The sequence below is a fragment of the Deltaproteobacteria bacterium genome (genome assembly GCA_016218975.1).
Classification (GTDB): Bacteria; Desulfobacterota; Deferrimicrobia; order Deferrimicrobiales; family Deferrimicrobiaceae; genus JAENIX01.
On sequence record JACRCO010000053.1, the window covers coordinates 57672 to 169940 of the forward strand.

115 protein-coding genes, 3 tRNA genes and 1 riboswitch (2 of these 119 running past the window's edge) are annotated in these 112269 nt (G+C 62.0%); of the genes, 36 read left to right on the top strand and 82 right to left on the bottom strand.

Annotated features, from left to right (window positions below):
• Window positions 1–1387: the 5' portion of a hypothetical protein gene (locus HY896_06800; GenBank protein MBI5576058.1), read on the bottom strand. 11 nt of this gene lie to the left of the window's left edge; only the first 1387 of its 1398 coding nucleotides appear in the window; the start codon lies at window positions 1385–1387; its stop codon lies beyond the left edge, outside the window.
• 19 nt (window positions 1388–1406) lie between these two features.
• A riboswitch (cyclic di-GMP riboswitch) is annotated at window positions 1407–1487 on the bottom strand.
• Window positions 1462–2571 carry an NHL repeat-containing protein gene (locus tag HY896_06805; protein MBI5576059.1) on the bottom strand — a complete coding sequence of 370 codons (1110 nt, stop codon included), beginning with the start codon at window positions 2569–2571 and terminating at the stop codon, window positions 1462–1464. It overlaps the preceding riboswitch by 26 nt.
• A gap of 205 nt (window positions 2572–2776) precedes the next feature.
• On the opposite strand from HY896_06805, the gene HY896_06810 reads away from it, so the two are divergent.
• A complete protein-coding gene (locus tag HY896_06810; GenBank protein MBI5576060.1) occupies window positions 2777–3217 on the top strand; it encodes a response regulator in 441 nt (146 codons plus the stop codon).
• Window positions 3218–3221: 4 nt separating this feature from the next.
• On the opposite strand, the gene HY896_06815 is transcribed toward HY896_06810, so the two are convergent.
• The 15 genes from HY896_06815 to HY896_06885 all read right to left on the bottom strand — a co-directional run bounded on the left by HY896_06815 (window position 3222) and on the right by HY896_06885 (window position 20755).
• A complete protein-coding gene (locus HY896_06815; GenBank protein MBI5576061.1) occupies window positions 3222–4610 on the bottom strand; it encodes a sigma-54-dependent Fis family transcriptional regulator in 1389 nt (462 codons plus the stop codon).
• Window positions 4607–6067 carry a HAMP domain-containing protein gene (locus HY896_06820; GenBank protein ID MBI5576062.1) on the bottom strand — a complete coding sequence of 487 codons (1461 nt, stop codon included), beginning with the start codon at window positions 6065–6067 and terminating at the stop codon, window positions 4607–4609. Before HY896_06820 ends, HY896_06815 begins: the two co-directional genes overlap by 4 nt.
• Window positions 6068–7045, bottom strand: coding sequence for a phosphate/phosphite/phosphonate ABC transporter substrate-binding protein (locus tag HY896_06825; GenBank protein ID MBI5576063.1), 978 nt, complete (start codon window positions 7043–7045; stop codon window positions 6068–6070).
• Window positions 7000–8307, bottom strand: a complete 1308-nt coding sequence (locus tag HY896_06830) for a hypothetical protein (protein MBI5576064.1) — start codon at window positions 8305–8307, stop codon at window positions 7000–7002. The genes HY896_06825 and HY896_06830 overlap by 46 nt, the downstream gene beginning before the upstream one ends.
• Before the next feature lie 241 nt (window positions 8308–8548).
• Window positions 8549–11023 (bottom strand): MtrB/PioB family outer membrane beta-barrel protein, encoded by a 2475-nt coding sequence (locus HY896_06835; GenBank protein ID MBI5576065.1) that lies wholly within the window; start codon window positions 11021–11023, stop codon window positions 8549–8551.
• 38 nt (window positions 11024–11061) lie between these two features.
• The gene (locus HY896_06840; protein ID MBI5576066.1) at window positions 11062–11967 is read right to left on the bottom strand and encodes a DmsE family decaheme c-type cytochrome; all 906 of its coding nucleotides are present in this window, start codon (window positions 11965–11967) and stop codon (window positions 11062–11064) included.
• 308 nt (window positions 11968–12275) lie between these two features.
• The gene (locus HY896_06845) at window positions 12276–13628 is read right to left on the bottom strand and encodes a sigma-54-dependent Fis family transcriptional regulator (GenBank protein MBI5576067.1); all 1353 of its coding nucleotides are present in this window, start codon (window positions 13626–13628) and stop codon (window positions 12276–12278) included.
• A 15-nt stretch (window positions 13629–13643) separates the two neighbouring features.
• Complete coding sequence (locus tag HY896_06850; GenBank protein MBI5576068.1) at window positions 13644–15128, bottom strand: HAMP domain-containing protein; 1485 nt, start codon at window positions 15126–15128, stop codon at window positions 13644–13646.
• Entirely contained in the window at window positions 15098–16033 is a 936-nt protein-coding gene (phnD, locus tag HY896_06855) for a phosphate/phosphite/phosphonate ABC transporter substrate-binding protein (protein MBI5576069.1), read from the bottom strand. Before phnD ends, HY896_06850 begins: the two co-directional genes overlap by 31 nt.
• 176 nt (window positions 16034–16209) lie before the next feature.
• Window positions 16210–17184, bottom strand: coding sequence for a methyltransferase domain-containing protein (locus tag HY896_06860; GenBank protein MBI5576070.1), 975 nt, complete (start codon window positions 17182–17184; stop codon window positions 16210–16212).
• Entirely contained in the window at window positions 17181–18629 is a 1449-nt protein-coding gene (locus HY896_06865; GenBank protein MBI5576071.1) for a cysteine--tRNA ligase, read from the bottom strand. Before HY896_06865 ends, HY896_06860 begins: the two co-directional genes overlap by 4 nt.
• Window positions 18630–18669: 40 nt before the next feature.
• Window positions 18670–18870, bottom strand: a complete 201-nt coding sequence (locus tag HY896_06870) for a hypothetical protein (protein MBI5576072.1) — start codon at window positions 18868–18870, stop codon at window positions 18670–18672.
• A gap of 56 nt (window positions 18871–18926) precedes the next feature.
• The gene (gene nifU, locus HY896_06875) at window positions 18927–19307 is read right to left on the bottom strand and encodes a Fe-S cluster assembly scaffold protein NifU (protein ID MBI5576073.1); all 381 of its coding nucleotides are present in this window, start codon (window positions 19305–19307) and stop codon (window positions 18927–18929) included.
• Between the two features lie 2 nt (window positions 19308–19309).
• Window positions 19310–20524, bottom strand: a complete 1215-nt coding sequence (locus HY896_06880; GenBank protein ID MBI5576074.1) for a cysteine desulfurase — start codon at window positions 20522–20524, stop codon at window positions 19310–19312.
• Window positions 20525–20557: 33 nt separating this feature from the next.
• Window positions 20558–20755, bottom strand: a complete 198-nt coding sequence (locus HY896_06885) for a hypothetical protein (protein ID MBI5576075.1) — start codon at window positions 20753–20755, stop codon at window positions 20558–20560.
• Window positions 20756–20966: 211 nt separating this feature from the next.
• Between HY896_06885 and HY896_06890 the strand changes: the two genes are divergently transcribed.
• Entirely contained in the window at window positions 20967–21503 is a 537-nt protein-coding gene (locus HY896_06890) for a TlpA family protein disulfide reductase (GenBank protein ID MBI5576076.1), read from the top strand.
• 187 nt (window positions 21504–21690) lie between these two features.
• On the opposite strand, the gene HY896_06895 is transcribed toward HY896_06890, so the two are convergent.
• The 9 genes from HY896_06895 to tadA (HY896_06935) form a co-directional block, all read right to left on the bottom strand.
• Window positions 21691–21861: a 4Fe-4S binding protein gene (locus tag HY896_06895; GenBank protein MBI5576077.1), complete on the bottom strand. Its 171-nt coding sequence runs from the start codon at window positions 21859–21861 to the stop codon at window positions 21691–21693.
• Window positions 21862–21886: 25 nt separating this feature from the next.
• The gene (locus HY896_06900; GenBank protein MBI5576078.1) at window positions 21887–22105 is read right to left on the bottom strand and encodes a NifU family protein; all 219 of its coding nucleotides are present in this window, start codon (window positions 22103–22105) and stop codon (window positions 21887–21889) included.
• Window positions 22106–22177: 72 nt separating this feature from the next.
• Window positions 22178–22816 (bottom strand): CBS domain-containing protein, encoded by a 639-nt coding sequence (locus HY896_06905; GenBank protein MBI5576079.1) that lies wholly within the window; start codon window positions 22814–22816, stop codon window positions 22178–22180.
• Between the two features lie 34 nt (window positions 22817–22850).
• Window positions 22851–23426 (bottom strand): hypothetical protein, encoded by a 576-nt coding sequence (locus HY896_06910; GenBank protein MBI5576080.1) that lies wholly within the window; start codon window positions 23424–23426, stop codon window positions 22851–22853.
• A complete protein-coding gene (locus HY896_06915; GenBank protein ID MBI5576081.1) occupies window positions 23416–25500 on the bottom strand; it encodes a LysM peptidoglycan-binding domain-containing protein in 2085 nt (694 codons plus the stop codon). Before HY896_06915 ends, HY896_06910 begins: the two co-directional genes overlap by 11 nt.
• Window positions 25473–26270, bottom strand: coding sequence for a hypothetical protein (locus tag HY896_06920; protein MBI5576082.1), 798 nt, complete (start codon window positions 26268–26270; stop codon window positions 25473–25475). The genes HY896_06915 and HY896_06920 overlap by 28 nt, the downstream gene beginning before the upstream one ends.
• Before the next feature lie 21 nt (window positions 26271–26291).
• Window positions 26292–28085, bottom strand: a complete 1794-nt coding sequence (locus HY896_06925) for a long-chain fatty acid--CoA ligase (GenBank protein MBI5576083.1) — start codon at window positions 28083–28085, stop codon at window positions 26292–26294.
• 25 nt (window positions 28086–28110) lie between these two features.
• Window positions 28111–28905, bottom strand: a complete 795-nt coding sequence (locus HY896_06930; protein MBI5576084.1) for a hypothetical protein — start codon at window positions 28903–28905, stop codon at window positions 28111–28113.
• 19 nt (window positions 28906–28924) lie between these two features.
• Window positions 28925–30595: a Flp pilus assembly complex ATPase component TadA gene (tadA, locus tag HY896_06935; protein MBI5576085.1), complete on the bottom strand. Its 1671-nt coding sequence runs from the start codon at window positions 30593–30595 to the stop codon at window positions 28925–28927.
• An 80-nt stretch (window positions 30596–30675) separates the two neighbouring features.
• Between tadA (HY896_06935) and HY896_06940 the strand changes: the two genes are divergently transcribed.
• The 5 genes from HY896_06940 to HY896_06960 all read left to right on the top strand — a co-directional run bounded on the left by HY896_06940 (window position 30676) and on the right by HY896_06960 (window position 34983).
• Window positions 30676–31635: a hypothetical protein gene (locus HY896_06940; GenBank protein ID MBI5576086.1), complete on the top strand. Its 960-nt coding sequence runs from the start codon at window positions 30676–30678 to the stop codon at window positions 31633–31635.
• 74 nt (window positions 31636–31709) lie between these two features.
• A complete protein-coding gene (locus HY896_06945) occupies window positions 31710–32315 on the top strand; it encodes a nitroreductase family protein (protein MBI5576087.1) in 606 nt (201 codons plus the stop codon).
• Between the two features lie 15 nt (window positions 32316–32330).
• Window positions 32331–33281 carry a histone deacetylase gene (locus HY896_06950; GenBank protein MBI5576088.1) on the top strand — a complete coding sequence of 317 codons (951 nt, stop codon included), beginning with the start codon at window positions 32331–32333 and terminating at the stop codon, window positions 33279–33281.
• Between the two features lie 24 nt (window positions 33282–33305).
• The gene (locus tag HY896_06955; protein MBI5576089.1) at window positions 33306–33965 is read left to right on the top strand and encodes a CBS domain-containing protein; all 660 of its coding nucleotides are present in this window, start codon (window positions 33306–33308) and stop codon (window positions 33963–33965) included.
• A 16-nt stretch (window positions 33966–33981) separates the two neighbouring features.
• Window positions 33982–34983: a zinc-dependent alcohol dehydrogenase family protein gene (locus tag HY896_06960; protein MBI5576090.1), complete on the top strand. Its 1002-nt coding sequence runs from the start codon at window positions 33982–33984 to the stop codon at window positions 34981–34983.
• A gap of 14 nt (window positions 34984–34997) precedes the next feature.
• Here HY896_06960 and HY896_06965 read toward each other — a convergent pair whose 3' ends face one another.
• From HY896_06965 to HY896_06980, 4 genes are read right to left on the bottom strand one after another with little or no spacing between them, the layout of a single operon-like run.
• Window positions 34998–35423: a type II toxin-antitoxin system VapC family toxin gene (locus tag HY896_06965; GenBank protein ID MBI5576091.1), complete on the bottom strand. Its 426-nt coding sequence runs from the start codon at window positions 35421–35423 to the stop codon at window positions 34998–35000.
• Window positions 35420–35680: a type II toxin-antitoxin system prevent-host-death family antitoxin gene (locus HY896_06970; protein ID MBI5576092.1), complete on the bottom strand. Its 261-nt coding sequence runs from the start codon at window positions 35678–35680 to the stop codon at window positions 35420–35422. Before HY896_06970 ends, HY896_06965 begins: the two co-directional genes overlap by 4 nt.
• Before the next feature lie 46 nt (window positions 35681–35726).
• Window positions 35727–37115 (bottom strand): FAD-dependent oxidoreductase, encoded by a 1389-nt coding sequence (locus HY896_06975; GenBank protein ID MBI5576093.1) that lies wholly within the window; start codon window positions 37113–37115, stop codon window positions 35727–35729.
• A complete protein-coding gene (locus tag HY896_06980; GenBank protein MBI5576094.1) occupies window positions 37112–38140 on the bottom strand; it encodes a hypothetical protein in 1029 nt (342 codons plus the stop codon). The genes HY896_06975 and HY896_06980 overlap by 4 nt, the downstream gene beginning before the upstream one ends.
• 179 nt (window positions 38141–38319) lie before the next feature.
• Here HY896_06980 and HY896_06985 point away from each other — a divergent pair, with 179 nt between their 5' ends.
• Window positions 38320–39021 (top strand): metal-dependent hydrolase, encoded by a 702-nt coding sequence (locus HY896_06985; protein MBI5576095.1) that lies wholly within the window; start codon window positions 38320–38322, stop codon window positions 39019–39021.
• Between the two features lie 27 nt (window positions 39022–39048).
• Here the strand turns inward: HY896_06985 and HY896_06990 are convergent, their stop codons facing one another.
• Window positions 39049–39984 (bottom strand): hypothetical protein, encoded by a 936-nt coding sequence (locus HY896_06990; protein ID MBI5576096.1) that lies wholly within the window; start codon window positions 39982–39984, stop codon window positions 39049–39051.
• Window positions 39981–40541: a D-sedoheptulose 7-phosphate isomerase gene (locus HY896_06995; GenBank protein ID MBI5576097.1), complete on the bottom strand. Its 561-nt coding sequence runs from the start codon at window positions 40539–40541 to the stop codon at window positions 39981–39983. The genes HY896_06990 and HY896_06995 overlap by 4 nt, the downstream gene beginning before the upstream one ends.
• 157 nt (window positions 40542–40698) lie before the next feature.
• Between HY896_06995 and HY896_07000 the strand changes: the two genes are divergently transcribed.
• From HY896_07000 to HY896_07010, 3 genes are read left to right on the top strand one after another with little or no spacing between them, the layout of a single operon-like run.
• Window positions 40699–41097: a CoA-binding protein gene (locus HY896_07000; GenBank protein MBI5576098.1), complete on the top strand. Its 399-nt coding sequence runs from the start codon at window positions 40699–40701 to the stop codon at window positions 41095–41097.
• 28 nt (window positions 41098–41125) lie between these two features.
• On the top strand, window positions 41126–41452 hold the full coding sequence (gene trxA, locus HY896_07005) for a thioredoxin (protein ID MBI5576099.1): 327 nt from the start codon (window positions 41126–41128) through the stop codon (window positions 41450–41452).
• Window positions 41452–42009, top strand: coding sequence for a hypothetical protein (locus HY896_07010; GenBank protein ID MBI5576100.1), 558 nt, complete (start codon window positions 41452–41454; stop codon window positions 42007–42009). Before trxA ends, HY896_07010 begins: the two co-directional genes overlap by 1 nt.
• Here the strand turns inward: HY896_07010 and rodA are convergent.
• From rodA to HY896_07035, 5 genes are read right to left on the bottom strand one after another with little or no spacing between them, the layout of a single operon-like run.
• Window positions 41969–43096 carry a rod shape-determining protein RodA gene (gene rodA, locus HY896_07015; GenBank protein MBI5576101.1) on the bottom strand — a complete coding sequence of 376 codons (1128 nt, stop codon included), beginning with the start codon at window positions 43094–43096 and terminating at the stop codon, window positions 41969–41971. The two genes, HY896_07010 and rodA, sit on opposite strands and share 41 nt — an antisense overlap.
• A complete protein-coding gene (gene mrdA, locus HY896_07020) occupies window positions 43093–44952 on the bottom strand; it encodes a penicillin-binding protein 2 (GenBank protein MBI5576102.1) in 1860 nt (619 codons plus the stop codon). Before mrdA ends, rodA begins: the two co-directional genes overlap by 4 nt.
• The gene (locus tag HY896_07025; protein ID MBI5576103.1) at window positions 44949–45434 is read right to left on the bottom strand and encodes a hypothetical protein; all 486 of its coding nucleotides are present in this window, start codon (window positions 45432–45434) and stop codon (window positions 44949–44951) included. The genes mrdA and HY896_07025 overlap by 4 nt, the downstream gene beginning before the upstream one ends.
• Window positions 45431–46276, bottom strand: a complete 846-nt coding sequence (mreC, locus tag HY896_07030; GenBank protein ID MBI5576104.1) for a rod shape-determining protein MreC — start codon at window positions 46274–46276, stop codon at window positions 45431–45433. Before mreC ends, HY896_07025 begins: the two co-directional genes overlap by 4 nt.
• Window positions 46277–46320: 44 nt before the next feature.
• Window positions 46321–47352, bottom strand: a complete 1032-nt coding sequence (locus HY896_07035) for a rod shape-determining protein (GenBank protein ID MBI5576105.1) — start codon at window positions 47350–47352, stop codon at window positions 46321–46323.
• 185 nt (window positions 47353–47537) lie between these two features.
• Here HY896_07035 and HY896_07040 point away from each other — a divergent pair, with 185 nt between their 5' ends.
• Both HY896_07040 and HY896_07045 read left to right on the top strand, forming a co-directional pair.
• Window positions 47538–49406, top strand: coding sequence for a SurA N-terminal domain-containing protein (locus tag HY896_07040; protein ID MBI5576106.1), 1869 nt, complete (start codon window positions 47538–47540; stop codon window positions 49404–49406).
• Window positions 49407–50516, top strand: coding sequence for a thermonuclease family protein (locus HY896_07045; GenBank protein ID MBI5576107.1), 1110 nt, complete (start codon window positions 49407–49409; stop codon window positions 50514–50516).
• 283 nt (window positions 50517–50799) lie between these two features.
• Here HY896_07045 and HY896_07050 read toward each other — a convergent pair whose 3' ends face one another.
• Window positions 50800–53238, bottom strand: a complete 2439-nt coding sequence (locus HY896_07050; protein ID MBI5576108.1) for a sodium-translocating pyrophosphatase — start codon at window positions 53236–53238, stop codon at window positions 50800–50802.
• Window positions 53239–53542: 304 nt separating this feature from the next.
• Between HY896_07050 and dusB the strand changes: the two genes are divergently transcribed.
• From dusB to HY896_07080, 6 genes are read left to right on the top strand one after another with little or no spacing between them, the layout of a single operon-like run.
• A complete protein-coding gene (gene dusB / locus HY896_07055) occupies window positions 53543–54508 on the top strand; it encodes a tRNA dihydrouridine synthase DusB (GenBank protein MBI5576109.1) in 966 nt (321 codons plus the stop codon).
• Entirely contained in the window at window positions 54505–55605 is a 1101-nt protein-coding gene (locus tag HY896_07060; protein ID MBI5576110.1) for a PAS domain-containing protein, read from the top strand. The genes dusB and HY896_07060 overlap by 4 nt, the downstream gene beginning before the upstream one ends.
• Window positions 55606–55607: 2 nt before the next feature.
• A complete protein-coding gene (locus tag HY896_07065; protein MBI5576111.1) occupies window positions 55608–57056 on the top strand; it encodes a sigma-54-dependent Fis family transcriptional regulator in 1449 nt (482 codons plus the stop codon).
• Complete coding sequence (gene thiE, locus HY896_07070) at window positions 57053–57739, top strand: thiamine phosphate synthase (GenBank protein ID MBI5576112.1); 687 nt, start codon at window positions 57053–57055, stop codon at window positions 57737–57739. Before HY896_07065 ends, thiE begins: the two co-directional genes overlap by 4 nt.
• Window positions 57712–58515: a hydroxymethylpyrimidine/phosphomethylpyrimidine kinase gene (locus HY896_07075; GenBank protein MBI5576113.1), complete on the top strand. Its 804-nt coding sequence runs from the start codon at window positions 57712–57714 to the stop codon at window positions 58513–58515. The genes thiE and HY896_07075 overlap by 28 nt, the downstream gene beginning before the upstream one ends.
• 49 nt (window positions 58516–58564) lie before the next feature.
• Window positions 58565–59464 carry a patatin-like phospholipase family protein gene (locus tag HY896_07080; GenBank protein MBI5576114.1) on the top strand — a complete coding sequence of 300 codons (900 nt, stop codon included), beginning with the start codon at window positions 58565–58567 and terminating at the stop codon, window positions 59462–59464.
• Window positions 59465–59482: 18 nt separating this feature from the next.
• Here HY896_07080 and HY896_07085 read toward each other — a convergent pair whose 3' ends face one another.
• From HY896_07085 to HY896_07170, 18 genes are all read right to left on the bottom strand, one after another.
• Window positions 59483–60046 (bottom strand): tetratricopeptide repeat protein, encoded by a 564-nt coding sequence (locus HY896_07085; GenBank protein ID MBI5576115.1) that lies wholly within the window; start codon window positions 60044–60046, stop codon window positions 59483–59485.
• 452 nt (window positions 60047–60498) lie between these two features.
• Window positions 60499–61404, bottom strand: coding sequence for an AAA family ATPase (locus tag HY896_07090; GenBank protein ID MBI5576116.1), 906 nt, complete (start codon window positions 61402–61404; stop codon window positions 60499–60501).
• Window positions 61405–61408: 4 nt separating this feature from the next.
• Entirely contained in the window at window positions 61409–63109 is a 1701-nt protein-coding gene (locus tag HY896_07095; GenBank protein ID MBI5576117.1) for a secretin N-terminal domain-containing protein, read from the bottom strand.
• Window positions 63106–63690, bottom strand: a complete 585-nt coding sequence (locus HY896_07100; protein ID MBI5576118.1) for a hypothetical protein — start codon at window positions 63688–63690, stop codon at window positions 63106–63108. The genes HY896_07095 and HY896_07100 overlap by 4 nt, the downstream gene beginning before the upstream one ends.
• Window positions 63687–64283, bottom strand: a complete 597-nt coding sequence (locus tag HY896_07105; GenBank protein ID MBI5576119.1) for a hypothetical protein — start codon at window positions 64281–64283, stop codon at window positions 63687–63689. The genes HY896_07100 and HY896_07105 overlap by 4 nt, the downstream gene beginning before the upstream one ends.
• On the bottom strand, window positions 64280–65860 hold the full coding sequence (locus HY896_07110; protein ID MBI5576120.1) for a hypothetical protein: 1581 nt from the start codon (window positions 65858–65860) through the stop codon (window positions 64280–64282). Before HY896_07110 ends, HY896_07105 begins: the two co-directional genes overlap by 4 nt.
• A gap of 3 nt (window positions 65861–65863) precedes the next feature.
• Window positions 65864–66667, bottom strand: a complete 804-nt coding sequence (locus HY896_07115) for a prepilin-type N-terminal cleavage/methylation domain-containing protein (protein MBI5576121.1) — start codon at window positions 66665–66667, stop codon at window positions 65864–65866.
• Entirely contained in the window at window positions 66667–67875 is a 1209-nt protein-coding gene (locus HY896_07120; GenBank protein ID MBI5576122.1) for a type II secretion system F family protein, read from the bottom strand. The genes HY896_07115 and HY896_07120 overlap by 1 nt, the downstream gene beginning before the upstream one ends.
• Window positions 67875–69572 (bottom strand): Flp pilus assembly complex ATPase component TadA, encoded by a 1698-nt coding sequence (tadA, locus tag HY896_07125; GenBank protein ID MBI5576123.1) that lies wholly within the window; start codon window positions 69570–69572, stop codon window positions 67875–67877. Before tadA (HY896_07125) ends, HY896_07120 begins: the two co-directional genes overlap by 1 nt.
• A 145-nt stretch (window positions 69573–69717) precedes the next feature.
• The gene (locus HY896_07130) at window positions 69718–70296 is read right to left on the bottom strand and encodes a prepilin-type N-terminal cleavage/methylation domain-containing protein (GenBank protein ID MBI5576124.1); all 579 of its coding nucleotides are present in this window, start codon (window positions 70294–70296) and stop codon (window positions 69718–69720) included.
• A 319-nt stretch (window positions 70297–70615) separates the two neighbouring features.
• The gene (locus HY896_07135) at window positions 70616–73267 is read right to left on the bottom strand and encodes a replicative DNA helicase (protein ID MBI5576125.1); all 2652 of its coding nucleotides are present in this window, start codon (window positions 73265–73267) and stop codon (window positions 70616–70618) included.
• A 25-nt stretch (window positions 73268–73292) separates the two neighbouring features.
• Entirely contained in the window at window positions 73293–73739 is a 447-nt protein-coding gene (locus tag HY896_07140) for a 50S ribosomal protein L9 (protein MBI5576126.1), read from the bottom strand.
• A gap of 9 nt (window positions 73740–73748) precedes the next feature.
• Complete coding sequence (locus HY896_07145) at window positions 73749–74030, bottom strand: 30S ribosomal protein S18 (GenBank protein MBI5576127.1); 282 nt, start codon at window positions 74028–74030, stop codon at window positions 73749–73751.
• A gap of 65 nt (window positions 74031–74095) precedes the next feature.
• Window positions 74096–74500, bottom strand: a complete 405-nt coding sequence (gene ssb / locus HY896_07150; protein ID MBI5576128.1) for a single-stranded DNA-binding protein — start codon at window positions 74498–74500, stop codon at window positions 74096–74098.
• Between the two features lie 9 nt (window positions 74501–74509).
• Complete coding sequence (gene rpsF, locus HY896_07155) at window positions 74510–74893, bottom strand: 30S ribosomal protein S6 (protein ID MBI5576129.1); 384 nt, start codon at window positions 74891–74893, stop codon at window positions 74510–74512.
• Window positions 74877–75575, bottom strand: a complete 699-nt coding sequence (locus tag HY896_07160; protein MBI5576130.1) for an aminoacyl-tRNA hydrolase — start codon at window positions 75573–75575, stop codon at window positions 74877–74879. The genes rpsF and HY896_07160 overlap by 17 nt, the downstream gene beginning before the upstream one ends.
• Window positions 75559–76224 (bottom strand): 50S ribosomal protein L25, encoded by a 666-nt coding sequence (locus HY896_07165; GenBank protein MBI5576131.1) that lies wholly within the window; start codon window positions 76222–76224, stop codon window positions 75559–75561. Before HY896_07165 ends, HY896_07160 begins: the two co-directional genes overlap by 17 nt.
• A 19-nt stretch (window positions 76225–76243) precedes the next feature.
• Window positions 76244–77179: a ribose-phosphate pyrophosphokinase gene (locus HY896_07170; GenBank protein MBI5576132.1), complete on the bottom strand. Its 936-nt coding sequence runs from the start codon at window positions 77177–77179 to the stop codon at window positions 76244–76246.
• A gap of 347 nt (window positions 77180–77526) precedes the next feature.
• Between HY896_07170 and HY896_07175 the strand changes: the two genes are divergently transcribed.
• Entirely contained in the window at window positions 77527–77802 is a 276-nt protein-coding gene (locus HY896_07175; GenBank protein MBI5576133.1) for a hypothetical protein, read from the top strand.
• Between the two features lie 54 nt (window positions 77803–77856).
• Here HY896_07175 and HY896_07180 read toward each other — a convergent pair whose 3' ends face one another.
• The 4 genes from HY896_07180 to HY896_07195 form a co-directional block, all read right to left on the bottom strand.
• Window positions 77857–78189, bottom strand: a complete 333-nt coding sequence (locus HY896_07180) for a 4a-hydroxytetrahydrobiopterin dehydratase (GenBank protein ID MBI5576134.1) — start codon at window positions 78187–78189, stop codon at window positions 77857–77859.
• 203 nt (window positions 78190–78392) lie between these two features.
• A complete protein-coding gene (locus HY896_07185; GenBank protein ID MBI5576135.1) occupies window positions 78393–80066 on the bottom strand; it encodes a dynamin family protein in 1674 nt (557 codons plus the stop codon).
• Window positions 80067–80400: 334 nt separating this feature from the next.
• Window positions 80401–80823: a universal stress protein gene (locus HY896_07190; GenBank protein ID MBI5576136.1), complete on the bottom strand. Its 423-nt coding sequence runs from the start codon at window positions 80821–80823 to the stop codon at window positions 80401–80403.
• The gene (locus HY896_07195) at window positions 80823–81986 is read right to left on the bottom strand and encodes a cation:proton antiporter (GenBank protein MBI5576137.1); all 1164 of its coding nucleotides are present in this window, start codon (window positions 81984–81986) and stop codon (window positions 80823–80825) included. Before HY896_07195 ends, HY896_07190 begins: the two co-directional genes overlap by 1 nt.
• Before the next feature lie 253 nt (window positions 81987–82239).
• On the opposite strand from HY896_07195, the gene HY896_07200 reads away from it, so the two are divergent.
• Window positions 82240–82527 (top strand): chorismate mutase, encoded by a 288-nt coding sequence (locus HY896_07200; protein MBI5576138.1) that lies wholly within the window; start codon window positions 82240–82242, stop codon window positions 82525–82527.
• Window positions 82521–82730, top strand: a complete 210-nt coding sequence (locus tag HY896_07205; GenBank protein ID MBI5576139.1) for a hypothetical protein — start codon at window positions 82521–82523, stop codon at window positions 82728–82730. Before HY896_07200 ends, HY896_07205 begins: the two co-directional genes overlap by 7 nt.
• Window positions 82731–82741: 11 nt before the next feature.
• On the opposite strand, the gene tpx is transcribed toward HY896_07205, so the two are convergent.
• Window positions 82742–83260 carry a thiol peroxidase gene (tpx, locus tag HY896_07210; protein MBI5576140.1) on the bottom strand — a complete coding sequence of 173 codons (519 nt, stop codon included), beginning with the start codon at window positions 83258–83260 and terminating at the stop codon, window positions 82742–82744.
• Window positions 83261–83377: 117 nt separating this feature from the next.
• A complete protein-coding gene (locus HY896_07215; GenBank protein MBI5576141.1) occupies window positions 83378–84283 on the bottom strand; it encodes a LysR family transcriptional regulator in 906 nt (301 codons plus the stop codon).
• Between the two features lie 505 nt (window positions 84284–84788).
• Here HY896_07215 and HY896_07220 point away from each other — a divergent pair.
• The 5 genes from HY896_07220 to HY896_07240 all read left to right on the top strand — a co-directional run bounded on the left by HY896_07220 (window position 84789) and on the right by HY896_07240 (window position 87678).
• Complete coding sequence (locus HY896_07220) at window positions 84789–85031, top strand: sulfurtransferase TusA family protein (GenBank protein MBI5576142.1); 243 nt, start codon at window positions 84789–84791, stop codon at window positions 85029–85031.
• Window positions 85032–85034: 3 nt separating this feature from the next.
• Window positions 85035–85397 (top strand): DsrE family protein, encoded by a 363-nt coding sequence (locus HY896_07225; GenBank protein ID MBI5576143.1) that lies wholly within the window; start codon window positions 85035–85037, stop codon window positions 85395–85397.
• A 21-nt stretch (window positions 85398–85418) separates the two neighbouring features.
• A complete protein-coding gene (locus HY896_07230; GenBank protein ID MBI5576144.1) occupies window positions 85419–86954 on the top strand; it encodes a sulfurtransferase TusA family protein in 1536 nt (511 codons plus the stop codon).
• 98 nt (window positions 86955–87052) lie between these two features.
• Window positions 87053–87283 (top strand): type II toxin-antitoxin system prevent-host-death family antitoxin, encoded by a 231-nt coding sequence (locus HY896_07235; protein ID MBI5576145.1) that lies wholly within the window; start codon window positions 87053–87055, stop codon window positions 87281–87283.
• Complete coding sequence (locus HY896_07240; protein MBI5576146.1) at window positions 87265–87678, top strand: type II toxin-antitoxin system VapC family toxin; 414 nt, start codon at window positions 87265–87267, stop codon at window positions 87676–87678. The genes HY896_07235 and HY896_07240 overlap by 19 nt, the downstream gene beginning before the upstream one ends.
• Before the next feature lie 21 nt (window positions 87679–87699).
• Here HY896_07240 and HY896_07245 read toward each other — a convergent pair whose 3' ends face one another.
• The 6 genes from HY896_07245 to HY896_07270 all read right to left on the bottom strand — a co-directional run bounded on the left by HY896_07245 (window position 87700) and on the right by HY896_07270 (window position 90889).
• Complete coding sequence (locus tag HY896_07245; protein MBI5576147.1) at window positions 87700–87990, bottom strand: 4Fe-4S binding protein; 291 nt, start codon at window positions 87988–87990, stop codon at window positions 87700–87702.
• Window positions 87991–88000: 10 nt separating this feature from the next.
• Entirely contained in the window at window positions 88001–89107 is a 1107-nt protein-coding gene (locus tag HY896_07250; GenBank protein ID MBI5576148.1) for an acetyl-CoA synthase subunit gamma, read from the bottom strand.
• Window positions 89071–89373: a DUF2917 domain-containing protein gene (locus HY896_07255; GenBank protein ID MBI5576149.1), complete on the bottom strand. Its 303-nt coding sequence runs from the start codon at window positions 89371–89373 to the stop codon at window positions 89071–89073. The genes HY896_07250 and HY896_07255 overlap by 37 nt, the downstream gene beginning before the upstream one ends.
• Before the next feature lie 35 nt (window positions 89374–89408).
• Window positions 89409–89576, bottom strand: coding sequence for a hypothetical protein (locus HY896_07260; GenBank protein MBI5576150.1), 168 nt, complete (start codon window positions 89574–89576; stop codon window positions 89409–89411).
• A gap of 186 nt (window positions 89577–89762) precedes the next feature.
• The gene (locus tag HY896_07265) at window positions 89763–90590 is read right to left on the bottom strand and encodes an arsenite methyltransferase (protein ID MBI5576151.1); all 828 of its coding nucleotides are present in this window, start codon (window positions 90588–90590) and stop codon (window positions 89763–89765) included.
• A 14-nt stretch (window positions 90591–90604) separates the two neighbouring features.
• Window positions 90605–90889: an AbrB/MazE/SpoVT family DNA-binding domain-containing protein gene (locus HY896_07270; protein ID MBI5576152.1), complete on the bottom strand. Its 285-nt coding sequence runs from the start codon at window positions 90887–90889 to the stop codon at window positions 90605–90607.
• A 277-nt stretch (window positions 90890–91166) separates the two neighbouring features.
• Here HY896_07270 and HY896_07275 point away from each other — a divergent pair, with 277 nt between their 5' ends.
• From HY896_07275 to HY896_07305, 7 genes are read left to right on the top strand one after another with little or no spacing between them, the layout of a single operon-like run.
• Window positions 91167–91790 (top strand): TetR/AcrR family transcriptional regulator, encoded by a 624-nt coding sequence (locus tag HY896_07275; protein ID MBI5576153.1) that lies wholly within the window; start codon window positions 91167–91169, stop codon window positions 91788–91790.
• Window positions 91780–92688, top strand: a complete 909-nt coding sequence (locus tag HY896_07280; GenBank protein ID MBI5576154.1) for an AarF/ABC1/UbiB kinase family protein — start codon at window positions 91780–91782, stop codon at window positions 92686–92688. The genes HY896_07275 and HY896_07280 overlap by 11 nt, the downstream gene beginning before the upstream one ends.
• Window positions 92689–92712: 24 nt before the next feature.
• Window positions 92713–93183, top strand: coding sequence for a pyridoxamine 5'-phosphate oxidase family protein (locus HY896_07285; protein ID MBI5576155.1), 471 nt, complete (start codon window positions 92713–92715; stop codon window positions 93181–93183).
• The gene (locus HY896_07290) at window positions 93180–93854 is read left to right on the top strand and encodes an ABC transporter ATP-binding protein (GenBank protein MBI5576156.1); all 675 of its coding nucleotides are present in this window, start codon (window positions 93180–93182) and stop codon (window positions 93852–93854) included. Before HY896_07285 ends, HY896_07290 begins: the two co-directional genes overlap by 4 nt.
• A complete protein-coding gene (locus tag HY896_07295; GenBank protein MBI5576157.1) occupies window positions 93851–96400 on the top strand; it encodes an ABC transporter permease in 2550 nt (849 codons plus the stop codon). The genes HY896_07290 and HY896_07295 overlap by 4 nt, the downstream gene beginning before the upstream one ends.
• An 11-nt stretch (window positions 96401–96411) precedes the next feature.
• On the top strand, window positions 96412–97212 hold the full coding sequence (locus HY896_07300) for an outer membrane lipoprotein-sorting protein (protein ID MBI5576158.1): 801 nt from the start codon (window positions 96412–96414) through the stop codon (window positions 97210–97212).
• A 53-nt stretch (window positions 97213–97265) separates the two neighbouring features.
• Window positions 97266–98450 carry a hypothetical protein gene (locus HY896_07305; protein ID MBI5576159.1) on the top strand — a complete coding sequence of 395 codons (1185 nt, stop codon included), beginning with the start codon at window positions 97266–97268 and terminating at the stop codon, window positions 98448–98450.
• Between the two features lie 79 nt (window positions 98451–98529).
• Here the strand turns inward: HY896_07305 and HY896_07310 are convergent.
• Window positions 98530–98606 (bottom strand) — tRNA-Asp (locus HY896_07310).
• A 13-nt stretch (window positions 98607–98619) separates the two neighbouring features.
• Window positions 98620–98695: transfer RNA gene (locus HY896_07315), tRNA-Val, on the bottom strand.
• A 123-nt stretch (window positions 98696–98818) separates the two neighbouring features.
• Here HY896_07315 and HY896_07320 point away from each other — a divergent pair.
• Window positions 98819–99808, top strand: coding sequence for a saccharopine dehydrogenase NADP-binding domain-containing protein (locus tag HY896_07320; protein ID MBI5576160.1), 990 nt, complete (start codon window positions 98819–98821; stop codon window positions 99806–99808).
• A gap of 213 nt (window positions 99809–100021) precedes the next feature.
• Here HY896_07320 and lon read toward each other — a convergent pair whose 3' ends face one another.
• From lon to HY896_07380, 12 genes are all read right to left on the bottom strand, one after another.
• Window positions 100022–102436, bottom strand: a complete 2415-nt coding sequence (lon, locus tag HY896_07325) for an endopeptidase La (GenBank protein MBI5576161.1) — start codon at window positions 102434–102436, stop codon at window positions 100022–100024.
• A 52-nt stretch (window positions 102437–102488) separates the two neighbouring features.
• Entirely contained in the window at window positions 102489–103742 is a 1254-nt protein-coding gene (clpX, locus tag HY896_07330; GenBank protein ID MBI5576162.1) for an ATP-dependent Clp protease ATP-binding subunit ClpX, read from the bottom strand.
• Between the two features lie 16 nt (window positions 103743–103758).
• Window positions 103759–104367, bottom strand: a complete 609-nt coding sequence (gene clpP / locus HY896_07335; protein MBI5576163.1) for an ATP-dependent Clp endopeptidase proteolytic subunit ClpP — start codon at window positions 104365–104367, stop codon at window positions 103759–103761.
• Window positions 104364–105653, bottom strand: coding sequence for a trigger factor (gene tig, locus HY896_07340; GenBank protein MBI5576164.1), 1290 nt, complete (start codon window positions 105651–105653; stop codon window positions 104364–104366). The genes clpP and tig overlap by 4 nt, the downstream gene beginning before the upstream one ends.
• 45 nt (window positions 105654–105698) lie before the next feature.
• Window positions 105699–105780 (bottom strand) — tRNA-Leu (locus tag HY896_07345).
• A 114-nt stretch (window positions 105781–105894) separates the two neighbouring features.
• Window positions 105895–106740 carry an amidohydrolase gene (locus tag HY896_07350; protein MBI5576165.1) on the bottom strand — a complete coding sequence of 282 codons (846 nt, stop codon included), beginning with the start codon at window positions 106738–106740 and terminating at the stop codon, window positions 105895–105897.
• Window positions 106741–106744: 4 nt separating this feature from the next.
• Window positions 106745–107131, bottom strand: coding sequence for a PilZ domain-containing protein (locus tag HY896_07355; GenBank protein MBI5576166.1), 387 nt, complete (start codon window positions 107129–107131; stop codon window positions 106745–106747).
• Between the two features lie 19 nt (window positions 107132–107150).
• Window positions 107151–108692 carry a 2,3-bisphosphoglycerate-independent phosphoglycerate mutase gene (locus tag HY896_07360; GenBank protein MBI5576167.1) on the bottom strand — a complete coding sequence of 514 codons (1542 nt, stop codon included), beginning with the start codon at window positions 108690–108692 and terminating at the stop codon, window positions 107151–107153.
• Between the two features lies 1 nt (window position 108693).
• On the bottom strand, window positions 108694–109977 hold the full coding sequence (gene eno, locus HY896_07365; GenBank protein MBI5576168.1) for a phosphopyruvate hydratase: 1284 nt from the start codon (window positions 109975–109977) through the stop codon (window positions 108694–108696).
• Between the two features lie 31 nt (window positions 109978–110008).
• A complete protein-coding gene (locus HY896_07370; GenBank protein MBI5576169.1) occupies window positions 110009–110467 on the bottom strand; it encodes a universal stress protein in 459 nt (152 codons plus the stop codon).
• A gap of 138 nt (window positions 110468–110605) precedes the next feature.
• Window positions 110606–110890 (bottom strand): HU family DNA-binding protein, encoded by a 285-nt coding sequence (locus tag HY896_07375; GenBank protein ID MBI5576170.1) that lies wholly within the window; start codon window positions 110888–110890, stop codon window positions 110606–110608.
• Between the two features lie 127 nt (window positions 110891–111017).
• The gene (locus HY896_07380) at window positions 111018–111704 is read right to left on the bottom strand and encodes a rhomboid family intramembrane serine protease (GenBank protein MBI5576171.1); all 687 of its coding nucleotides are present in this window, start codon (window positions 111702–111704) and stop codon (window positions 111018–111020) included.
• Between the two features lie 93 nt (window positions 111705–111797).
• Between HY896_07380 and HY896_07385 the strand changes: the two genes are divergently transcribed.
• Window positions 111798–112269 carry the 5' portion of a TonB family protein gene (locus HY896_07385; GenBank protein ID MBI5576172.1) on the top strand. The gene runs 452 nt beyond the window's last position, so only the first 472 of its 924 coding nucleotides appear in the window; it begins with the start codon at window positions 111798–111800; its stop codon lies beyond the right edge, outside the window.

The window sequence follows — 112269 nt, forward strand, 5'->3', positions numbered from 1 at the left end:
TCACGTACGCCTTCGTCCCGCCCTTCTGGTGGCACTTTCCGCAACCGAAGGTCGGGTTGTCGCCGACTGATGCTCCGGCAACCCAGGCGGTTCCGTTCCAGGTCTGGCCTTCCACATCCGCTCCCCCGTTCGGAAGGAACGCGTGGCCGTTGGTATCCCATCGTGTCATGTTCTCGAAACTGGATGCGTGCGCCTTGTGGCAGGTGAGGCACGAAAGCCGATCGTTGCCAGACAGCGTGGCGGGATCGGCGGCCGAAGCCGAAGTGCTCAGCACGGCGAAGTCCGCGTCCGCCTTGATGAGCGGATACCGGAAGTCGTAGCCGACCGGGTTAGGGTTGTTTGCCTGGGCGTTGGTGACGGTGGCCTTATAAGTGGTGATGCCGTATTTCCTGCTTGTCGGCGTCATATCCATTTTCAGGTTGGTCGGATGCTTCATCCAGACACCGGCGGTTTGGGTCTTGTCTGTCCCGCCTTCGGTCTGCTCGGTGCCGTGGAAATCCCCGTGGCATGCGGAGCAGAAGGAGGAGAAGCCGCCCTGGTAGACGTTCTTGTTCGTGTCGCTGTAATCGACAAAGAGGTCCGCGCCCTGGAGATCCTTGCCGTCCTGGCGCTTGTTGACGTAGGTCGTTCCCTGGATGTCGCCGCGGGAGTTCGACTTGATAGGCTCGTAAGCGGTGTTCTGGGTCTCGCCGCCCGCCGATGTCTCCACGCCGAACGATGTTACGTTGCCGGTAACCACGACGCCGTTCACCTTCCGCTTGATCTGCCGCCATGCCGTGTAGCTGCCGCTGAACCGGGAGTGCATCCCGTGGCAGGAGTGGCAGGACCACTCGCCGTCCGTGATGGTGCCGCCCGGAGGCGCGTTCCCGAGAACCGTGTCAGCCGCCATCAGTTTGGAGGTGGGGCTTGCGGATCCCTTGGTATACGCCGGGTTGTGCCCTTTCTTCGGGTCCAAATTGGACTGATAGAAGTCGCCCGCAGGCATGGAGATGCCGGCCGGAATGGCGCCGGTGAGCGTCATGACGATCGGGGCGGTCCAGCCTGTGTTCTCCACGCCCACGAGATCGGCGGATGCGGAAGTGTTGTACCCCTGCTTGTGGCAGGAAAGGCACATATCGGTCCAGTCGCCCTTTTTCAGCAATTCGCGGTAAGACCCGCCCGCGCCGGGATTCCAGTCCGTGGCGCCGCCGTCCTGTAGCTTGTTACCGGATATGCGGGCGCCGCCATCGCTGTTGTGCAAGGTGTGGCAGTCCGTGCAGACGAGGCCGTCATAGGAGTGATACTGTGCCGTATTGGGACCGGCGCCCGTCGTCTGGCTGGGCACCGCCGCAATCGCCGGCGCGGCCGTCAGGGCCGCAATCGCGATCGATAGCAAGAATTTTTTCATTGCATCCTCCGAAGTTTTCTCTGGCGGCCCGGCCGTCCTTCCATCGAAGGATCCGTGGGCTTTGCGTCCCCCGATTACTCGAGGTTTGCCTTTTTCAGAGGATTGTTGGGTGTTGACTGCGAAGCGATCCGTCGTTCCTGCGAATTTTCCGTGCACGCCGTTTTCGTTTCCTGCACCACCTCCTTCTCCTTGAGAAATCGAACCTTGAACACCTGCACACGCTTGAGCGTGTTCTCCAGTACGTAGATACGGTCCCTTCCGTCCGAGGCGATCCGGGAGGGCATGTAGAACTGGCCGTACCCCTCCCCGATCTTTCCGAACTCCTCGATGAACTCCCCCTCCCGGTCGAAGCAGGAGACCTTGTTGGTGACCGTGCTGACTACGAAGATATGGCCCGCATCGTCGGCGGCGATGCCGATGGGACGGTCGAGCTGGCCGTAGAGAACGCCGGGCGATCCGAAACGCTTGAATGTTTTTCCCCTGGGGTCGTAGATCACGACGGAATAGGGGCGCATGTCCGTAAAGAGAAACCGGCCGTTCCGATCGACGGCCATCCCGTAAATGGTGTTCGGCGCCCCCTCGCCGGAGATGGGGATCTCCTCGTGCGCCACGCCGTCGGGGTCCACCTTGACCACCCCCCCCCGCGTCTTGAGCACGTAGATTCCGCCGCTCCCCCCGTTGGCGATGGCCATTGGGCGGACGGCGCTTCCGGGCGCGTCTACGATCCCGGGGAGAAGAAGCGCGTCCAGGGGGTTCCCGCGGAAATCGAGGATGCTGATCTTCGGGCTGTTCACGTGGCCGAGAAACATCCTTCCCTCGGCGTCCACCGCGACCATCCTCGCCGACCCTTCCTTCTCGCCGGGGTCGATCGCCTGCACGAACATGCCGTTCCGGTCGTATATAAGGATCTTCCGGATGGCGGCGTCCGCGATGTAGAGTTCGCCGGTTTTCCTGTCGACGAAGATGTCCATCGGCTCCCGGAGCCTGTCGGAGCGCCCGCCTGCGTACTCGATCGCATAGAGGAACTCGACGCTCAGGAGGCCGCGATCCGTTCCCGCGGCCGGGGAGGGCGTTGCAGGCCATGGAATCATGAGGATCGCAAGGATGAGCAGAGCGGGAATTTTCAATCTCGACGGCATGACGCCCAAAGGTTTTGCATCGGGCATGCCGCTTGCCCACGCCACCTGCAACCGCCCGATAATTCAAAGGGTTTAAAAAATCAGTCGAGACCGGTTACCCTCCTCGAAATCCGAAATGAACAAACCTTTTGTTCATTTCGACAACGTATCGAAACGGAAACAATTGCGGCGGAAGGTTACGGATTCGGAAACGTGCGCAATATCGCCCTCGTCGGGATATCGACCCGAATTTTCAGGAGATAATCGGCTTTTGAAAGCAGGAATTCCATCCGGCACGCCGATTGCGTATAAAAACGGCATGACTTCGATGAAGGTATTGATCGTGGATGACAACCAGTTGCTGTGCTGGGGGCTCGGCAAAACACTTTCGAAGCGTGGCATCATCCATCACGCGGTGGAGAACGGGACCGACGCACTCTCCGAAATTCGCAGCGCCTTCTACGATCTTGTTTTTCTCGACATAAAACTTCCGGATGCGAACGGGCTGGACCTGTTGCCGGTAATCCGCGGGATCTCTCCCGGAACGAAAGTCGTCGTCATCAGTTCCAACGGGTCGGAAAGCAATGTACGCCGGGCGATGGCTGCGGGCGCCGTCCGGTTCATGGAAAAACCGTACACCTGCGAGGAGCTTGCGGAAGCGCTCGAAGCGGTCTTCCCCCGGAAATCCGAAGGGAAGCCTGCAAGCAAGTAGCCCCCTATTCCAACCCGAATTTCTTTATCTGGTACCTCAGCGACTGATACGTGACGTTCAGGAGTTTCGCCGCCACCGACTTGTTCTGCCTGCTTCTGTCCAGCGCCTGCACGATGAAATCCCTTTCCACGTCATCGAGCGAGATTCCCGATTCGGGCAGCAGGAACCGCACTTCGTTTCCGCTTTCCGGTGACGGCAGCGTGCGAACCATCTCCTTCGGCAGGTGTTCCGGCCGGATCGTATCCGCATTCTCCAGCACGACGAGCCTTTCGATCACGTTTTTCAATTCCCTGACGTTTCCGGGCCACCGGTAGGTCGTCAGCATTTTCGCGGCCTCCGGGGAAAATCCTTCCACGTTGCACTTGTTATATCTTTTACGGAAGTAGGAAAGGAAATGCTCCGCAAGGACGGGAATATCCTCCCTACGCTCCCTCAACGGAGGGATGTTGATGGAAAACGCGTTGAGCCGGTAATAGAGATCCATGCGGAAATCGCCCGTTTCGATCCCCTTCACCAGGTCCCGGTTCGTCGTGGCGATGACGGCGACGTCGACCGGGATCTCCGACCCGCCCCCGATCCTGCGCACCGCTTTCCGCTCCACGATCCGCAACAGCTTCGTCTGGCAGTTCTGCTTCATGTCGCCGATCTCGTCGAGAAGAATCGTCCCCTTGTTCGCCATTTCAAAGACGCCTTTTTTATCCGCCTTCGCGTCGGTGAAGGCGCCCTTTTCGTACCCGAAGAGCTCGCTCTCCAGGAGAGATTCCGGCAGGGCGGTGCAGTTGACGGGGATGAAAGGCGCCCGCCGGGATGCTTCCTCCCCGTGGATCGACCGGTGGAGGAACCTCGCGATCACTTCCTTCCCCGTGCCGCTTTCCCCGGTGATAAGCAGCGTGGAAACACGCGCCTGCACCATCTTCCGGATCTTTTCCCGGATCTCGCCCGCGGCATCGGAAGCGCCTATGAACTCCGCTTCCGAAAGGTCCGAATGGACAAGCCGGAGGGACTGGACCTCCCGCTCGAGCCGGTCTTTCTCGAAAACCTTGTCGATGACGATTCCGACCTCTTCGAGGTTGAACGGCTTGGTCAGGTAGTCCACGGCGCCCAGTTTCATCGCCTTGATCGCCGTTTCGGCGGTGTCGTCCGAGGTAAGCATGATCACCTTCGTATCGATCCGGCTGGCGGTGATTTCCTGGAGGATCTCGATGCCGTTCTTCACGGGCAGCTTTATGTCCAGGAGGACGATGTCGGGAAGGAACGAGTTGACCAGCCCGAGGACGTCATCGCATTTCGTGTCGGGTTGGATCTCGTATCCCTGCTTCCTGAACCATCTCGACAGCGTGGCGACGATCAGCGGATCGTCGTCGACGAGCATTATCTTTCCTCTCGCCGTCATCCCGGTTTCCCTTCTTCCTCCACCGTTTTTCGCGGAAGAACGATCCGGACAAGGATGCCCCCCGCCGGATTGTTCCCCACGGTGATATCGCCGCCGTGCTGCCCGATGAGCTGCCTGCAGATCGCGAGTCCAAGACCGGTCCCCTTCGATTTCGTGGTGAAGAAGGGCTGGAAAATCTTGCAGATCATGTCCGGGTCGATTCCCTTGCCCGTGTCCGTGATGTCGATCAGGATGGAATCGCCGGAGACGTCGTAGTGGGTTCCCACGGCGAACATGCCCCCGCCCGGCATGGCGTCGATGGAATTCAGGAGCAGGTTCAGGAAGACCTGCTGGAGCTGGACCGGGTCGGCCATCGTCAAGGGAATCCGGTCGTCAAGGTCCTTGACGATCCGGATGCCGTTTTGCCCTTCGGGGGAAGAACGGTTGGATTTCAGGTAGAAATCTATCGTCGTGGCGATGATTTCGTTCAGATCGACGCTCTCCCACTGCGGCTTGGGAGGCTTGGCGAAGTTGAGGAAATTCTTCATCAGGGTTTCGAGCCTGCCCACTTCGTCGACGATCTGCGAAAAGAGGATCCGGTCCTCGTTCCGCAGCGTCAGTTCCTCGGAGAGCAGGTTCACCGCCGCCTTGATCCCGGCGAGCGGGTTCTTCACCTCGTGCCCCAATCCCGCCGCCAATTCCCCGACAACCGCCATCTGTTCCGTCCGCTGCATCTGGAGCATCTGCTCCTTGAGGGATCTCGCCATTTTGTTGAAGGAAGCAGACACCTCCCCGAACTCGTCCTTCAGTCCCTCGATCCGGTAATCGAGATCGCCGCTCTCCAGTCTCCGCGTGGCGGTGAGAAGCTCGTTCATGGGGCGCGCCAGTCCCCGTATGGACACATACGCGAAGATGACCGAGAAGACGGGTCCCGCCGCGATAAGGACGAAGAGCATCGTCTTCATCAGCGCAATCTGGCGGAACGCCACCTGGGTGTTCGACGAAAGGTTCCTGCTCGTCAGGGCGACTATGCTGTTCACCTTTTCGATCAGCCCCTGCCCCGTTACGATGGCGCGGTCCTTCTCGGTCTCCAGCCGGTCGCTCCCTGCGCCGAGCGTCAACACGCGGCTTAAGGCATCCTTGTAATTCTCCGTCATGCGCTTCAGGTCGTTCAGGTTTTCCAACACCTCGGGCGAGTGGTGGCACGTGAAACACTTGTCGGCCACTTTCCCCATGTGAATGCTGTGGGTCACGATGGTATCGACGCTGCTGGCGTACCGCGTTCCGCTCAAGGTGAGGTCGGACTGCACGCCCTTGATATGGATCAGCAGGTGTTCCCGGAGAATTTCGACCTGGTGCAGCTTGATGAGCTTGTCGAGCTTCGAAGTCGCCCGTTCGACGGTGACGATGATGTAGATTCCGCAAAGCGTGAACAGGAAACAGATTACACCCAGGGCGATGATGATCTTCTTTTTCATCTACTCGTTCGAAAACCGGTAGGTGGCAAGGTCGATTCCGAGTTCCCTGGTATAGGACAGCACCGGCTCGTAGTCGGCATCGGTCGTCCTGATGAAACTCCGCGCCCCGAACGCCTTCAATACTTTCGCTCCTTCCGGGTCCGCATGCATGGTGACCAGCGCCTCCGAAATCTTCCGTTTCACCGCATCCTCGAGGGTTTTCCGCAACGCCAGGCCGTTTTCGGGCACATCCGCCGATCTCGCCAGGATCGTGAGCTCGCGGCCGATCCGGGGGTCCTCCGCGGCAAGCCTTTTGAAAACCGTGTTTTTCGCGGCGCCGATATCCGCCGCGTTTTCGAGCACGTCCCGCACCGTGCCTTCGTGCGTACCCGTAAAGTGCACGTCGCCGAAATAGGAGTCGATGTTCCCGACCCCGGCCCTTTTCATATGGATCAAGGGGAACAGGTACCCCGCGGTGGTCGCCCTGGCCACCAGCGCGAGCCGCTTCCCCTTCATCCGGCCGACCGTCCTGATTCCGCTGTTTTTCCGGACGAAGATGACCCCATGATACGTCGATGTCCCGTCCGGCTCTTCTGGCCTGGCGAGGACCTCGACGCCGAGTTTCGCCTTGGCCAACGAATAGCCGAAACTTCCGAAGAAAGCGCCGTCGAGTTTCAGGGCCTCGAAGTTGTCTATTACATTCCCGTAGTAGGTCAGCACCTTCAATTTGATCCGGACCCCCGCTTTCTTCGACAGGTAGTCGGCGAGGGGCTCGTACCGCTCGATCTGCTTGAAGATGTTCTGTTCGGGGATAAGGCCGATGAGAAGAGTGGTTTCCGGAGGCGGCTGCTCGGCCGTTTCCCGGTCTCTCTGCCCGCAGCCCGTAAAAAAAGCGAAGAAGAGAAAAAGGAATGCCAGGAAACGGGGGAACGCCCGGCGAACCCGGGTTTCGCTCAGAAGGCTTTCCGGAACGCTTTCGAGCCCCCCATACGATGGCACTTGCCGCAGCCGTGCGCCGGGTTGTCTCCCGTCGAAGCGACGCCGGACGGATCCTTCTCTCCGGCGGCAAGAAACGAGCGGGCGCCCGTATCCCAGCGCGTCATGTTCGCGAAGGGGGATGCATGCGCCTTGTGGCACGTCAGGCAGGATATCCGGTCGCTTCCCGCGATCGTGGCAGGGTCGTTCGCGGACGCAGCGCGGCTTCTCACGGAAAAATCGGCTTCCGCCTTGACCAGCGGATACTTCCAGTCGTAGCCGGCAGGATTGGGGTTGGCGCCCTGCGAATTTACGACCGCGGCCGCATACGAGGCGATCCCGTGCTTCGCCCCCGATTCGCCCATCGGCATGTTGGCCGGGTGCCGGATCCACCCTCCCCCGGCGCGCGTTTTCCCGTTGTCGGAGGATCGCGTTTCCCCGCTCCCCCCGTGGAAGTCGCCGTGGCAGGCCGAACAGAAGGAGGAAAATCCCCCGCGGTAGACGTTCTTGTTGTCGTCCCCTTCCGTTTTGGATAGATCCGCACTCTCGAGTTCCTGTCCGTCCTTGCGCCGGTTCAGGTAGGAAGTCCCCTGGATGTCGCCGCGAGAATTGGAAAGGATGGGCTCGAAGCCCGGCGACGTCGCCCCCAAGGTTCCTCCGGAGCTCTCCACCCCTTTTTCCACGGTTTCGTTCCCGGTATGAACGATCCCGTTGACCCTCCGCTTCAGTTGCCGCCACGCCGCCACCGTCTCCCCGAACCGGTCGTGGGGATCGTGGCAGCTTACGCAGTCGAAGTTGTTGGCCGAAAAGTTCCCTCCTGGCGCGACGGTCAGGACCGGATCCGAAGGGATCGATGAGGACTGCGCGCCGCGGGTCTTCCCCGGGCTGTGCCCCTTCCGCGGATCCGTCGAACTCCAGTAGAAATCGCCGGCGGGAAGGGAGGTTCCGCCCGGCGCGGCGCCGTTGGAAGTCATCACGGCAGGGGCCTTGAATGCGGCATTGCCGGGGGCGAGATGACACTGGAGGCAGAGGTCCGTCACCGACGGTTTCTTCAGAAGGATAGCGGAAGGGCCGCCGGAGGCCGTCCCCGTGGGCTTCGCCGCACCGTCCTCGCCCGAATGGAGAACGTGGCAATCGCTGCAAACGAGGCCGTCGGCGGAATGGTAAAGCTTCGTGTTCACGCTCAGGGATATGTCCACGTAGGGGAAGGACGGTGAGGGAAAAACGATTATCGACCCGATGGCCAGCGTAAAGAAAATAACGGCAGAAGATTTTGTTCCGATCACCGTCAGAGTCTCCGCTCGATTCTTCCGAAGGAACCCGTTTGCCGGGATTCCCGATGGCAACTTTCATTTCGGAAGAAGGAACGGATACCCTTAGCAGCATAACGTCAAGTTTTTGACATATTCGGTAATAAATATTCAATGCAGGTCCTTGATAGCCGGCCGGGGCCCTTAAGCGGCAAAGGGCCCCGGCATCAAATTACCGGGGCCCCCGAGGGGAGGAGAGCCCCGGCCTCGCTGTCGGTTAGAACTTGTACACCAGGTAGACCTGGCCGACGTGCGCTTCGTAACTCTTGTAAGTCGCGTCGGCGAAGACGAACCTGGTCGAATTCTCGGCCGTCAGCCCCGCCATGTAGGGCTGCAGGTTGTCCCAGGCGAAATCGTCGAGCTTGTACCACTCGAACAGGTAGCCGACCCCAACCGTCACGTTGCTGAACCACTTGTAGGCAAGGTTGGCCTTGACCTCGTGCAGCCGGTTGACCACGGAGGGCCAGGGCTGCGCCACCGCGTTGGAGAGCTTTGCGCCGTTGGTGAACCCGTTGGCGATAGCCAGGTCCCTGTTGGGGTTGAAGGTGTTGTAGTCCGCTTTGCTGTAAGACAGGTTGTAAGAGGTATCGAGCGTCAGCTTGTTGGGTACGAGCTGCAGCTTGGCGCCCAAACCCACCGTGTCCGTCGTTTCCTTGATGTCGGTGCTCCAGTAGTTCAGAGGGTTGAAGTTTCCGAAAAGCGTCGTCTCGTTGTCCGTTGTGGAGGCGATGTCGAAGGAGTCGTCCTTGGCGGCCGAGTCCATCCTGCTCTTCCGGTACTCTCGCAGGTAGCTGAGGATGAGGGAGACCCTCTCGGTTGGCGTGTAAGTTACATCCAGGCCGCCCCCGGCGTTCTCGACCTTCTTGAGTCCGAACCGGCTGTCCTGGGCCAACTTGTCCCGTAAATACAGGCCGTGGATACCGAGAGAAAGGATATCCGACGGGTCGTATGAGAACCTTGCATCTGCCTTGTGGCGCACGCGGTCGGCCCAATCGTAATTCCTCAAGCCCACCGCCTCGGGGTTTTCCGCCCTGTCGCCCGCCTTGTAACCGTCGACGGTCCGCTTCGCATATTTGTAGGCGGCCTTCAGGTTCGCGGTTTTCGTCGGCTTGTAAAGGAAGCCGGCGCCGGCGCTCCATTCCGTGGTGGAGTCGATCCGGAGCTTCTCCCGTTTCCATCCCTCCCACCCGGCGTCGAACAGGAGTGTCAGCGGCTTCGAAGCGTGATAGTCGAGGAGCAGGTTTGCGGTCTGCCGGGTGAAGGAGAGCGGCTCGTTGAAAACGGCCGCGTCGGTTGTGCTGGTGTCGTTTTTGATCAACCGCCAGTAGGATTCGCCGAATCCGGCATAGCCGGGGAACCGGATCTCGCTCGAATCGTTGTTGTAATCGTAGAAGCGGTACTTAAGCGTCGCCTTGAGCGGTTCGATCGGCCTGCCGGTGATCTTGAAGCTCCCTGCAAGCGTCTTTACATCGCCGTCCAGGTTCGACTTGGGAAGGCTCCCTGCGTTCGTCACATCGAAGGTGGGGGATGCTCCAGGGGCGCCGGAGAAGGTCAGGTTGTTCAGGGCGCTGTTCAACGAGTAGGGAACGAACGGGCTGTCCTGCGTGATCCATCCGTAACTGACGGTGCCGGAAAACCTGCCGCGGTACGGCAGGTCCGCCCCCCCCGACACGGTGAAGTCGTGCGACTTGCTGTCGGGCGGAAGGGAAAGCTGGCCGCGTGCGAACCGGCCGCGTTCGAAACCGTTGTCACCGGCCGCGGCCGAAGCGCCTGCCGAGCTCGTCGCGGTGTTGTCGGAGATACGGAACGGGTTGTCCCAGATCAGCGCGCCATTGCCGTTGTTGAAATCGGTAAACGTGTATTCGAGGTCCGCCAGCCAGCTTTTCTTGTAGATCCCCGCTCCGACCGAAACGGAGGTCGTGCGGTAGTCGATCGGCTCCGCAAGGTCGGCCCCGCTCACCACGAACAGGTCGGCGGTGTGCGCAAGCCCGCTTCCCTGGGCGTAGCGTTCGTACGTCCCGGCCGTGATCACCCTGGCGCCGGTCCGCTTTTCGTTCGTCACCTTGGCCCAGGTTTTGACGTCCTGGGAAATGTTCAGTTCGAGCGAGAAGCCGGCCTTCTCACGCTTGAGCTTGAACGTGAACGGATTGGCTTCCGAATAAAGTCCCCTGACGATCGACTGGGCAAGCGCGTCCTCACCGGTGGTATCGGTGATAACGTTCCCGCGCTCCACGCGCGTTTGTTCCACCGCCTGGAGGGCGCTCTGGACGTTATCGGGAATGGAGAGCCGGTTGGTCCCTGCGCCGTTGAACAGGAGCGTGCCGCCGCTGAAGTTGTGGGGTATGGTGTCGAAGTAGATGTTGTACTTGAACTTGCCGTGCTTCCCGCCCGTCACGCTGTAGTATTCGTTTTCCTGCGCGGGATTCTTGATCTTCACGTCGAGGAAGTACCCCGCGTCTCGCTCCATCTTGAACGCGGCATCGTTGAACAGGAAGCCGTTCTTCACGTCGCGGTACTCCTCGAACTTCTCGTCGGAGCCCCTGACGTTCTTCTGCTGCACGGCGGCGTCGACCTGCCCGGAGGTCTCCCCGATCCAGGCGCCGAACTGCTGCTGGGCTTGCGCCGTTCCGGCGTACAGCGCGAGCGACAGGAGCAGGGCGGCCGCCGCGCATGCGATTTTTCCGCGAATCATCTGCCGTTCCTCCGTGGAATGTATATTCGTCATGTTCGTCACCTCTGCAGGACCGGTCCGGACGGGTTGTTGGACCCGTGGATCATCGGGTGGCAGTTCAGGCAGGACCTGTTTATGGCGTAGGCGGAGTTCGTGGAGAGGGTCCCCGTCTGATGCCTTCCCTGCATGTGGCACTGCTGGCAGAGGCGCGGCGCTTTCTGTACCAGCATCTTGTCGAAGGAAGACCCGTGCGCGGCGTGGCAGGTGAGGCAGTCCTCCTTGACCGGCGAATGTTCCCAGAGAACCGGCGCCTTCTTCTCCGCGTGGCATTCGTAACACTTGTCGTTGACGGACTTGGCGTTTATGAGCTTCTCGCTCCTTGCTCCGTGCGGGTTGTGGCATGCGGAGCAGCCCATCTTCCCCTCCTGGGTCGGGGAAGAGGAATCCCGCATCGGGTGCTTCGACCTCTTAAGCATCGTGGCGCGCACCTCTCCGTGGCAACCGAAGCAGACCTGCTTTTCATCGGCATTGGAAAGAAGGTGCTGCTTCCCTCCATGCACCTTGTGGCAGGCGACGCAGCCGGCTTCCTGGCTGTCGTGGGCGCTCCCCTTCCAGAACAACTGCACCTTGTCTTTGGAATGGCAGGAAGCGCAGACCGCCGTGGCGGCTTCCGCCGCGATTTTGGCCGGGTTGACGATTTTGGTCTTGTCCCCCTCTTTCACGTGTTCCGCCGCGGGGCCGTGGCACGATTCGCAGCCGCTTATCTTCGCGCCGTAGTACGCGGTCTTAGAGTGGATGTTGGTGCGGAAAGGTCCGACGATCGCTTCATGGCACTCCTTGCATTTCTCGCTTCCGACGTAGCCGCCGCCGTCCGCGGCGAGCACGAGCATGGCCGCCGCCAGGATCAGAAAGACCGCCAGCGCCGCCACCCGGACGAGCCTTACGGGCTTAGCCGTTTCTCTCATCAAACCGAACCTCCTTTGTCTGTGCGTTTCTATCGATCGATCCCGAAAAGCTTCAACTGCTTCCTGAGATGTTGAAAAAAACAATTTTGATTTATCCAGAGGGATTCTCAGCAATCGGCATGCCGATTATGGCAGGCGGAAGCGCTGACGAATTTTCAAACTATTATCGAAAGGTTAGGGGGCGAATGACTGAGACGTCTCACTGCAGGCAAGTTGTTGAAGTCAACAATTGTTTCCATAGGGAAACAAAGAGAAGGCCACGTTTCCATATGGAAACATGGCCGGTCGTATCCGGGAGTAATCCTTCTCTATCCTTTCAGGCGCTCCCAAAGAGCCTTGCGGCCTATGCCCAAAAGCTCCGAGGCGCCGGTCTTGCTTCCCCCCGTTGCCCTTAGCGCCCGCTGAATATGATCGAGCTCGAACCGCCTTACCGCCTCCTTCAACGGGAGGATCGCCCGGGGGTCGGAATTCTCACCGGAGGATGTATTGAGCGAGTCCGGGATCTCCGGTGGAAGGTGCCTGGGCTCGATCGTCCCTTCCCTGCAAAGAATGGTGGCGCGCTCGACGATGTTCCACAATTCCCGGACGTTCCCCGGGTAACCGTAGTTCATGAGGAGCGACATCGAGCTTTCGGAGACGCTGCGGTTGCCTCCGAGTTTCCCGACGAAATTTTCGACGAGCAGGGGAACGTCCTCGAGCCGATCGCGCAGCGGGGGAAGCCGGATCGCGAAGACGTTCAACCGATAAAACAGGTCCTCCCGAAACCCACCCTCGGCGACCATCGACTTCAGGTCGTCCTTGTTCGTTGCAGTGACTATGCGGATGTCGACCGGAACGTTTTCGTGCCCGCCGATCCTCGTGATGACGCGCTCCTGGAGCACACGCAAAAGCTTCGCCTGCGCCGGGAGCGGCATATCCGCTATTTCGTCGAGGAAAAGGGTGCCCCCGCCTGCCTGCTCGATCTTGCCTTCGGTGCGTTTCAGCGCCCCGGTGAAGGCGCCCTTCTCGAAACCGAAAAGCTCCGCTTCGAACAGGGTTTCGGGTATCGCCGCGCAGTTGAGCGCCACGAACGGCCCGTCTTTCCTTTTTCCACGCCGGTGGACCGCCCTCGCGACCAGCTCTTTACCGGTGCCGCTCTCCCCGAGGATAAGCACAGTGGCGTCGGTATCGGCTACAAGCGTGACGAGGTCGAAAACCTCCCGCATTGGCTTGCTCTTTCCGATCAGCTCCTCGAAACGCGACTGCGATGCGATGAGCTTCTTAAGGTCCCGGTTTTCCTCTTCGAGCGCCCTGACGCGCAGGACCTTGTTCAGCAGCAGCATGAACTCTTCCATCGAGAACGGCTTGGTCAGGTAATCTTCGGCGCCGAGTTTCATCGCCGCCACGGCGGATTCGACGCTGCCGAAACCGGTGATGGTTATGACTGACGGAGCCGGGGTTTTCGACTTCGCCTCCTTGAGGACTTCCAGCCCGTCTTTGCCGGGAAGCCTTATGTCCGTAACGACGATGTCGAACGTTTCCGAAGCGAGCAGGCGGACCGCATCCCCGCCGTCGTCCGCGGAGGAGACGGCGTATCCCGCTTCTTCAAGGTTGTCCGTCAAGGTGAAGCGCAATCCAGGATCGTCTTCCACGACCAGGATCCGTCGGCAAGGCGTGTCCATCGTGGCCCCTTTCATCTATGTAGGCGAGCACGGCAGAGAGATGAAAAACGTCGTGCCGTCTCCCGGCCTGGAGGTAACGCGCATTCTCCCCCCGTGCTGTTCCACGATTTTCTTGCAAACCGCGAGCCCAAGTCCGGTCCCCTTCCCCGCTACTTTCGTCGTGAAGAACGGCTCGAATATCCTTTCGTGGTTCTCCTCCGGGATCCCGCAGCCCGTATCCGCCACGACAAGGGTATGGAATTGCCCGTCGTTCATGTGCCCGATATCCAGCTTTCCCCCGGAAGGCATGGCGGCGACGGCGTTCAGCACCAGGTTGACCATGACCTGTTCGATCTTGTGGGCGTCCGCTCTCACGGTCACGGAAGGAACGCGGTTCGCCACCTCTATCCGCCCCTTGTCGAGCTGGAAGTCCAGGAGCTCGAGCGTCTTCCCGACGAGGACCCGGAGGTTGCATTCGGAATAGTGCGTCGCATGCACCGTCGAGTAGTCGAGAAGCTGCGAGACCGCACGGTGGATGCTTTCGAGACTTTCGCCGACCACCGTAAGGTACTGCTCCCGCTTGTGGGGAGGCAGCGACTCCTTCTTAAGCGCCTGGACTCCGTGCATCGCCCCCGTCAGCGGGCTGTTGACTTCGTGCGCAAGTCCGGCGGCCAGCGTCCCGATAGTCGCCATTTTCTCGGTGCCGGTCAGAAGCTCCTGGGTCCTTTTTCGCTCGACCTCCTCTTCTCTCAGCCGGTTCACCATGATCCGGTAGCTGTCGTAGAGCTTGCCCAGCTCGTCGTTACGGCCGGGGAGCGGGGCGGGGTCGAGGTTTCCCAGCCGCACCGAATCAAGCGCGTCCGACAATCGGCGGATCGGCCTCGTCATTATCCTGGCGGCGGCGAAGACGGCAAATACGAGGACGAACGCGGCGGAAAGCGATATGAACAGGATTTTCCTGCTCAGCGCGTTGACTTCATCGGCCATTCCCGCGAGGGAATAGCCGATGCGCAGGGTCCCGAACCGCTTGGATGAGATGCTCAACGGCGCCGCCACGTCGATCAAGCCGCCGTCCAGCGGCTCCCCGACCATGGTGAGTGTTATGTCGGAGGCGGACAGCGCCTTCGCGGTCAAGGGGTCGTCCGGATGCTTGCGAAACTGCGTCAGGTCGCTGTGGGAGAGGACGACGCCGTCCGGACCGAGGACCATGGCGTAGGTCACGCGCATGTCCTTGTTTCCGGCAAGCCGCGCAATGTAGAGGTCCAGCAGCCCCGCCTCGGCCACAAGGCCGATCTCTTCATAGAGCAAAACCTGGGTGATGGGAAACCGCATCGAAACGGCCAGGGTCCGCGCCGCACGCCTCTCCCTTTCCAGGAGATGGCTCTTTTCCTCCTCGACGAGGGAAACATGCAGGGCCAGCGCGAAGAAAAAGATGGCTGCCACTCCCGCGGTCGTGAACTTCCCCGCCAGAGAGGAAAAGGGGCGTCTTATTATTTCAGGAACGGATTCGATGAGTGGCAACGGATGCCGCAACCCCCGGCGCCGGTTATCGAAGTGATCTTGCGGTAAAGGAAATCGTACTCTTCGCCGTGCGCTGTAACGAATCCCCCGCGGATTTCCGGCCCGAGGCCTTCCGATCCGGACCGCCCTCTTTCCTTCGTTTCGTCGATCGACAGGAGGGCCCCCGTCAACGCCTTCTCCGCATCCATGGAAAGGGACGGACCCGCTGCGATCGGCGCGTTCGGCAGCTCTTCCGACACGGCGACGACCCGCAGCCCCTGATCCTTGTACTTCCACGCGACGACGTCCTTCACGGCCCCCGCTTCGAAAACCCCCTTCAGAACCGCCCTTGCAACCTCCTCGTGATTGCGCAGATTCTTCCTGCGACCGAGTTTGTCGGGGGTCACGCCCGCTTCGCAAAGCATTATCGTGGGAATCAGGCTGCCGGTCGTGGAACGCCGGGCTCCGAACGCGAAACTTCGTCCTTTCAGATCGGACAATTTCCGGACGGGGCTGTCGCTCCGAACGATGATGTTGCACCGATACGCCGACTTCCCCTGCGCGTTCAATGGCTTTACGAGCGCCCGTGCGCCGAATCGGTGCCTGGCAAGGGCGTAAGTCGCGCCGCCGAGATACGCGACGTCGGTGACTCCCTTGCGCAGATCTTCTATCGTTTCCATGTAAGATCGGCCGATCCGGAGCTCGAATCTATATGGGGTATTCCGCGAAAGGTAATCCATCAGCGGCTGGTAATATTCGTACATCACGTGAGGATTGAACCTCGGGATGACGCCGAAACGGATGGTCCTGTTTCCCGAATTTTCGGGAAAGCCCGCTGTCGCGGGAGCCGCAATGAGGAAAGCAAGAAAAAAGGCCCCCCACACCCTGTGGCGGGCAATGAGCACACTCTTCAATACGCTTCGCATCGGCTAATGCTTCCCGCTAATAGTATACATGCGCGGGGAACGGAGATAACCCGTATTTCTCACCACGGTTCGTCGCGAGGCGGTGGAGACGGGTATGGCTACAAGACGTACTGAGAAATGCGGGTTAAGTCCAATTAAATGCAAACGCATCTGGCTAACCGGAAACCCCGTCGGCTTCAGGCCTTGCCGGTCACGATCCCCACCCCCCGTGGATCCGGCTTGTCCGGGCTGACATGCCGGTATCCGGCGGCCTTCAACATCGAGACGATCTCGCCACGGGAATATGCCCTTCCTCCTTCGGTAACTGCGACCATGTGGACCGAGAAAAAAGCCGGGCCAGGCGGTGAGGTTTTGTTCTCCTCAAGGATAAACTCCTGGACGGCGAGCGTTCCTCCGGAAGCCAGCGCGCGCTTCGCTTTCCGCAATAAGGCGATGCAGTCCTTTTCGGAGTATGCATGGAAGATATGGGAAATCCATATGAAGTCGAATGGGCCTCCGAGCGGATCCCTGGTAAAATCGCCTTCCGCGAGGCGGACCAGGCGTGAAGCACCATTTTCCTTCAGAATCTTCCTGGTCACCCGCAGCGTTTCGGGAATGTCATAGACCGTGATCTCCGACCCCGGGTACATCCTCGCCCATTCGACCGCGTAAGTTCCCGGGCCGCCGCCGAGATCAAGAACGCGTTCCCCGGCCCGGAGGGGGAACCTTGCGGCGACCTGGGCGGCGCGTTCCCGCGCGTTCTCCTCCATGCCGCGGATGAAATTTTCCTGGAATCCGCTCCCCTCCGGCCGCCCCTTGCCGTCTCCGCGTATCTTTTTTTCGAGCGCCGCCCAGTCGCGCCAGCAATCGAGGTGGTGCAGAAGGATGAAGCGCCGCGAACGAGGGCCGTCCGCAAGGAAATTTTCCGCAACCTCCGTGTTCCGGTACTTGTCGCCTCCCTTGGCCAGCAACCCCATCGCGACGAGGGCGTTCAGGAGGATGGCGAGATTCCGCGGGTCCGCCGCGATCCCGCCGGCAAGCGTCCTGGCGTCTTTCGCCCCCCCCGCGAGCGCGGAGAACACGTCGAGCCGCAACGCAACGAACAGCGTCATCGACCACTGGTATCCGTGCGCCGTCTCCATCAAGGAGTCGAGGCTTCTTACGGGCATCATCCGTTTCCCCTTCCCACGATTTTTTTCACCCGCGGAGGCCCGCTACCCTCGTCGACGACATCGTACCCGGTCTCGCGGATCTTATCCCTGAGCGTGTCGGCTTCCTTGAAATCGCGCGCCTTCCTCGCCGCCTCGCGCCGCTCGACGAGTTCCACCACCGGGGCCGGCAGAAAGGAAGCGTCGCCCGCAACCTTTTCCCCGGCTTCCCCCGTTTCCGCGCCTGCGGCGGGAATGAGACCCAATCCGAGCACCGTATCCCATTCGGCAGCAAGCTCGCGTAACGCCGCCCCCGGCAGGCCCGCATGCGCCGCCTCGTGGACGACGCCGACCGCCTTCGGGAGGTTGAGGTCGTCCTCCACCGATTCACGGAACTTTCGACGAAACCCGGCCGCCGCTTCCTGGCCCGGTCCGGCCGCCGTCGCGGACCCGGAAAAGGCCTTTTTCAATCTGGAAAACGCCTTGGCGGCCGCGGCCTGGCCCTCCCAGGTGAAATTCATCGGCGTCCTGTAGTGAAGTGTCAGGCAGTAATACCTGAAATCCATCGGGTCGACGCCGCGGGACGAAAGGTCGTCCAGCGTGTATTCGTTCTTCATCGATTTGGACATCTTGTGCCCCTCCACCAGGAGGTGCGCCGCATGCATCCAGAGGCCCGCGAACCGGCCGTCCGTCGCGGTCATCGCCATCGACCGCGAATTCTCGTGATGCGGGAACCGGAGGTCCGAGCCTCCGACGTGGATGTCGAAGTCGTCGCCGAGATACTTCAGGGCCATCGCCGCGCATTCGATGTGCCAGCCGGGCCAACCCCTGCCCCACGGGCTGTCCCAGCTGAACTCTCTCCCCGGCTCCGCAGGCAGCCACAGGGTGAAGTCCTCGGGGTGCCTTTTCCTGCGGTGGATGGATACGTCCGTGCGCTCCGCCGCCTCCCCCTCTCCCAACCGCGCACCCGAAAGCTCGCCGTATCCCTTCGCGCGGGCCACGTCGAAGTAGACGTAATCCCCTTCCCGGTACGCCGCGCCGCGCCGCTCGAGTTCGCGGGCGATCGCGATCATTTCGGGAACGTGCGCGGACGCACGCGGATACACGTCCGCCGGAAGGAAATTCATGCGCCGGCAGTCGGCGAAAAACGCCTCCGTGAAGTACTCCGCTATTTCCCGGCCCGTCTTCCCGGCAGCGCGGGCCGCCGCGATCACCTTGTCCTCGACCCGGTCGAGCGCCTCCTCGTGCATGTGGCCCATGTCGGTTATGTTCTGTACGGCGAACGGAACGATCCCCTCGAACCTCAAGCTCCGGATCAGCAGGTCCGTCAGCAGGTAGGTTCTCAGGTTGCCTATGTGGGCGTAGCGGTAAACGGTGGGGCCGCAGGTATAGATTCCCGCGCGCCCGGGCCGAAGCGGAACGAACGTCGTCTTTTTTCTTGCCGCGGTATCGTAAAGGGAGAGCGCCAAGTGTCCCCCCCGATATCCCGCATTTCCGAATGCGGGAGCGCTACATCTCCTGGTAGATTTCCTTCTCGATCTCTTCCTGGAGAAGCTTCACGTGTTTCTTCTCCTCCTCAACGAGGAAGAGGAACATTTCGCGGATGGACTTGTCCTCCGCGGTCTGTGCGAACTCGTTGTATTCCTGCACGGCTTCCTTTTCCCGCTCCAGCGCCATGCGGATGACCTCGATCGGGTTCTGCGCCATCATTTCCCTCCTGGATTGTCAAGGATGCGATACCTGAGCGATACACTTGGCTTCCATCGTCAAGGGCGCCTCTTCGCGTAATCGTCCAGCGCGGCCTTGACCGCCTGCTCCGCCATCACCGAGCAGTGGATTTTCACCGGAGGAAGCCCGTCGAGCGCTTCGGATACCTGCTGGTTCGTTATCGCGCGCGCCTCATCGACCGACTTCCCCTTGATCATTTCCGTCAGCATGGAGCTGGAGGCGATCGCCGCGCCGCAACCGAAGGTCCGGAACTTCGCCTCCACGACCTTCCCATCCTCCACTTTCACGTACAGCCGCATCATGTCGCCGCACGCAGGATTGCCGACTTCCCCCACGCCGTCGGCGTTCTCGATCTCGCCCACGTTTCTCGGGTTCATGAAGTGGTCCATCACCTTCGCGCTGTACGGTCCGCCCGCCATGGCTACTTTCCTCCCCTTGCGGTCTGCTTCTGATAGTCGAGATAGGTCGGGGACATCTCCCAGAGCCGCCGCACGATCCCCGGCAAAACTCCCAGGACCTCGTCGACCTCCTCCTCCGTGTTCCCCTTCCCCATGCTGAAGGTTATCGAGCCCGTGCAGATGTCCGTAGGGACTCCGATGGCCCGCAGGACGGGCGACGCCACCAGGTCCTCCTCGTCGCGGCCGCGCAGGTTCGAACTGCACGCCGAACCCGAAGCCGCCATTATTCCGTGAACGTTCAAAAAGAGGAGCAGCGACTCCCCTTCGGCATATTCCACCCAGAAACTCACATGGCCGGGCAGCCGGTCCGTCGGATGCCCCGTGAGGTGAAGATGTTCCACCGACGCCTCGATGCCGCCGCGCAGTTTCTTCTCCAGCGCCCGCAGGCGCACAGCCCACTCCCTGTTCTCTTTCGCCGCGATCCCGGCGGCCGCACCCATTCCGACGATGGCCGGGACATTTTCCGTTCCTGCGCGAAATCCCCTCTCCTGGAACCCTCCGTCGATCTGCGAGGCGAGCGCCACGCCCTCGCGTACGAATAGTGCGCCGACCCCCTTGGGTCCGTAGAAGTTGTGGGCGGAGAGGGTGACGAGGTCGGCCCCGATTTCACTTACGTCGAGCGGTACGTGCCCGGCGGAGGCCGTGGCGTCGGTATGGAAAAGGACACCACGGTCCCGCGTGATCCGGCCGATTTCGGCGACGGGTTCCATGGTCCCTATTTCCGCATTGGCGTGCATCACCGAGACGAGGACCGTATCCGGGCGGATCGCCTTGCGCACGTCCCCGGGGTCTACCTTGCCGTCCCGGTCCACTCCGAGGATGGTCACCTCGAATCCCCTGTTGCGCAGGGGAATGAGGGCGTTCAACACGGAGAAGTGTTCGACCTCCGATGCGACTATATGTTTCCCCTTGCCCGCCCTTGCCTCGGCTGCTCCCTTGACCGCAAGGTTGTTCGCTTCGGTCGCTCCCGACGTGAAAACGATCTCCTCCGGGCGCGCGCCGATCAACGCCGCCACCGATCCCCGCGCCGCATCCACGCCTTTCAGGGCCGCCTGCCCCTGGTCGTGGATGTGCGAAGACGGGTTCCCGTAGAAATCCGTGAAATACGGCGCCATCGCCGCGAAAACCCGCGGATCGAGCGGCGTGGTGGAAATGTGATCGAAAAAAATGCGCGCCATGGGGTTTCCCGCGTAGCTGGCCGTACCCTGCGGCTACTCCTTCACCTTGAGCTGCGCCATCTTGTCCCGGATCAGCTTCGCGTGCTTCTTCTCCTCTTCGGCCAGGAATGTTAACATCGCTTTCAACGAGGGAATCTGCGCCTCGTTCGCTCCTTTCTGGTACTCGCCGAAATGAGTCATTTCGAGCCTCAACGCCCTGCGCAGGACTTCTTCCATCGTCCACTTTGCCATAGGTGTCCTCCCCGTAGGTGTTCGGGCATACAAGCCCGCATATCCTGCTGAAACCGGGCGCCGCCGCCCGTTCGCGCATTCTTCCCGATTTTATTAGGATTGATGAAGGGTCCCTGCCGTTTCAGGGGCATTGACCCGAAACCCGTAAAATACCCTCTCCGTATATAATCTCAACATCGACAAGGGGTCAAGGTATTGTAATATCGAACTTATGAAAAAATCATCCATACTGTTGGCCGTGACGGCGGCCGTCGTCCTTATCGCCGCCTTCCTCTGGTACCGCGGCAGGCCGGTCGCGCCGGGCGGCGGGACGGCATCTCCGCCGGCGGCTTCCGTCGACCGTATCGCGCCCCCGTTTACGTTGAGCGACATAAGCGGCAACAACGTCTCTTCCTCGCAGTTCCTCGGGAAACCCACAGTCATAAACTTCTTCGCGACATGGTGCCCCCCCTGCCGCGAAGAGATCCCGGGCTTCGTGGAAATCTACAAAAAGTACAAGAACAGCGGATTCGAGCTTGTGGGGATCGCCCTCGACACCGACACAAGGTCGACGCTTCCCCAGTTCCTTGTACAGAACAGGATCGAATACCGGATCCTCATCGGCGACGTGGCGGCCGTCAGGGCATACGGCGGCGTCCGCTCCATCCCCACCACCTTTTTCGTAGGCAAGGACGGCAAGATCCGCAATGTCCACGTCGGTTATATCGACAAGGACTCCTTCGAACGGGAAGTCCGGAAGCTCCTGTAACCTTAGAAACAGGGGACGTTCCCGTACTTAAAAACGGGGACGTTCCTGAACTTTTTCTGACGTGTGATAAAAAAAAGTTCAGGAACGTCCCCGTTTTTAAGTACGGGAACGTCCCCTGCTTCTAAGAACGTCCCCTGCCGGGTGCTGCGGGCGGCTTCTTCGCCCTTTGCGGAATGCGGGTAACCCGCTACGCCGGAACGCACGCAGCGGTGGGACACACCCCTGCGCAAGCGGCGCAATCGGTGCACTTGCCCGCATCGATCGTGTAAATGGGGTCCCCCTCCGAAATGCACTGGGCGGGGCACTCCGGAACGCACGCGCCGCAAGCGATGCATTCCTCGGTTATTTTGTACGCCATGTCGCCTCCCTGGGATGTCTTCAGCTCACACCGATTCCACCCGTTCGACGGATGGAATCTCCTGCTTGAGCGCCGCCTCGATGCCGCCCTTGAGCGTCATCGTCGCCATGGGGCACCCGCCGCATGCGCCTACCAGGCGCACTTTCACCACGCCCCCTTCGATGTCGACGAGTTCCACGTCTCCTCCGTCCGCCTGGAGCGCCGGGCGAATCTTGTTCAATACCTTCTCCACTTCCATTCTCATGCAGCCCACCTCCCTTGCCGGTCTCCCGTATTTTAAGATGTCATCGTCCGCGGTTCCGTTCCTTGACGGAAGTCAATCCGCGGACAACATTTCGTATCCTGCCTTTTTCAATGCCGATTTGAGCACCTTGTAGTTTTTCGACTCCAACCGGAGAATGAGCACCTTCTTTTCCGGATCGTCGTGTGCGGCCGTTGCAACGGAAACGATGTTGGCGTCGAAGTCCTTCATGAGTTTCAGCACGTCGTAGAGCATGCCGGGGCGGTTCGGAAGGGAAAGCTCGACGCGATAGCCGGGACCGCTGACGCCCATGGATTCGATGAATGCGTCCAGGATGTCGGTCTCGGTGAGGATCCCCACCAGCCTTCCTTCCTCGACCACGGGAAGGCATCCTATCTTCTTCTCGCGCATGATCAGCGCCGCTTCCTCGATCGGGGCGGAGGACGATACTGTGTACGGCCGCCGGGTCATGATCTGCTTCACCTTCACCTTGTCGAGGAGGTAGTAGATCTCACGGATCTCGAGAGCGGTAGCGGGGGACGGCGAAGCCAGCTTGATGTCCCTCTCGGAGACTATCCCCACCAGCTTGTCCCCGTCCTTGAGCACGGGGAGATGGCGGATTTCCCTCTCCTTCAAAAGGTCCATCGCCTTCTTCATCGAGTCGTTCTCGTCCACGTACACCGGATTCCGCATCATCCGCTTCGACACATTCATGATGTCCTCCTCTGCCGTTCCCCGCCGGGAACGCTCAAGTGAAATATTGCCGGACCAGGTCGAAGGCCTGCGTCAGGTCGGCGCCCGAAACCAGGAAGAACAGCGCCTTTTCCCTTTCCCATATCACGAAGGAATTTCCGTCCTTTTCCCAGGACAGGAAAGACGCCCCGGAAAACATGGTCGAAGGCGCGACGGCTCCCCCGAATGCGTCCGGCCGCTGGATCATAAGCAGGCAAGGCTCTTCCGCGAACGTGAAATGCACGGCCGCGGCCGTCTGCGTTCCGATTTTCTCACGGTTCGCGCCCCTGTAAACGATCAGCTTTTCGTTCCGGGGCAGCGCCACGTCGACTCCGATCCATTCCCGGACCCTCTCCTCGAGTTCAGCCGGGTCGCGTTGCGCCGAGTTCGCCATATCCTTCTTTCCCGCGGCGAAAATGCGCAGCGCCTCCCTGCTCATCGCCTCCATCTTCCTTCCGGCCGATTCCCGCGTGATGTGATATCCCACGACGGCCACCGTCAGCGTAAGGAATACGAGGACGACCGTCAGCCGGGGGCGGAAGCTGACCAGGCCGAAAAGGGATGTTTTTTCGGATCCGGCGTCACCACTCAACGAGTTCGACCCCCAGGTCGCGCATCAGCGCTCGCGTGGCGGAATGGGACCTCCCGCCGAACAGCAGCGCCTCCTTCGTTTTTTTCCCTTCCGGCCGCTCCTTCGACGCGACGAACGTGCCGGTGGCGCGCACGGAATATCCTTCCGTTTCTCCGCCGGCGACGACGAAATCCCGCCGAGGCTGCGATGCTATTCCCGCTTCCTTCATCACGCGCTGGAAGATCGTTTTCCCGGTATCATCCTTGAGCACGGGGAATATACGATACCCCGAATCCCGAAGGAGCGACTTGAGCGCCGGCGCCATTCTGCCTGTGTCCGCGATGTGCCGTTTCCCTCCCGCATCGAACAGCCGCTCAGGCTGGACGATCAACTGGAACGATTCCCCTTTGCCGCCGATCTTCAGACGTTCCCCGTCCTTCCTGGGTACGCCCAGAAAATCGAGGGCGAAATCGAGTGCCGCAAGCCCTCCGGCCGGAACCGACAGCCGTTGCGGAGGATCGGCCGGTTCCCCCGGATCGCGGATGCCGACGATGAATCCTTCGAGGGCGCTCCGATCGATGGCCAGTGGCAGGACCCGGATCCCGACCCGTTCCGCATACCTGAGGACGGCGGCAAGGTTTCCCGACGGTTTTTCCGGAACCTCCTTGATCAGGACGACCTCGCCCGACAGAAGGCTCTCCGGTGTCCGGAGCACTACCCAACGAGCCGGAAGCATGACCGATACGCCCTCTCCGATTACCAGCGGGCGCGCCAGTCCCTCCTTGACCGAGTGATAGCCGGACGCCTGAAGGAGACGCCGGATGATTTCCCAGGCGTCACCGGCGCCTTCCATCGAGACCACCCGGTAGTTCTTCCACGTCTCGGCGATGAGAACCTGGATGTTATGCGGCAGCGTTCCGCGGAAATCCATCAGCACCTGTGTTCCGTTCGAGAAGCGGGCCACGGGGAAATCCTCAAGGTTCAGTACCACCTCTCCGCCCGACGGAACCGGCAGGTAGAGCGTCCCCCGATCGGCCCAATTCTCCCCCAACCCGGCCAGGAGATCGGCCAGCAGCCCCCGGTACGGGGGCTTCGGTGGAACGAGCGGCGGCTCCTCTTTTTTCGCAGGCTCCGGTTTCGCCGCTTGCGGTTTGGCTTCGACGACGGGCGCGGCAACCGACGCAGGAGCCGGGGATGTGCGAATCTGCGCCTCCGGCTTGGCGGGCTCGTCGACAGCCTTTACCTGTTCCGGCGGGACTTCCCTGGTAAGGGCCGGCTGCGGCTCATCGGGAGCCGGTTTCGCGGACGGCGTCTCCGCCTGCCGGGCGGGCGCTTTCGCCTCTCCGGCCGGTTCCGCAGCCGCGATCGCAGTTTCCTTCGGTGCTTCCTTCACGACTTCTTCAGCCGGTTCCTTGGAGGCTTCCTTCGGAGCTTCCTTCGGAGCTTCCTTCGGTGGTTCCTTCGGAAGTTCCACGGCCGCCGTCACGGGCGGAACGGACGGGACCGCATCCTTCCGCACGGCTTCGACCGTCTCCTTCGGGGCGCCGAAATATTCCGCCGTCGGGATCAGGATCGTGCTTCCCATGATGATGCGGTTCACATCGCGGATCGATTCGTTCAGTTTCTTCACTGCATCGAGGTATCTCGTGTAATCCCGGCGCGCCACGCCCTTCTCCGACAGGATCCGCGTGAGCGTGTCCCCGCGCGCAACGCGGTGCTTCGCCACCTTCCCCTCGGCAACCCCGGAATCGGGCGGCGGCGGGACCGCCGACGGCACCAGGATCTTCCGGCCTTTCCGCAGCTTCCCGGGGTCGGTCACGCCGGGATTGGCCCGGCGAAACTCCTTCATCAATCTTCCGTATTCCGCCGGCGGGAGAATGCCCTTGCTGTTGAGTATCTTCCACAGGCTCTCCCCCTGCGCTACGGTGTGGACCTCGTAGAAACTTTTCTTCCCCCCGGAAGTGTCGGCGAAGATCCTCTTCTCCAGGAAGATCTTCGGGCGTTCCTCCTCCTCCGCGCGCACCGCTCCCGCGGCAATCAGGAAGGCGGCCGCAAGCGCCGCCGCTTTCAGTATCCTTCGCCCGTGAAAGTGCATATCCCTCCGTCGATTCCCACCGTTTTGTACATCTTGGGGCTCTCCCACGGCTCGTCGAGTATGCCGTCGTGGATCGCCCAGCTCCTTCCCCGCACGGTCTTCCAGTGCTCCGGCTTCCGGAATGGGGTGCTTCCGTCGAGCCGCGCGTGAAGGACGCCGCCGGGACGGAACTCCCTGTCGATATATTCCATCTTCTCCCTTCCCTGGACGTATTGGAAGCCGCCTCTTTCGTACAGGATGGCGCTGTTGTAGCTCAGCGGCTCGAGGAAGTAGAACCGGTGCCCGATCCGGCCGAAGAAATCGTCCCAGCAGGCGATCAGGTCCCGCATGGCCCGAAGGCCTTTGCGGACCTGGGCCGGCGCCAGACCCGCTTCCAACGCGCGTATTTCCTCGTAAATGTTCCGGCGCGCCGTTCCGAAGTACGTGTCCTGGCCGTACTCGTCGACGTCGATATCGTACCGTTCGCTGTCCGGGTCGTTCACTATGATGAACGATATTTCCATCTGACCGTACGGCGACGTGGATATGTCGAGGAAGTAGGCGGCGTCCCTGTCCGCGGGATCGCGCCGCAGGTCGATCTGGAAGAACGGCATCCCTTCGGGGCATGCGAATTTTACGCACCGGATCCCCGCCGTATTGAGGAACGAACCGGAGTCGATCGAGAAAATCTCGAGGAAACGGGAAGGAATCAGGACGGAAAGGAGCCGCTCGCGCTCCTTTTCCGGCATCTTGTTGATTTCGTAAGCTGAAACGGGCAAGGCGCTCGTCAACCCTCAGTTCCCGAATGAGGGTCAATCCTTTTCGTAGAGGGCATCGAGCAGCGTCCCGTACTTCTGGATGACCACCTTGCGCTTCACCTTCAACGTAGGCGTCAGCTCCCCCGTTTCCTGGGAAAAATCGGTCCCCAGGAGCACGAATTTCTTGATCCGCTCGAAGGACGCCAGCGACCTGTTAATCTCCTCCACCCGCGCGCTCATCATCGCTATGACGCGGCTGTCCGACGCGAGTTTCGCCGGGTCCTTCTCCGCGATGCCGTTCTCGCCCGCCCATTTTACGATCTCATCGGGCGCCAGCGTCAGGAGGGCCGTGAGGAACTTCCTGCGGTCTCCGTAGACGAACGACTGGCTGACGAATTTATCGGTCTTCAGCAGGTTCTCGATATTCTGCGGGGCGACGTTCTTTCCGCCGGACGTGACGATGATGTCCTTTTTCCTGTCCGTTATCCTCAGGAATCCGTCCCCCTCGATCACTCCGATGTCTCCGGAGTGGAACCATCCTTCCGCGTCGATAGCTTCCCGGGTCGCCGCCGGATCGTGGAAATATTCCTTGAACACGTGCGGCCCACGTATGAGTATCTCCCCGTCGGCGGCGATCCTGACCTCGGTGCCGGGAATCGGCTTGCCGACGGTCCCGAACTTGAATTTCTCCACCTGGTTGCACGATACCACGGAGGGGGTTTCGGTAAGGCCGTACCCTTCGAGAATCAGAATCCCCATTGCGTGGAAGAATTCGGCTATTTCCCTGGCGAGGGGAGCACCCCCGGACACGAAGAAACGAAGCCTGCCTCCCAGCCGCTCCCGTATCTTCCCGAACACAAGCCGGTCCGCCAGCGAGAACTTGAGCCCCAGCAATCCCCCGACGCTCTCGCGGCGCTGCTTCCGCGCCGAGACCTCGCGCCCCACGGAGAGCGCCCAGAGGAATATCTTTTTCTTGAGCCCTCCTTCCTGGTGCACCTTCCCGAGGACAGCCGCGTAGAACTTCTCGTAGAGCCGCGGGACGCTTATCATCATGTGCGGACGGACCGCGGGCAGGTCCTCGGCGACCGTCTGGAGGCCCCGGGCGAAGGCCGTGACCGCCATCGCGTCGAAGGAAAGGAAATGCTCGAACCGCCCCAGCACGTGCGCAAGCGGCAGGAACTGGAGCATGACCGACCCCCGCGGAACGTCGATGACCGAAAGGACGGAGGTGCAGTCGAAAGCCACGTTGCTGTGGCGGATCACGGCGCCCTTCGGTGGTCCCGTGGTTCCCGAAGTGTAGATGATGGTAAGGTCGTCCTCCGGCCGGATCTCCGCCGTCCTGGCCTCGAGCGCTCCGGGGTGCGCGGCGTCGTAAGCTGCCCCCTTCGCGCGAAGCTCCGCGAGACCCATCGTCCCTTCCCTGCCCTCCGCGCCGTCCGCGAAAAGGATCAGGGAAGACAGATCCGGAAGCCGTTTCCGGGCGCCGGACACCTTGTTCCACTGGGACTCGTCCTCGACGAACACGGCCCGCGCCCCCGAGTGCGCAAGGATGTACTCCACCTGGTCGGGAAGATTCGACGGATAGATCGGAACGGTGACTATCCCGCACAGGATCGCCGCGAAGTCCGAGAGCACCCACTCCACGCGCGTGGAGGACAGGATCGCCACGCGCTCCCCCCGGGCAAGCCCCATGCTCATCAGGCCGGATGCCATCTCACGGACGGCGGATCCTGCCTCCCTGAAGGTCATCGGCTCCCACTTCCCGTCCCTCGGGACGATGTATCGCGTGTCGCCGCCGCCCTCCGCGACGCGGTTCAGGAACATGCCGGCAAGCGTCGTCTCTTTCATCATCCCTCCGTTCGTAATACGCGGATTACAGGTATTCCACAGCCAGCGTAACCGTATTGCTTCGCCTCCCCCCCGAGTCCATGACCCAGCCCGTGTAGACCACGCGCCGTTTCGCGCCCGTGAGGGGAACATCCTCGATCAGCGTGTAGACGGAATCGTTCGCCTGCCGGTCCCCGTGCGTGCCGTCGTCGTACAGGATATTCGTGCCGAACGTTATGTCCCCCGTATCCACGTCCTTGGCATAGTAGTAGAAGTACACCATGCTCCCGAGGTAGGACTTGCCCGCGGGAATGCGGAACTCGACGGACTTGATTTCCAGCCGGCCCTTCTCCCCTTTCGCAAGCCTGGTCGGATACCAGTTAACCTGGGCCAGGATGTCGGAATCAACGTGGCAGTTCAGGCAAAGCTGCCGCCCGGAGATCCTCCGCTTCCGATGCACCCCCTCCTTCTCCATGACATCATGGCAAGTGACGCAGGTGATACGCCGGTTCCTGTCCAGCGGCAGGTCCTCCGTTATTTTCATGTCGGGGGCCAGCGCGATCTTCACCGGATGCATGTGCCGGTACCCTTCATGGCAGGAGGAGCAGAGCGTCACGACGTCCCCGCCGAACTTCAGCTCCGGGGCGCGGCGCGGCCCTTCGGCCTGCGGGCGCTTCGCGATGTGGCACACGATGCAGGACTTCTCGTCTCTCCGCCCATGGGGGCTCTCTTTCCCCGAAACTCCCGGTTCCGCGGACTCCACGCAAACCGCCGCCATCGCCGACGCAATCGTCCATGCCAGAACCGAGGCCGCCCTTTTGCCCCATTTCCGAGTCGTCATCGGATCGCTCCCTTGCGCGCTAACGGAAAAACGGAAGGACCTCGTCGTAGGTGACCATACCCCGCAGCAGAAGGTCCTCCACTGTGCGGATCGCCGAGTAGAAATCCTCTTCCAGCAGCCGGCCAAGCTTCTCTTCGAGCCAGACGTCCGAGGACACGATGTTTTCAACCCCCGGAGTGAAAGGAAGCAGCTCGACGAGAGCCATTTTCCCGGAGTACCCCTTGCCCTTGCAGCGCTCGCATCCCGCGGGCACGTAGAACGAAGAATCCTCGATGATCCTTTCCAGCTGCGTGCGGTACCTTTCTCCCACCATCCTGAGGGAAGGCTTGGCGGGCACGGGACGGCGGCACTCCTGGCAAAGCAGGTTGACCAGGCGCTGGTGCATCACTAGCCTTACGACGCGCGCCAGGATGAACGGGTCCACGTCCAGCGAAAGCAGGGTCCGGAGCGTGCGGTCGAAGTTGAAACGCCGGACGCCGCACAGAACCGTGATACCGCCCTGCGCAAGGTGAATGAGGTCGGAGAACTCGCCAGGATCGGAGACGTGCTCGATCATGAGAACATCCGGCTCCAGCGACTCGGCGAGGCGGGGCCATTTCCCTTCGAACTGCTGCTCCGCATACCGTCGCTCGAGCTGGATGTACCCCTCGTTCCGCAGCTGGAACTGCTCCTCCACGGTCACCACTCGGGTCCCCGTGCGGTAGATATCCCTGAGCAGCGTGAAAAGCGTGGTGGCGACACCCTCGGGGCCGGGGGAGGACACAAGGAAGAAGCCGCTCCCCTTGGAGAGGACCTTCCGCGTGATGTCGACCTGCTCCTGGTTCAGTCCCACCGAATCCAGCGTGATGCCCGATTTCCTGTCCGGCAGGATCTTTATGATCGCCTCGACCCCGGACAGCCCCTGCACGAAACTGAGGCGGAAGGAAACGACTCCGGAGGCCGATTCCAGCTGGAAGATCTTTCCGGACATCCTCTCGGGTCCCTTCCCGGCTTCAGCCAGGTCGAGGAACGCGTCGATGAGGATTCGACGGAACTTCAACGGGAAGGAAAGAAGAAGAACGGATCCCGATTCCCCCTTCCCCTTCAGAAGGACTTTCTCCCCCGCCGGAAACATGCGGACGTTTTCAAGCTTCGTGGAAGCGGCGTAGATCAGCGCCTTTTCGGCCAACCGCCGCACCCCTCCCTGCGAGATCCATTTTTCCGCCTCCCGGCTGCCGATCAGTCCTCCGGAAAGGTCGGCCGGGGCAAGCTGGAAAAGGTCGGGATAGAAGCGGGAGAGTATCGACGCCAGGATACGGTGCGGGCATACCGCGATGCGGACGGAAAGGCCGGTCATGGCCTCTACGGAGGAGAAAGCCTCATGGCAGAACGGGTCGGAAACGGCAAGCGTCAGCCGGTCGTTCTCCAGGGCGATCGGAGCCACCAGGTGCTCCCTGGCGATGGCTTCCGGAATGACGTCGCAAAGAGACATGGGAACGGACTCGGGGTCTATCTCGATAAAGGGGATTCCCAGGGCCTCCGCAAGGATCCAGCCTTTCGCGTCGGAATGCAGGATGTTTTCGAGGAGAGCGGCTTCGGCGAGAGTGGTTCCCCTGCTCGCGGCGCGTGATTTCAGGGTCTGGATTTCATCGGGCGGGATGAATCCGAGTTCCATCAACTTGTCCAGGAGATCCGTCTGGAAGCCGCCCACGCCGCGTGTTCCTTTCCTTTTGTTTTTAAAATCTTTTGTTTTCAACTTTATTAAAAAGGGGGAGGAAAGTAAAATGATTCGTGTTTTTCGATACGATGGGGACATTCATGGGGGGAACCGTGAGAGGAAACCGGTTGCGGGCGACGGCCCTGCTGTTTCCGCTGCTCCTTGCCGCAGGCGGCTGCATGGTCACAAGTTCCAGGTACGAAATGAAGACTCGGGAAGCCGACACCCTGCGCGACGCTCTCGCGGCCGCGAACAAGGAAAAAACGGTTCTCGATGCAAGGGCCGAGGCGCTCCAGGCGCAGCTCGCCGCGGAAAAGGAAGAGGCCGCGTCTCTCTCTTCCCGGGTACGCACCCGGGAAGAGGAAGCCCGCAAGCTGAACGAAGAGCTTGCATCCGCCCGCAAGAACTACGAGGGGACCCGCATCACGCGGGAGCAGTTCATCTCGGAGCTGCTCGAGAAGGAGAAAGCGACCGGCAAGCGCATCCAGGAGATGAACGCTAAAACGCAATCGTGCGAGCAGGCGCTGGAGGCCCTGAAAAAAGAGAGCGCCGCACGGAATGCCGAGCTGGCGGAACTTCGCAAAAAAACTGAAAAACCTCAGGAAGAGGAAGCGATCCGGCGGGAGCGCGATATTCTTCTCGGACGCGTCGAGCGCCTGACTGAGGAACGCAAGATAGAGGAAAAACGGCGTGAAACCCGGTTCGCGGCCCTGAAGGAATCGATCGAAAAGATTTCTCCCGGGGTCAAGGTCACTCCCCTCGGCCCCTCGCTGGACATTTACCTTCCGGTAAACGTTTTGTTTTCAAAGGGGAAAGCGGGTTTGTCCGACGGGTGCAGGAAGGTCCTCGCCGAAGCGGGGAAGGCGGCAGCCGAATTCGCCGGCTCGTCCTTCCTTGTTTCAACCGGAGCGAAAAAAACCGGGGAAGATATCCGGGCCGCCCTCGAGGGCACGGCGAAAATTACTGCGGATCGAATTCTCCTGAAACTCATCGAAAAGGAAAAAGGGGCGGAACTGCTGCTCCTGGTACCGTAAACGCCTGCCGAAGGCAAGCGCCGCCGGGATTTAAGGCAATATCTACGGAATCGTATCGAAGGGGAGGTGCGGGGATGGACGTCTTCGAGGCGATGAAGGGACGGCAGAGCGTCCGGAAGTACCGAAAGGATCCGGTCCCACGTGAATCGATCCTTAAAATGGTGGAAGCCGCAACGTGGGCTCCATCGGCGGGCAACGCCCAGAACGTCCGGTTCCTCGTCGTCGAGGACAAGGAAATGCTCACCAAAATGAAGGGCATCGTGGACATGGTTGTGTCTCGGACCACGGGAAAAGTGATCCCCGCGGACAAGATAAACAACTACAACCTGTTTTGGGGCGCGCCTGCGGCCGTGTGCGTCGTCGGGGCGCCGTACGAATCCGCCACCGACAAACTCCTCCGTGAAAAAGAGCCGAAGCGGCACCAGGTTCGCCGGTTCCAGGTCAACGCGGGGCTTCAGAGCGTTTCGGCGTACGTGACGCAGTTCATCCTTGCTGCCTACGCACTTGGATACGGCACTTGCTGGATGACCGGCCCGCTGATCGCGAAGCCGGAACTTGAATCCGCGCTTTCGATTCGGTTCCCGGAGGAGCTTCTCACGGTCATCGCCTTGGGCAAGCCGGACACCCTCCCCGCGAAACCGCCCCGAAAGCCGGCCGCGGAGATCACGACGTTTAGATAGACCGGCGGAGAACCGATGAACCGCGTCGGCTTCGTCTACCACAGCGATTATCTGCTTCACGCGGCCCCGTTCGATCATCCGGAGTCTCCCTCCCGCCTGCTCGCGATCGTCGAGCACTTGTCGTCCAACGGGATCGCGGACAGGATGATTCCGATCGAGCCCGTTTACCCGGGCGAATCCGACATCCTGCGCGTCCACGATCCGGAATACCTGCGGAAGCTCGAAGCCGCCTGCCGCCGCGGCGACACGACGCTTGACGCGGAGGACACATACCTCTGCCGGAACTCTTACACGATCGCACTCCTGTCGGCGGGGGGTGCTATAGCGGGAGCGGAGGCCGTCGCAACCGGCATGGTGCGGCGCGCCTTCTGCGCAGTGCGGCCGCCCGGGCACCATGCCGACCGCCACACGGGAATGGGTTTCTGCCTGCTGAACAACGTGGCGGTCGCCGCGCGCTACCTCCAGGCGAAGCACGGCATCTCGCGGGTCTTCATCGTCGACTGGGACGTGCATCATGGGAACGGAACGCAGTCGATCTTCCTCGAAGATCCGTCCGTCTTCTTCTTCAGCATCCACGAGCACCCCTCATTCCTTTACCCCGGAACCGGCCGCAGGTGGGAGACAGGCAAGGGGGCGGGAGAAGGAACCACCATAAACGCGCCTATGTCCCCGGGAACGGGAGACGAGGAGTACCGGCTCGCGTTCGAACAGATGCTTCAGCCCGCCGTGGAGCGTTTCCGCCCGGAGATCATCATGATCTCGGCCGGATTCGACGCCCACCGGGAAGATCCGCTCGCGGATATCGAGGTCACGACCGAGGGATACCGCTTCATGACGCGGTTCGTGTGCGAGCTGGCGGAACGTCACTGCGGAGGGAAGGTCGTATCCGTCCTCGAGGGGGGATACGAAATTCCGTCCCTCGTGGCCTCCGTGGCAATCCATGTACAGGAACTCCTCGGAACGTAGCCCCGGGGAGAGAGGGAGCCTGCCATGTTCGTCGTACGCAGAATGAAAAAGCACGTAGTCACGATATCCCCGGCCGCTTCCCTGTACGAGGCGAGGGAAATCATGCGCGGGAACAACATCCACCAGCTCCCGGTAGCCGGGGAGAACGGGAAGCTCGTCGGCATTCTCTCCAATCGTGACATCCGCGAGGCGACGCTTCCCGTGGGCATCCTGCGGGGGGCGACGGAAGAAGAGGCCGTGGAACTCCTGAAAAAAACGGCGGTGGAGAAGGTGATGACCCGGAAGGTCACGGTGGCCACGCTCACCGACACATTGGAGGACGCCATCGTTCTGCTTCACGATTTCAGGATCAATGCGCTTCCGGTGGTCGACGACAAGGGCAGGGTGGCCGGAATCATCACGCGGACGGACGTGCTCAAGGCGTTCATCGAGGCATTGGGGGTCGGAGAGATAAGCTCGCGCCTCGAAGTGGTCGTCCCGGACCGGCCGGGGGGGCTGGCGAAGATCGTTTCGATCATCAAGGGCTTCAACGTCAATATCACGAGCATCCTGACGACGGGTCACGCCGAGGCGGGGAAGCGGACCATCTTCTTCCGCGTCGCGACGATCAACGTCCTCCCGCTGAAGCAGACCATACAGGAAGCGGGATTCGAGATACTCGATCCGTCCCTCTATCACGTTTGACGGCGGCGCTCTCCGCATGAAAGCGATGGTGCTGAAAAAGACCGGTCCTATCGAGGGGTCGCCGCTCGCCCGGGAAGACGCGCCCGTCCCTTCGCCCGGGCCGGGAGAGATCCTGGTGAAGGTGTCCGCATGCGGGATCTGCCGGACCGACCTGCACGTGATCGAGGGGGACCTTCCCTCCGTCCGCACCCCGCTCATTCCGGGGCACCAGGTCGTCGGGAGGGTGGAAATGCCGGGCGAAGGCTCGGGGCGCTTCCCCAAGGGGACCCGCGTGGGGATCGCATGGCTGCGCCACACTTGCGGAGAATGCGCTTTCTGCCGTTCGGGGAAGGAGAACCTGTGCGAGGCGCCCCTCTTCACGGGATACCACAGGGACGGCGGATACGCCGAATACGCGGTGGTCCCGGAAAGCTACGCTTACGCCCTCCCTTACGCGTTTTCGGACGCGGAAGCCGCCCCGCTGCTCTGCGCCGGGATCATCGGGTACCGCGCGCTCACGCGCGCCGAGCTTCCGCGTGGCGGAAGGCTCGCCATCTACGGCTTCGGCTCCTCCGCGCACATCGTCATCCAGCTTGCCCTGCACCGAGGCTGCGAGGTTTTCGTCTGCACGCGCGGGACGACCCATCGGGAGCATGCGTTGACACTTGGGGCCGCATGGGCCGGCGAGAATCCGTCGGAGATGCCCGTCGCAGCCGATTCAGCGATAATATTCGCACCCGCGGGCGAACTGATCCCGCAGGCGCTGCGGGCGCTCAAAAAAGGCGGCACCCTCTCTCTGGCGGGAATCCACATGAGCGACGTTCCGACGATGCGTTACGAGGAGTGCCTTTTCTACGAGAAGAACGTACGGAGCGTCACCGCCAACACCCGGCGGGACGGCGAAGAACTATTGCGTGAGGCCGCCGAAATCCCCATCCGTCCGAAGGTCACGCTATTCCCGTTGGAAGACGCCAACCGCGCCCTGCAAATGCTGAAAGCTGACGAACTCCAGGGCACGGGGGTGCTGATCGTCGGGTGAGCGTTGCCGGGCGCTCAGACAGGAACAAGTACGGAAATTTTCTCGCCTGCAGCGGCCCGGTTCAAAACGGAATCGAACGATGAAAACCATACATCCGGTCCGGAAGGAACGGATGCAAGCACGAGGGCTGCCGAAAGGTGTATTGCATCGAATCCACGCAGCCCGTGCTTTGCGGCAAGCCTGCCTGCGTCGATCTCCCTGAAATCCACGATTGCCAGACGATCCCAATCCCGCCTGAAGTATTTCATTGCGGATCCATATATATTCTTCATCATGTCACCCGCGCGCATGCGCCGGTTGAAAGCCGATACGGCTTCAGGATATGCGACGCGGCAAGTGGCGACGATTTCCGCCTCATCAGCCCATCGGCGGACATCGTCCGAATGAAGTTCCTCGATGTAAAGTTTCACGAGCGCGCTTGTATCGAGGTAGAGGATCACCGGCGGCTTTCCAGAACCGTTTGCGCCAGGGACTTTCCCCGGATACGAAGGCCACTGACTCCCGCCGGTTTTCCCTTTGGCATCCTGGCCTCACCTGTCTCCGAAAGATGTTTCAAGGCCCGCCGCTCTTTCGTTATCGGGACAATGAGGGCAATCTCCTTGCCACGCGCTGTTACCACGATTTCCTCACCCCTGCCCGCTTTCCCCACATAGTTGCTCAGCTTTGCCTTCAACTCCTTGATACCGACAGTTAACATGGCCACCTCGCCAACCCAGGGTGGTTACATAATATCACAATAGTGGTTACTTGATTCCCTCTTTCCGCAAAATCCCCTCGGCGGCGAGCATGCCGTTCAGGGCGGCGCCCACGATGCCGCGCGATTTGCCCACACCGTCCCCCGCGACGAAAAGATTGGGCACCTCGGTCTCGAGGTTCCGGTCGGTGGGATACTTCGTGTCGTAGAACTTGATCTCGGGGACGTAGACGGTCGTCGACGGGTGCGCAACCCCCGGGATGACGCGAGAGAGGAGGAGCAGGCTCTCGCGCAGATTGTCCACGATCCTCCCCGGGTAGGCGTACGAGATGTCCCCGGGCGTGACCCCGGGGCCGGGCGGAAGCGTAGGTATCATCTTGTCGTATCCGAGTGAACCCGAGAAGAACGTCTCCCTTTTCGACCGGCGGCCTTCCGTCAGGTCACCCCACCGCTGCACGATGAGGCTGTCCCCGCCTCCCCAGAAATTTGCGAACTCCATCACCTTGCGCCCCATCTCCGTGGTGTCCTGGAGCGGTTCCGTCATGAAGACCGTGTTGAGGATCGCGAAGTTGGTGCAGGGGGTCTTCATTCTCTTCAGCGCATCGCCGTTTACCAGCCGGAAGCCGTTACGGAGTTCCACGCGGACCCTGCCTCCGGGGTTCGTGCAGAATGTGCGGGTCCGGTCCCCGTGGGTGGGGGTGACGAAGAGGAACTTGGGATCGTAGAGGACCTGCGTTATCTCGTCGTATACCGGCAGCGCGACTTCGACCCGGCAGCCGATGTCGATGGCCCCCCAGCGTGTCCGCACGCCCATGGAGCGGGCCACCTCGCGGAACCAGTGCGCTCCGTCGCGCCCAGGGGCCGAAACCACGTACCTCGACTCGAAATCTCCTTTGGAGCTTGTGACGACGAACGGACCTCCGCCGTCCCGCAGCCGTATTCCATCCACCTTCGCCCCGAGGAGGAACCCGGCGCCTTTTTTCGCGATGGACTCGGTCAGGCGTGCGACGACGTGATGCGCGAGGTCTGTCCCCATGTGACGCTGCCTCGCGGGGAGAAGCGTGATGTCCCAGTCCCCCCTGAAAGTGCGGCGCCTTACCCAGGAGACACGGTCCATCCAAAGGGCGATCCGCTCCCGGTCGACGCCGTAGAGCGTTCGGTCCGCGCCGTGCTCGAGGAACGTCTCGTCGATTTTCGCGATCCGGCTCTCGGCCTCCGCCTCCGTCAGTTGAAGCTCGTCGAGGTCGAGCCCGATCCGGGGGGACAGATTCAGCTTCCCGTCGGTCATCGCTCCGGCCCCGCCCGTGCGGTGCTTTTCGTCGATGACGAGGACTGAGAGATGCCCGGACAGCGCGCGGGCGGCGAACAACCCGGCGGGCCCCGCACCGACGACGATCACATCATGCACTTTCGGGCCCGCTTCCAGCGCTGTGTTCATCCGACCTCCAGGCGGGGTCCCTTCGAAAGGCGGAAGGGCAGCACCTCGAATCCTTCCTCCTTGAGTATCCCCTCCACCCGCATCCGTTCCTCCGGCCCGCGCAGCAGGCCGAACAACATTCCGCCTCCGCCGGCTCCGCATAACTTGGCGCCGGCTACGCGCATCCGGAACTCCCGCGACGCGAACAGCCGCTCCACCTTCGGCGGCGAAATCCCTGCGGCAAGCGTCTTGCGGATCTTCCACTCCTGCGCCACCGCCCTGCCGATCCCGTCGGCTTTCCCGCTGCGGACGGCGTCCCAGGCGTCCCGCGAGGCCGATGCGATCCCGCGGAACTTCCTCAATATCTCTTCGTTTCCGTCGATCGCGCCGCGGATCATCCTCCAGTTGACGTTCCCGGAACGGTGCGAAATGCCGGTCCCGGCGAGGATCCCGTGCGCCGCAAGCTTCTTCCCTGCCTCGCCGCCTCCCGATATCCTCTCCGCCTCGAGCTTCCCCGGCATGTAGCGGATCCCCTGGATACCTCCTCGCAGCGCAGCCACGTGGTCCTGGCACCCGGTAAGGCAGCGCAGGTATCCCGCCTCGATTTCCATCGCCTTACGCGCCGTTTCCTCCCAGCCCCGGCTTTTTCCCAGGTACGCGTCCATCGCCAGCATCAAGGCCACCAGCAGCGCGGACGATGCGCCGATGCCGGAACCCAGCGGGGCTTCGTTACGGACCCGGATCGAGATTCCCGCGACCGGAGGGAAGAACCTCATGACCGAAGCGACAAGCCCCAGTTTCCCCCCCGTGGGGAAGCCGTGCGTGTCCCTCGCCTCCGCATCCATCGAAAAATTCTCCGATCGCAACCGCGCGGGCCCGCGCCCGGAGAAGATCTCCGCTTCGCTGTGCACGCCGATCGCGGCGTTGACGGTCATCGAACCCGGAACGAGCAGATAAAGGGGATAGATATCGAGCGTCCCCCCCGCAAGGTCCACCCTGTTCGGGACGATGGCGCGGATACGGGACGGCTTTTCGGAATTTCTCATCGCGCGCGGCAACGGCTCCTTGACTTAGTGCTGCATTTCAACTCCCGATTGCGGCCGGGCCTCCTCCCCGTGTTTGTATCACGGGAATGCCGGACTCCGAAAGGCGCGATTTCCTTCTTGATGACCGCCCTGCAACCTCGTATATAGAAAATATACCCGGTCGAAAGGAGGATCGTCACATGGCGTCCGTGAAGATTCGATGGTTAGGGCACTCCGGTTTCTCCATCCAGGATCCGTCCGGCAAGACCGTGCTCATCGATGCCTGGTTCAAAGGGAACCCCAAAGCGCCCGGCGGTCCGGAAAGCATAGCGAAAGCGGACTTCCTTCTCCTCACCCACGATCATTCCGACCACGCGGGCGACGCCGTCACGCTGGCCAAACGGACGGGTGCGATGGTGGTCGGGATCTACGAACTGACGGGGGATCTGAAGGCCAGGGGGGTCCCCGAATCGCAGCTTCTGCACGGAGGGGGCGGAATGAACGTCGGAGGCACGGTGATACTCGACGGCTTCTCCTTCACGATGACCGAGGCCCGTCATTCCTGCACACTCGGGGCGCCGGTGGGATACGTGATCCGCACTCCTTCGGGCGCAACGGTTTACCATTCGGGGGATACGGGGATCTTCGCGGGCATGTCGCTTATCGGCGAACTGTATCCGATCGACGTGGCGCTGCTCCCGATCGGGTCGGTGTTCACGATGGATTACAGGCAAGCCGCGAAGGCGGCTGCGCTGCTCCGGGCGAAGACGGTCGTCCCGATGCACTTCGGGACGTTCCCGATCCTCGAGCCCAACGCGGACCGGTTCGTCGCGGAGATGAAGAAGACCGCACCGGGAACACGGGTGGTCGTGCTCGAGCCCGGCGAAGAGACGTCTCTCTAACCCGACCGATCGCCCGGGACCGGACGATCACCACAACTTCTCGGCCACGGCGGCCATGAAGAGCGGGAAAAGTATTTCGTGGGGCCCGATCAGGTGATATCCCTTCCCTCCTGCCCGGGTCGGCCTGGTCACCACGTTGACGTCCGGCCGGTAGTGGCGCTGGAAATCCATGTTCACCGTGGTTATCCGGGACAGGGGCCTGCCGAGATTCCTCGCCACCGACACCGCCTTCAGGAAGACTTCGGGCAGTACCACGGCCGATCCGACGTTCAGGTAGACCCCGCCTTCCAGGCGCGCCACCATCTCGCAAAACCGGCGGAAGTCCTTCTGTGAGGCCTCCCCCATCGCCGCGCCGTCCGCTTCCGGGTGCATGTGGATTATGTCGGAGCCGATGCAGACATGTACGGTGGCAGGCACATCCTTCTTCCATGCCGCCGCAAGCAGGCTTCTGTCACGATACCGCGCCCGGGAGCCGGCGATGGCCTTTCCGACCGCCGCGCCGAACCCGAGGCCCTCCGGCACGCCTGAAGCAAGGGCGGAGTGGATGAACTGCGCCGTCTCCCTGGCCATCCCGAAGGAGCCGTCGGAAAGGCTGTCCTGCACGTCCTCCGACGTCTTTCCGGCCAGCGCCAGCTCCGTGTCGTGGATCACGCCCGCGCCGTTCATCGAAACGCAGTCGAACAGCCCTTTCGAAATCCCCTGTAGAAGCAGCGGGGAAAGCCCCACCTTGATGAAGTGCGCCCCGATCCCGAGGAGCACGGGAGCCCCTCGCTTCTTCGCCGCAGCCACGGCCGCGACCGCCGCGCGGAAGTCCTTCGCCGACAGGTAATCGGGAAGCCCGTTCAGGAACGCGGAAAACGACATGCCCTTCCGTACGGGATCGCAGAAACCCTTGAAGGTGACCTTGCTTTTTCTGGAGAAAAGCGACGTCCGGCGAAGCCGGGACGGGTCGATCTCCTTCATCGCTTTCCGACCTGCCGGAACAGGAAGGTGTCCGTCAGATCGCACAGTATGTGCCCGATGGCGATGTGGGCCTCCTGGATCCGCGGGGTGCTCTTCGAAGGGACGGCAAGGGCGATGTCGGCGATCGAGGCCATCTTCCCCCCCTCGGCCGTGAGCGCGATCGTGACCATTCCCAGTTTCTTGGCGACCCGGAACCCCTTGAGGACGTTCGCGGAATTCCCGCTTGTGGAGATTCCTATGGCTATGTCCCCCTTCTTGCCGAGGGCTTTTATCTGCTTGCTGAAAATCTCGTCGAACGCATAATCGTTCGAGATGCTGGTGAGTATCGAGGTGTCGGTGGTAAGCGCGATGGCCGGGAGCGGGGGGCGCTCGATAAGGAAACGGTTCATGAATTCCGCCGCGATGTGCTGGGAGTCCGCGGCGCTGCCGCCGTTGCCGAACAGGAGGATTTTCCGGCCCGCCTTGAACGCGTGGGCGATCGCCTGCGCGGCGTCGTGGATTTCGCGGGCCATCGTCTCCGCCATCTGGAGGCGCAGGTCCGCACCTTCCTTCAGCATTTTCACGATCGTTTCCTGCAAGGAATTCCCTCCGGAAAGGTTGGCGATAGGGAATCATGATCGCTTTTCCCCACCGCCAATGTCAAGGAGGCGTCGCCTTTCCTTTAACGGAAAACCGGTGTAGCATGTTTCGCATCTTAACGATGGTGATTCGCGAGTGGAACGGGCGATCGACAGGATTCTCAAGGAAACGCGCACCGTTGCCGTTGTGGGAATCTCCGACAAACCGGAGCGGCCAAGCAACGCCGTGGCGCGGTATCTGAAGGAGAGGGGATTCCAGGTAATTCCCGTGAACCCCATGCTCACCGAGGCACTGGGGGAGAAGGCGTATCCCTCCCTGACGCAGGTTCCCGGGAAAATCGACCTCGTGGACGTGTTCAGGAAATCCGAAGAAGTGCCGGCGATCGCGGAAGAGGCGATCCGGATCGGCGCACGGTTTTTCTGGATGCAGGAAGGGGTCGTGAGCGAGGCGGCGCGCGATCTCCTGGATCGGGCGGGAATTCCGGTGGTGATGGATCTTTGCGTCAAAAAGGAGCTCGCGAAGCGGGGCATGTGAGCGCAGCGAGAATAACTGGAGGAAGAGAATGGCCGGAAACATCATGGAATTGAACGACGGAAACTTCAAGACGACGGTCGACTCCGGCCCGACGCCGGTGCTGGTCGATTTCTGGGCTCCCTGGTGCGGTCCGTGCAGGGTGATCGCGCCGATCCTCGAAGAGGTCGCCAGGGAGATGGAGGGGAAGGTGCGCATCGCCAAGGTGAACGTCGATGAAAGCCCGGACATCGCGTCGACCCTGGGCATCCGCGGAATCCCGACCCTCATCCTGTTCAAGGAAGGGCAGATCAAGGGCCAGATGGTGGGAGTCAACACGAAAGCCGGCATCGTATCGCTGATACAGAAAGGAATGTAGTGCGGCGTTCCGCCGCGTGGCTGCTCGCGGCTTTTTTTTTCGCCGCATGCGGCGCTAAATACCTCTCCGTAGGGTCGGTTCCCTTTCCCGCCCCGAACCCCGTGTTCCTGGACGAGCGGGGAGAACCGCGGGCGAACCTGCCGGAATCCTCCGAACCATTGCGTTTGATCTTTCTCGATTACGTGTGGTGCCCGCCGTGCGCGGATGTCTGGAAATCCCTTAAAGTGGCATCGCGGGACATCCCCGCGGGCAGCGTGCGGGTGTACCGGATCCTCTTCGACCGGGAACGTCTCCTCGGGCGCGAAGGTACGAAGGAGGTCGCCCCTCTTCGGCCCTCCGCTCAGCCCGATGCGGGCACGATTCCGGTAACTACACTGCTTGCGCTTCCCGGTCCCTTCAAGGCGCGTTACGGCCCTGAGCAGGCTCCGCTACTGCTTCTTGCGGACGCCGACGGGAAAGTGCTCAAAAAATGGACCGGCGCTTCCCCGTCCCTTGCCGGCTCGATCGTTTCGGAGATCAAGAGCTTATCGAGCTCTCCCCTCCTCCCTGAAATGTGAAGCGGCTTCGGGCCAGGTTCGTCATAATGCCGAGGGCCATCATGTTCGTCAGCATCGACGACCCGCCGTAACTGACGAACGGTAGCGGTATTCCCACTACGGGAAAGAGGCCGCAGACCATCGCGAGATTGATGGCGATGTGGGCCAGGAAGTAGACGGCCAGCCCGCCGCACGCGAAAGAAGCGAACCGGTCCTGCGAACGGGATGCCAGGTGAAACGCCCTTTGGACGAGCAGCAGAAAAAGAGCGAGCAGGACCAGCGTTCCCGCAAACCCCCATTCCTCCGCGAACACGGCGAAAGCGAAATCGGTGTGCTGTTCCGGGAGAAACCTGAGGGATCCCTGCGTTCCGCGCAGGTATCCTTTTCCAATGAACCCCCCGGAGCCCACGGCGATCTTCGACTGGATCACGTGGTACCCCGCCCCCAGGGGATCGCGCTCGGGATCAAGGAACGTGAGGACCCTCTGTTTCTGGTAGTCCTTCATCGCAAGCCACAGGGCGGGGATCAGAAGCGCGCCCGTTCCCCCCAGCCACAGGAGCACCTTCGTCCGCACGCAGGCGATCACGAGCATTCCCAGCAGGATGATGACGAACACGCCGGCGGTTCCGAGATCGGGCTGGAGCGCGACCAGCAGGAAAGGCACGATCACGAGCCCGATGGCCGGCAGGGTATCGACGAATCCGATCCCGCTGTAGCTGTACTTGTCGGCGAAGTATTTGGAGAGCGCGAGTACGATGGCGACCTTCGCGAACTCCGACGGCTGGAAATTGAAGGCGCCGAGGGAGATCCACCGCTGGGCCCCTCCCCTCACCTTCCCGGCTACGAGGACGATGACGAGGATCGCGAGGATGCCCCAGAATACGGGGCGGACGACCTCCTCGATCAATCCGTCGCCGGTCAGGTAACATGCGAAGAATGCGAGTATCCCGAGGAAGATCCAGACGAACTGCTTCGCGAAGAGGGGGAAGCCCGTCCCTCCGAACACCCGCGTTCCGCTGTACACGTTGAGCAGGCCCACGCCGCACAATGCAAGGGCGAGCAGGAAGATCGGCCAGTCAAGGCGCGCAAGCTTTCCCTTGCGGATCATCGCTTCTCCTTCTCCTTCTCCTTTGCCGCGGCTTCGGCCGGCTGCTTCGTCCGGAAATACTCCTGCATCACCGCTTTGACCACGGGGGCGGCGGCGGACCCTCCATGGCCGCCGTGCTCAAGCATCGCCACGACACAGATCTCCGGATCGGATACCGGGGCGAATCCCACGAACCATGCATGGTCGCGGAGATTGTAGGGGAGGTTCTCCGACTTGATCATCTTCCCCTTGACCGCGGCCACCTGTGCCGTCCCTGTTTTTCCTCCCACCTCGATCCCCTGGAGCTTCGCGGCGCCGCCGGTACCGTGATCGTTTACCACCCCCCCGAGCGCCCTTCGGACGAAAGCGACGTTCTCCGGCTTCCAGGGAAGTTTCCGGAGCATCTTCGGCGCGCGTTGTTCCACGGGGGCTTCCCTCGGCGCTATCCGGTCCACGAGACGGGGACGCATCACCTCTCCCCCGGTGGCGATGGAGGCGTAACCCGCAAGCATCTCGAGCGGCGTGACGTGGATCGCTCCCTGGCCTATTCCGAGGATCGCCCTCTCCGAATCGTACCACCTCTCCTTCGATACCTTCCGTTTCCACTCCGAATCGGGAACGAGGCCCTTCCTTTCCCCCGGAAGTTCTATTTCCGTTAGGGTGCCCAGGCCGGCGTCCCTCTCAAGTTTCGCGATCCGGTCCGGCCCGAGCCGCATCCCCATCGTGTAAAAATAGACGTCGCACGACTGCACTATCCCCTTGTACATGTCAACCGACCCGTGGCCCTTCTCCCTCCAGCAGCGGAAGGCCCGGTTCCCGATCCAGAGGTGTCCCGGGCACCGGACCGTGGCCTTCGGATCCTGCAACCCCTCTTCCAGCGCCGCCAGCGCGACGAACGGTTTCACGGTGGAGCCGGGGGCGTACGTGCCCTGGAGCCCCTTGTTCTGCATCGGCTTGCGCGGATCGTTGGACAGTTCCTGCCACTCCGCCTTCCGGATTCCCCTCGAAAATGCGCTCGGGTCGAAGGTCGGCGCGGAGACGAACGCCAGGATGTCCCCGGTCTTCGGAACCATGGCGATCACTGCGCCCGCCTTCCCTTCCATCGCCTCCTCCGCCGTTTTCTGGATGTCGGCGTCGAGGGTCGTCGTGACGATCCCTCCCGCGCGCGGCGGAACTTCCTCGACGAGGCGCTTGTCCCTGCCCGCGGCGTCCACCTCGACGTGCCGCCCCCCGTTTATCCCGCGAAGAACGTCGTCTTCCTCCCGTTCCAGCCCGTATTTCCCGACGACGTCCCCCATCCCGAGCAGCTCGTCCTCGGATGCGTCCAGCTCCGCCTGGCTCACTTCCCCCACGTATCCCAGGACGTGCGCGAACGCCCGCCCGTACGGATAGCTGCGCTTGGCTTCCACAAGCACCGAGAAACCGCGGAGGGCCTCCCGGTTGAATTCGATCACGGAGACCTGCTCGAACCTCAGGTCCCGAGCGACCGTGATGGAGCTGTAGGGATTTTTCTTCTTCGCATCCCGGATCTTTCCCGGAATTTCGTCAGTGTCGAAATCGACGATCTCCGCAAGGAGCTTGAGCTCGCCCTCGAGGTCCGCCACGTCGATCGGGGAGCATATGAGATCGAAGGAGGCCTGCGTCTCGGCGATCGGCCTGCCCTTGCGGTCAAGGATCTGCCCGCGCGGCGCCCGGATCGTCCGTATGCGCAGCCTGTTGTTTTCGGACAGGGTGCGGAAGCGCTCGTACTGCACCACCTGGAGCCAGTAGACTCTCACCATGAGAAGGGCGAACAAGCCGAACGCGACCCATATGACCGTCTGTATCCGCTTCACGATCTGCGGATCGTGTTCCCGTTTCCTGATACGCTGTGTCACTCTTTGACCCGGCGCCTGCGGCTGGACAGGTCCATGAACAGCGGGACGGCGACCAGCCCCGTCCATGCGATGCGTACCGCCTCCTGCGCGGCCCACAGGAATGAGAAGGGGCGGCTGCCTCCAAGCAGCACGAGGACGGCGACGGAAATCGATTCCGCGAGGAGCAGCCCGACCACCACCGCCAGGATCAGGTATTCCGCCCTGAGGTAGAACCGCATCCCGATCTCGCGCGAGGCGAAGTAGAGCGCCAGCGACGAGAGGAAGAAGGTCCACGGCGGCGAGGACACGGTGATTTCCCTGAATATCGCAGGGGGGATCGCCGCGAAAAACCCAAGTGGTCCGTGAAGGAACAGGCCCGCGAAGACTATCGAAAGGAATGGAATGTCCGGAAGCAGGAACCTTGGGATGAAACCGGAAAACCACCAGACGCAGACCGCGGTGCCGGCATAGGACGCCGCGAGAAGGACCAGGAATTCCCTCACAATTTTCCGGTCCGGAAAGGGATGGACGGGCGGGAGAGGACCACCAGCACCTCCTCCGCCGCCTGGAGGTTCACTGCGCACTGCACCTGGATCTTCTGAAAGAGGCCTTCCCTGGGTTTGTCCGCGCTGATTACCGTGCCGAGCAGCGTCCCCTTCGGCATGCTGCCGTCGAACCCCGAGAAAAGGATACGGTCGCCTGCGACTACGTCCTGCGTGGGCGAGACGTACTTCAACCGGCACAGGTTTCCGCCCATTCCTTCGGCGATCGCGCGAACCCGGCTTCGCTCGACGATCACGTCCGCGGCGAACCGCCCGTCGGTCACGAGGAGCACCTCCGAAACCCCCCTGTACGTTTTGTGGACGCGCCCCATCCCGCCGTAAGGCGTCACCACGGCCATGCCCGCCTCCACGCCGGATTCGAGGCCCGCGTCGATGAATACCGCCTGGAACCAGGGAGAGATGTCGTGTCCGACGACGCGCGCGCCGATCGCCTTCCTCTCGACCGACCCGGAGAAGGAAAGCAGATCCTTGAGGCGGCGGTTTTCGAGGACGGCGTCCCTGTTCTCCTGGAGCTTCTCCCTCAGGGTAACGATTTCCTGCCGGAGACGTTCATTCTCCCGGGACACGCCGACCAGAGCGATGTAGTGCGACCATATGGAGGAGATCCCCTGGCGAACGTAATCCACCGCGAGGTAGACCGGCCGGAAGACGAGCGAGGCGGAAGCGTGCACCGCATCCGTGCGCGAAAGCGCGGCGGGGGGATGCACGAAGATCTGGATTGCGACGGATATCAGGGCGACCGCAGTAAGCAGCCGCCACCATTTTCTAAGGAACGATCCCATAGGCGAATCTTGCTGTCACGAACCGCAATAATGCGTACGTCGTTTCAGTGGAGAGCCACCTGGCGGAGAAGGTCCAGCTCGTCCAGCGCCTTCCCTGACCCGAGCACGACGCAGGAAAGGGGGTCCTCCGCGACAGTGACCGGCAATCCGGTTTCTTCCCGGAGAAGGGCGTCGAGGTTCCGTAGAAGGGCTCCCCCTCCCGCCAGGACGATGCCACGTTCGTAGATGTCCCCCGCCAGCTCGGGCGGCGTTTCCTCGAATACGCCCTTGACGGCGTCCACTATGATCCGTACCGTCTCGGAGAGCGCTTCGCGAATCTCGTCCGAGTGCAGCGTCAGCGCCTTCGGTACGCCCGATACCATGTCGAGCCCCTTGATTTCCGTCGTTTCCGAGAAACCCGGGAAGGCGTTTCCTATCGTCACCTTGATGAACTCGGCGGTGGGCTCGCCGATCAGCAGGTTGTACTTGCGTTTCACGTATTGCAGTATCGCTTCGTCCATCTTGTCGCCCGCGACACGGACGGACTGGCTCTTGACTATCCCCCCGAGGGAGATCACCGCCACTTCGGTCGTCCCGCCGCCGATGTCCACTATCATGTTGCCGGAAGGCTCGGTGATCGGCAGGCCCGCCCCGATGGCGGCCGCCAGCGGCTCTTCGATGAGGTAGACTTCCCGGGCGCCGGCGCTCTGGGCGGACTCGCGCACCGCGCGGCGCTCCACCTCGGTGCAGCCGTAGGGAACGCAGATTATGATCCGCGGCCTGACCAGCGTGCGGTGCTTGTGCGCCTTCCGTATGAAATAGCGCAGCATCGCTTCCGTCACCTCGAAGTCGGCGATGACCCCGTCCTTGATCGGGCGGATCGCCACTATGTTTCCCGGCGTGCGCCCGATCATCCTCTTCGCCTCGATTCCGACAGCGAGCACCTTCTTGGCTCCGCGGCTGTCGCGGTGGACCGCCACCGCCGACGGTTCCGAGCAGATGATCCCTTCGCCCTTGACGTATACAAGCGTCGTCGCCGTTCCCAGATCGATCGCAAGATCGTTCGAGAACAGGCCTAAAAGCTTGTTGAAAATCATCCGTTCCCTCCGAATGTCTTGAAAATTCCGTGGGCCGCGGGTATTCGTGTAATTCTAACAAGCCGGTCCCCCCTTTGCAAACATTTGGGGGATCGCGGCGAATACCGTTGAATTCATACCTGCGGGCGCATTAACATATTATGTTTGTCGTCAAATCCGCAACCTTACAGGAGACACGATAAGCCATGCTGGACGTCCTCCGGCGGAACGCCGGCTCTTGGGCCATAAAGATCATACTGGGATTCATCGCGGTCACGTTCGTCTGGTGGGGGGTAGGCACATACTCCGAGCGCGAAAGGGACGTGGCGGCTACGGTCGGAAAGCAGAAAATATCGATGGGCGAGCTTGCCGAGGCTGCTGCGGAACTGGAGAAGTCCTACCGGGACGTCTACGGCGCAGCCCTCACACCCGAGATGGCAAAGGCCCTCAATTTCCGGAAACAGGCGCTGGACGGCCTGGTCAAGCGGACCCTCATGCTCTCCGAGGCGAAGAAGCTGGGGCTCACGGCCGCAGACGAGGAGGTGCAACGGGAGATCGCCGCCACGCCCGCCTTCCAGGTCAACGGGCAGTTCAGCGAGCAGCAGTACCAGAACACGCTGAAGTACAACCGCATCGCCCCCGCCGCCTACGAGGAGACGAAGCGCCAGGACATCACGCTGAGGAAGATCGAGGGGTTGATCGCCGCGGATGCGCTCGTCCCGGAGAGCGAGGGCAGGGACATCTTCCGCCTGGCCACCCGCAAGGTGCGGCTGCTGGTCGTCACGGCGGATCCCGAAAAGATGAAGGGCGTCGCCGCCCCGGCGGAGGCGGAGATCGCGGCAAGATACGAGCAGGCAAAGGAATCCCTTCGCATCCCGGCGCGTGTGAAGCTCCTGCTTGCCCGCTTCGAGCCCTCGTTCTTCGCGCGGGACGCGCAGCTCACGGACGCCGAGATCCGCGCATTCTACGAAGGAAACGCCGACAAGTTCAGGAACGAGGAACAGCGCCTCGTTTCCCAGATCTATCTACCGTATTCGAAAAAGGACAAGGACGCCGTCGCGAGAAGGGTTTCGGAGATCATGGTCGAAGCAGGGAAGGGAAAGCCCGAATTCGAAAAACTCGCGAAGAAACATTCGAAGATGAAGACCGGCGAAACCTGGATGCGGCGCAGCGAAGCCAGGCAGGAGGTGGCGGCTCCCCTCTTTTCCGCCGCTGTGGACTCTCTTGTCGGACCTATCGACGTGGGAAACGGCTTCCTTCTCGTTCGCGTAAACAGGATCCGGTTCCCGGAGACGCTTCCCCTCGCAGAGGTCAAGGACCGGGTCGCGGCGGTGCTCAAGCGTGATAAGGGGAAGGACGTCGCGGTCATCAAGGCGTACGAGGCCCACACGAAGGTTCAGGAGTCGAAGGACCTGAAAAGCGCATGCGCTCCGTACGGCATCGCCCCGACGGAAACCGGGTGGTCGGGCGGCGCGAAGGACGAATCGGCTCCCCCGGCTGTATTCCAGGAAGCGCTGGCGCTGTCCGTAAAGGAGATCGGGCAGGTCAAGACGGTCGGTGACGTTCATTACCTGTTCCAGGTTGTCGCCAAAGAGGAATCGCGAATCCCGGCATTGAGCGAAGTACGGGAAAAGATCGCGGCCATGGCGCTCCGCGATAAACGGAGGGCGGCCGCCCAGGCGGAACTGCTGAAAGCCGTTTCCGGGGCGAAATCCCACTCGGATCTCGCGGCGGGCGCGAAAAAGGCCGGCCTCCCGGCGGTCGCTACCGGCCAATTCGCTCCCCTTTCCGATCCCCTGCCGGAAAACCTGCCCCCGACAGGCGAGATGCGGAAGACGCTCCTGTCGCTCTCCATGAAAGCGCCCGTGCTGACCATGCCGGTGGAAGTCTCCGGCAGGTTCATAGCCCTTGCCCTCGCAGGCGAACAGGAGACGGATGAAAAGGAGTGGGCCGCCAGGAAGGACGCTTTCCTGCGCAGCGTAGCCGAGCAGAAAAAAAGCCAGCTGATCGAAGCCTTTCTCGCCGAGCGCCGCGTCCGTGAAAAGGTGGAGATCAATCCCGAAGCGCTGAAATAATTGGCCCGGGGACCATCCCGCATTTCTTACCCGGCTTCATGGCGCCGGGTCGGCCCGTTCCTGGCGCTGCTCGCGTTCGGCCTCCTTTTTCCCGCCGCGATCCCTGCCGTAGAACGCGCCGAGGTGGTTGAGATCGTCGACGGCGACACCGTCCGCATCTTTACGGACGGAAATATCCGCACCGTCCGCCTGATCGGCATCGACGCCCCGGAACGCTCCCATCCATCCCGGCCGAAGGAGTTCCAGTCCGACGAGGCCTCGGATTTCCTTGCAACCCTATGCGGCGGAAAAATCGTCGAGATGGAGGGCGGCAACGAGGATACGGACCGTCACGGGCGGCTCCTTCGATACCTCGTCCTTCCGCCTCCCGACGGCAGGCTCGTCAACCGGGAAATGGTGCGCCACGGATACGCCCGGGTGAATCGGGGCTTCCCGTTCTCCCGCGAAGCCGAATTCACCGAAGCGGAAAAGGAGGCGCGGCGGGAAGGTAAAGGCATCTGGCGGGAAGGAGGGCTTGCCGAGTCCCGGTGGGCGAGGTCGCAGGGAACCCCTTCCGTCGAAGTCCATTCCATCGGGGGCGGAAATTACTCGGTCGCCTGCTGCGGAATGGTGAAATCAGGCGTCGGCCGCGACGATCTCGGGAAGACCGTCCAGGAAATCCTTCGCTTTCGCGCGGAGTACTCCGACAAGGATTTCGCGAGGTCAGCAAGGGAAGCCGGGTTCCACCCGATCGCTGCGGAAATGCCCCCTGCAGCTTCCGTCACTCCATCAGATGCCCGGGAATTCACCCCGCCGCACGTTTCCGGCCCGTTACCTTCCGGTGTTATCGCTTGGGACGAGGCGCACCGGCATGCAGGGAAAGAAATCGTGGTGGAGGGGAAGCTGGTCCGGGTACACCGGGCCGGGAAGGTCCTCTACCTCAACTTCCATACGAACTGGAAGAAGTACCTGACGGTGGTCGTAATGGGGAAGGACCTCCGGAAGTTTCCGAAGAACCCGGAGGCGCTCTACAAGGGAAAAACCGTCCGTGTCCGCGGGAAGGTCACCATGTACAAGGACCGCCCGGAGATGATCATTCGCTCTCCCAAGGTCATCAGTGTCATCAAGTAACATCCGCCCGCTCGGCTCCCCGAAAAGACCATCGCGATCATCAATTAACTTAAAACAGGGACGTTCCTCTTAAAAACGGGGACGTTCCTGAACTTTTTTCCATCACACGCCAGAAAAAGTTCAGGAACGTCCCCGTTTTTAAGAGGAACGTCCCCGTTTTTTTTAAGGAACGTCCCCGTTTGTAAGTTAAAAAAATGCCCGCCGGGGAGTTGCGCCCCGGCGGGCATCCTTGCATCGGGGGCAGCGGGTTTTCTACCGCCGCCAGGTCGGCTGTTTCAGAACTCTACTTCACGTCGACCGGGATCCGCATCGAGTAGAACGACCGCCATACGAAGACGGCGGAGATGAGGAAGAAGACGGCCGCGAGGCCCGTGGTGATCGTCTTGTCCGTGATCGTGATGGCCAGTTCGACGGCCAGCAGGCCGAACAGGGTGGTGAACTTGATGACCGGGTTCATGGCGACCGAGGAGGTGTCCTTGAACGGGTCGCCGACGGTGTCGCCCACGACGGTGGCGGCGTGCAGCTCGGTCCCCTTCATGTTGAGCTCGGTCTCGACGAGCTTCTTGGCGTTGTCCCAGGCGCCGCCTGCGTCGGCCATGAAGATCGCCTGGTAGAGCCCGAAGATCGCGATGGAGATGAGATAACCGATGAAGTAATAATGGTTGACGCAGGCGAACGACAGGGTCCCGAAGAAGACCGCACAGAATATGTTGAACATCCCCTTCTGGGCGTACTGCGTGCAGATCTCGACGACCTTCTTGCTGTCTTCCACCGAGGCCTTCTCGGCTCCCGCGTCCAGCTTGATGTTCCTCTTGATGAAATCCACCGCGCGATAGGCGCCGGTGGCGACGGCCTGGGTGGCCGCGCCGGAGAACCAGAAGATCATCGCCCCGCCTGTGACAAGCCCCAGCAGGAAGACCGGGTTCAGTATCGAGAGCCCGGCCGCCACGTCGGCTTTGCCGAACATCTTTTCCAGCACCTGGATGATGGAAAAGATCAGCGTCGTGGCCCCGACCACGGCGGTCCCGATGAGGACCGGCTTGGCGGTGGCCTTGAAGGTGTTGCCGGCGCCGTCGTTCTCCTCGAGGTACATCTTGGCTTCCTCGAAGTCGGGGGTGAAGCCGAAGTCCTTTTTGATTTCCTCGGAGATGTTGGGAAGCGTCTCTATGGTGGAAAGCTCGTACACCGACTGGGCGTTGTCCGTCACCGGGCCGTAGGAGTCTACCGCGATGGTGACCGGCCCCATCCCGAGGAACCCGAAGGCGACCAGGCCGAAGGCGAAAATCGCGGGCGCCGCCATGATGCCGCCCAGCCCCGCAGTGCTGACGCCGTATGCAATCGCCATCAGGGCGATGATCGCGAACCCCATCCAGTACGCGCTGAAGTACCCCGCCACGATGCCGGAGAGGATGTTCAGGGACGCCCCGCCTTCACGTGAGGCGGTGACGATCTCGCGAACGTGCCCGGAGTTGGTGGAAGTGAAGACCTTGACCAGCTCCGGGATCAGGGCGCCGGCGATCGTGCCGCAGGTGATGATCGTCGCAAGCTTCCACCACAGGGACGCGTCACCCTGCAGACTGGGGACCAGGAGGTATGACAGGAGGTAGGTCATCGCGATGGAGACGAACGATGTCAGCCATACCAGCGTGGTGAGCGGAATCTCGAAGTTGAATTTTTTCGCGTCGGCGAACTTCGCACTCGCGATCATCCCGTTGATGTAGTAGGAGACGGCGCTGGTGACGATCATCCCGATGCGCATCACGAAGATCCATACCAGGAGCATGATCTGTGTGACGGGGTTGGGGACCGCGAGGATGATGAAAGTGATGAGCGCGACGCCGGTGACGCCGTAAGTCTCGAACCCGTCGGCGGTGGGGCCGACCGAGTCGCCCGCGTTGTCGCCCGTGCAGTCGGCGATGACGCCGGGGTTCCGCGCGTCGTCCTCCTTGATCTTGAAGACGATCTTCATGAGGTCGGAGCCGATGTCGGCGATCTTCGTGAAGATGCCGCCCGCGATACGCAGCGCCGCGGCGCCCAGCGACTCGCCGATGGCGAAGCCGATGAAGCAGGGGCCCGCGTAGTCCCCGGGGACGTAGAGGAGGATAAAGAGCATGATCACAAGCTCGACGCTTATCAGCATCATGCCGACGCTCATACCGGATTTCAGCGGGATCTCCATCGTCGGGAAGGGTTTGCCCCTGAGGCCCGCGAATGCGGTCCGGGAATTAGCGTAGGTGTTGATCCGGATGCCGAACCAGGCCACCCCGTAGCTTCCCAGGATGCCGATGATGCTGAAGATGACGATGATTACGACCTGGACGGTGGCGTAGTGCAGCAGGAACCCGAAGTAGACCACCATGATCGCGGCGATGAATGCCCAGAGGAGCGCGATGAACTTCCCCTGCGTTATGAGGTAGGTCTTGCAGGTTTCGTAGATCAGCTCCGAAATCTCGAGCATCGCCTTGTGGACGGGAAGGTTCTTGATCGCCAGGAACTGCATGAACCCGAAGCCCATTCCCAACAGGCATATTACGAGCCCGCCCACCAGGAGGTTGTGCCCCGACATCCCGAGGAACGAAACGCTGCCCAGATCCGGGATCTTAAGCTCCGCCTCGCTGGCGTTTGCGACGGCGGCGAACGTCAGGATGAACAGCGGGATCGCGCAAACCGCCAATATTCGCGCGACGGTGGATAGTTTGAGACGGCGTGCCTTGGATAACATCATGCCCCTCCCTGCCATGGAATTATGAATGGTGAGAAATGCGGGTTCAGACGGGAAATCCCCCTGGATTTAAAAAGCAAAAACCGCTTTCCGGAGACGCTCCGAGGATAATGAAACTTGCATTAAATACCACGGCTTTCCGGCGGGGTCAAGGGGAAAACGTATACAGTATCCGGACACGTTCCGCGGGCGAGCCGCCGAGACGGGGTACCCGTCGGGCCGGGTCCCGGCAGCTCGCCGGCAGCTCGCCCGCGGCTCGCCCGCGGAACGTGCCCCCGCGGGAAATGTACGTTATATTAGGTTGATGGAATTCAGGGGGAAACTGATCCTCGCGCCGATGGCGGGGATCACCGACACGACGTTCCGGCTCATCTGCCGGGAAAACGGGGCCGACGCCGTCCTCACCGAGATGGCCTCCGCGAAGGGCCTCCTTATGCAGCCTGAGCGGACCCGGCGGTTCCTGGAATATTCCGTAGCGGAACGCCCCATCGGGGCTCAGCTTTTCGGCGCTTCCCCGGTGGAAATCGGCGAGGCCGCCGCCGCTGTAGGGGGCATGGGATTCGATTTCGTCGACATAAACATGGGATGCCCCGTCCGCAAGGTAACCGGGGGGGGCGCCGGGTCGGCGCTCCTTGCCAACCCCGTGCTGGCGGGTGAAATCGCCGCCGCCGCCGTCCGGAACGCGGGCATCCCCGTCACCGCGAAGATACGCGCAGGTTTCGGAGCGGATACGGACGGCTTCCTGGATGTGGCGCGGGCGGTTTTCGAGGCGGGCGCCGCCGCCGTGACCCTCCACCCCCGCACGCGGGGCCAGATGTTCTCGGGCCTGGCGGACTGGAGCCGGATCGCTGCGCTGAAAATGGAGTTTCCGGACCGTATAATCATCGGCAACGGCGATGTAAGAACGCCCGGGGACGCGGCCCGCATGATTTCCGAAACCGGATGCGACGCCGTCATGGTGGGGCGCGCGGCGCTCGGCAATCCGTGGGTCTTCCGGGAAATGCGGAACGATCCGGCGCGGCTCTTCGCTCCGGCGGGACCGGCGGCGCTCCCTTCCGCCCCGGCCCTTCCCGCCGGCGAACGGCGGGCGGTCATCCTTCGCCACGGCGAGGAGATGCACCGGCGGCTGGGGAACGCCGGGATCCGCGACATGCGCAAGCACCTGGCATGGTACAGCAGGGGAATCCCGGGAGCCGCCGCCTTCCGGGGAGATCTTGTGAGGGTTTCCACGCTCGAGGATTTCCGCGCAGCCGTCGAGCGATTCTATTGAGCGACCTCCACCAGCAGGTCCTGGAATCGGTCAACACAGGGATACTGGTGTTCGACGGAGACGGAAAACTCGTCTACATGAACCCGGCCGCTGAAGAGATACTCCAGGGATCGGAGCAGTCCCTCAAGGGCAGGCATTACCGGACGCTTTTCCGGGGAAGCCCCTCGGCCGTCCGCATCGCGAGGAAAGCGCTCGCCGAAAACGCCGCCGTCACCGGATTCGACGTCGGGCTCCGCCTGCCCAACCGGGGACCCGAGATGCCCCCCCTGTCGGTAATCATCGGCGCGTCTCCCCTTTCCTGGCCGGGGGGCGAGTTGCGGGGCGCCGTGCTGTCGATGAAACCGTCGGAGATCCTTACGATGGTGGAACGGGAAGAGCAGGCGGCGTTGAGCGCCGAGGAGATGCAGATGCTCGCCTACGGCATCGCGCACGAGATAAAGAATCCGCTCGGGGGGATACTGGGGGCGGCCCAATGGATTCTCCGCAGGGAGGCGTCCGAGTCGGAGCGCGGGGAGGGGATCCGGCTCATCCGCAGGGAGGCCGAGCGGATCAACGGACTCGTCGAGAAGATGCTGGAAATGGGGAAGCCCGCACGCAATCCGAGGCCTTTCGCTCTTCTCGCGCTGCTGCTCGAAGCGGAGGAACTTCTGAAAGCGGAGGCCCGCGCCCAAGGCAAGGAGATAGCATTCGAGCGTCATGTCGACCCGAGCCTTCCCGACGTCCTCGGGCATCCGGACGCGATCTTCCGGGCGATCGTAAACATCATCAAGAATGGGATCGAAGCGATCGGGAAAAAGGGAACCATAAGGATAGACGGGCGGATGAACGTCAATTTCAGGGTCAGCCGGGGGAGAGGCCGGAAACGCTCCTTCCTCGATGTCATAATCGCCGACGACGGGTCAGGGATGTCCGAAGAGGACATCCGGAAGGCATTTCTACCCTTTTACACGACCAAACCGAAAGGGACGGGCCTGGGGCTTGTCATGGCCCGCCAGGCCGTCACCCGCAACGGCGGCAAACTCGAAATAAAGTCCGTGCGGGGAGCCGGAACGACGGTTAAAATATCCCTTCCCGTCGAACCCGGGAAGAAGGCCTGACGTTGAAAAAAGTCCTGATCGCAGATGACGACGAAAGCATCCGCTGGGTCCTCCAGAAAGCGGTGACGGGGATGGGGTACTGCGCCGACCTCGCCGAGGACGGCGACAAGGCGCTCGCCCTGTTGTCGAAACACCCTTATGCCGCGGCTTTCGTGGATATCCGGATGCCGGGGATGGAGGGGATAGAGGTGCTCGAACGCGTCCAGGCGAGAAAGTCCTCCACCCGGTTCTTCGTCATGACAGCCGTCCGGCGGCCCGACGCGGCGGCGCGATCCACGCGCGCGGGAGCGGCTGAGTTCATCACCAAGCCGTTCGACCTGTCGCACATAGAAAAACTTCTCAAGGACCTGGAAAAGGAATCCTCCTCGCGGGAGCGGCCGTTCCGCGAGGAGGACGCCGAGGAGTGGCGGTCGTCCCGGATCGTCGGGAAAAGCCGCGCCATTCTCGAGGTGTTCCAGAGCGTCGGGAAAATCGCGGACTCGGAGGCCACCGTCCTGCTGCTGGGCGAACGAGGCGTCGGCAAGGAGCTGGTGGCCCGATGCATCCATGATCTTGGCACACCCGGCGGTCCGTTCGTGACCGTCAATACCTCCGCCATTCCGAGGGACCTTCAGGAGGCCGAGCTGTTCGGATTCGAAAAAGGATCGTTCACCGGCGCGGAAACCGCACGGGAAGGAAAGCTGGAAGCCGCCATGGGGGGAACGCTTTTCCTGGACGAGATCGGCGACACCCCGCACGAGCTGCAGGTCAAGCTGCTTCGCGTCCTCCAGGAAAAGGAATTCACGAGGCTCGGCTCGAACCGTCCTCTCAAGTTCAGGGGCAGGGTTATCGCAGCCACCAACCGCGACCTTAGGCGGCTTACTGCGGATGGGAAATTCCGCGAGGACCTATTCGACCGGCTGAACGTCTTCCCCGTCCGCGTACCTCCGCTTTCCGAGAGACGGGAAGACATCCCCCTGCTGGCCGATTTCTTCCTTCAGAAATACTGCACGCTGCTTTCCCGGCCTCCGAAGTCGTTCTCGAAAGAGGCGCTCGAGGAGCTTTCATCCCGCACCTGGAAGGGGAACGTCCGGGAGCTGGAGAATTTCGTGCAGCGCCTGGCGGTCCTCTCCGCCGGAAAACTCCTGCGCAAGGAGGAGGTCGTCCGCGAGCTGGCGAAGGCGGAAGGGGCCCCCGACCTTTCCACCGCCCCCCTCGAGCAGCTGATAGAGGAAAGGATCCGGGAGTTCGTGCGCCGATTCGGCGAAACCATCGGCGACGAGGAGAACCTTCATGCGCTTTTCCTGCGCCAGATGGAGAAGCCGCTTATCAAGGTCGTGATGGAGGCGGCGGGGGGGAACCAGATAAAGGCCGCCGGGATCCTGGGCATCAACCGGAACACGCTCCGCAAGAAACTCGTTTTCCTGTCGCTCTTTCCGAAATCCGGGAAGAAGAAAAGGAAGTCCCGTTGAACAGCGGCAACGCGGGCGTTCCTGCGGCCGGACGGATCCGCGGCCTTTACGCGATACTCGATCCTTCCGCGGCGGTCCGCGGGGGAGAAGACCCGGAAACGTCCCTCGACCTGGCCCTTTCGGAAGCGCTGGAGGGCGGATGCCGCACTTTCCAGTACCGGGACAAGTTTTCCCCTGCTCGCCTGCTGCTCGCGCGGGCGAAACGTTTCGCCTGCGCTTGCCGTGAGGCGGGAGCGCTCTTCCTGGTGAACGACCGGCTCGACGTGGCGCTGCTTTCGGGGGCGGAAGGATGCCACCTGGGACAGGACGACCTCCCGCTTCCCGCCGCCAGGCGAATCGTTCCGGAAAATTTTCTCCTCGGCGTTTCCACACATAACGTCTCCGAGGCAAGGAAGGCACAGGAGGATGGCGCCGATTACATAGGAGTGGGCGCCGTATACAGGACGATGAGCAAGGACGATGCGCTGGAACCTCGCGGCCCCGGGCTCGTGCAGGAGGTCTCGGAGGCGGTTTCGATTCCAACGGTAGCCATTTCGGGTATCACCCGGGAGAACGCGCGTGAAGTCATCCGCGCCGGGGCCGCCGCATTTGCCGTGATCTCGAACCTTTTTTCCGGACCGGGTGTCCGCGAACGGACCGAGGAGTTCCTAAGGATATGGGAAGAAGAAACGTCCCGCCGGTGATATTGGCCTTCGGAGGCTACGACCCCACGGGCGGCGCGGGTATACTGATGGACGCGAAGGCCATCCACGCCGCGGGGGGGTATGCCGCAGCAGTACCCTCCTGCCTTGCGGTCCAGACAACCGCCGCCTTTCATCGCATAGTCCCCATTCCGCGGGACGCTGTCGACAGCTCGCTCGCATGCGCTGCGAAAAGCTTTCCGATTCGCGCGGTGAAAATCGGCATGGTTGGAACGCGGCAGTCTGCGGAGAGCATCCTTTCATTCCTTGACCGTAATCCCCGGCTGCCTGTCGTCCTCGACCCGGTGCTGCGGGCCTCCTCGGGAACCCCTCTCCTCTTCGGGAACGCCTTGCCCGCGTACCGGAAGCTGCTGTTTCGCGCAAACGTGATTACTCCCAACCTGCCCGAGGCGGAGAAGATCCTCGACCGGAAGCTCCGCACGTTCGGCGAGGCGATAATCGCCGCGAGAGACATATACGGCGCAACCGGCGGGAACGTAATCCTCAAGGGAGGACATTTCCCCTGGAAGGGCAAGCGGGGAATCGATATCGTATTCGAGGACGGCCTCGTCACCCTTCTGCCGCCGGACGGAAAACCGGCCCGCCGCGATGCGCACGGCACCGGATGCGCCCTTGCGTCGGCCATGGCTGCACGGTTGGCGCTTGGAGAGCCGGTCGTGGACTCGGCCCGGTCCGCGAAAAAGATGCTCGAATGGTGGCATGCCGGGGGATTCCCGTCGTCGGAGGGCCGGTGGACGCTTTTCGCCCGCCGCGGGTAGCCCGCTTTTCCCACGATACACGATGAAGGGTTAAGGAGGCAGAACGCCGATGCTTCGCTGCGGGGCGCATGCTATTCTTTTCGCAACGATTCTTTTATGCGCATCATGCGCGCACAGGGAGGCGATCTCGCCGGCCGCAGTCAAACCCGCTCCCAAAGGTCCCAAGGTGGCCCTTGCCCTCGGCGCCGGCTCTTCGAAGGGGTTCGCCCACATCGGCGTCCTGAAGGTCCTTGAAGCCAACAAGATACCCGTCCACATGATCGTCGGCACCAGCGCGGGAAGCTTCGTCGGATGCTTCTATGCGTACGGATATAACACGTACCAACTTCAGCGGCTCGCGTTCGCAATCGAGAAAGGCGACATCGCCGACCTCACCGTCCCCGACAACGGGTTCATAAAGGGAGAGAAGCTTGAGGAGTACGTCAATCGGGCCGTCCGGAACACTCCGCTCGAGAGCATGAGGATCCCCTTCTACGCCATCGCCACGGACATACAGAGCGGGCAGGAGTTCGTCTTCGGAACGGGGAACACGGGGAAGGCCGTACGCGCGAGCTGCTCGATCCCCGGCGTTTTCCGTCCCGTCCGGATCGGCCAACGAACGTACGTGGACGGCGGCATCGTAAGCCCGGTGGCGGTGGACGCGGCGAGAAAGCTCGGGGCCGACGTCGTCATCGCGGTGGACATCTCATCGGACCACGAGGGGGGGCCGGCCCCCGAGAGCACCGTGGACACGATTCTCCACTCTATCGGGATCATGTATGCGCGGCTCTCGGCAAATCAGCTCGGCCGTGCGGACGTCGTTATCCGGCCGAAGGTCGGCCACATCGGAGCGAGCGATTTCAACAGGCGGCACGATGCGATCCTGGAGGGCGAGAAGGCCGCCCAGGACGCATTACTCAAGATCAGGGACGTTCTCAGGCTATACGGTGAGGGAAAGACGGGGCTGTAGCCTCGGCCGCGCCGGAAGTTATTCCACCCCCCATTCGCGCAACCGCTCCCGGACGGATCTTTCCAGCGCAGACCTTTTCCCGTTCGAGACCGCGAGGAATGCGGAGTAGCCCTCGGCTGCCCTGGCGCGTTTTCCCATTCGTTCGTAGACAGTCCCGAGGTGATAAAGAACATCGGCGTCGGAGGGAAACCTGCGTCTGGCGGCAATAAGCGTCTCTTCGGCTTCCGCAAGAAGGCCTTGCCTCGATTGGGCGATGGCAAGATTGACGCGGTGGGCCGGGCGTCCGGGATCGAGAAACGCCGAGCGGGAAAAAAGCTCCGCTGCCTCAGGGTTGCGTCCCTCGCTCAAGCGAAGTATGCCTTCATTCATCAGTGCTGATGGATATTCCGGATCCATGGAAAGCGCCGTTTCGATCGCGTTGCCTGCCTCTTCCGTTTTTCCCTGGCGCAGAAGTGCAATGCCAAGGCCGTTCCACCCCTCGATAAGCGACGGATCCTGCCCGACAAGCTCGCGGAACCGGCGTGCCGCGGCTTCCCAGTCGTTGCGCTCCCCGGCCTCGATCCCTTCGTTGTAGCACGCCATCGCAAGCGTCCTGTCATCATGCTGTGGCCGCGGCGCCGCAGGGGGAGGAAGAGGAGGCAGCGGATGCGCGTTACGGGAACCTGCGCGCGACGGAACGGAAGGCGGCGCCGATCGCCGGGAGCCGGCCGCTGCCGGAGTTCGTTCCTGCGTGGTCTCCGGATTCGGCGTATCTCGGGGAACAGGGGCTTCAACCGTCGGGGCCTGGGTGGGGCCTGCGTTAACGACCGCGCCCCCGGCCGGTTGCTGCAGGGCAATGCGGGGAGCTTCCTGCGTGAAGCGGCGAAAGAAATAAGCCCCTGCCGCGAGGAGGCACACGACGGCAAGTGCAGCTCCCGCGCGCATCGCGAGCTTTTTCCGTTCGGCGGGCGCATGCCCCGCGTTATGGATTATGCCAGGCGAAGCCGACGACGACGTCGCGAACTGCGCTTTGCGCAACGCATCCTGGAGAAGACTCAAAAGGCCCTCCCGTGCGCCGCAAGCACCGCCAGGATCGCCGTGGCCGTGGTGGTGGCCGCCCAGGGCAACCAACGTTTCGCGCGGCGGAATATGCCGGCCCGTTCGGCGAGGGACTCGGCCGCGCGCCGCACGTCTTTTCGCTCGACGACCGCCGAGCCCCTCAGGAATGCGGCGAGAAACGCCCGGTCGCACAGCTTGTTTATCAGACGCGGCACCCCCCGCGTGCCCCGGTACACCGCCCTTTCCGCCCCGGGCGCCATCAACGGCCGCCCTCCGCTGCCGGCCACCGCGAGCCGATGCCCGATATACCGGGCGGTCTCCTTATCGGTCAACGGCAGGATTTCCGCCCGTACGGTGACCCTCTGGGTGAGCTGCCGCAGCTCGGGCAGCGACAGCTTTTCCTTCAGCTCGTTCTGCCCTATGAGAACGATCTGGAGCAACTTTCGTTTGTCGGTCTCCAGGTTGGACAACAGCCGGATTTGCTCGAGCAGGGCCGATGGCAGGTTCTGCGCCTCGTCGACGATCAGGACAGGGAGCCTCCCCTTTTCCGCCTCCGCAAGCAGGAACCTGTTCAGCTCGTCGAGGCAGTCCTTCTTCGTCCCGCGGGGATCCTCTCCGCCGAAGTCGGTCAGGATCGCTCTTACTAGTTCCTTTTCCGTCAGCAGCGGATTCACTATAAGGGACGTCGAGTGTCGTTCCGGCAGCCGCGAAAGCATCGCCCTGCAGACGGTGGTCTTCCCGACCCCGATGTCCCCGGTGATGACGATGAACCCTTCGCCGCCCCCAAGACCGAACTGAAGGTGGTCGAGGGCCTGCTGATGGCTCCCGGACAGGAACAGAAAACCGGGGTCCGGCGTGAGGGAGAACGGCTTTTCCTTCAGTTGGAACCAGGCCTCGTACATGGCGTCACTCCCAGGGCTCGAGCCCCTTGGATTCCCCTTTGGTCCCGTATACCCATGGTTTCCCGCCCACGTGGTATCCACGGTCCGCGCGCAGGAGCCTCTCCTGCTCCAGGGCGGCGATCTCCGCAGCGTTGGAGTCCTGCAGAAGCCGCGGGGTGATAAGGATCACGAGCTCGGTCTTCTTCTTCGTCTGATCCGTGTTGCGGAAAAGGGCTCCCAGGAACGGTATGTCTCCGAGCAGCGGAACGCTTCTCACGACCTCCTGGGTTCGTTCCTGCATCAGGCCGCCGATGAAGACCGTCTGCCCCTCCGCCACGGTCACCATCGTGTTGGTCTCGCGTACGTCCACGATGGGAGCGGTATTTCCGTCGGGCGCGGTCGCGTTTCCGACCTTTTCGGTGATGGAGGGGTGTATGGCCAGCATGATCCTGCCGTCCCGCCCGATCTGCGGCGTCACGGAAAGAATTATCCCCTCGGTGATCGTATCGGGAGTGAAGGTCACGAAAGCCGCGGAGGTCGTCGTCGCCGGCGTGACCACGGCCCGGAAGAACACGTCCTGCCTGCCGATCCTGATGATCGCCTTCTGGTTGTTGAGAGTCGACACCTTCGGCGCGGACAGCACGTTGATCTGCCCCGACTGGGCCAGCGCGTCGATTACCGCATCGAACTTGCCTCCCGCGACTCCCACCTGGAACGCCGTGGTGCCGGCGGAGAGGGACTGTCGGGCGGTGGCCCCGCCGGAAAGCGCGCCGGTCAGGGAAACCGAGGTCAGGTCGGGAAGCGCCGTCCAGTTGATCCCGTATTGCGTGCGGTCGTCGAGCGTGATCTCGAGTATCTTCGTCTCGATGGTCACGCCGCTCCGGGAGCGCGCCTCGAGCGTCCGCAGGTACCGGTCCACCTTGTCCAGGTTCTCCCGGTAGTCGGTCACGGCGAGAGTGCCCGCTGCCTTGTTGATGGCGGCTTTGGCGTCTCCGCCGGAAAGGAGGGAATTCACCTCGTCCAGCATGCCGCTCCAAAAATCGAATTTCTCTTCGGTGGTTACGATGTTGCGGCTCTCGCTCTCACCGCCGGATGACGATCCGCCGGCCGTGGACGTGCTTCCGCCGGTCGTCGCGGAGCCTCCGCCGGTCGAAGTCGAGGCGGTGAGCGAGCCGGACCCGGCGCGGGAAGTCAGCAGATAGTCGACTCGGAATATCCGCGTCATCCGCTTCAAAGGAAGCACGCGCACGGTCTTTCCGTCCCGCTCCACCCGGCAGCCCACGAGTCCGCAAGCCTCGTCCATGATCTCGGTCGCAGTCGCGCCCTTTATGTCCATCGTCACGGAGCCCGATACATCGGATGAAAGAACGAGGTTGAGGTCGTTCTCCTTTGCAAGGGAGAGAAAAAGCTCGCGCGCGTCGGCGCCTGCCATCACCAGCGTGTATCGGCGCGGGGCTTTCCGGAATTCGTCGGGCGACCGCTTCGCCCCTTCCATGCCTGCGACCGGAGCATCCGGGAGCGGCGCGGTCGCGGAAGGGGCGCCTTCGACCTGACCTGCCCGCTTCGCCGGCGGCGCAGCCCCCCGGGAGACGACGGCGCCTGCCGGCTGTTCCTTCCGTAAGGCTTGCCGTCCGTAGCATCCGCACTGCGTTACGACAAGGACGGCGCATGCCGCAAACAGCATCCCGCGCAGCACGGGTCTGCGCCCCCTGAATTTCCCTTTCACAGGTTCCCTCCTCCGCCCTTGCCGCCACGAGGCATGGGTTTGAAAAGCTCCACCACGCGGGTCTCTCCGCCACTGCGCAACGTCACCGAATAGCGCTCCACCCGCTCCACCGTCCAGATCCCGATACGTTCGCCGACCGGAACGATCCGGCTGCCGAACAGCGCGAACCCCGATTGTCCCGAGACGACCGTCCCGCGCAGGACCGACGGCATGTCCCGGTCTCTCGCCGTTCCACCCATGCCTGCGGCGGTTTCGGTCGCGCGCACATCCGCGGAAGCATGCCGTCCCTTCCACTGCGGTACAAACGGATTTCTGTCCCACGACCAGGCGATCGCCCCCGCTGCCGGGGAGGAAGCCAGCGCCTTCCCGGCAGTCCCGCGATCGGGTGAAATCCCGCGCGATTCCGAACCGGCGGCTTCCGCAGCGCTCTGCCCCGCCGCCTGCGCGGGGGAGGGTTGCGCCGGAGACGTTCTTGCGGAGACGGCGGGGTAAAAAAACCTTGCGGCGACGGCGATAACGGCCAACGCCGCAAGGCCCGCCGCCACTCTCTTGTCCCCCATCAGCTCGCGCACCGATTTCATTGCGGCATGCCGTAGTACGCCGATAGATCCACAGTCGCCTCCATCTCCCCCTCTTTCTCCTTGACCGCGACGCTGCGGACCGACAGGAGCCGCTTCATTTTCGGGATGCCGTCCATAAATTCAGCCATATCCTTGTATCCGGAATGGAAAACGAGGCGAAGGCGAAGCTCCCCGAAGCCGTTGGCTTTGCCCTGTTCAGCGGGATGAGCCGCCCCCGGCCCCTCCGCAGCGCCGCTACCGGCAGTCTTGTCGTCCGTCGGCACGGAGATCCGCAGCCCCCCGAGATTGTGCAGAACCGCCCGCCGGGCGATCTCCGCCATCAGCCGGTCCATTTCATGCGATTCGGGCACCTTCTCCTTCCACTCCCGAACGGAGTCCTCCCATCCGTGCCCTTCCTTGCCGGCGGTCTGCGCCATATCCCCCCAGGCGCGCAGGGCGTTTCCCCTCTCGGCTTCCTTCGCGGCGACCTCCGCCCGCAGGCTTCGGATCTCCCGAATCTTCGGCGAAAACACGAGAAGGTACGAAACCGCCGTGAGGAGGACCAATACGCCGGCAACCGGAACCAGCGGGCTTTTCCCGAGGAGCTTTCTCATCTGCCCCCGCCTGTCCCTTCGCGCGGCAGTGAAAAACTCACGAGGAATTCCTGTTCGTACCCTCTTCCCTCTTCCGCCCTTAAGGGCCGCATTTCTTGTGGAGCGTAACGCGCTTCGGCGATCGTCCGCGTTTTTCCGACCGCAACGAGGAACGCGTTAACCTTCTCCTGGGCATCCGACGGGTCTTTCCCCCGTGCCTTGCCTCGCAATTCTCCGCGGAATGCGTCCCCCGAACGCTCGATGGTGAGGCTCGCGAACGCCACCTCCGCGGGTACCGACGCGCCGAGCGAGGCGAACAACGCCTTCCAGCCGTTGAAGGGAGCGGAAAGCGCCCGCTCTCCCGCGGTCGCGTCCTCGGCGGCCTTCCTTAGGGAGAGCCATGCGCCGAACTCCTCCTTCATTCCGTCGCCTGTCCGCACCCCTGAGGCGCTCCCCGAGAGCGCGAGACGGTACTCGTTCCGCGCTTTCTGCAGCCCCGCAAAAAGCCCCGCGTTGGCCGCCACGAACACCGCGAGGACGGCCGCGAATGCAATGAGGCTCCCGCGCCGCTCCTTTCGCCGCATCAATCCTTCCGGAAGCAGGTTGGCCTGCCCGGGCACCTGTCCCGCAACCGCAAGTCCTATGGGAACGCCGAACTCGGCCGCGTTTTCGTCCCTCACCACTCCGCAGGACGCCGCGATCGCGGGATGGGGGGAAATCTCGAGCTTGAGCCGGGCCCTTATGAGGCTCGCCGCCTCATCGGAAGGCGCACGTCCGCTCCAGTAAAGATTGCTGATCGATCCCCCTCGAGAGATCTGCCTGAAGTACAGAAGCGACCGGGTCAACTCCGTCACCAGCCGCTCGGCCATGGCTTCGGCGTCGCTCTGCGCGGCCGGAGGCGCCGGCTCCTGCCGGTCCTGGCCCAGATCGATGTTTTTATAGTCCGGCGGCTCCGGGGCCGCTACCGGCCGGAGAGGGGCTTCAAGCGCGAATTCCCTGGAGAACCGGAGCTTCCCGCCGTCCGAAATGCCGATCACGCAGCGGCCCGCTTCCGAATGGAGGAACCCTGCGAGGAGGTCTTTCTTTTCCTCCGGATGCAGGGACGCAAGGGCCAGAGGTATCGAGGCGATTCGTGCAGGAGAGATCCCGGCCTCCAGCAGCAGGAAGGTAAGCCGCTTTATCTCGAACTCCGGGGTGTAGACGGCGAGCACTTCCTGGCGCTCGATGCCTCCTTCCGACAATTTGCCGATCGCCTCTCCCGTAACCTTCATCTCGGCGATCGGCGTGGTGGTCTCCTGGGCCACCTTTCCCCGCAACAGCTCTATCCGCGCCTCGCCCGCCACGGGCGGGATCGTGTAAATCCTGTGCTCGATCACAGGCCCCGAATAGCCGACGAGAGCCCGCTTCGCGGCGAATCCGTTCCCGGAAAGGAATTCCCGCATGGCCCGCCCCACTGCGGAAGGCTCCCCCGCGGGCCTCTCCATCGAAGCCGTCCTGGTGACCTGGACGGGAAACGTGTTCGGAACGAACTCCACCGCCCGGATCAGCCTGGGGGTGATCTCCAGGGCCAGCATCTTCCCTTTAGGAGCCGCGCTCATTCTTCATCTCAGGTAAAGATTCAGTTGGGCCTGCTGGTTGTTGGACGGCACGTAGACCACCGCCTGGCCCGAAGTGACCGGACCCGCCAGGGAAAGCCTGCACGTGCCCGCCACTGCGTGCAAACCCGCGTGGTAACCGTTGAACGAATACGGGGGACCCGCCGCAGGGGGCAGCACGATGGACGCGGTCGCCTGGTTGCCGTTGTTCGAATAGTAGAACGCGATGGACGCCGTCATCTGCGGAAAAGCGCCGGGCTGCGGGTTCGGCAGGTACTGGCCGGCGGTGTTGTCCCAAACGTAGAGATTGACCAGCAGGCGTCCGTAGATGTTGACGGAACCGGAGGGATATATGATGTCGTCCGCATTCCCCATCGCCCGATCCGGCCCCGCGCTGCGGATTTGTCCCGCGCCGGGGTTGCCGTAAGCGTAGGCGGTGCCCCATGCGTCGTTCAGGTATCCCTGGGGGTCGAACCCGGTGTTCACATAAGGCCCGTACCATCCGATCTTCACGCCGAGAAATCCTCCGCCGCCCCCCCCCTGGGGCGGAGCGGGGAGAGGCGGAGCTGTCCTGACGTTCAGCTGGTCGATTCCCGCCGGCAGCCGGCCGACGTCGCCCACGAACCCTCCGGTCTGGATCTTCGTATCCCCGAGGATCACGCTCGAGATCTCCTCCATCTCCTTGCGCGTCGTTTCCTCCCTGGACTTGTCGATTATCTTCGCGGCGTAGGGCACCGCCATGGAGGCCAGGATGGAGATGATCGCGATCACTATGATCACCTCGATGAGGGAGAAGCCGCTCCGCCGCATCACTTCCCCCCCATCGCGCCTACCATCTTGTAAAGGGCCATGAAGAAGGAAAGGGCGGCTCCAAGGACGATCGTGGAAAGAACAAGCACGATTACCGGCTCGAGGATCGCGAAGGTCTTTTTCACGGCCCTTGGAATCTCCTCGTCGTAATATTGCGATACGTTCTCGAGGGTCACGTCCAGGTTTCCGCTGGTCTCGCCCGCTGAGACCATCCGCAGTACCATGGGCGGGAATTCCCCCGATTTACGCAGCGAGACCGAAAGCGCCCCGCCTGCGATCAAATCCTCCCGCGCGTTGCGTACGACTCTCGCGATGACGCGGTTGCCGATCAGCCTTTCCACGATCCACAGGGACTGGGTCATCTCCACGCCGGAACGGAAGAGCGAAGCGAGGTAGTGGCTGAACTGGCTGACTTCGATGGAACGTATAAGGTTCCCGATAACGGGGATTTTCAGCTTCCAGCCGTCCACCCGCAATCGTCCGCTCTCCGTGCGCTGGTAGAGCTTGAGAAGGACTGCGGCAAGGGCCGCGGCGGCCAAAAGCATGAGGCCCCTGTCGCGGAAGAACTCGCTTACCGCGATCACGATTCTCGTCGGCAGCGGTAACTCGACGGCCGCAGCCTTGAAGACCTGCATGAAACGCGGGAATACGAAAGCGAACAGGATGAATATGAGGCCCCCCACCGCGGTCACGACGGTCGCGGGATAATATGTCGCCTGCTTGATCGTCTTCGAGAGCTCCTCCTGCCATGTAAGGAAGCGCACGAGGTCCCCGAGGACCGCTTCGAGATTCCCGGTCGTCTCCCCGGACCGCACGATGTTCACGTAAATCTCGGGGAACGTCTCCGGGTGCAACGCGAAGGATTCGGAAAGCGACGCCCCCGACTGCAGGTTCCTCCTTACATCCTGTATCACTTCGCGGAAACCGGCATGTTCGGTCTGGTCGGCCAGGTCTCCCAATGCGGCCACGACGGAAACACCGGCGGCGACAAGCGTCTTCATGTGAAAGGTGAAAGGGATGAGGTCGGCCCGACTCGTTTTCTTCCGGAACAGGGACAGGCCGCCCGCATTCTTCCTCTCCCTGGCGCTCAACAGGTGGAGTCCCATTATCGATAGGGCGTCGCGCAGCCCGTTCTCGTCCGCAGCCGAGAGCGTCCCCCTGACGCTCTTTCCGTAGTCATCGACTGCGTTGTATTCGTAGTGCGCCATTACGTGACCCGAACCGCCTCATCCAGCGTGGTCATGCCCCGCAACGCCTTGGCGACCGCGTCCTCCCTCATCGTCTTCATTCCCTCGGCCTTCGCGGCGGCGAGGAGGTCCTGGCTGTTCCCGCGCTCCATCACGAGCCGGGTGATCGCAGGCGTGACTTCCATGATCTCGTAGACGCCTACCCGCCCGCGGAATCCCGTCCCGCCGCACTGACCGCACCCTGCGCCCTTGACAAGCCCCCCATTGACCGACTCCCGCGGAATGCCCGCGAGATCGAGCGTATCCGCCGACGGGATGTAGTTCGTCCTGCACTTGGAGCAGTTGGTCCGCATGAGCGTCTGCCCGACGATCGCACGGATCGAGGAAGCGACGAGGAACGGCTCCTGGCCCATGTTGATGAGCCGGGGGATCGCGCCCGCGGCGTCGTTGGTGTGAAGCGTGGAAAAGACGAGATGGCCGGTAAGGGACGATCGTATCGCGAGTTCCGCCGTCTCGGCGTCCCGCATCTCTCCCACGAGGATGACGTCGGGGTCGTGCCGCAGGATCGACCGCAGTCCCGCGGAGAAGGTCAGCCCGGCCTTCACGTTGATCTGGCACTGGCGGATGATCGGCAGCTCGTACTCAACCGGGTCCTCGAGCGTGATTATGCTTCGGTCGAGCGCGTTTATGTGGGAGAGTGCGGAATAAAGGGTCGTCGTCTTCCCGGAGCCGGTGGGTCCGCATACGAGGATGATCCCGTGCCTGCTTTCTATGGAGCGCTTGAACCTTGCGAGCGTCAGTTCGTCGAACCCGAGCGCTTCGAGGCCCAGGACCAGCCGCGTGCGGTCGAGGACGCGCAACACCATGTTTTCGCCGTGGGAGGTCGGAAGCGTGGAGACACGCAGGTCAACCTTCCGCTTTCCGATGTAGAAATTTATCTTGCCGTCCTGGGGGAGGCGGGTTTCCGCTATGTTCATTCCCGAAATGATCTTGACGCGGGCGGTTATGGCCGGCTGGAGAGGCTTAGGGAGCGAGGGCCCGGGCCGAAGTTTGCCGTCGATCCGGTACCTGACGCGGAAGATGCGTTCCTCGGGCTCGAAGTGGATGTCTGTCCCGCCTTCCTGCACGGCGGTAAGGAAGATCTGTTCCACAAGACGGACTATCGGCGCCCCGGCGGCGAGGTCGGAGTCAGAGACCCGCCCGGACTCCACCTGTCGGACGGACTTCTGGATGATCTCCTCGAGAGAACCTCCTCCCCCGTAGTACCGGTCGATGGAGGCCATGATGCTCGACTCCGCGGCCGAGACGACGTCGATCATGTAACCGGTCGCGCGGTGGACCTCGTCGATGGCCAGAATGTCGAAGACGTTCACCATGGCTATCGTCAAGCGGGGAGGCTCCAGCAGTATCGGGACGATCTTGTGCCGCCTCGCGAGCGACTCGGGCACGGCCTTGGTGGCGGCGGGTTCCACCAGGTAGTTGTCGAGCTGGACGAATGTGACGCCCGCCTCCGAGGCGAGCGCCGAGGAGATCAGCTCCTGGGTGACGAAACCCAGATTGATCAGTATCTCGCCGATCCGATCGCCGGTGCGCTTCTGCTCCCGCAGCCCGAGCTGCAGCTGGTCGGAGGTTATGACTCCGGCCTCGATAAGCCGCTCCCCCAGGAGCTTCCCCTTGCGGGGAGCCGCAGTCGCCGCACCTGCGTCGGACCTTTTCATCTTCTCTCCTTAATCCTTATTCCGCTTCCTTGCTCCGCACCGCCGCTCCCGGACATCCATGGCATCCGGCTGCTCTCGCAATCCCCGGCGACAAAAAAGCCGAAGAGTGTCTCTTCGGCTTTTTCTCTCCTCCCGATGACGCCTTCTACCGGATGCGGACGCCGACGTCGTCCCCACCCGGCGTGGTCGTCGCCGCGGCGATGTTCGTCTCTACGACTCCGTTCGGCCCCGCGGAGAGGACCCACACGGGAACCGGGGGTATCGCCGCGCTGACGAATTGAAGCGCGTTAATGACGTACGGTCTCCCCCATGGATCGGTGGTGAGCTGGGCCGTGTAAGGACCGTTCCACCGGTTATCCCCTGTGGCGGTGTAAGTATGCCCGTTCTGGACCAGGTGGGTATCGAGCTGATTCCAGGCCGCTCCGGCCGCAGCCCAGCCGGTTGCGCTGCCGAAGAATGCGGCGGTCGGGGTGGTGGCGCCGGTATACAGGCCGTTGTAGTTCGCCGTGGCTGTGTCGCGGTTCGGCCACCTTCCGAGGTCCTTATATGCGTTCGTCACGGCCGCCGCGAGCACCTGCTCTTCGTTCCTTGCCCGCGCCGTTCTCGAATCCTCTATGTATTTCGTGATGAAAGGCGTGAGGATCGCGGCAAGGATCGCGATGACCGCAACGACAACGACGACCTCGATCAACGTAAAACCCGAATCCTTTCTTTTCCGACCCATGAACTCCTCCTTCAGATACGGCCTTTGAGCCAAGGCTTATTTTTTTGCATTAATGAACCTAAATTCCCATTCGTTTACGGCTATTCACGCCTTTTTTCAAACCCATCCATGAATTGACGTATCGGAAAGAAAGTGAAAATCTTCATCATCAGAAGGAAAATAATTACCCATCCATTGCGAAAATATCGTTTTCAGGGGGAAATCTCATTGATTCCGGCAATATTACGATTATGACTGTCGAGTTTGCACCGGGGTGAATTTTCCCGGCTTCATTGACAGGCCGTGATTGCCGGATTAATCGGAAACGGCGAACGGCGGGTTATTCGTAATCCTTCGCCAGGTCTTCGAAGCGGGTGTAAGGGTTAAGGAAAGCGAGTTTGACGTCGCCGGTCGGGCCGTTGCGGTGCTTCCCGACGATCACTTCGGCGATCCCTTTCTTGTCTTCAGGGGTGTTTTCCTTTTCGTACATTTCTTCCCGATAGATAAATAGTATCAAGTCCGAATCCTGTTCTAAAGCCCCGGAATTATGAGAAATTATTCCGTCCGCAAGCCATGAGGATGGTCCCGGAACCGTTAAATCGAACGCTTCCTCGGCTCCATCCTGTTTCAGGTCAACCACCCGATCCCAGAACAAATCGCTGTTCACCCACTTAAGAAGAGCAGCATCATCGAGGAGACCGGCGTATTGCGCAAGCGTATCTCGAGAAGGCGCGAAAGCAAAATGCGCGTTACCTCCATAGGAAGTGCCGCGCAATTCTGCCATTGCACGTTGGGATATTCCCATGGCATTCATTGCTTTCTTCACATGCTGGAACACTTCCTCGGGCAAGGTATCCACATTGGTATTCGACTCGACGAACGCCAATTCGTTCCAAAGTTTATCGGCTGGAATGATTCGCGGACCGAATGCTCCTACCGTCTCCAAAAAATGTTTCTGTTGTTCGGCGCCGGAGACATACACATTGAAAACCGGGCGGTAATTTGCTTTATGCACCGTGCGTATCCTGGAAACGATTCCAAGCCGCAACAGAAGTGCGGCCACGTCTTTCGCCAGACCTTCGCTTGACGAACAGAAATACACTCCCGCCGACCCCCTGGATCCCTCCTTGCGACAACATATGCTTCCGTCCGTCGCCCAGAGATGCCTCAGCAACAACGCAATCTGTTCGTTGTCGAATCGGAAGACCTCGGCAGGTAGTCTCTTTTCGTGCGACCGCTGTCCGAAGATCCCCAGTTCGCGCAACCAAAGATTGACACCGGCCGGATGCCAGCGGTTGCCGTTCCCGCTGATCATCAACTGGTGCCATTTTCCCCGCCCCCGATAACGGGTCACCTTCGCTCCAAACTCGTTTTCAGCCGCCTGGGTAACGGCAAGGCTGTTTTCTTCGGAAGCGGTCGTATACCGCATCGGTTGATTGCTCAGATAGCTGCCATCACCGACGAGTTGTCCCAGCAAGGCAATCCTGTCTTCCGGCCACCGGACGATGCGGGAGGGTTCGGGGACCCTGCGGGCAATCGCAAGCCGCTCGCCCGGTTTCATATCCTTTACGCGCACCCATCCGCAGGCTCCGTAAAGCAGATGTTCCTCCGTGGCACGGATGGTGCGACCGCTCGCCAGGGTGATCCGCATTACCGGCTTCTCTCCCACGGACCAGATCTTGTCGCTCCATGCGGGGACGATGCGCCCCTCGGAGGACATCGCCCAAACTTCGGCCTGTTTTCCCACCAGTTCCCGAATGGGCACCCTGCAGCCATCCGTCGTCATGACGAGAGTATCACCCGTCACGCACTCCCTCAAATCAGACATCAGCGGGCGCTTATCCGTGCGATTTTCCACGCTGCGGCTGAGCTGCGAGATGGCAAGGAGAGGGATGTTCAGCTCCTTCGCAAGCGCCTTCAGTGAGCGGGAGATCTCCGATACCTCCTGCACGCGGTTATCAGAGGAACCTCGGAAGGTCGCCCCCCGCATCAACTGGAGGTAGTCGACCACCATCAGCCCGATGTCCTTCTCTTTCTTTAGCCTGCGCGCCCTCGCCCGCAGCTCGAGGGCGGTGAGGGAATCGGAGTCGTCGATGAAGATCGGTGCTTCGGAGAGCCTGCCGACCGAAGCGACGATCCGGTTCATCTCCTCCTGCGCCAGGTACCCGCTCCGCATCTTGCGGGAGTTGACGCGCGCGTCGGAGCAGATCATCCGGAGCGCGAGCTGGTGGCGGCTCATTTCCAGCGAGAAGATCGCCACGGGCAGCTTGTACCTTATCGCCGCGTTCCGGGCGACATCGAGGCAGAAGGCGGTCTTCCCCATGCTGGGGCGCGCCGCGACGATGACCATGTCCGACCGCTGGAAGCCGGAAGTGAGCTGGTCGAGATCCCGGAAGCCCGAAGGAACCCCTGTGATCAGCTCCTTCTTCTCGTAGAGCTTCTCGATCTCCTTCATCGACTCCTTGGCCATCTCCGCCATCGAATAGTAGGAGGGCTTGATCTTCTCCTCGGCGATCGCGAAGATCGCCTGCTCCGTCTGGTCGAGGAACTCGTCGACCTCGGAGACCCCCTGGAACGCCGAGGTGCTGATCTGCTGCGCCACTGCGATCGCTTTTCGAAGGATCGCGGTGTTCTTCACCAGCCGTGCGTATTCGCCTATGTTGGCGGAAGTGGGAACGTTCTGGATGAGATCGGAGAGGTACGCGAGCCCGCCGACTTCCTCCTCCACCCCCCGGTCCTTGAGGGCGGTGGAAAGGGTGAGCTGATCGATCGCACGTCCCCTGTCGTACAGGTCGACCATCGCGGAGAAAAGGGTTCGATGCGACCCCTGGTAGAAGTCATCCGCGCGCAGGATCTCCAGCGCGGAGTTCATGAGGTCGTTGTTGAGAAGAATGGATGCGAGCACCGCCTGTTCGGCGGCAAGGTTGTGCGGGGGAACACGGAGCAGGGAGGTGTCGGTGCCGGGAGACGGCGTCGGCCGCGAACCGTTCATTGACACCTCCCGCGCCCTTGAATCGCTACGATTCCGCCACCACGCTCACGGAGATTTCGGGAAGGTGGTCTCCCCCCGCCTTCACTTTCACCTTGTAATCTCCAAGATGCTTTATGGGATCGGGCAGCTGGACAAGCTTCCGGTCGACCGGGACGCCTGCCTTTTCGAGCGCCTCGGCAATGTCCCGTGACGTGATCGCGCCGAAAAGCTTTCCCTCCTCGCCCGCCTTGGCGGGGATAGTGACGGAGACGGCCGCGAGTTTCGACGCCAGCGATTCGGCCGCCTTGAGGGACTTCTTCACCCTGGCCTCGATCACCCGCTTGTCGTGCTCGAGTGTCTTCAGGTTCCGGAGGTTCGCAGTCACGGCCAGCCGCCGCGGGATCAGGAAATTGCGCCCGTACCCGTCGGCCACCTTGACGATGTCGCCCGCCTTCCCCAGCTTCTCGATATCTTCGCGCAGAATGACCTTCATGCCCCCCTCCTACCGGACCTGCGTGGCGGTGAACGGGATCAGGGCCACGATGCGAGCCTTCTTGATTTCTACGGTCAGCTTCCGCTGGTGGCTGGCGCAGACCCCCGAGATGCGCCGTGGGACGATCTTCCCGCGCTCGGAAATGAACTGCTTGATCATGTAGACGTTCTTGTAGTCGAGCTGAAGTTCCTTTTCCGCGCAGAACCGGCAGAACTTTTTCCTGACGTAACGCTTCTTCGGCCCTCCCGGCCCGCCTCCTTCGCGGGGACCGTTATGCCGGGGTCTCATCATCGCGCTCATCGTTCCTGTTCCTCCTGGTTATCCATCATTTGAATGGTATCGTTTCGTACCGTCGCTCAGAACGGAGTGTCGTCGTCGATGCCTTCGGCGGCCGGCGCGGACGCGCCTTCCTGGGCGCCCTTCCCCTGCCCGCCGCCCGGCGCGCCGAGGAACTGGACGTTTTGCGCCACCACCTCGATCTTGCTGCGCTTGACCCCTTCAGTCTCCCACCGCCGCTGCCGGAGCCGCCCCTCCACCAGGACGGGCCGTCCCTTGGAAAGGTATTCCGCGCAGTTTTCCCCCTGCTTGCCGAACACCACGATGTCGAAGAAGGACACGTCTTCCTTGACCTCGTTGTTCTGGCGGAAGCGGGAATTCACCGCGATCCCGAAGCTGGTTACCGAGAGGCCGGAGGGCAGATAACGAATCTCCGGATCCCGGACGAGATTTCCGGCCAGGATGACCCGGTTGAAAGTGACCATAGGGGTCTCCTACTGGGCCGGTGCGGCCGGAGGCGCGCCTTCCGCCGGCGCCTGTTCTTCCGGTGCGGACGGGGGCTCGGCGGCCGCCGCCTTCCCCTTGATTTCCATTTCCACGCGGGACGTCATATGGCGCAGGATCCCGTCGAAGATCTTTATGTTGCGCTCCACTTCCTCCACTACGCCGCGGTTTCCGGAGTAGGTGAGGAACGTGTAGAACGCGTTGACCTTCTTGCGGATCTGGTAGGCCATCTTGCGGTTTCCCCAATCGTCCTGCTTCAGGACCTCCCCCTGGTATGAAGCGACCACCCCCGCCAGTTTGGCGAGGAACTCCTTGCGGCGCTCTTCGGGGAGTTCGGGGTCGAACAGAATGACGGTTTCATACTTCTTCGGCATTGGGATTCTTAGCCTCCTTTCGGCTGATCGAGCCCCCGGACTTTCCGCCGGGAGCAAGGAGTATTTCGCCCTCCGCCGTTTTCGGGGAGGGACAGGTGCGTTTTGCGTTCCAGCGCGTCATCGCCTTGTCGAAACCGTCTCTCATGATATCCCGGACGGCCTCCCCGGCGGCGGCGACTCCGCCGAGAAAAATTTCGCGGACCTCAGTAGCCGGCGGCGAAAGAACGTAGTCCGCCGGGTCCACACCTTCCGGCGGCCTTCCGACCCCGACCCGGACCCGCAGAAACGACAAAGTCCCCAATTCCGCCTGAAGGGAGCGCAGGCCGTTGTGCCCGCCCGTCCCACCGCCCCGCTTGAGCCTTACCTGGCCCGGGGGAATATCCAGATCGTCGTGGATGACGATCAGGTCCTCGGGGGATTCGGCATAGTTCCTGTAGACCGGCGCAACCGCGACGCCGCTCAGGTTCATGTACGTAAGCGGCCGCGCAAGGAGGACGGCGACTTCTTCCGCCTCGCCCGTACCGCACTCGAGGTTCCCGGTTCGGGAAAGCCTCGCTCCAAGAGAGCGCGCCAGCCGCTCCACCGCCAGAAACCCTGCGTTGTGGAGCGTCCCGGCGTACCTGCGGCCCGGATTCCCCAGGCCTACGACCAGGAGATCCGGCCTGCTACGGCTTTTCCTTATCCTTTTCAGCGGGCTCCGCAACACTGGCGCCCTCCGCAGCCTCCGCGCCTTCCTCCGGCGTAGGCGTTACAACTTCCTCGACCCTCGGCGTGTGGACCGAGGCGATGGTCATCTTCATATCCTTTTCCACCGGCTGGACGCCTTCGGGGAACGTTACGTGCCCAAGCTGCATGGACTGGCCGATCCCGAGGTGCGACACGTTCAACTCGATGAACTCGGGAACGTTGTCCGGCGTGCACTCCACTTCAAGCGACCGGACGACCTGCTCCATAACGCCGCCAAGCTCGATCCCGGCCGCCTTGCCCCGCAGCTTGATCGGCACTTCGATCCGGAACTTCCGGCCGAGCGCCACCTCGTAGAAGTCCACGTGGATGACACGGTCCGTCCGCGGGTCCGTCTGCACTTCCTTGAGGACCGCGAACGACTCGCTCGCACCGGAATCTCCCTCCACGTTCATCTTGACGACCACCGTCCCCCGCCGGGCGGTGGTAAGGAATTTCTCCAGGGAGCGCCGCTCGAATTCCAGCGCCCGCGTCTCGAGCCCCTTCCCGTATATGATACCCGGAACCTTTCCCTGCACGAGCCGCTTCCGGTTGATCTCCTTGCCGGTGCCTTGGCGGCGGGCCGCCGCCAGTTCCATCATGGCCATGTCTTCGCTCCTTATATCCCTATACGAACAATGAACTGACGGAATCGTGGAAATGGATACGCTTTATGGCTTCTCCCAACAATCCGGCCACCGACAGCACCCTGAGCTTCCTGCACGATGATTTCGCTCCGAGAGGAATGGTGTCAGTGACCACCAGCTCTTCGATATCGGATTTTTCGAGCCGCTCGATCGCAGGCCCGGAGAGGACGGGGTGAGTGGCCAGCGCGAACACCCGTTTTGCGCCTTCCTTTTTAAGGGCGTTGGCCGACATCACGAGCGTTCCCGCCGTATCGACCATATCGTCGAGAAGGATCGCCGTTTTGCCTTCCACATCTCCGATGATGTTCATCACTTCGGCGACGTTCGGCATTATGCGCCGCTTGTCGATGATCGCCATGGGCGAATGAAGGCGCTTGGCGAACGCGCGCGCACGCTCCACTCCTCCCGCGTCGGGGGACACGATGACGATGTCGTTCCCGTAGTTTGCCTTTATGTAATCGAGCATCACCGGCGCGGAGTACAAGTGGTCCACCGGAATGTTGAAAAAGCCCTGGATCTGGCCGGCGTGGAGGTCAACCGTCAAAACGCGCGAGACTCCCGCAGCGGTCAGGAGATCCGCGATCAGCTTGGCGGTGATCGGTGCGCGGGGAAGCACCTTCCTGTCCTGACGGGCATACCCGTAATACGGAATGACCGCCGTCACCCGCTTGGCGGATGCGCGCTTGAGCGCGTCCATCAGGATCAGCAGCTCCATAAGGTTGTCGTTCACGGGAGGACAGGTCGGCTGGACGATGAACACGTCCACGCCGCGCACGTTCTCCCGGATCTCCACGTTGATCTCGCCGTCGCTGAACCGCCGCACTTCCGCGGCCGCAAGCGGAATGCAGAGAAACGCGCAGATCTCTTTCGCCAGCTCCACGTTGGCGTTACCCGAGAAAAGCTTGAGTCTGGCCACACCCTTCCCCTGTAGGGAGATTTCCGCAACCGAAAGTATGGAATCATATACTTCCCTCCGCAACTTGGCAAGCGGAAAAGGAGCGGAATTCCTGCCGAAGAAAATTCAAATTCGGGCGCGAACTGTTTCTTATCACCGCCGGAACATTGAGGCTGCACACCCGCCCGGCTTCGACCTTCCCCATTTGGGGAAACGACTCCCGATTCGGGTAACCAACGGAGCGACATCAATCCTTCCTGAAATAAAATATCCTTACGTTTCATGCAGTTTTGCTTTAGCCCAATCTTGGCATAATCCTTGAGTCAGATACATTGCGATTCGATTATATCCTTTGGAGGTGGGTAAAGATGAAGAAGTTCCTGGCGTTGATGGTGGCGTTGGTGTTCGCCGTTACGTGCTTCGGCACCGTGATGGCGGCGGAGCCCAAGGCTGCGGCCCCGGCCGAGCCGGCGAAGGCTGCTCCTGCGGCTGAGAAGAAGGAAGGCGAGAAGAAGGAAGAGAAGAAGAAGAAGCCGGCCAAGAAGAAGGCAGCGAAGAAGAAGGCCGACAAGAAGGAAGAGAAGAAAGACGAGAAGAAGGCAGAGCCCATGAAGCCCGCGGAGCCGATGGCGCCGAAGAAGTAACGAACGATCCGCACGCGGTATACCCGGGGCAGGGGGCCAACCTCCTGCCCTTTTCTATTCCCCCGCCAACGCGTTCACCTTCGCGGCCATGACGAAATCGTTCTCGTGCAGCCCCCTGATCTTGTGCGTATGGAAGGATACCGTGCAGTAACCCCATCCGACCGAAATGTCGGGGTGGTGGCCTTCAAGTTCCGCCAGGTCACCGATCTTGCGGGCGAAATCCATTGCCGACGCGAAATCCTTGAAACGGAATGTTCGCTCGATCTTCGCAGCTCCCCCCGCAATCGTCCATCCGGGAGTTTCCTCCAGGAATGCCTGCGCTTCCTCTTCCGGAAAGGGGGAAACCCCGCCCCGGCAGGGGACGCATTTCTTTTCCGCGAGACCCATGCGGCATTCTCCGGCCGACAGCCCCTCTTCAGCCGCGGGCGCTTATTTTTTTTAAGCGACCGTAGGCTGTACCATCCGACAGCCCCTCTTCAGCCGCGGGCGCTTGGTCTTTTTTGTCGGCACCGTCGGCTGCAAGGGGGCATGGAATAATAAGATGCGAAAACCGGGAAAGAGAAACGACGGGAGGCCGGATTCTTTTTCTGTTAACCCGAAGACGGGGAGGCCTCAAGCCGTTGCAGCTCTTCCAGGGCTTCCCTGATATCGCCTCTACGGTCTTCGGCGTTCTCGACGAGACCCCGGATCGTTGCGAGCTCGTCCCCCATGAACTCCGTCGATTGGCGGGCGAGGCCGCCGATCGAACGGTTCACGGCGTCGGACCATTGGGAGGCAAGACGGGATAGGTTCTTTTCCACCTCCCAGACTATCTGCTTCCGGAAGTGGCGGAACGCGAATCCCCGGAAAATTCCCATCGGGATCAGGAACCAGAGCAGGTCGATCTGCGTATCGAATGTCTTCCCTACCCGGACGTCGGGGCGCGTCGGTTCCTCGATCTCGGCATGGAACTGCGCCCCGGTGAAGGAAATCCCCAGGGCGCGCTCGATCTCCTTCCCCAGCCGGTCCTGGAACGCACGGACCGATCGCTGGAAGCCGGACTGAGCTTCGACCAGAAACCCCGCGAGGTGCGTTTCACCGTAAAAAGAGACCTCCGCGAGCCGTTCCCCGAGGGATACGAGCAGCCACTCACGGAACGATTTCGTCACCTTCGCCAGGTTTCCCCTCCACTCCTTTTCCACCTCGTCGAGATCCCGGTTCATCAGGTTCCGGATCTCCGCGTGATACGAATGGAACCGCTCCCCGGCAACCGTCCGCACGCGGGATTCAAGGTCGCGGACCTTCAGGCCGATCTCGGCCTTCACGAACCCGAGATCGCCGTCCTCGCGGGACATTGCCTCCCGCAGGTCCTCCCGCGCCTTCCCCGCGGCTTCCGCGGCATGGTTCGCAAGAAGCAGATATTGCCGGCATCCGCCGATGAGGAACCGGATCTTGTGTACGACGATCTCCTCGAATGTTTCCTCCCGCCGTTCGACGATCCGGCGGAAGAGGTGGTCCCGGACAGCGCTCCGCAAGTTGTCGAAGCCGGGACGGTTGGAGAACGGCAGGATCGCCACGTCCTTTCCCGTGTGCCGGTGGACCTGCCGCTTCGTGAACTCGACGACCGATTCAAGCTGTTCGGCAGAGACAAGATCTGCCTTCGTCAGAAGGATCGCCGTCTCGGGGGTGTGCCGGAACACTTCCAGCAGAAGATTGAGGTCCTGTTCGGAAAGGGGATGGTTGACGCTCACGGCGACGAGCGCCCCCCCGACCCGGGGAAGCCAATCCATGGAGACCTGCGTGTTGTGAGCGAAAATGCTCCCCAGCCCCGGGGTATCCACGAACCTCATCCCGCGAAAACTCACCAACGCCGGCAGCTCCACGTCCACGATCGATACTTCCTTTTCGTTCCCGGGATTCTTCTGCTCGGTCACGAATTCGGACAGGTCATCGAGAGGGATCTCCTCATCGCTCCCGTTCTGATGCCGGACGGCGGCGCGCTCCGACGGCCCGTGTCCGATCCGGGTGATCACGGCGGTGGCCGGGAGAACGTTGACGGGCAAAACATTCCTGCCGATGAGACCGTTGAGGAATGAACTCTTGCCGGCCTTGAACTGGCCGAGAACGGCGACGTCCACAACTCCGTGCTCCCGCAGCACCTCCTCGCCGGCCCGGAGCTGTGGGAGAAGGGAATCGACGCGAAACTCGCGGCAGATGCGTTCGAGACGGGAGACGACCGCCTGCCGGGAATCGGCGGCGTTCGTTTTCAGGTTGGAATTGCCCATCGTGTCAATCCTCCGCCTGGGTTATCGGCGATACCCGACGGGTCCGCCGCGCCGTCAACGCCTCCCGATACCTTGTTATACGCATAGTCAGCTTCTCCCTCAACTTCCCATATTCTCACCGGTACCAGGAAAAGGCAGGAGCGGAGGTTGCGGAACGGGTCGATCTCCGGCGGGATATTGCATGGCCCGCATATTTCAACCATACGGGGATCGTCCTCCCCGCTCACACCTATGGGTATCCCCCCTGCGCAATCGCACACGCAATGGGAAGGCGTATCGGGGACGGCTTCAACCGTCCGACGGTACGGACATGCCTGGAGGGATGCGACTCCCCCTATTTCACGATGATCACCGTGCAAGGAGACAACCTCACGAGGTTCTGGGATGTGCTCCCCCAGATCCGGTCGTACAGATGGGAAAGCCCCATGAATCCGATGACCATCAGGTCGAAATTCCCGGATTTCGCGTACTCCAGGATGGCCTGCACTTCATGGCCCGAAAGGATTTTTACGGTCAGTGGCACTCCCGCCTTCTCCGCTTCTTCCTGCGCCCGCGCGGTGAGATCGTCGAAGAACGCCTTTGCCTCGCTGCTCGCCTCCATCACCTCGCCGACGGTGGCCGCGTACACAGGAAGTTTTTCACGGACGGAGATGCAATGGACGACCCCTTTGAATTTGGCTGCCACGGACAACCCCGCCGCAAGCGCTTTCCACCCATGCTCGGAACCGTCGTGGGCGACCAGGATTTTCGAATACATTATCTTTCCTCCCTTTGCGATCCTTCGGGAATGGCCTCATAGACATATTCCGCTTCCGGCGGTTCCGGTTCGAACCACCGCTGGGCGATGAAAGTCGGCACCACCGCGGTGAGAATGACGGTTGCCACCAGCAGGGAAAATTGGGTCCTGTCGATAAAGCCCGCCGACAGGCCGTACATCGAGGAGATCGTGCCGAAGGTGAGCCCCGTGCTCATCAGGAGCGTCGTGTAGGAGGCATCCTCCGGCGCGTATTTCTTCGCCAGGGGATAGACGCCGGCGATCTTCGCCACCATCTTCACCGCGAACAGACCCCCCAGCAGGCCCATGTTTGCGGCGAGATCTTGCAGGTTCACGTTCATCCCTCCCTTGATGAAGAAGAAGGGTGTGACCATTGCGAACCCGATGATACGGACCTTGCGCTGCAGGTCCCGGTTCCCCCGGAAATACCTGGAAAGGGCCAACCCGAAGACGAAGACGGGAAGGACGGCATGGCTCTTGCCCAACTTGGCGATATACATGAATAAGAACAACAGGAGGAACAGGAACTTGACCTCCGGTTCTATCACCCGGTTGCCGAAGCGCTTGAACAGGGACGGGATGAATTTGGGTCCAAGCCAAATCAGCCCCGCAGAGACAAACACGAAGACGATCGTATATACATTCCCCTCGGCGAATACCAGGGAGAGCGCAAGCGCTGTCCCGATATCGGTGACGAAGCAAGCGGCCATTATTAGCTTTCCGATCGGCGTTTCGGTCAATCCCGTTTCCACGAGAACCGCGTATATGACGGCAAGCGATGTGGTGGAAAGTGCGCATCCGGCTATGAGCGATGCATTCCAGGACCAGCCGCCGAGGTAATAGCAGAAAAGGACGGCCAGTGTGAACGGCGCAAAAAAGGAAAGCGATCCGATCCACATGCTCTCCTTGAACTTTTCCCGGAATAGATCGGGGTCCACCTCGGCGCCTGCGAGGAACGTCAGCAGGATTCCGGCGAACCCCGCAAGGAAGTCGACCCATTCCGTCGTATGCAAACCCAGGAAATTCCCCCCGATCACCCCCACCATTATCTCCACGATCGCTACCGATACAGCCGCCTTGATGGAGATGACCGACGCCGCGAAGATCAGCGCCGCCATCCCCAGTGCTAAAGCCGCTTCTTGCATCTTTTTTCCTCCCTAAGCCCGCATTTCTCACCATGGTCGCCGCCCGAAACAAAAAAACTCCTGCGACGTTTCGTCATCGCAGGAGTTATTAGCCGTCCGATCGACAGGCGGTTTCAGGCGAACTCCATCGCCACAAACTTCACGGCACTTTAACACGGCCACGCCGGGATTTTCAACTGCGCTCCAACTGCGCTTCACGTTGCCGGAAAGACTCCGGGACTATATTATCGGGAAGGTGGTTGGGGAGGTGGATGTGGACATCGACGATGTAAGGAAACGGATCGACCTGCTGGACGACGTTCTTCTGCGGATCTTCAACGAGCGCGCGCGGCTGGCGCTGGAAATAGGCCACATCAAGAAGGGGTTGGGGATTCCCGTTTACGACCCTGCCCGGGAGAAGCGCATCTTCGCACGGATGAAGGGTGACAATCCGGGGCCGTTGGATGACGGCGCCATCGTCCGGCTGTTCGAGAGGGTCGTCGACGAATCGCGCCGCCTGGAGCGTATCATGTCGCAACGGGAAGGAAGTGACGAATGCTGATCATCACGAAGAAGAACGCGCCGGAAGAGGAACTGGACGCCATCAAGGCGTACCTGATCGATCACGGCTTCGACATCCATCAGTCGACGGGCGCAAATCGCATCATCATCGGCGTGATCGGCGATACGGAAACGCTCGACACGCGCGAGGTCGAAGCGCTCCCCGGCGTCAGCCAGGTGGTCCGGATCAAGAAGGATGATTAAGCAATAAATCCCTAACCGGCGATCCCCTTCGCCGCTTTGAGCACCTCGTCGTAATCGGGTTCAGCCGTGAGCTCCTTCACACGCTGTATATAGCGAACGGTGTCTTTCTCGTCGATGACGAACAGGGAGCGGGCCAAAAGTTTGGTTTCCTTGACAAGCACGCCGTAGTTTTCCGAGAAGGAACGGTCCTGGTAATCGGAAAGCGTTTTAACCTTCTCGATGCCGTTGGCCGCGCACCAGCGCTTTTGCGCGAAGGGCAGGTCCATGCTGACGGTCAAAATCACCACGTTTCCGGGAAGATTCGCCGCTTCCTGGTTGAATTTGCGGGTCTCGGTGTCGCAAGTCGCGGTGTCAAGCGAACCGACGGCGCTCACGATCTTGATCTTCCCCTTGAAATCTCCAAGGGTCACGGGTGCGAGCGCGTTGTCCACCACGCGGAAGTCCGGGGCCTTGTCCCCCACCTTGATCTCCGGCCCGAGCAGTGTCACCGGATTCCCCTTTAAGGTCACAAGCCCTTTCCTCTCCTGCATGGCTTCCTCCTCGCCTGATAATGGCCCCCATTCGGGAAATGCGGGCGTCGGATTCACCTACGAGATGCCCCGCGCGCCGGGATGGTTTCGACCCAATCGGATGGGATCCTCCCTCGCTTATCTGCGGGGTCTACGTCGCCGGTGCAGTTCCAAAAGCATGTTTTTGAACGCGGCGGCCTGCGGAGACAACTCCCGGCGCAAGCGGCTGACGATGTGGAAGGAACGCGAGAGATCGAGCCCCTTGACGGAAAGGGCAAACAGTTCACCCGATTCGATTTCTCCGCGGATCGCAGTCTCCGATATGAAAGAAACCCCGATGCCGTTAACTACCGCCCGCTTGACGGCTTCGTTGCTGCCCAGGCATATACGGACGTTCAATGGCTCGGCCCCGGCGCGGATCAAAGCGTCCTGGACGGTTTTCTGCGTTCCGGAACCCGGCTCCCGCGCCACATAAGGTAATTTCGCCAATTCGTCCATCGTTATGGGTTTCCCTCTTGCACTTCCGTACTCCCCTCCCGCCGCCAGCATGAGAACTTCACGCCCGAGAGGAGTGAAAAGGAGATCCTTGTCCGCGTATCGGGTTCCCACGATCCCGATCTCCACACGTTCCTGCTTTATCCGTTCCACCGTTTCCCTGCTGTCGCCCTGTATGACGGTTATCGAGACCCGCGGATATCGAGCCAGGAACGAAGGGATCGCTTCGGGGATCACGTAATTTCCCGGGATGTTGCTTGCGCCGATCGTCAAAACGGCGTCTTCGAGCCCCGCGAGGCGCTTCATCGCCCGGGGAATCTCCCTTGTCTCCGCAACGATCTTCCTTGCATGCCTCAAGAGGATCTTCCCGCTTTCCGTGGGGAGGATCCCCCTGGGAGTGCGGTCGAGGAGTTTCGACCCCAGCAGTTCCTCGAGCGAGGCGATGTGCTGGCTGACGGTGGACTGGGTCACGTGGACGGCGCGTGCCGCCTTCGAGAAACTCCCGCAGTCGACTACCGCGAGAAAGACCTCGAGCCGCTTGAGGTTCATTCCTCCCCCATCGTTTTTACCGATAGATCCTATCGCAATTATGATTTTTATCAATTTGATTTCACCGGGTCGATCGGGAATACTTTGATACGGAGTTTCCGGCAGGGCGGATATAGGGCGCATCGAAACGGGGAGGCATACGGCCGTGAATCCCGGTTACGACGACACGAGTCGCACGGAAGCTGTGCTCCATGGCGCGGAGCGGCTGCGGGGGAATCCCTGCAGTGTTTGCTCCCGTCCGATCTGCGGCCATGAAGCGGTCGTGTGCATCGCCATGGGTTACGGAAGCGCCCCGCACTGCCTGGATTGCATGGCCGACGGCCAACGGACCGGACATGATGAGTTTCGGGATCGGTTGCTTGCGTACATCATGGAACGGGAATGTTACCGGACGGGTTGGCTCTCCGCGGGCGAAGCGGAAGGATTCGGGCGGGCAGTGAATCCCGATTGTCTCTGGCGGAACGGGGCAGGCGGGTCATTCGAATCCGTCGTTGCGGGGGAAGGAATGGGGCGCGAACGTACGGGTGGGCCTCCTGCCGTCGAATGGGATGCGGGAGATTCAGGGTGCGGAGAACTGGTCATGGAGCTGCGGCTCCGGCTCAATGCGATGAAACCGGGCGATTTGCTGAAATTGACCGCCACGGACCCGGGAGCAAGGGAGGACCTGCCCGCCTGGTGCAGGCTTACCGGGCACGCGCTTGTCGAAAGCGGACATCCGATATACCTGATACGTCGAAGGGAGGATTAGAACATGGCGGGAAAGCTCTGCGTCAGCCTCACGAATGCGAAAAACGACTCCGACAAGGCCACCGTTGCGTTCGTCGTCGCCAACGCGTCCGCGGCGTCCGAGAAGGAAACCCTGGTATTCTTAAGCACGGAAGGAGTCCGGCTGGCCGTCAAGGGATACGCGGAAGACATCCATGAAGAAGGATTCGCACCGCTACGGGAACTTATGGGGAATTTCGTCAAGGCGGGAGGGAAGATCTACGTATGCTCCCCCTGTTTCAGGAAACGCGGGCTGGACGAAGGGAAGCTCGTGGAAGGCGCGACGATCGTAGGCGGCGCGAAGCTCGTGGAGTTTCTCGGGGACGGCGCGCCCTGCATCTCCTACTGACTTTTTTATCGTGAGAAGCGCATGAAGCCCGTGGAACGCCATCCTTTCGAGCCTGACGTCCGCTTCGACGGCGGAAGCCTGGATTGCGGAAGCGGCCTGCTGCTGTTGATCCGAAAAGCTATCGATCCGCTGGAACGCGGAGGGCTGCTGGAAATCCTTTCCACCGAGTCTTCAGTGAAGGAAGACCTCCCCTCCTGGTGCCGGATGACCGGGAACGAACTGGTGTCGTGGACCCGGTCGGGAACCCGATGCAGTTTCCTGATTTGCAAGGGAGCCCTTCGGGAGCGGACAACCATCACTCCGGCTTCATCAGGGCTTCCGGGCGTCCCTTCGCAAACGGCCGTTCCGGTTCGGATCCCGGAGACCCTGCCGGAGCCCGCGAACGTGCCCGAGGTCCCGCCTCTATCAATCACGGGAATCGGAAGCTGGCCCCGCCCTTCCTGGCTGCTGCGGGCGATCCACGAGCACCTGGAAGGACGGCTGCCCGAAGCGGAATTCCAGTCCCAGGCCGACGACGCGGTACGTCTTTCCATAGCTGCGCAGCTTCGAGCGGGTGTCGACATCGTCACCGACGGCGAGCAGCGGCGCGACAGCTATGCAAGCTTCGTGGGCGGCCTGCTGGACAACTGCCAGCTCATCCCTTTGACCGACCTGTTGCCGCTCGTGGACGATCCCGGCAAGTTCGAGAAGGAGCTGCGGGCGCTCGACGTCCCCGCCGGGGAAGTGCGCCATCCCGCGGTCTTCGGACCCTTGGGAAGGAGCCGTCCTTTGGCGGTCCACGAACTCGAATTCGTGAAAACGTTGTCGGACAAGGCCGTCAAGGTGGCGCTCCCGGGGCCGTATCTCCTCACCCGCACCATGTGGCTCGAGTGCGTATCCGACCGCGCATACGATTCCCGCGAGAGCCTGGCTGACGACATCGTCCGCGTGCTGCGGGAAGAATTGCATTTTCTCCTTGCGGCAGGCGCCTCGATCGTTCAGTTCGACGAACCGGTTCTCACCGAGGTCGTCTTCACAGGAGCGAAGAAGACCCGGTCGTTCATGTGCGGGGCATTGAGCGGGAAAAAGGATGCGCGACATGAGCTTTCCTTCGCCGTCGACCTCCTGAATCGCGTTGTGAAGGGGGTTCCCTCGTCGCGGACGGCGGTCCATATCTGCCGCGGGAACTGGACGACCGACGAATCGGTGGCGCTTTCGGGGGATTACCGTCCGTTGCTGCCGTACCTGAAGTCCGCGAAAGCCGGAACGTTCTTCCTGGAATTGTGCACTCCCCGCTCCGGCGAAATCGAAGTTCTAAAAGGGCTCCCGGAAGAATGCCGTATCGGCGTTGGAGTCGTGAATCAGAAGGCAAGCCGGGTCGAGACGGTGGACGAAATCGTCGCCAAGGCGGAAAAGGCGATCCGTATCTTCGGTCACCGGCGTATCCTGCTGAATCCAGACTGCGGCTTTGCCACTTTCGCCGACAACCCCGTATCGGAATCGAAGGTCGCCGAGGCGAAACTGCGCTCGATATCCCTTGCCGCAGGGGAGCTGAAGCGGAAGTACCGGCTTTCCTGACGGATCTCTCTATTCTTACAAGCAGAATTCCAGCAGGCAGCATTGACATACCTCCAAACCTAATGTACATTTGTTCTGTACATGATGGAGGCGTAAGGATGCTGAAAGTCAACGTAACCGAGCTTCGTGCAAATCTCCCGAGCTACCTCTGCAAGGTTCGAAAAGGAGAGGAGATCGCCGTCACCTCCCGGGGAAGCGTGATCGCCCGGATCCTGCCGGACCGTGGTGGAAGTCAGGCCGCCCGCGAGCGGCTTGCCGCTCTCCGCAAGAAGTGCCGGATCGGGGACGTGATCTCTCCGATCGGAGAGGCGTGGGAATCCGCGAGATGATCGTTCTCGACACTTGCGCCATGATCTTCGATGCCCTCGATCCGAACCGTTTGGGACGAAGAGCCCGGAAGGAAATGGATGCGGCTTCCGGGAACGGGACGGCGGCCTGCAGCGACATTTCCCTATGGGAGATCGCGATGCTGGTTGCCAAGGGGAGGCTGGATCCCGGCACCGACGCCATCACCTTCACCGACCTTCTTGTCACGTCCCGCAACCTGAAGGTGATGCCGATCACGCCGGAGATCGCCCATCTCTCGGCAAGTTACAGGGGATTTACCCACGCCGACCCCGCCGACCGGATCATCGCCTCGACCGCATTGTTCATGAAAGCCCCGCTGCTGACGCCGGATGCCCGCCTGCGTGCGGTGAAAGGTCTCAGGGTGCTTTGGGGCTGAGCGCCTGCCTGGATATTCCATTCACCCGCAGGTCGAGGATTCCCCCGAGCATCCGCAGGATGGCTCCTTTCCGGCCATCAAGCCGGCGAGGACAGCGGTGGCGCATCCGACTCCGGCCTTCACCCGGATTGCCTCCCGCTCGCAGTTTTTCGCGCAGGCACCGCATTCCATGCAGGCGCCGCGGTCGGCCAATGCAGCGCGTTTGTTTTCCATCCCGAACACCGCGTGCGGGCATACCTTGACGCACATGCCGCATCCGTCGCACCTCTCAGGTATGAATTCCAGCGTAACCGCGTCCTCAAGGTATCTCATTGTCCGGACCTCACGCGGCGAACAGGCCGCCCAGCCAGAATCCGAAGCCAATCGCGGCAGCAGCAACCTGCAACGGCAATGCGAACCGCATTTCGCGGCGCACTCCGCTCAGGGAGGTAAAGGTCGATGCCCCGGTGAAGTTCATCACAACGAAACTGGTCAGGGCCGGCGTAATCGCCATCCAGGCCGCCGCATGGAGCCAAGATGCAACTCCGCCGTTCCGGAAAATGTCCCATGCTCCAATCCCCGCGACGAGAACGAGTCCCAGCGCGGCGCCCTTCGCCGAGAATGCCCGTCCGGGAAGCCAGGGCAGAAGGATCGGTCCGAGAACAGCGCCGGCGAGGAAAGCGCCGAGGACGACGGCGGCGCTCTTCAGGCCGATGGTGCGGACGCCGGCCAGGCTGTACCCTCCCCCGCTGACACCGCCGAGCAGCAGGAATGCCAGCGCCAGGAGCACCGCGTATTTCGCTCCCATGACCAGTTCCACGGGAATCAACACAGCCCGGTCCCGCAACCGGAACCTCACTCTTCGCATGTCGGGAGACGCCTTCATGCCGGAATCCAGGAAAGCGGGCAGGTCTTCCGCCTGGACCGGGCCATATTCCACCCGGAACCCGCATCGCCTTTGGACCTCGTGCGCGCTCACTCCCGGCGCCCCGAGCTGCGGGACCACGAGGGTGCGGTGCGAAACCACTCTCTCAAGCCCGCTTTCCTGTACACGACGGACGATTTCGTCGGTGCCGAAGGTGCCCTTGCCCGCCGAACACCAGACGTTGACACCGTCGGTGTCGAGCACCAGGATCCAGGCGTCCCGGCCCGGGAGCACGCTGCGTAGCCGGTCGAAGCTCATCTTGTAGTTGGCGGAAACGAGCACCGTGGATCCGATACCGGGATTTCCGGCCGCGTACAGCCCCGGGGGCACACGGTAGTTCATTCGTCCGATATCCCAGCGCGCCTTAACGGAGCCGAGACAATCGCGAAAGTCCAGCGCGGTCTGTACTCTCGGCACTTTGCCGGATGCGGTAACCACGAAGCCGTCGATCCAGGGTGCATCGACACGCCTTCGCACCGTGAAGGACCTCAACGTCCTTTGGGAATAAGCGTCGATAGACGGCATCTCAACCTCTTCCAGGACAGACGGCGTCGGAGTTCCCCCGTCGCCCTGCTGCGGAGCCTGATGGAGATTATCCCATCCTTTATAATCTGCACGGTTATCCGTCCATCCCTTCGGGCCGCGAAAACCATACCGGATGTCAGCATGTAATCCCTCGAGTCGCAACATTGCGTGATCCATGCATCGCCGGATTCGCAGGCGATCTCCACTCCCGCCATGGGGCCATCCACGTTTACAATGTTCTTCTTCGGAATTCGTATCTCCAACATGTTCCTCTCCTGCGGTCATCCCATCGGGATCCGCGTCAGCACTTGCAGGGGGGGTCCTCCTTCAGGGGGTTCCCCTTCCCTCGGGCTTCCCGGAACTGGGCCCTGACCCTTCCGGCGGACACGGCCATTACGATCGCCTGGACCGCGCCGATTTCCTCCGCCGAAACGCCGGATTCCTTGGCCACGCCAAGGTAGTGTTCCATTCAGGGATAGCATCCCAGTGCCATGGCGGCGGCGAGATGAACCATGACCGTCGTCTTTTCGGGCAGAAATTCGTTGCGTCGCGCCGAATCGTAGAAGTCGGAATACGCCTTCTTCTGGTTTCGCGGCAGCATTGCGGTGGCTCCTCGATTGATTCCGTATTCGTAGATCGCGCCGATCTCCGGAGGTTAACCCGGCTTCCTGCCGAAGACACGTACGCTCAAGACGGCCGACGCGGCTTCGCGTATTTCCTCAATGGGAATGCCGAAGCTCCCGGCGATATTACGGGCATAATCTTCCGTCCCGCTTTCCCCGATTTCGAACAGGCTCTCATGGATGACGCTCACTTCCCTGAACCCCGCCTCTTCCACGAGTCGGAGGTAATCGTCACGCAGGACGGCGCCCGCGATGCAGCCGGCGTAGGCGGCGAGCGAGCCGGCCATGCCTGCCGGCAACTCCCGTGAAAGCACAAGGTCCGAGATCATGACCCTGCCGCCGGGCTTGAGCACCCGGTATGCCTCGGCGAAGACCCTTTCCTTGTTCGTGGAGAGATTAATGACGCAGTTGGAGATAACGGCGTCGACGGAGCCGTCGGCCGCCGGAAGGTTCTCGATTTCCCCGAGCCGGAATTCGACGTTTTCGTAGCCGCCCTTTCTTGCGTTCCCCCGCGCCTTCTCGACCATCTCCGGGGTCATGTCCACGCCGATCACGCGGCCCGATGGTCCGACCTCCCGTGCAGCCAGAAAGCAGTCGAAACCCGCACCTGCACCCAGGTCCAGGACCGTTTCCCCCTCCCTTAGCGAGGCGAGGGCGATGGGATTGCCGCAACCCAGCCCGAGGTTGGCGCCTTCGGGGACCGCCTTGAGTTCATCTTCAGAGTACCCTATCTTGCGGCTCGCCTTTTCGACGGCTCCGCCGGTTCCGCAAGCCGTGTCCGTTCCGCAACAAGATCCTCCCTGCCGGGCGATGCCTGCGTACCGTTCGCGAACGTATTTCCTGACCTTGATCTCTTCCATTTTCATATCCTCCTTCATTCCTTTGTCAGCAGTTCACCCATCAGGGGGCCGAGCACCCCCTTGACCATTCCGCTGAACTCTTCCACCTTGATTAGCGAGAGACAGCAGACCTTCCCCTCCTTCTCCCAGCTGATCACGGCCAGCTTGTCGCCGCCCTTGATGCCCGCCCGGTCGCGCAGTTCCTTGGGGAGCACCGTCTGCCCGCGTTCGTCGACCGTAATGAGCGATTCGACCCGGCAGCCGGCGAACACCTTCCCTTCAGGCCCGCAGCAGGATGCTCCTTTCGACCTCTTATACATTCGATCGCCCCCCTTTCATGCGACTTGAAGCCTACTCGTAAGCTGATATATCAGCCTATACTGAAAATATAGTTATATCATATTAGTCTGTCAAGAATAATTTATAAGGTCAAGGTGGCCTGCTTTCACAATAGATCCGGTATGTGGAACTTGGGGATTCCAGTGCGTGGTTGGCTGAAAATCGAGGCCGGTTTCGGCGCGGTATGAACCATTTTCCTGTTGCCAGGGATTCCGGCATAAAGTAAAGTGAGCATGCTCATATTCATGGGAGTCCGTCATGCGCGTAACGGAGCAAGCCAAGCGGGAGACACGGAACAGCATCCTGGAGCGGGCGGCGGAATTCTTCCTCGCCCGGGGGTTCGAGGACACCACCACCCGGGACATCGCCGACGCGGCAGGGTTGGCGGCCGGCACGCTGTTCAACTACTTTCCGAGCAAGGAGACCCTGGCGATGTCCATGGTCACCGAAGCGCTCTCCCGGGGACGCGCGGACCATCGGCGCCGCAGGACGGGCCACGAAGAGTTGGTCGAGGACCTCTTCCTTTTCGTCGCCTCGGGCCTGCGGCGGCTCAAACCGATGCACGCCTTCCTGGGGCCCGTCCTGGAGCGATCCTTGAGCCCGTTTCCCCGGAGAAGCATTTGCCCGGAAGGGGAGGCGGCACGGCAGGCCCATCTGGCCGCCGTGCGGGAGATCCTGCGCGAGCATGGCTTCGCGGCGGCGGCGGAGCACGTGGCCATGACGCTGTACTGGTCGCTGTATCTCGGGATATTGGCCTGCTGGTCCAACGACGCATCTCCCAAACAGGAGGCGACCCGGGCGATGATCGACTACGCGCTTCGCTGTTTCGTGGAGGTGATTTCCGGAACCGGTGCGGATGCGGGAGGTACGCATGTCCGCTGACGCGAGAGACATCCTGGACGCCCGGACGGTCCGGGAACTGCGCAGGGTCCTGCCCAGGGAAGAACGTTCGGGTTTCGACCGGGAGTCTCTGCCCGAACTGCTGGCGCGGATCTCCGGAAGGCGGGTTCCCGCGAGTTCGTTTGCCCGGACGTGGATTATGGGCTCGCTTCACGCCAAGATAGCCGCCGGCTATCTCGCCTATTGGATGCGCGGCCTCTTCGCGGATTCGGACGCGAAAGCCCGGCTCAACGGCGAGGCGCGGCTTGCCGCGGCGCTGGAGCTCTTCGGTGCCATGGGTTACCTTCGAGGCGCCGTCATGAAAATCGGGCAGCTTCTGGCGAATTTGCCGGAGGTAGTGCCGGAGGAGTTCGCCGAGGTGTTGGCCGCATTGCACTTCGAGGCGCCGCCCATGCACTACTCCATGGTGCGCGAGGTGTTCCTGGACGAGTTCGGACGGGAGCCCGAAGACGTTTTCGCCTCCTTCGATCGCCAGGCCTTCGCCGCGGCATCCCTGGGCCAGGTGCACCGGGCGCGTCTCGACACGGGGGAAGAGGTCGCCGTGAAGATCCAGTACCCCGACATCGCCAGGGCCTGCCTGTTCGACGATCCCGCGGAGATGGAACCCGACCGGCTGGCCACCCTTCGGCGGAACATGGACTGGAACTTCGAACCCTGGCTGACGGAAGGTCCCTTCGACTTCGGCGATGTGGATTTCTACCGTCGGGGGATCGACGGCCTTGTCGCCGTCGCCCGGAAACGCTACACCCGGACCCCCCCGCTGCATCTATGGACGAGCCGCTTCATTTTCGGCAGCCGGGCGCTGGCTTACCGCTTGAAAGGGCGCTGCGATTTCCGGCAACTCCACCGGCAGGAATATCCCGGCCCGGCAGCGCCGTAGCCGACATCGACGCGAGGAGGTTCCATGCGAACAAAAGAGACGGCAGATGTGAAGGCCCTGCTCCATTCACCATCGTGCCATATCTGTCTTGCGACCAGCGACCGCGAGGGCCGCGTCGACATCGCTCCCGTGGGGTCGACGTTTCTTTCGTCCCCGGACACGATCGCGTGCCTGAGAGGACCTCTGGCCCGGACCTATTCCAATCTCCGGGAGAATCCCGAGGCCGTGTTCCTGGTATCGAACGTCTCCAGGGCGCGGTGGTTCAGGTTCTTCCTGACGGGAGAATTCCGGGCGCCCTTCGGATACCGGATCCACGCCCGGTTAAGGGAAGAGAGGCCGCTCACCGAGGCGGAAAAGGACCGGATCCTGAAAAAGCGTTTCGGTCCCATCGCCCGGGGGAGAGGGGCCCGGAAGATCGCCGATACCTTGCGCCAGATCCTGCTCTTCGACGTCCTGGAGGTCCGGGACGTCGTTCCGTTCGGAGGGTCCCGATGATCGAACTGAGCGACGTGACGAAGACCTTCGACGGGAAGGCCCGCGTCACGGCCCTTTCCGGCGTCACCCTGACGATCCGGGACGGCGAGATGGTCGCGGTCATGGGCCCTTCGGGCTCGGGCAAGTCCACCCTTCTCAACCTGATGGGGGGACTCGATGTGCCCACCTCGGGATCGGTGTTCGTGGCCGGCAAGGACCTGGCGAAGGAGAGCGAGAAGAAACGGTCCCTCTTCCGCCGCTCCGCCGTTTCCTACATCTTCCAGGCCTACCATCTGATGCCGACCTTGACCGCGAGCCGGAACGTGGCCCTGCCGCTCCACCTGGCCGGCGTGTCCCGAAGGGAGGCCGGGGACAGGGCATCCGCCGCGCTCCGGGCGGTGGGCCTCGCGGAAAGAGCCGGGCACCTGCCCGACGAGCTTTCCGGCGGGGAGCGCCAGAGGGTGGCGATCGCACGGGCCCTCGTCACCGGCGCCCCCCTTCTCCTCGCCGACGAGCCTACGGGAAACCTCGACACGGCGCGGGGAAGGGAGATCCTCGCGCTGCTTTCCTCCCTCCACAGGGAGCGCGCCATCACGATCGTGATGGTGACTCACGACCCGCACGCAGCCTCGGTCTGCGAACGCCGGATCGAGCTGCGCGACGGAAGGGTGGAAGGAGACGCGCGGGGATGAGGTTCCTCCTGACGCACCTGTCCCTCTCCTACGCCCGGCGACACCTCGCAAAGACGCTCCTGACGCTGCTCGCGGTCGCCGTGGGAGTCGCGACTTTCAGCGCCGTCAAGACCGCGCACCAGGCGCTCGCCCGCGGAATCCGGGACACCGTGGACCGGATGGCCGGCAAGGCGCACCTGCAGATCACTCTCGAAGGCGGTGTGCCCGAGGAAATCCAGGAGAAGCTCCGGGAGTTCCCCTTCGTGCGGGCCACCGCGCCCGTGATCGAGCAGATCGTCGTCCCGGGGCGGGCCGAGATCGGGAGCCTCCTCGTGCTGGGAGTGGACCTCCTGGGCGACCGGGAGATGCGCGACTACGGATTCGAGGGCGAGGATGCCGACATCGACGACCCGCTCCTCTTCCTCGCCCGTCCCGACTCGGCCGTCCTGGCCCGTTCCCTGGCCGATCGGGCCGGGGTCCGCCCCGGCGGGACGTTCACGTTCCGGTCGCCTCAAGGGTTGAAGCAGGTCACCGTCCGGGGGCTTCTGACGCCCCGGGGATTCGCCGAGGCGTTCGGCGGGAACCTGATCGTGACGGACGTGTACGCCGCCCAGACCCTCTTCGGAAGGGGAAGACGATTCGACCGGCTGGAAGTGCGGCTGGCGGAGGGCGTCTCCGTCGCGCAGGGGACGGCCGCCTTGAAAAAAGCGCTCGGTCCCGGTTACCGCGTCGAGACCCCCGCCCGCCGCGGAGAACAGCTCGAGCGTCTCACCGACAGTTTCGTCGCCGGATTCAACATCACGTCCTGGATCGCCATGGGGATCGGGATATTCCTGATCCTCAACGCCTTCCAGGTGGCCGTGAACCGCCGTCGGCGCGACATCGGGACCCTGCGTTCCCTCGGCGCCACGCCCCGCCAGGTGCAGGCCCTGTTCCTTCTGGAGGCGGCGGCGATCGGATCGGCCGGGGGGATCCTCGGCGTGCTCCTGGGTGCAGGAGCGTCCCAATCGTTTCTCTCCATGATGGCGAAGGTGACCGAACAGATCTTCGGGATCGCCGCCTCGGGGCGGACCGCCCTGGGCGGCCCGATCGTCGTACAGGGGATCGCATTGGGCGTCTTCGCCTCGCTCGCGGGCGCTTGGGCCCCGGCGAGGGCGGCTTCCCGCATCCCTCCCGTGGAAGCTTTCGCCGCGGGCAAGCATCGGGCGCGCGAACCGGAGAGACCGTTGACGCGGCTCGTATCCGGGGGGCTGCTCCTTTGCGCCGCGTTCGGCGTCGCCCTGCGCCCGCCTTTCGGGGCCGACGGCACGACCGTTACGGTGCTGGTCCTCGGAGCCGCCGGCGTGGTCTTCCTGGTGGGCCCGCTCTCGAGGGTCCTCCTGCGGGGCGCCGCTCCCGTGACTGCGCGGTTTGCCCCGGTGTCGGGTGAGCTCGCGGCGGACGCGGTGCTCGGAAACCCGCGTCGGACCGCCGGGACCGTCATGGCAGCGACGCTTTCGCTGGCCTTCGTGCTCGGAATCGGCGGCTACATGGGAGCCACCCGTGCGTCCCTGCTTCGGTGGATGGACGACATGCTGACCTCGGACCTTTACGTGCGCGCGTCGGCCAACTGGGTGCGACCCGACTTCCGTTTCCCCCCGGAGCTCCGGGAGGAGCTCCTTGAGATCCCGGGGGTGCGGGCCGTGGAGAGCTACCGGGCGGCGCGCCTGGAGTACCGGGGGGAAACGGTCCTTCTCGTCAGCATCGAGATGGGTCCCGTCATGGACCGGACCCGCAGGGAGTTCCTCCAGGGGAACGACGAGGTCATGCGCCGGGGCGTGACTGAAAAGGGCCAATGCGCGGTGTCGGACAACTTCTCCCGGAGGTTCGGGATCGGGGTGGGGGACACGGTCGAGCTCCCGGCCCCCGACGGCACGGTTTCCCTTCCCGTCTCCGCCGTGATCCGGGATTTCGCCAACGAGCGGGGAACGGTCACCATCGACCGTTCAACCTTCCTGCACCACTGGAAGGACGACCGCGTGGACATCTACGATGTGAACCTTGCCGCCGGAACCGACCCCGGCCGGGTGTGCGACGAGATCCGCCGGCGCGTGGGCGGACGGTTCCCGGCCCTGGTCTCGACCCGGCGCGAATTCACGGACGAAGTCGCCAAGGCGGTCGACGCTCTATTCGCACTGATGAAGGTCACCCTCCTGCTCGCCCTCCTGGTGGCCTGCCTGGGGATCGCAAGCTCGCTCGCCATCTCCGTAGTCGAGCGCAACCGGGAGCTCGGAATCCTCAAGGCGCTGGGCGCATGCGGGGGACAGCTCGGGCGAAGCATCGTCATGGAGGGGGTGCTGCTCGCCCTGGCCGGCCTGCTGCTGGCCGTGCCCGCGGGAAACCTGCTGGCGCTTTTCAGCGAAAACGTCGTCGCCGAAATGTATTCCGGCTGGCGGCTGCCGCACGTCTACCCGTGGGCGCTCCTGGGGACGATCCTCGCGGTCCTCCCTCTGGTGGCAGCCCTCGCCTCTTTTGCGCCCGCCCGGCAGGCGGCGCGGGTCGAGGCGGCGGCAATCACGTACGAATAGGAGGAGGCGCAATGACGGTAAAACATCCGGGATCGCGCATCGCACTGGCCGTGGCGGCGCTCTCCCTTCTTCTCGTCGGCCGTGCCGATGCCGCCGGGGACGCGCGAAAACTTCTCATCGAAGCGGAGAACCGCCATCGGACCCGGACGCTCCAGTACTCCGGCGAGCTCACGGTGGTGAACAAGGACGGGAAGGTCCGAAAGAAGGGCTGGAAGAGCTTCCGGGAGGGGTACGCGGGGGACGCGAAGGATCTCGTACGGTTCACCGACCCGCCGGAAGTAAAAGGCGTCGGTTTTCTCTCGCTCGCCCGGCCCGGCAAGCCCGCCGATCAATGGCTCTACCTGCCGTCCATGAAGCGGGAGCGACGGATCGCCTCTCAGGATCGGGACGCGTCCTTCGTGGGGACCGACTTCAACTACGAGGACATGGAGGAGTTCGACCACAAGAAGTACGAGGTGGAGTCGAAAGGCGAGCAGCTCCAGGACGGGCATCCCTGTTACGTGATCGAGGCGAGGCCCGACGTTAACGGCGGGAAGTCCGTCTACGAGAAGAAGATCCTCTACCTGCGCAAGGACATCCTCTACCTCGTGCGGGAGGACCTCCATCGCAAGGGGGAAAAGGAACCGGGGAAGCGGCTCCTGCTCTCCGATATCCGGAACATCGAAGGACATTGGGTGGCGATGCGGCTCGAAATGACCGATCTGAAAAAAGGGAGCAGGACCACCGTGTTCATGAAGGAGATCGTCTTCGACCGGCCCCAGCCGGCCGGCCGTTTCACCCTTCGGAACCTGAACCGGGAAGGCGGGGAGTGACGCATCGCAGGACTCTCGCCTCTCTCCTCCTTTTCCTCTTGCCGGCCTCGGCCATGGCGGAAGGGTTTTCGGGGTATGCGGAGGTAAAGGGGTTCACCTTCGCCGAACGGGCGAGCGACCGCGACCCGCGTGCGCTCGGCTGGGCCACCCTATTTGCCAAGGGGGAAAGAAAGCTTGGCGACTCCCGGTTCACCGCCTCGGCGCGGGCCGAAGAGATTTCTTCCCGCGAACGGGGTCCTCTCGTCTTCGACCCGGCCGACCGGGATGCCCGCCGCACGCCCGTTTCGGTGCGGGACCTCTGGATGCGCCTGCCGCTTACCTCGTCCGTCGACCTTCAACTCGGCCGCTTCGAGCTCGGATGGGGAAAAACCGACGGCTACTCTCCCGCCGACGCCTTCCTGCCCCGGGACCTTTCCGACCCCTTTGCCGACGAGAAGTTGCCGCTCTGGGCGGCCCGCCTGAGCGGGCAGAGGGGCCCGCTTCGGGTGGAGGCGGTCGCCTGCCCCGTCACCACCCCCTGGCGCCTGCCCGTCCTGGGCGGCCGGAATGCTCCTCTTTCGACCGGTTTACCGATCGGGAAAGTCGGGATCGAAGACAAGGAGAACGCGCCCCCCCGGGACGGTTTCGGCGCACTTCGCCTCCTCGCGACCTTCGGCAACTGGGATCTCGGGGTCTGGGGAAGGTTCGGGGTCCGGCCGGCGCCCCTCCTCGTGTTCCGCACGGACCTCGCTTCCCTCGGTCCGTCGGGCCCGACCGTCCCGGTCGAGCGCCGCTACGCCCGGGAACAAGGGGCCGGAGTCGAAGTCTCCCTCGTCGCCGGCTCCTGGGTGCTGCGGGGCGAGACGGCCGCCCTTTTCTCCGGGGACCCCGGCTTGGGAAACGCTCTCGTCGGGACGCTGAGCGCCGAGCGGGGATTCGGCGACGGGACGCTGCTCGTTACACTGGCGGGCAACGCGAAAGACACGCCCGTGGACGCTACCTTCCTCTTCGACCGTGCGCTCCTCCCCGTCCTCATCGTTGCATGGAACCGGACCGAGGCATGGGGAAATTGGAAGGTGGTCTGGACGGAGGCATTAAAGCACGGCGACGGCCTTCTCAAGGCAGAGGTCGGCTACAATGCCACCGACTTCTGGAGTCTTACGCTGGGAGGCGAGCTACCCTACGGGTCGGAGAAAGGACCTTTGGGAGCGCTTCACGCCGCCCGCCGGGCCCACTTGGCGCTTCGGCGGAGCTGGTAAACGAAGACGATCCCACACACCAAGTTGATCCCAAAAGCAAAGGCTCTCCCGGGCCTTGACCCGAAAGAGCCTTTGAATTTGGCGGGGTGGACGGGACTTGAACCCGCGGCCTCCGGCGTGACAGGCCGGCGTTATAACCAGCTTAACTACCACCCCGAATCGTGAACGATGGTAGGCGGAACAGGACTTGAACCTGTGGCCCTCGCCTTGTAAGGGCGATGCTCTACCAGCTGAGCTATCCGCCCGGTCGCAACCTCCGAAGATCGAAGACTAAATAAGGTAACAAATCCTCCCCCGGAATGTCAACGCGCATGCATGCCCATTTGTTGCGCACCCATTGAAGCGATCCTCTCTGTTAATATTGTGGCATGAAAATACTTCTCCTGGGCGCCGCGGGGTTCATCGGCCGGGTCGCCGCGCAGGTCCTATCCTCCCGCGCGGATGTCGAAGAGCTCTTCCTCGTCGATTACAACATCCGCGATGCGAAGAAATTCGGGAAGAAGCTCTCCCCGAAATGCCGCTGGGCGATGGCCGACGCCGGGCGGGCCCCCGAGATGGAACGGCTCCTGGCGGGCATCGACGCAGTCGCCAACGCCGTGGGGCCGTGCGCGGAGTACGAAAAGGGAATCCTGCTTGCGTGCGCGGGAAAGGGAAAACACGCCGCCAGCATCGGAGACGGCACGTTCGAGGAGGACGCCCGTCGGGAAATCCACGACGCCTTCCGGCGTGCGGGCAAAGCGGCGGTCTCCGGCTGCGGTATGATGCCCGGCTGGACGGAGCTCCTTTCCGCACACTTCCTTGCAGGCGGCCGGACCGGGCGCGAGGAACAACCCGGGACGGAACCGCGCCGATACCTGTTCGCCTCCCTCGACCGGTACGGCGGTTACGCCTTTTTCAGGAGATTGGCCAAGGCTTCAAGGCGCGAGAAACCGGCCGCTCCGCCTGCCTCCCCCGCGGGTTGCTACTTCGACACGGGAGACGGGCTGATCGGGCTTCCCCCGGGACGGCCTGCTTCCCTGTTCCGGCGTTTCGGAAAAACGCTCGGGGGGCTCGGACCGGTCGGACTGGAACTCTCGGCGGCCCTGCTTTTCTGGCTGCGCGGATCGCTGAGCGCCGGTGAAGGATCGACTGTCGCCGTCGCCGGCGCCTGGCGGGAGGAGCCAGGAAAGACCGTTAAAGCAGCCGCGCTCGAAGACACCCGCGGGATCCTGGCGGGCGTCCTGCTGGCGGAAGTCGCGCTCAAACTGGCGGCGGGCGCAGGCGGAGAAAAGGGCCTCGTCCCCCTGCCCGCGCTGATCGGACGCGAAGAAGCCGAACGGATCGCGAACGAACGCGGCGGGAAAATCATAGCTGGATGATCCGGAAGGCGCACGCCGCAGGGGTCCCCCTCGCGGGAGCCGCAGGCGACACCGACTGTAGTAGAACCCACCCAACAAGGGAAGATACGCTTGGCATACCGAACAATATGGCCGACCACTGGGAGATAACCGAGGGGCACGTAAAACGAATGGGCAGGAGGAGCCAAGGCGACCCGCGACGGGGGAGCCCCGGAGGCGCAGCGCCTTCCGGATCTAATGACGGATGACTTCCTCGTCCGATGAGGCGGGCGGCAGGTCCGGCGGCGGATCGGGCTCCGGCGGCAGGTCCGGCTCGATCGGCTTCACGACGCCGGAAAGATCGACGGCCGCCTCGAGCACCTGGTCCATATGGCGGACGAAGACGATTTCGAGGTTCTTCTTTATCTTCGCCGGGATCTCCGCCAGGTCCTTCTCGTTCTCGGCGGGCAGGATGACGGTCTTGATCCCGCCGCGGTGCGCGGCAAGCAGCTTTTCCTTGACGCCGCCGATGGGAAGCACTCGTCCCCGCAGCGTAATCTCACCGGTCATCGCAAGGTCGTTCCGCGCGGGAACTTTAAGCAGCGCGGAAGCCAGCGCCGTCGCCATCGTGATTCCCGCAGACGGTCCGTCCTTGGGAATAGCTCCCTCCGGCACGTGGATGTGGATGTCGAACTTCTGGTAGAAGGACCGCTCCAGCCCCATTCGCTCGGCCCGGGTCCGGATGTAGGAAAGGGCGGCGTGCGCCGATTCCTGCATTACCTCTCCGAGCTTGCCGGTCACCCGCAGGTTCCCTTTCCCCGGCATCAACGCGACCTCTATATGAAGCAGCTCGCCGCCGAATTCCGTCCAGGCAAGCCCGGTGGCCAAACCGATCTGGCCCTTCTCCTCCGCCTCTCCGTACCTGTATTTCCTCGGGCCGAGGTAGCGGCGGACTGCCTGCGGAGCGACGCGGACCTTCTCGACCGACGGGTCTTTAACCACCTCCCGCGCGATCTTTCGGCAGATGGACGCTATTTCCCGCTCGAGGTTGCGCACGCCCGCCTCGCGCGTATAGTAGCGGACGATGTGCAGGATGGCCGTGTCGGTGAAGGAAACCTTCTTCGGCGACAGGCCGTGCTCTTCCTGCTTTTTCCGGATGAGGTAGTTGCGCGCGATGTGGAGTTTCTCCACTTCGGTGTACCCCGGCAGGCGGATGATTTCCATCCGGTCCTGAAGCGGGGGCGGGATGCCGTGCAGCATGTTCCCCGTCGTCAGGAACATCACGTCCGACAGGTCGTAATCGATGTCCAGGTAGTGGTCGTTGAAGGTGTTGTTCTGCTCCGGGTCGAGAACCTCAAGGAGGGCCGCTGACGGGTCCCCCCGGAAGTCCATCGACATCTTGTCCACCTCGTCGAGCAGGAACACAGGGTTCACCGTCCCCGCCTTCTTCATCTGGTGGATGATCTTGCCCGGAAGAGCGCCTATGTAGGTGCGCCTGTGACCGCGGATCTCCGCTTCGTCCCGCACCCCTCCCAGCGACATGCGCACGAATTTGCGCCCCGTCGCACGCGCGATGGACCGCGCAAGAGAGGTCTTCCCGACCCCCGGGGGGCCCACGAAGCAAAGGATGGGACCTTTCAGCTTGGAGACCAGCTTGCGGACGGCGAGGTACTCGATTATACGTTCCTTGGCCTTCTCCAGCCCGTAATGGTCCTCGTCCAGCACCTTCTCGGCCGCCTCTATGTCGAGCTTGTCCTCGGTGCGCTCCTGCCAGGGGATGGAAATGAGCCAGTCCACGTAGTTGCGGCTGACGGTCGCTTCGGCGGACATCGGCGACATCATCCGGAGCTTCTTGATTTCCTTCTGCGCTTTCTGCACCGCCTCCTTGCTCATCCCCTTCTTTTTTACCTTTTCCTCGAGCTCGTCGAGCTCGGTCTTGCCCTCGTCCGCCTGGCCGAGCTCCTTCTGGATGGCGCGCATCTGTTCGTTCAGGTAGAACTCCCGCTGCGTCCGCTCCATCTGCTTCTTTACGCGCCCGCGGATCTTCCGCTCGATCTCCAGGATCTCGATTTCCGATTCCATCAGAGAGAGAAGCTTTTCGAGCCGCTCCTGCTCCGATTCGAGCTCCAGGACCGCCTGCTTGTCGGAAAGCCGGACCGGCAGGTGGGCTCCAGCCATGTCGGCGACCCGCGAGGGGTCCTGCAACGCCGCGACCTGCGCCAGCACTTCGGCGGGGACCTTCTTGCTGAGCTTGGAGAAGCTCTCGAACGAAGCGATGACGTTGCGGACGAGCGCCTCCGCGTGAGGCCCCGTGACCCGTTCCGGCACGATGTCTTCGGCGCTGACCTGGAAGTAGCGGTCATTCGGCAGGTAGTGCAGGACCCTTGCCCGGACGCGCCCTTCGACGAGCACCTTGACCGTTCCGTCCGGAAGCTTGAGAAGCTGGATGATGTGGCTGACCGTACCGACGCGGTGTATGTCCTCTTCCGCGGGGTCGTTTGTCGTCGCGTCCTGCTGCGCCGCGAGAAAGATGAGCCGGTCCGCGGCCAGTGCCGCTTCGAGGGCGGCGATCGATTTGTCCCTCCCCACGAACAGGGGAACCACCATGTGCGGGAATACGACGATGTCGCGCAGCGGCAGCAGCGGAAGGATTTTCTTCCTGTCTTCCATCAAGCCCTCCACGTGGCAACCGGCCGCCCAAGGTGCGGGGAGGACGCCGGCATCAAGCCAGTTCCGCCTTCTTTCCCTGCACGATCTCCGGTGGAACCTTGCCGCTCACTACGTCTTCCGTGATGATGCACTTCTTTATGTTGCTCTGGGAGGGGATCTCGTACATAACGTCGAGCATTATGTGTTCCAGGATTGACCGGAGGCCGCGGGCACCAGCCTTCCGCTCCATGGCCTGCCGGGCTATGGTGCGGAGCGCGTCCTCCGAAAACTCCAGCTTCACGTTTTCGAACTCGAACAGCCTTTGGTACTGGCGGACAAGCGCGTTCCTCGGCCGCTGGAGGATCTGGACAAGCGCGTCCTCGTCCAGCTCGTGCAGCGTGGCCAGAACGGGAAGCCGTCCCACGAATTCCGGGATCAGCCCGAACCTTATCAGGTCCTCCGGCTGGACCATCTCGAGAAGCTTCCCTATCTTCCTCTCGGTGCGCGAAACGATGTCGGCGCCGAACCCCATCGACTTTTTCGACGTCCTCCGCTCCACTATCCCGTCAAGACTGACGAACGCCCCTCCGCAGATGAAGAGAATGTTCGTCGTGTCGACCTTGATGAAGTCCTGCTGCGGATGCTTGCGCCCGCCCTTCGGGGGAACGTTCGCCACCGTGCCTTCGAGGATCTTCAGCAGGGCCTGCTGGACGCCTTCGCCCGACACGTCCCGCGTGATGGAAGGGTTCTCCGACTTGCGCGCGATTTTATCGATCTCGTCGATGTAGACTATCCCCTTCTGCGCCTTCTCCACGTCGTAGTCGGAGGCCTGGAGCAGGGCGAGGATGATGTTCTCCACGTCCTCGCCCACGTATCCGGCTTCGGTGAGCGTCGTAGCGTCCGCGATGGTGAACGGCACGTTCAGGATGCGTGCAAGGGTTTGCGCGAGGAGCGTCTTTCCGCTGCCAGTGGGACCCAGCAGGAGGATGTTGGACTTCTGGAGCTCGATGCCGTCGGTCGACCGCGACTCGATCCGTTTGTAATGGTTGTACACCGCCACGGAGAGAATCTTCTTCGCACGCTCCTGGCCGATTACATAATCATCAAGAATCTTCTTTATTTCCGTTGGTTTGGGAAGCCTGCGCCGCTTCTCGTCCAGGGAATGTTCGACTTCGTTTTCTTCGGAGATGATGTCGTTGCACAGCTCCACGCACTCGTCGCAGATATATACGGTAGGTCCTGCGATCAGCTTCCTTACTTCATTCTGCGCCTTGCCGCAGAAGGAACAGACCAGAAGGTTGGACTTGTCGTTGAATTTCCGTGTCACGGGCGGGCCTCCGTCGCTACTCTACGAGCGGCCTTGCGGCCGCCTGTCTTTTATCCACAACCTGGTCGATTATACCATAGCCCTTCGCCTGCTCCGCCGACATGAAGTAGTCCCGCTCCGTATCCTGCGCGATGCGGTCGAGGGACTGCCCCGTGTGACGGGAAAGGAGCTTGTTCAGTTCCTCCCTCATGCGGAGGATCTCCTCGGCCTGGATCTTGATATCAGTGGCCTGGCCCCGGGTCCCCCCCATAGGCTGGTGTATAAGTATGCGCGCGTTGGGCAGCGCCGTCCGTTTCCCGTGCGCACCGCCGGCCAGAAGCACCGCGGCCATCGATGCCGCCTGCCCGATGCAAACCGTTGCGACCTTGGGCTTTATGAACTGCATCGTGTCGTAGATCGCCATGCCCGCCGTCACGATACCGCCCGGCGAGTTGATGTAGAGGTTTACGTCCTTGTCCGGATCTTCCGCCTCGAGGAAAAGGAGCTGCGCGATTATCAGGTTGGCTATATCGTCGTCTATTTGGTTCCCGATGAAGACGATCCGGTCCTTGAGCAGCCTGGAATATATGTCGTAGGAACGCTCGCCGCGACTTGTCTGCTCCACCACGATGGGTACGAGGTTCATTCGGACGCGACCTCCTCCTTGACCGTTGCGTTTTCCAGCAGGAACGCCATCGTCTTCCTCTCCAGGAGCTGGGTCCGCAGGGCGTCGAGCCGTTCCTCGTCGCCGTAGATCTCCCTCACCTTCTCGAAACTCATCTGCGCGGCTTCGGCCATCGCTTTCATTTCCGCTTCGATGTCGGAATACGGGACGTCGATGCTTTCCTGCCTAGCGACGGCTTCGAGAAGCAGGGAAACCCGGACGATCCGCTCGGCCCCGGGCGCGAACCTCTCTCTCATCTTATCGAAATCCATGTTCACTTTCTTTAGGTCGATCCCCTGGGAAGCCATCCGTTTCGCAGTGTCCTCGATCATGAGCACGATTTGACGGTCGACCAGCGAATGGGGAACGTCGAACGTGTTTTTCTCTAGCAATCCGTTGCGGATATGCTCCTCGGCGTTGCGGCGTGACCGTTCATCTCCCTCTGCCCGAAGCCGTTCCGCCATCCTGGAACGAAGGTCGTTCAAATCCTTTACATCAGTGAAATTCTTTGCGAATTCCTCATCAAACTCCGGCAGCTTCTTTTCCCTGATCGCGTTCACCGTAACGTCGAAGGTAACCTTCTTGCCGGCATACTTCTTGTTGGGCGCTTCTTCGGGATACTCGACCTCGATCGTCTTTCGATCGCCCGCTTTCGCTCCCGCAAGCGCATCCTCGAAATTCTTGCCGAACGGCATTCCACCTCCAAGGATAAGGCTGGAAGATTCGCCGCTGTCGATCGCATCACCGCCCGCCGACGAGGAAATATTCACCTCGAGAAGGTCCCCTTCCGCCGCCCCGCGTTCTTCCACTGTATGGTAACTCGCGAACGATTCACGCAGGCCGGAAAGCGCCGCGTCTACCTTTGCATCCGTTATCTCGACCTTTTCCTTCGTCACCGGCAATCCTTTATAGTCCGCCGCGGCGACCTCCGGCATCACCTCGAAGGTCACGGTAAACGCGAACTCCTCGCCTTCCTTGAGCTTTCCGCCGTCGAAATCGGGAGTGGAAAGCACCCGCAGATCGTTCTCCTTCACTGCCTCGTGGATCGAATCCTTGATAAGCCGTTCGGCGACCTCGCCTTCGACGTGCTCCTTGAAGAGCCGTTTCACCATGGACATCGGGGCCTTCCCCTTGCGGAATCCCCGGACCGGGACGGCTTTGCGGACCTCCGCGTACCCTTCCTCCATTTTGCGGCCGACCTCGTCCGCCGGGATCACCACACGGACACGCTTCTCCACTCCGCTGACCGTTTCGACGCTCGTCTTCATCTTTTCATCCGTTTCCTTTTCGTTAGATAACGTCGGATCGAACGTTGGTGCGAGAGGAGGGATTTGAACCCTCACGGTTGCCCACCGGATCCTAAGTCCGGCGCGTCTGCCATTCCGCCACTCTCGCCCGAAAACACTCTCCCGCCAGCGGAAATGTACAGTATATCCGGTAAGTTCCTCAAGGCAAGGAGAAAAATCCCGATTAAAAGACAAAAACAGGGACGTTCTTAAAAACTCCGATTCAAGGGAGCCGCAGGATCCGGCGCGCGTTCGAAAGGAAGATCTTCTCGATAACGGATGAGGGATATTTCTCGGCATCCCAGTCACGGAACAGCCGTTCATGAGTGAGCACGGGGTAATCGGAGCCGAACATGATTTTGTCCTGAAGCCGGCCCGAAATCTCTTTTTTAAGCTCCGGGGTGAAATATTTCGGGGACCACCCCGAGGTTTCCATGTAAACGTTCGCCTTGTGCAGCAGGATCGCGATCATTTCGCTTTGCCAGGGCCACGAGGGATGGCAGGCGATTACGGTCAGGCCGGGAAAATCCGCGGCCACGTCGTCAAGATGGATCGGTTGGGTGTATTTGAGCTTCAGGCCCATCCCGCCCGGAGTGCCTGCCCCCAGCCCTGTCGTGCCCGTGTGAAACTGGACGGGGACGGACAACTCGACGCACTTCTCGTAGAGCGGGTAGAACCTGCGGTCGTTGGGAAAGAACGCCTGCGCCACTCCCTGGAACTTCACGCCTACCATATTCAGGTCCCTGACCGCTCTCGTAAGCTCCCGCACCGCATCTTCCCCCTTCCAGGGGTCCACGGATGCCCATGCACCGACGATCGCATCGGGAAACCGGTCCCGGAGCGACGCCGTGTAATCGTTGGTGGTCACCGGAAGCTTCGTGCTTGTTTCGGCGTCCCATGCGATGACCATCGCGCCGACGTCCGCACGCCTGAATTCATCCGCCATCTCCTCGTCCTTGCGAACCCGGAACGGCGTCTTGTAGTACGCCTCGAGGGCCTCGAAGTACGGACGCATCGAGTCGTACCATGGCTGCGTGCTCGGATGTGCGTGGATGTCGATCGCTTTCAAGGGGCTATCGGAGGCTCAGGCCGTCCTCGAACTCCTCGTTGGATTTATCGAACTGCATGCCGAAGATGTACGCTCCTCCCGGCTCCTCCGACCCGCGGAACCAGACGACCTTTCCCGAAACCCTCACCGGCGGGTCCCCTTCGACGAATACCGTCGCGTCTATCCGGTTGCGCGTCGTCATAAGGGTGTCGTACATGACGTGGATGCCGTCCGGGGCGATCTTCGGCGTCAAGACCGACATGCCGAGCGGCGACAGATCCCGGACGGTACCGGTTACGGGCGACGATACCCTGGAAGGCTCCTTCCCGCTCTGTACCGTGAATATAACAGTGGCCATCCGCTTGCGCCTCTCCTTTCGCCTTCGTTCCCTGGAAAAGAATCCCTTCGTCATCCTCCGGCGCCCCCGTGCCTTACCGCTTCCGGACGTCTTCCCCGGTCATCTCCGGGGGAGGGGTGATGTCCATCAGCCGGAGAATCGTGGGGGCCAGGTCCTCAAGAGCCCTGTCCTCCTTGAGCAAGGTGTCCTTTCCCGAGGGATCCGCGTAGATAAGCGGCACAGGGTTCGTCGTGTGCGCAGTGTGCGGCTCGCCGGTTTCCGGGTCGACCATCAGCTCGGCGTTCCCGTGGTCGGATGTGATGAGGGCGACGCCCCCGCGCTCCCATATCTTCTCGACGACGCGGCGCAGGTTCATGTCCACGGCTTCGACCGCCTTGATCGCGGCGGAAAGGATTCCCGTGTGACCCACCATGTCGCCGTTGGCGAAGTTCAGGATCATCGAATCGTGGTTCCCCGATGCGATCTCCGCCTCCGCCCGCGCGCCCACTTCGTGTGAGCTCATCTCCGGCTGAAGGTCGTAGGTGGAGACCGAGGGAGACGGAATGAGAACCCGCGTTTCGCCCGGGAACACCTTCTCCTCCCCGCCGTTGAAGAAGTATGTCACGTGCGCGTACTTTTCCGTCTCGGAGATGCGCAAATTCCTTACGCCGTTGGCGGCGAACACCGAGGCCAGGATGTTTTCGAGCGTCTGGGGCGCGAACGCCGTCGGGAAGCCGAACGTCTCGTCGTAAACGGTCATGCTCGCGTAGGAAAGGCCCAGGCGTTCCGGCCGCGGGAACCGGTCGAACGAATCCATCATGAGCGCGCGGGTCAGTTCCCTTGTGCGGTCGGCGCGGAAGTTGAAAAAGATTACGGAGTCGCCGGGCGATATCCGCCCAAAGGGACGGCCGTCCCGCACGATCACGGCCGGCTCCATGAACTCGTCGGTCTTGCCGGCCGCATAGGAACCGGATACGGCGGCGACGGGGTCCGCCATATCCTTGCCCTCCCCGCGCACCATGGCCTTGAAGGCGCGTTCCACGCGGTCCCAACGGTTGTCCCGATCCATGGCGTAATACCTGCCGCCGACCGTCGCAACCTCGCCGGCGCCGATTTCCTTCATCGTTCCGATGAGGTTTTGCAGGTGATGGATGCCGCTGGTCGGGGGGGTGTCCCTCCCGTCCAGGATCGCGTGGACGTACACGCGTGGAAGACCTCGCTTCTTCGCCATTTCGAGGAGCGCGTACAAGTGCGTGTGAAGCGAATGGACGCCGCCGTCGGAAAGCAGCCCGACAAGGTGCAGGGCCTTGCCATTCTCCCTGGCAGAGTCCATCGCCCGGCAGAAAGCCTGGGCGCGGAAAAATTCCCCCGTACGGATGGATTTCGTTATGCGGACGATGTCCTGGTAGACCACACGGCCGGCGCCGATGTTCAGGTGCCCGACCTCGGAGTTGCCCATCTGCCCGGCAGGCAGCCCGACGCGTTCCCCCGACGCCTCGATGAGCGTGTGGGGAAAATCGGACCACAACCGGTCGTAGAACGGGGTGTCGGCCAAGGCGATCGCGTTGGCCTCGGTTTCCTCGCGATAGCCCCAGCCGTCAAGAACGATCAGTGCGACGAACCTGCGTTTCGCCATGTCAAATATTATAGAACACTCCTCTTCCCTCGAACCGCGCAGCCGGGCCGAGCTCTTCCTCGATCCGGAGAAGCTGGTTGTATTTCGCCATCCGGTCGGTGCGGGATGCCGATCCTGTCTTTATCTGTCCGGTGTTCAGGCCCACAACGAGATCGGCGATGGTGCTGTCCTCGGTCTCGCCCGAGCGGTGGGAGACGACGGCGGTCCAGCCGGCGCGCTTGGCCATTTCCACGGCATCGATCGTCTCGGTCACCGTTCCGATCTGGTTCAGCTTGATAAGGACGGAGTTCGACGCCTTTTCGTCGATCCCCTTCCGCAGGATCTTCGGGTTCGTCACGAAGATGTCGTCGCCGACGATCTGGACTTTCGTCCCCATCTCCTTAGTGAAGAGCTTCCAGCCGTTCCAGTCGTCCTCGGAGAACCCGTCCTCGATGGAGAGGATCGGATACTGACGGCAGAGGTCCTGGTAGAAGCGGACCATGCCCTCCGCGTCCTTCGTCGATCCGTCCGACTTCCTGAACGTGTATTTCCCTTTCTCGCCGAACTCGGAGGCGGCGGAGTCGAGCGCAATACCGATTTCCTTGCCCGGCTTGTATCCGGCCTTCACGATCGCTTCCAGGATCACCTCGATCGCCTCGGCGTTCGACTTGAGGAGCGGCGCAAACCCGCCTTCGTCTCCCACGTTCGTGTTCAGGCCCTTGCCCTTGAGCACTTTCTTGAGATTATGGAAAGTCTCCGCGCCCATCCGCAGCGCTTCGGCGAACGAGGACGCTCCCACCGGCATGACCATGAACTCCTGGATGTCCAGGTTGTTGTCAGCGTGAGAACCGCCGTTGAGGATGTTCATGTGCGGCACCGGAAGGGTCCGTCCGCCGATGCCGCCGATGTACTGGTACAGCGGCAGCCCGCTGGCTTCCGCAGCCGCGCGGGCGGCGGCCATCGAAACGGAAAGGATGGCGTTGGCGCCCAGTTTCCCCTTGTTAGGGGTGCCGTCCAGCTCTATGAGCGTCTTGTCGAGGAAGGCCTGCTCGCTGGCGTCGAGGCCAAGCACCTTGGGCGTTATCGTCTTGTTGACGTTCTGGACCGCCTTCAGGACGCCTTTCCCGAGGAACCGCTTCTGATCGCCGTCCCGCAGCTCGACCGCCTCCCGCGTGCCCGTGGACGCCCCCGAGGGCACGATCGCGCGCCCCTCCGCCCCGGACTCGAGGTGGACCTCGGCCTCGACGGTGGGATTTCCCCGCGAGTCAAGCACCTGCCTTGCGTGCACGTCGATGATCATCGTCATCTCTGATGCTCCTCCTCTCGACCGAATGTTATTACGGCTGAATGAATTCCTTTCCCCCCATGCGGACGGTAAGGACGGGGCAGTGGGAGTTGCGAACCACCTTCTCGGCGGTGCTGCCGAAGATGACGTGCTCCACGCCCGTGCGTCCATGCGTGCCGATCACTATCAGGCCGGCGCCGCATTCCCGCGCCTTCCGTATGATTTCGCGATAAGGGATTCCGACGGCCAGCATCGTATCAAAGTTCGCGAACCCGGAAAAGTGCGCGGCCGTGAACGCGTCCATGCTTTCCTTCGCGTACGACTCCATGCGGCCGCGGAGCAGCTCCAGCGGGACGTCCCCGCGGAACATGGGATCCAGGGCGGCGGGCTCGTCGAGGATATGGAGCACGGTGATCCGTGAGCCGAAACGCTCCGCAAGGAGCCTCGCGACCTTCGCGGCCTCGGCGGAGCAATCGGAAAAATCGGCGGGAAGAAGGATCTTCGAGAACATGACGCCTCCTCGCGGCGATTCGGAGCTGCGGCGGTGACCCGCTGGAGGAAACGCCCACGCGGGTCAAAAAAAAAAATCCCCGGCCACGAACTGCGCGCGGCCGGGGGATCGGGTTGTCCGCCTGCGGGAACCTGTGGATTATTTCTTCTTGCCGCCGACCGCTTCCTTAAGGGATTTGCCGGCCGAGAACTTGGGAACCTTCGCCGCCTTGATCTTGATCTGCTCGCCGGTCTGCGGGTTGCGGCCCAGACGGGCTTTCCGGTTGCTAACGCTGAACGTGCCGAACCCCGTCAGGGCGATCTTGTCGCCCTTCTTCAACGCCTTGCCAATCGCGGTGATGAATCCGTTGAGCGCTTTCTCCGCCACCGCCTTGCTGACGTCCGCCGCCTCAGCCATGGAAGCAACCAGATCCGCCTTCGTCATTTCCAGTCCTCCTTAAGAGAGTGTTATCAGGTTCCCGATTGCCCTAATGCCCGGCAGCCGGTAGGTCCGTCGCCACAAGTATTGTTCTCAATTAAGTCTGAAAGGAACTTTAGTGTCAAGGGAATTGTCAAAGAACGACGGGCCTTCGCGGGGTGCCCCGGGGCGCCATCAGTTTGAGGAGCAACATGCCGGCGAGGAACCCCCCGATGTGGGCCCACCATGCCACTCCTCCGGTAAGAGCCGAGGAGCTCCCGAGCGACATCGCGCCGCTCGCGAACTGGATCAGGAACCAGATGCCCAGAAAAACGAAGGCGGGGATTTCCACCACGGTGAAGAAAATGAAGATGGGCAGCAGCGTCACGACGCGCGCCCGCGGGAAGAGAAGGATGTACGCGCCCAGGACCCCCGCGATGGCGCCCGATGCGCCGAGGTTGGGAACCATCGAGTTGGACTGGAGCAGGATCTGCGCAAGGAACGAGACGACCCCGCACATAAGGTAGAATGCGAGGAAACGGCCGTGCCCCAGCATGTCCTCCACGTTGTCGCCGAAGATGTAAAGATAAAGCATGTTCCCTATTATGTGGAGCCACCCTCCGTGCAGGAACATCGCGAAAAACGGAGTGACTATTTCCACCGGGTTCGACAGGAACAGGTGCCGGAACCTGTAGGGGATTACCGCGTAGGCGTACAGAAAGTCGTTCACCGCGTCGCCGAGCGAAACCTGGTAGAGAAACACAGAAACGTTCAGCACGATCAGCGCGTAGTTGACGAACGGCGTCCGTGAGGAAGGAATCGTGTCTCGGATCGGGATGATGGGAAAGCGCTCCTTGCTGCGATGGTATATAAAAGATGTTACAGGCGCAGCCCGCAATTGGAAAGAGCGATCAGGCTGTTATAATGTCAGGTTATGCCTGAGAACAGGACGATAGCGATATGCATCGCGCTGTCTTTCCTGGCGCACCTGACGGCTCTGTTCCTCGCCTCTTTCGTTCCGTGGACCGCCCGAAAGGGCGAAAGCGTGATGGTGGTGGACATCGCCGATCTTCCGCGGGCGCAGGATTTTCTTCCTCCGAAAGCGGGGATCATGGAGGGAGCCCCGCCGAAGCCGGCGGAAAAGCGCGCGCCGCCCCCCCCGAGGGCAAGGGGGAGAGAGCCGGTTCCACCCCGGATGATGAAGGGACGAGTGCCGGACCTGCCGGTCAATCCCGCCCTTCCCGCCGAGGAAAGCTTCGCGAATGTGCGCCCGAAGGATACTCCCGCCGGCCAGCCGGGGAAGGAAGCCTCGCAACAGCCGGCGCGCTCCGCCGGTAAATCCGCCCAGGGCGGAACCGGGAGCGCGGGGAAACCGCTCAGGGACCTGAACCCTTCGCTGGGAGCGA

Excerpts from the sequence above, each read along its gene's own strand:
- HY896_06985 (MBI5576095.1), top strand. The coding sequence starts at position 38,320 with ATGGCGTCCGTGAAGATTCGATGGTTAGGGCACTCCGGTTTCTCCATC.
- HY896_06915 (MBI5576081.1), bottom strand. The coding sequence starts at position 25,500 with ATGCACTTTCACGGGCGAAGGATACTGAAAGCGGCGGCGCTTGCGGCC.
- HY896_06905 (MBI5576079.1), bottom strand. The coding sequence starts at position 22,816 with ATGAATGTGTCGAAGCGGATGATGCGGAATCCGGTGTACGTGGACGAG.
- HY896_07245 (MBI5576147.1), bottom strand. The coding sequence starts at position 87,990 with ATGAGATACCTTGAGGACGCGGTTACGCTGGAATTCATACCTGAGAGG.
- mreC (MBI5576104.1), bottom strand. The coding sequence starts at position 46,276 with ATGGGATCGTTCCTTAGAAAATGGTGGCGGCTGCTTACTGCGGTCGCC.
- HY896_06860 (MBI5576070.1), bottom strand. The coding sequence starts at position 17,184 with ATGATGCCCGTAAGAAGCCTCGACTCCTTGATGGAGACGGCGCACGGA.
- HY896_07205 (MBI5576139.1), top strand. The coding sequence starts at position 82,521 with ATGCTGATCATCACGAAGAAGAACGCGCCGGAAGAGGAACTGGACGCC.
- HY896_06885 (MBI5576075.1), bottom strand. The coding sequence starts at position 20,755 with ATGGCAAAGTGGACGATGGAAGAAGTCCTGCGCAGGGCGTTGAGGCTC.
- tig (MBI5576164.1), bottom strand. The coding sequence starts at position 105,653 with ATGAAGACGAGCGTCGAAACGGTCAGCGGAGTGGAGAAGCGTGTCCGT.
- HY896_07275 (MBI5576153.1), top strand. The coding sequence starts at position 91,167 with ATGCGCGTAACGGAGCAAGCCAAGCGGGAGACACGGAACAGCATCCTG.
- rodA (MBI5576101.1), bottom strand. The coding sequence starts at position 43,096 with ATGATCCGCAAGGGAAAGCTTGCGCGCCTTGACTGGCCGATCTTCCTG.
- HY896_07305 (MBI5576159.1), top strand. The coding sequence starts at position 97,266 with ATGGCGGAAGGGTTTTCGGGGTATGCGGAGGTAAAGGGGTTCACCTTC.
- HY896_07145 (MBI5576127.1), bottom strand. The coding sequence starts at position 74,030 with ATGATGAGACCCCGGCATAACGGTCCCCGCGAAGGAGGCGGGCCGGGA.
- HY896_07250 (MBI5576148.1), bottom strand. The coding sequence starts at position 89,107 with ATGCCGTCTATCGACGCTTATTCCCAAAGGACGTTGAGGTCCTTCACG.
- HY896_06845 (MBI5576067.1), bottom strand. The coding sequence starts at position 13,628 with ATGGACACGCCTTGCCGACGGATCCTGGTCGTGGAAGACGATCCTGGA.
- HY896_07225 (MBI5576143.1), top strand. The coding sequence starts at position 85,035 with ATGGCGGGAAAGCTCTGCGTCAGCCTCACGAATGCGAAAAACGACTCC.
- HY896_07120 (MBI5576122.1), bottom strand. The coding sequence starts at position 67,875 with ATGGCGCACTACGAATACAACGCAGTCGATGACTACGGAAAGAGCGTC.
- clpP (MBI5576163.1), bottom strand. The coding sequence starts at position 104,367 with ATGAACCTCGTACCCATCGTGGTGGAGCAGACAAGTCGCGGCGAGCGT.
- HY896_07370 (MBI5576169.1), bottom strand. The coding sequence starts at position 110,467 with ATGTTCTCGAAGATCCTTCTTCCCGCCGATTTTTCCGATTGCTCCGCC.
- HY896_07080 (MBI5576114.1), top strand. The coding sequence starts at position 58,565 with ATGCTTCGCTGCGGGGCGCATGCTATTCTTTTCGCAACGATTCTTTTA.
- HY896_07190 (MBI5576136.1), bottom strand. The coding sequence starts at position 80,823 with ATGTATTCGAAAATCCTGGTCGCCCACGACGGTTCCGAGCATGGGTGG.
- HY896_07135 (MBI5576125.1), bottom strand. The coding sequence starts at position 73,267 with ATGAACGGTTCGCGGCCGACGCCGTCTCCCGGCACCGACACCTCCCTG.
- HY896_07130 (MBI5576124.1), bottom strand. The coding sequence starts at position 70,296 with ATGGGTCGGAAAAGAAAGGATTCGGGTTTTACGTTGATCGAGGTCGTC.
- HY896_07285 (MBI5576155.1), top strand. The coding sequence starts at position 92,713 with ATGCGAACAAAAGAGACGGCAGATGTGAAGGCCCTGCTCCATTCACCA.
- HY896_07295 (MBI5576157.1), top strand. The coding sequence starts at position 93,851 with ATGAGGTTCCTCCTGACGCACCTGTCCCTCTCCTACGCCCGGCGACAC.
- eno (MBI5576168.1), bottom strand. The coding sequence starts at position 109,977 with ATGACGATGATCATCGACGTGCACGCAAGGCAGGTGCTTGACTCGCGG.
- HY896_07300 (MBI5576158.1), top strand. The coding sequence starts at position 96,412 with ATGACGGTAAAACATCCGGGATCGCGCATCGCACTGGCCGTGGCGGCG.
- HY896_07195 (MBI5576137.1), bottom strand. The coding sequence starts at position 81,986 with ATGCAAGAAGCGGCTTTAGCACTGGGGATGGCGGCGCTGATCTTCGCG.
- HY896_06895 (MBI5576077.1), bottom strand. The coding sequence starts at position 21,861 with ATGGCGTACAAAATAACCGAGGAATGCATCGCTTGCGGCGCGTGCGTT.
- HY896_06820 (MBI5576062.1), bottom strand. The coding sequence starts at position 6,067 with ATGAAAAAGAAGATCATCATCGCCCTGGGTGTAATCTGTTTCCTGTTC.
- HY896_06815 (MBI5576061.1), bottom strand. The coding sequence starts at position 4,610 with ATGACGGCGAGAGGAAAGATAATGCTCGTCGACGACGATCCGCTGATC.
- HY896_07220 (MBI5576142.1), top strand. The coding sequence starts at position 84,789 with ATGGGGCGCGAACGTACGGGTGGGCCTCCTGCCGTCGAATGGGATGCG.
- nifU (MBI5576073.1), bottom strand. The coding sequence starts at position 19,307 with ATGGCGGGCGGACCGTACAGCGCGAAGGTGATGGACCACTTCATGAAC.
- dusB (MBI5576109.1), top strand. The coding sequence starts at position 53,543 with ATGGAATTCAGGGGGAAACTGATCCTCGCGCCGATGGCGGGGATCACC.
- HY896_07230 (MBI5576144.1), top strand. The coding sequence starts at position 85,419 with ATGAAGCCCGTGGAACGCCATCCTTTCGAGCCTGACGTCCGCTTCGAC.
- HY896_06890 (MBI5576076.1), top strand. The coding sequence starts at position 20,967 with ATGAAAAAATCATCCATACTGTTGGCCGTGACGGCGGCCGTCGTCCTT.
- HY896_07185 (MBI5576135.1), bottom strand. The coding sequence starts at position 80,066 with ATGGGCAATTCCAACCTGAAAACGAACGCCGCCGATTCCCGGCAGGCG.
- HY896_07035 (MBI5576105.1), bottom strand. The coding sequence starts at position 47,352 with ATGATTTTCAACAAGCTTTTAGGCCTGTTCTCGAACGATCTTGCGATC.
- HY896_07255 (MBI5576149.1), bottom strand. The coding sequence starts at position 89,373 with ATGTTGGAGATACGAATTCCGAAGAAGAACATTGTAAACGTGGATGGC.
- HY896_07215 (MBI5576141.1), bottom strand. The coding sequence starts at position 84,283 with ATGAACCTCAAGCGGCTCGAGGTCTTTCTCGCGGTAGTCGACTGCGGG.
- HY896_07105 (MBI5576119.1), bottom strand. The coding sequence starts at position 64,283 with ATGAGAAAGCTCCTCGGGAAAAGCCCGCTGGTTCCGGTTGCCGGCGTA.
- ssb (MBI5576128.1), bottom strand. The coding sequence starts at position 74,500 with ATGGTCACTTTCAACCGGGTCATCCTGGCCGGAAATCTCGTCCGGGAT.
- HY896_07075 (MBI5576113.1), top strand. The coding sequence starts at position 57,712 with ATGGGAAGAAGAAACGTCCCGCCGGTGATATTGGCCTTCGGAGGCTAC.
- HY896_06975 (MBI5576093.1), bottom strand. The coding sequence starts at position 37,115 with ATGAACACAGCGCTGGAAGCGGGCCCGAAAGTGCATGATGTGATCGTC.
- phnD (MBI5576069.1), bottom strand. The coding sequence starts at position 16,033 with ATGCGAAGCGTATTGAAGAGTGTGCTCATTGCCCGCCACAGGGTGTGG.
- HY896_07090 (MBI5576116.1), bottom strand. The coding sequence starts at position 61,404 with ATGTACGAGGCCTGGTTCCAACTGAAGGAAAAGCCGTTCTCCCTCACG.
- HY896_06925 (MBI5576083.1), bottom strand. The coding sequence starts at position 28,085 with ATGAAAGAGACGACGCTTGCCGGCATGTTCCTGAACCGCGTCGCGGAG.
- HY896_07265 (MBI5576151.1), bottom strand. The coding sequence starts at position 90,590 with ATGGAAGAGATCAAGGTCAGGAAATACGTTCGCGAACGGTACGCAGGC.
- HY896_07235 (MBI5576145.1), top strand. The coding sequence starts at position 87,053 with ATGCTGAAAGTCAACGTAACCGAGCTTCGTGCAAATCTCCCGAGCTAC.
- rpsF (MBI5576129.1), bottom strand. The coding sequence starts at position 74,893 with ATGCCGAAGAAGTATGAAACCGTCATTCTGTTCGACCCCGAACTCCCC.
- HY896_07280 (MBI5576154.1), top strand. The coding sequence starts at position 91,780 with ATGTCCGCTGACGCGAGAGACATCCTGGACGCCCGGACGGTCCGGGAA.
- HY896_06945 (MBI5576087.1), top strand. The coding sequence starts at position 31,710 with ATGGACGTCTTCGAGGCGATGAAGGGACGGCAGAGCGTCCGGAAGTAC.
- HY896_07115 (MBI5576121.1), bottom strand. The coding sequence starts at position 66,667 with ATGCGGCGGAGCGGCTTCTCCCTCATCGAGGTGATCATAGTGATCGCG.
- HY896_07270 (MBI5576152.1), bottom strand. The coding sequence starts at position 90,889 with ATGTATAAGAGGTCGAAAGGAGCATCCTGCTGCGGGCCTGAAGGGAAG.
- HY896_07320 (MBI5576160.1), top strand. The coding sequence starts at position 98,819 with ATGAAAATACTTCTCCTGGGCGCCGCGGGGTTCATCGGCCGGGTCGCC.
- HY896_06840 (MBI5576066.1), bottom strand. The coding sequence starts at position 11,967 with ATGAGAGAAACGGCTAAGCCCGTAAGGCTCGTCCGGGTGGCGGCGCTG.
- HY896_07175 (MBI5576133.1), top strand. The coding sequence starts at position 77,527 with ATGAAGAAGTTCCTGGCGTTGATGGTGGCGTTGGTGTTCGCCGTTACG.
- HY896_06980 (MBI5576094.1), bottom strand. The coding sequence starts at position 38,140 with ATGAGAAATTCCGAAAAGCCGTCCCGTATCCGCGCCATCGTCCCGAAC.
- tpx (MBI5576140.1), bottom strand. The coding sequence starts at position 83,260 with ATGCAGGAGAGGAAAGGGCTTGTGACCTTAAAGGGGAATCCGGTGACA.
- HY896_07110 (MBI5576120.1), bottom strand. The coding sequence starts at position 65,860 with ATGAGCGCGGCTCCTAAAGGGAAGATGCTGGCCCTGGAGATCACCCCC.
- HY896_06955 (MBI5576089.1), top strand. The coding sequence starts at position 33,306 with ATGTTCGTCGTACGCAGAATGAAAAAGCACGTAGTCACGATATCCCCG.
- HY896_07140 (MBI5576126.1), bottom strand. The coding sequence starts at position 73,739 with ATGAAGGTCATTCTGCGCGAAGATATCGAGAAGCTGGGGAAGGCGGGC.
- HY896_06930 (MBI5576084.1), bottom strand. The coding sequence starts at position 28,905 with ATGACGACTCGGAAATGGGGCAAAAGGGCGGCCTCGGTTCTGGCATGG.
- HY896_07355 (MBI5576166.1), bottom strand. The coding sequence starts at position 107,131 with ATGACGAAGGGATTCTTTTCCAGGGAACGAAGGCGAAAGGAGAGGCGC.
- HY896_07360 (MBI5576167.1), bottom strand. The coding sequence starts at position 108,692 with ATGGCGAAACGCAGGTTCGTCGCACTGATCGTTCTTGACGGCTGGGGC.
- HY896_06960 (MBI5576090.1), top strand. The coding sequence starts at position 33,982 with ATGAAAGCGATGGTGCTGAAAAAGACCGGTCCTATCGAGGGGTCGCCG.
- HY896_06900 (MBI5576078.1), bottom strand. The coding sequence starts at position 22,105 with ATGAGAATGGAAGTGGAGAAGGTATTGAACAAGATTCGCCCGGCGCTC.
- HY896_06990 (MBI5576096.1), bottom strand. The coding sequence starts at position 39,984 with ATGAAGGAGATCGACCCGTCCCGGCTTCGCCGGACGTCGCTTTTCTCC.
- HY896_07050 (MBI5576108.1), bottom strand. The coding sequence starts at position 53,238 with ATGTTATCCAAGGCACGCCGTCTCAAACTATCCACCGTCGCGCGAATA.
- HY896_07040 (MBI5576106.1), top strand. The coding sequence starts at position 47,538 with ATGCTGGACGTCCTCCGGCGGAACGCCGGCTCTTGGGCCATAAAGATC.
- HY896_07165 (MBI5576131.1), bottom strand. The coding sequence starts at position 76,224 with ATGGCCATGATGGAACTGGCGGCGGCCCGCCGCCAAGGCACCGGCAAG.
- lon (MBI5576161.1), bottom strand. The coding sequence starts at position 102,436 with ATGGAAGACAGGAAGAAAATCCTTCCGCTGCTGCCGCTGCGCGACATC.
- tadA (MBI5576123.1), bottom strand. The coding sequence starts at position 69,572 with ATGAAAAGGTCCGACGCAGGTGCGGCGACTGCGGCTCCCCGCAAGGGG.
- HY896_07085 (MBI5576115.1), bottom strand. The coding sequence starts at position 60,046 with ATGGCGTGCTACAACGAAGGGATCGAGGCCGGGGAGCGCAACGACTGG.
- HY896_06880 (MBI5576074.1), bottom strand. The coding sequence starts at position 20,524 with ATGGCGCGCATTTTTTTCGATCACATTTCCACCACGCCGCTCGATCCG.
- HY896_06995 (MBI5576097.1), bottom strand. The coding sequence starts at position 40,541 with ATGCTGAAGGAAGGTGCGGACCTGCGCCTCCAGATGGCGGAGACGATG.
- HY896_07260 (MBI5576150.1), bottom strand. The coding sequence starts at position 89,576 with ATGGAACACTACCTTGGCGTGGCCAAGGAATCCGGCGTTTCGGCGGAG.
- HY896_07180 (MBI5576134.1), bottom strand. The coding sequence starts at position 78,189 with ATGGGTCTCGCGGAAAAGAAATGCGTCCCCTGCCGGGGCGGGGTTTCC.
- HY896_07375 (MBI5576170.1), bottom strand. The coding sequence starts at position 110,890 with ATGACGAAGGCGGATCTGGTTGCTTCCATGGCTGAGGCGGCGGACGTC.
- HY896_07290 (MBI5576156.1), top strand. The coding sequence starts at position 93,180 with ATGATCGAACTGAGCGACGTGACGAAGACCTTCGACGGGAAGGCCCGC.
- trxA (MBI5576099.1), top strand. The coding sequence starts at position 41,126 with ATGGCCGGAAACATCATGGAATTGAACGACGGAAACTTCAAGACGACG.
- HY896_06950 (MBI5576088.1), top strand. The coding sequence starts at position 32,331 with ATGAACCGCGTCGGCTTCGTCTACCACAGCGATTATCTGCTTCACGCG.
- HY896_06835 (MBI5576065.1), bottom strand. The coding sequence starts at position 11,023 with ATGATTCGCGGAAAAATCGCATGCGCGGCGGCCGCCCTGCTCCTGTCG.
- HY896_07100 (MBI5576118.1), bottom strand. The coding sequence starts at position 63,690 with ATGAAATCGGTGCGCGAGCTGATGGGGGACAAGAGAGTGGCGGCGGGC.
- HY896_06870 (MBI5576072.1), bottom strand. The coding sequence starts at position 18,870 with ATGATGGCGCAGAACCCGATCGAGGTCATCCGCATGGCGCTGGAGCGG.
- HY896_06970 (MBI5576092.1), bottom strand. The coding sequence starts at position 35,680 with ATGTTAACTGTCGGTATCAAGGAGTTGAAGGCAAAGCTGAGCAACTAT.